General features: G+C 69.4%; 105 protein-coding genes, 1 tRNA gene, 1 rRNA gene and 2 pseudogenes (1 of these 109 cut by a window edge). 53 read left to right on the top strand and 56 right to left on the bottom strand.

What is annotated here, in order from left to right; genetic code table 11:
• Nucleotides 1-370: the 3' portion of an ATP-grasp peptide maturase system methyltransferase gene (tgmC, locus tag ACH492_RS16795; RefSeq protein ID WP_398987134.1), read on the top strand. 866 nt of this gene lie to the left of the window's left edge; 370 of the gene's 1236 nt are visible here — the last part of the coding sequence; the start codon falls outside the window, past its left edge; the stop codon is at nt 368-370.
• 74 nt (nt 371-444) lie between these two features.
• Here the strand turns inward: tgmC and ACH492_RS16800 are convergent, their stop codons facing one another.
• A complete protein-coding gene (locus tag ACH492_RS16800; RefSeq protein WP_398987136.1) occupies nt 445-921 on the bottom strand; it encodes a GNAT family N-acetyltransferase in 477 nt (158 codons plus the stop codon).
• Between the two features lie 250 nt (nt 922-1171).
• On the opposite strand from ACH492_RS16800, the gene ACH492_RS16805 reads away from it, so the two are divergent.
• Nucleotides 1172-2569, top strand: a complete 1398-nt coding sequence (locus tag ACH492_RS16805) for an NAD(P)/FAD-dependent oxidoreductase (protein WP_398987138.1) — start codon at nt 1172-1174, stop codon at nt 2567-2569.
• 166 nt (nt 2570-2735) lie between these two features.
• On the opposite strand, the gene ACH492_RS16810 is transcribed toward ACH492_RS16805, so the two are convergent.
• Nucleotides 2736-3971, bottom strand: coding sequence for an FG-GAP-like repeat-containing protein (locus ACH492_RS16810; protein ID WP_398987140.1), 1236 nt, complete (start codon nt 3969-3971; stop codon nt 2736-2738).
• A 707-nt stretch (nt 3972-4678) separates the two neighbouring features.
• On the opposite strand from ACH492_RS16810, the gene ACH492_RS16815 reads away from it, so the two are divergent.
• A complete protein-coding gene (locus tag ACH492_RS16815; protein ID WP_398987142.1) occupies nt 4679-6082 on the top strand; it encodes an MFS transporter in 1404 nt (467 codons plus the stop codon).
• 278 nt (nt 6083-6360) lie between these two features.
• Here the strand turns inward: ACH492_RS16815 and ACH492_RS16820 are convergent, their stop codons facing one another.
• Complete coding sequence (locus tag ACH492_RS16820) at nt 6361-6651, bottom strand: hypothetical protein (protein WP_398987144.1); 291 nt, start codon at nt 6649-6651, stop codon at nt 6361-6363.
• Between the two features lie 446 nt (nt 6652-7097).
• Here ACH492_RS16820 and ACH492_RS16825 point away from each other — a divergent pair, with 446 nt between their 5' ends.
• Nucleotides 7098-7766, top strand: a complete 669-nt coding sequence (locus ACH492_RS16825) for a hypothetical protein (RefSeq protein ID WP_398987146.1) — start codon at nt 7098-7100, stop codon at nt 7764-7766.
• A 254-nt stretch (nt 7767-8020) separates the two neighbouring features.
• On the opposite strand, the gene ACH492_RS16830 is transcribed toward ACH492_RS16825, so the two are convergent.
• Nucleotides 8021-8494: a cupin domain-containing protein gene (locus tag ACH492_RS16830; protein WP_398987148.1), complete on the bottom strand. Its 474-nt coding sequence runs from the start codon at nt 8492-8494 to the stop codon at nt 8021-8023.
• Between the two features lie 150 nt (nt 8495-8644).
• Here ACH492_RS16830 and ACH492_RS16835 point away from each other — a divergent pair, with 150 nt between their 5' ends.
• Nucleotides 8645-9568 carry a tyrosine-type recombinase/integrase gene (locus ACH492_RS16835; RefSeq protein ID WP_398987150.1) on the top strand — a complete coding sequence of 308 codons (924 nt, stop codon included), beginning with the start codon at nt 8645-8647 and terminating at the stop codon, nt 9566-9568.
• Between the two features lie 68 nt (nt 9569-9636).
• On the opposite strand, the gene ACH492_RS16840 is transcribed toward ACH492_RS16835, so the two are convergent.
• Nucleotides 9637-9713, bottom strand: a tRNA-Thr gene (locus ACH492_RS16840).
• Nucleotides 9714-9889: 176 nt separating this feature from the next.
• Between ACH492_RS16840 and ACH492_RS16845 the strand changes: the two genes are divergently transcribed.
• The 3 genes from ACH492_RS16845 (at nt 9890) to ACH492_RS16855 (ending at nt 12433) form a co-directional block, all read left to right on the top strand.
• Complete coding sequence (locus ACH492_RS16845) at nt 9890-11026, top strand: ABC transporter ATP-binding protein (RefSeq protein WP_398987152.1); 1137 nt, start codon at nt 9890-9892, stop codon at nt 11024-11026.
• 211 nt (nt 11027-11237) lie between these two features.
• A complete protein-coding gene (locus tag ACH492_RS16850) occupies nt 11238-11660 on the top strand; it encodes a hypothetical protein (protein WP_307662627.1) in 423 nt (140 codons plus the stop codon).
• Between the two features lie 50 nt (nt 11661-11710).
• Nucleotides 11711-12433, top strand: coding sequence for an NDP-sugar synthase (locus tag ACH492_RS16855; RefSeq protein ID WP_398987154.1), 723 nt, complete (start codon nt 11711-11713; stop codon nt 12431-12433).
• Nucleotides 12434-12577: 144 nt separating this feature from the next.
• Here the strand turns inward: ACH492_RS16855 and ACH492_RS16860 are convergent, their stop codons facing one another.
• From ACH492_RS16860 to ACH492_RS16885, 6 genes are all read right to left on the bottom strand, one after another.
• Nucleotides 12578-14323, bottom strand: coding sequence for a DoxX family membrane protein (locus tag ACH492_RS16860; RefSeq protein WP_398987156.1), 1746 nt, complete (start codon nt 14321-14323; stop codon nt 12578-12580).
• Nucleotides 14324-14408: 85 nt separating this feature from the next.
• The gene (gene rlmB / locus ACH492_RS16865; RefSeq protein ID WP_398987158.1) at nt 14409-15359 is read right to left on the bottom strand and encodes a 23S rRNA (guanosine(2251)-2'-O)-methyltransferase RlmB; all 951 of its coding nucleotides are present in this window, start codon (nt 15357-15359) and stop codon (nt 14409-14411) included.
• 123 nt (nt 15360-15482) lie between these two features.
• On the bottom strand, nt 15483-16883 hold the full coding sequence (gene cysS, locus ACH492_RS16870; protein ID WP_398987160.1) for a cysteine--tRNA ligase: 1401 nt from the start codon (nt 16881-16883) through the stop codon (nt 15483-15485).
• 149 nt (nt 16884-17032) lie between these two features.
• Complete coding sequence (ispF, locus tag ACH492_RS16875) at nt 17033-17518, bottom strand: 2-C-methyl-D-erythritol 2,4-cyclodiphosphate synthase (protein WP_398987162.1); 486 nt, start codon at nt 17516-17518, stop codon at nt 17033-17035.
• The gene (gene ispD, locus ACH492_RS16880; RefSeq protein WP_398987164.1) at nt 17508-18254 is read right to left on the bottom strand and encodes a 2-C-methyl-D-erythritol 4-phosphate cytidylyltransferase; all 747 of its coding nucleotides are present in this window, start codon (nt 18252-18254) and stop codon (nt 17508-17510) included. The genes ispF and ispD overlap by 11 nt, the downstream gene beginning before the upstream one ends.
• Before the next feature lie 285 nt (nt 18255-18539).
• The gene (locus ACH492_RS16885) at nt 18540-19022 is read right to left on the bottom strand and encodes a CarD family transcriptional regulator (protein ID WP_003953493.1); all 483 of its coding nucleotides are present in this window, start codon (nt 19020-19022) and stop codon (nt 18540-18542) included.
• A 587-nt stretch (nt 19023-19609) separates the two neighbouring features.
• On the opposite strand from ACH492_RS16885, the gene ACH492_RS16890 reads away from it, so the two are divergent.
• A complete protein-coding gene (locus tag ACH492_RS16890) occupies nt 19610-20299 on the top strand; it encodes a DUF461 domain-containing protein (RefSeq protein ID WP_398987167.1) in 690 nt (229 codons plus the stop codon).
• 251 nt (nt 20300-20550) lie between these two features.
• Here ACH492_RS16890 and ACH492_RS16895 read toward each other — a convergent pair whose 3' ends face one another.
• Both ACH492_RS16895 and ACH492_RS16900 read right to left on the bottom strand, forming a co-directional pair.
• Entirely contained in the window at nt 20551-21231 is a 681-nt protein-coding gene (locus tag ACH492_RS16895) for a response regulator transcription factor (RefSeq protein WP_142217884.1), read from the bottom strand.
• Nucleotides 21228-22502 carry a sensor histidine kinase gene (locus ACH492_RS16900; RefSeq protein WP_398987169.1) on the bottom strand — a complete coding sequence of 425 codons (1275 nt, stop codon included), beginning with the start codon at nt 22500-22502 and terminating at the stop codon, nt 21228-21230. The genes ACH492_RS16895 and ACH492_RS16900 overlap by 4 nt, the downstream gene beginning before the upstream one ends.
• A gap of 209 nt (nt 22503-22711) precedes the next feature.
• Here ACH492_RS16900 and phoU point away from each other — a divergent pair, with 209 nt between their 5' ends.
• Together phoU and ACH492_RS16910 are read left to right on the top strand one after the other, a co-directional pair.
• Nucleotides 22712-23389, top strand: a complete 678-nt coding sequence (phoU, locus tag ACH492_RS16905) for a phosphate signaling complex protein PhoU (protein WP_356228839.1) — start codon at nt 22712-22714, stop codon at nt 23387-23389.
• Nucleotides 23390-23503: 114 nt separating this feature from the next.
• Nucleotides 23504-23653: a hypothetical protein gene (locus tag ACH492_RS16910; protein ID WP_307662617.1), complete on the top strand. Its 150-nt coding sequence runs from the start codon at nt 23504-23506 to the stop codon at nt 23651-23653.
• 89 nt (nt 23654-23742) lie between these two features.
• Here the strand turns inward: ACH492_RS16910 and ACH492_RS16915 are convergent, their stop codons facing one another.
• Nucleotides 23743-24504: a phosphoglyceromutase gene (locus tag ACH492_RS16915; RefSeq protein ID WP_398987171.1), complete on the bottom strand. Its 762-nt coding sequence runs from the start codon at nt 24502-24504 to the stop codon at nt 23743-23745.
• A 121-nt stretch (nt 24505-24625) separates the two neighbouring features.
• On the opposite strand from ACH492_RS16915, the gene ACH492_RS16920 reads away from it, so the two are divergent.
• Entirely contained in the window at nt 24626-25954 is a 1329-nt protein-coding gene (locus ACH492_RS16920; protein ID WP_398987173.1) for an MDR family MFS transporter, read from the top strand.
• Nucleotides 25955-25990: 36 nt separating this feature from the next.
• Here ACH492_RS16920 and ACH492_RS16925 read toward each other — a convergent pair whose 3' ends face one another.
• The 3 genes from ACH492_RS16925 to mshA all read right to left on the bottom strand — a co-directional run bounded on the left by ACH492_RS16925 (nt 25991) and on the right by mshA (nt 29671).
• On the bottom strand, nt 25991-27697 hold the full coding sequence (locus ACH492_RS16925) for a glycosyl hydrolase family 28-related protein (RefSeq protein WP_398987175.1): 1707 nt from the start codon (nt 27695-27697) through the stop codon (nt 25991-25993).
• Nucleotides 27698-27822: 125 nt separating this feature from the next.
• Nucleotides 27823-28338: a YbjN domain-containing protein gene (locus ACH492_RS16930; RefSeq protein ID WP_398987177.1), complete on the bottom strand. Its 516-nt coding sequence runs from the start codon at nt 28336-28338 to the stop codon at nt 27823-27825.
• Nucleotides 28331-29671, bottom strand: a complete 1341-nt coding sequence (mshA, locus tag ACH492_RS16935) for a D-inositol-3-phosphate glycosyltransferase (protein ID WP_398987180.1) — start codon at nt 29669-29671, stop codon at nt 28331-28333. The genes ACH492_RS16930 and mshA overlap by 8 nt, the downstream gene beginning before the upstream one ends.
• A 155-nt stretch (nt 29672-29826) precedes the next feature.
• Here mshA and ACH492_RS16940 point away from each other — a divergent pair, with 155 nt between their 5' ends.
• The 3 genes from ACH492_RS16940 (at nt 29827) to ACH492_RS16950 (ending at nt 33348) form a co-directional block, all read left to right on the top strand.
• Nucleotides 29827-30609, top strand: a complete 783-nt coding sequence (locus ACH492_RS16940) for a class I SAM-dependent methyltransferase (protein WP_398987182.1) — start codon at nt 29827-29829, stop codon at nt 30607-30609.
• Nucleotides 30610-30816: 207 nt separating this feature from the next.
• Nucleotides 30817-31875 (top strand): NlpC/P60 family protein, encoded by a 1059-nt coding sequence (locus ACH492_RS16945; protein WP_398987184.1) that lies wholly within the window; start codon nt 30817-30819, stop codon nt 31873-31875.
• Between the two features lie 234 nt (nt 31876-32109).
• A complete protein-coding gene (locus ACH492_RS16950; RefSeq protein ID WP_398987186.1) occupies nt 32110-33348 on the top strand; it encodes a PP2C family protein-serine/threonine phosphatase in 1239 nt (412 codons plus the stop codon).
• Between the two features lie 49 nt (nt 33349-33397).
• On the opposite strand, the gene ACH492_RS16955 is transcribed toward ACH492_RS16950, so the two are convergent.
• The 3 genes from ACH492_RS16955 to ACH492_RS16965 all read right to left on the bottom strand — a co-directional run bounded on the left by ACH492_RS16955 (nt 33398) and on the right by ACH492_RS16965 (nt 34997).
• Nucleotides 33398-33736: a DUF2516 family protein gene (locus ACH492_RS16955; protein WP_398987188.1), complete on the bottom strand. Its 339-nt coding sequence runs from the start codon at nt 33734-33736 to the stop codon at nt 33398-33400.
• Nucleotides 33737-33933: 197 nt separating this feature from the next.
• Nucleotides 33934-34527, bottom strand: a complete 594-nt coding sequence (locus tag ACH492_RS16960; protein ID WP_398987190.1) for a hypothetical protein — start codon at nt 34525-34527, stop codon at nt 33934-33936.
• Between the two features lie 32 nt (nt 34528-34559).
• Nucleotides 34560-34997, bottom strand: a complete 438-nt coding sequence (locus ACH492_RS16965) for a helix-turn-helix domain-containing protein (RefSeq protein ID WP_307662606.1) — start codon at nt 34995-34997, stop codon at nt 34560-34562.
• Between the two features lie 261 nt (nt 34998-35258).
• Here ACH492_RS16965 and ACH492_RS16970 point away from each other — a divergent pair, with 261 nt between their 5' ends.
• The 6 genes from ACH492_RS16970 to ACH492_RS16995 all read left to right on the top strand — a co-directional run bounded on the left by ACH492_RS16970 (nt 35259) and on the right by ACH492_RS16995 (nt 41523).
• Nucleotides 35259-36035, top strand: a complete 777-nt coding sequence (locus ACH492_RS16970; protein WP_398987192.1) for a TnsA-like heteromeric transposase endonuclease subunit — start codon at nt 35259-35261, stop codon at nt 36033-36035.
• A complete protein-coding gene (locus tag ACH492_RS16975) occupies nt 36001-38124 on the top strand; it encodes a Mu transposase C-terminal domain-containing protein (RefSeq protein WP_398987194.1) in 2124 nt (707 codons plus the stop codon). Before ACH492_RS16970 ends, ACH492_RS16975 begins: the two co-directional genes overlap by 35 nt.
• Complete coding sequence (locus tag ACH492_RS16980; RefSeq protein ID WP_398987196.1) at nt 38115-39143, top strand: TniB family NTP-binding protein; 1029 nt, start codon at nt 38115-38117, stop codon at nt 39141-39143. Before ACH492_RS16975 ends, ACH492_RS16980 begins: the two co-directional genes overlap by 10 nt.
• Nucleotides 39140-40141: a hypothetical protein gene (locus tag ACH492_RS16985; protein ID WP_398987198.1), complete on the top strand. Its 1002-nt coding sequence runs from the start codon at nt 39140-39142 to the stop codon at nt 40139-40141. Before ACH492_RS16980 ends, ACH492_RS16985 begins: the two co-directional genes overlap by 4 nt.
• Nucleotides 40142-40399: 258 nt before the next feature.
• Nucleotides 40400-40864: a hypothetical protein gene (locus ACH492_RS16990; RefSeq protein ID WP_398987200.1), complete on the top strand. Its 465-nt coding sequence runs from the start codon at nt 40400-40402 to the stop codon at nt 40862-40864.
• Nucleotides 40861-41523 (top strand): class I SAM-dependent methyltransferase, encoded by a 663-nt coding sequence (locus tag ACH492_RS16995; protein WP_398987202.1) that lies wholly within the window; start codon nt 40861-40863, stop codon nt 41521-41523. The genes ACH492_RS16990 and ACH492_RS16995 overlap by 4 nt, the downstream gene beginning before the upstream one ends.
• Before the next feature lie 293 nt (nt 41524-41816).
• Here ACH492_RS16995 and ACH492_RS17000 read toward each other — a convergent pair whose 3' ends face one another.
• Together ACH492_RS17000 and ACH492_RS17005 are read right to left on the bottom strand one after the other, a co-directional pair.
• Nucleotides 41817-43223, bottom strand: a complete 1407-nt coding sequence (locus tag ACH492_RS17000) for an alpha/beta hydrolase family protein (RefSeq protein ID WP_398987204.1) — start codon at nt 43221-43223, stop codon at nt 41817-41819.
• 159 nt (nt 43224-43382) lie between these two features.
• On the bottom strand, nt 43383-44033 hold the full coding sequence (locus tag ACH492_RS17005; protein ID WP_398987205.1) for a TMEM175 family protein: 651 nt from the start codon (nt 44031-44033) through the stop codon (nt 43383-43385).
• 217 nt (nt 44034-44250) lie between these two features.
• On the opposite strand from ACH492_RS17005, the gene ACH492_RS17010 reads away from it, so the two are divergent.
• Both ACH492_RS17010 and ACH492_RS17015 read left to right on the top strand, forming a co-directional pair.
• A complete protein-coding gene (locus ACH492_RS17010) occupies nt 44251-44847 on the top strand; it encodes a dihydrofolate reductase family protein (protein ID WP_398987208.1) in 597 nt (198 codons plus the stop codon).
• Between the two features lie 194 nt (nt 44848-45041).
• Nucleotides 45042-45398, top strand: coding sequence for a YciI family protein (locus tag ACH492_RS17015; RefSeq protein ID WP_398987211.1), 357 nt, complete (start codon nt 45042-45044; stop codon nt 45396-45398).
• Here ACH492_RS17015 and ACH492_RS17020 read toward each other — a convergent pair whose 3' ends face one another.
• Both ACH492_RS17020 and ACH492_RS17025 read right to left on the bottom strand, forming a co-directional pair.
• On the bottom strand, nt 45399-45713 hold the full coding sequence (locus ACH492_RS17020; RefSeq protein WP_398987373.1) for a response regulator transcription factor: 315 nt from the start codon (nt 45711-45713) through the stop codon (nt 45399-45401).
• Nucleotides 45714-45918: 205 nt separating this feature from the next.
• Nucleotides 45919-46374, bottom strand: a complete 456-nt coding sequence (locus ACH492_RS17025; protein ID WP_398987213.1) for a carboxymuconolactone decarboxylase family protein — start codon at nt 46372-46374, stop codon at nt 45919-45921.
• Between the two features lie 149 nt (nt 46375-46523).
• Here ACH492_RS17025 and ACH492_RS17030 point away from each other — a divergent pair, with 149 nt between their 5' ends.
• On the top strand, nt 46524-47030 hold the full coding sequence (locus ACH492_RS17030; protein WP_398987215.1) for a DinB family protein: 507 nt from the start codon (nt 46524-46526) through the stop codon (nt 47028-47030).
• Nucleotides 47031-47346: 316 nt separating this feature from the next.
• Here ACH492_RS17030 and ACH492_RS17035 read toward each other — a convergent pair.
• Nucleotides 47347-47523, bottom strand: a pseudogene (locus tag ACH492_RS17035) (TetR/AcrR family transcriptional regulator); the annotation flags it as partial.
• A 127-nt stretch (nt 47524-47650) separates the two neighbouring features.
• Here ACH492_RS17035 and ACH492_RS17040 point away from each other — a divergent pair.
• On the top strand, nt 47651-48622 hold the full coding sequence (locus tag ACH492_RS17040) for a zinc-binding dehydrogenase (protein ID WP_398987217.1): 972 nt from the start codon (nt 47651-47653) through the stop codon (nt 48620-48622).
• Nucleotides 48623-48682: 60 nt separating this feature from the next.
• Here the strand turns inward: ACH492_RS17040 and ACH492_RS17045 are convergent, their stop codons facing one another.
• Nucleotides 48683-49456, bottom strand: coding sequence for a TetR/AcrR family transcriptional regulator (locus ACH492_RS17045; RefSeq protein ID WP_398987375.1), 774 nt, complete (start codon nt 49454-49456; stop codon nt 48683-48685).
• Between the two features lie 174 nt (nt 49457-49630).
• On the opposite strand from ACH492_RS17045, the gene ACH492_RS17050 reads away from it, so the two are divergent.
• A complete protein-coding gene (locus ACH492_RS17050; RefSeq protein ID WP_398987219.1) occupies nt 49631-50563 on the top strand; it encodes an ATP-binding cassette domain-containing protein in 933 nt (310 codons plus the stop codon).
• Nucleotides 50556-51311 carry an ABC transporter permease gene (locus ACH492_RS17055; protein WP_398987221.1) on the top strand — a complete coding sequence of 252 codons (756 nt, stop codon included), beginning with the start codon at nt 50556-50558 and terminating at the stop codon, nt 51309-51311. Before ACH492_RS17050 ends, ACH492_RS17055 begins: the two co-directional genes overlap by 8 nt.
• 416 nt (nt 51312-51727) lie before the next feature.
• Here ACH492_RS17055 and ACH492_RS17060 read toward each other — a convergent pair whose 3' ends face one another.
• The 3 genes from ACH492_RS17060 to ACH492_RS17070 form a co-directional block, all read right to left on the bottom strand.
• Nucleotides 51728-51889, bottom strand: coding sequence for a hypothetical protein (locus tag ACH492_RS17060; RefSeq protein WP_398987223.1), 162 nt, complete (start codon nt 51887-51889; stop codon nt 51728-51730).
• A 175-nt stretch (nt 51890-52064) separates the two neighbouring features.
• A complete protein-coding gene (locus ACH492_RS17065; protein WP_398987225.1) occupies nt 52065-52967 on the bottom strand; it encodes a winged helix-turn-helix domain-containing protein in 903 nt (300 codons plus the stop codon).
• Between the two features lie 165 nt (nt 52968-53132).
• Entirely contained in the window at nt 53133-53834 is a 702-nt protein-coding gene (locus ACH492_RS17070; protein ID WP_398987227.1) for an HAD family hydrolase, read from the bottom strand.
• Nucleotides 53835-53908: 74 nt separating this feature from the next.
• Between ACH492_RS17070 and ACH492_RS17075 the strand changes: the two genes are divergently transcribed.
• Together ACH492_RS17075 and ACH492_RS17080 are read left to right on the top strand one after the other, a co-directional pair.
• Nucleotides 53909-54097, top strand: coding sequence for a hypothetical protein (locus ACH492_RS17075; RefSeq protein ID WP_398987229.1), 189 nt, complete (start codon nt 53909-53911; stop codon nt 54095-54097).
• Between the two features lie 27 nt (nt 54098-54124).
• Nucleotides 54125-54301: a hypothetical protein gene (locus tag ACH492_RS17080; RefSeq protein ID WP_398987231.1), complete on the top strand. Its 177-nt coding sequence runs from the start codon at nt 54125-54127 to the stop codon at nt 54299-54301.
• A gap of 11 nt (nt 54302-54312) precedes the next feature.
• Here the strand turns inward: ACH492_RS17080 and ACH492_RS17085 are convergent, their stop codons facing one another.
• The 4 genes from ACH492_RS17085 to ACH492_RS17100 form a co-directional block, all read right to left on the bottom strand.
• Nucleotides 54313-55188 carry a FadR/GntR family transcriptional regulator gene (locus ACH492_RS17085; protein WP_398987233.1) on the bottom strand — a complete coding sequence of 292 codons (876 nt, stop codon included), beginning with the start codon at nt 55186-55188 and terminating at the stop codon, nt 54313-54315.
• A 50-nt stretch (nt 55189-55238) separates the two neighbouring features.
• The gene (locus ACH492_RS17090; RefSeq protein ID WP_398987235.1) at nt 55239-56483 is read right to left on the bottom strand and encodes a GNAT family N-acetyltransferase; all 1245 of its coding nucleotides are present in this window, start codon (nt 56481-56483) and stop codon (nt 55239-55241) included.
• Between the two features lie 75 nt (nt 56484-56558).
• The gene (locus tag ACH492_RS17095) at nt 56559-57524 is read right to left on the bottom strand and encodes an asparaginase (protein WP_398987237.1); all 966 of its coding nucleotides are present in this window, start codon (nt 57522-57524) and stop codon (nt 56559-56561) included.
• A 62-nt stretch (nt 57525-57586) separates the two neighbouring features.
• Nucleotides 57587-58228, bottom strand: a complete 642-nt coding sequence (locus ACH492_RS17100) for an AmfC protein (protein ID WP_398987239.1) — start codon at nt 58226-58228, stop codon at nt 57587-57589.
• Between the two features lie 147 nt (nt 58229-58375).
• On the opposite strand from ACH492_RS17100, the gene dtd reads away from it, so the two are divergent.
• Nucleotides 58376-58801 carry a D-aminoacyl-tRNA deacylase gene (dtd, locus tag ACH492_RS17105; RefSeq protein ID WP_398987241.1) on the top strand — a complete coding sequence of 142 codons (426 nt, stop codon included), beginning with the start codon at nt 58376-58378 and terminating at the stop codon, nt 58799-58801.
• 111 nt (nt 58802-58912) lie between these two features.
• On the opposite strand, the gene ACH492_RS17110 is transcribed toward dtd, so the two are convergent.
• The 3 genes from ACH492_RS17110 to ACH492_RS17120 form a co-directional block, all read right to left on the bottom strand.
• Nucleotides 58913-59878, bottom strand: a complete 966-nt coding sequence (locus ACH492_RS17110; protein WP_398987377.1) for a YgfZ/GcvT domain-containing protein — start codon at nt 59876-59878, stop codon at nt 58913-58915.
• A gap of 13 nt (nt 59879-59891) precedes the next feature.
• Nucleotides 59892-60329: a Fur family transcriptional regulator gene (locus ACH492_RS17115; RefSeq protein WP_398987243.1), complete on the bottom strand. Its 438-nt coding sequence runs from the start codon at nt 60327-60329 to the stop codon at nt 59892-59894.
• A gap of 120 nt (nt 60330-60449) precedes the next feature.
• Nucleotides 60450-61022: an FABP family protein gene (locus ACH492_RS17120; RefSeq protein WP_356228624.1), complete on the bottom strand. Its 573-nt coding sequence runs from the start codon at nt 61020-61022 to the stop codon at nt 60450-60452.
• A 255-nt stretch (nt 61023-61277) separates the two neighbouring features.
• Here ACH492_RS17120 and ACH492_RS17125 point away from each other — a divergent pair, with 255 nt between their 5' ends.
• The gene (locus ACH492_RS17125; protein ID WP_356228625.1) at nt 61278-61640 is read left to right on the top strand and encodes a DsrE family protein; all 363 of its coding nucleotides are present in this window, start codon (nt 61278-61280) and stop codon (nt 61638-61640) included.
• 47 nt (nt 61641-61687) lie between these two features.
• On the opposite strand, the gene ACH492_RS17130 is transcribed toward ACH492_RS17125, so the two are convergent.
• The 8 genes from ACH492_RS17130 to ACH492_RS17165 all read right to left on the bottom strand — a co-directional run bounded on the left by ACH492_RS17130 (nt 61688) and on the right by ACH492_RS17165 (nt 66816).
• Nucleotides 61688-61954 carry a DUF3099 domain-containing protein gene (locus ACH492_RS17130; protein ID WP_356228627.1) on the bottom strand — a complete coding sequence of 89 codons (267 nt, stop codon included), beginning with the start codon at nt 61952-61954 and terminating at the stop codon, nt 61688-61690.
• Between the two features lie 86 nt (nt 61955-62040).
• On the bottom strand, nt 62041-62328 hold the full coding sequence (locus ACH492_RS17135; RefSeq protein ID WP_150488563.1) for a DUF1416 domain-containing protein: 288 nt from the start codon (nt 62326-62328) through the stop codon (nt 62041-62043).
• A gap of 31 nt (nt 62329-62359) precedes the next feature.
• Nucleotides 62360-63205, bottom strand: a complete 846-nt coding sequence (locus tag ACH492_RS17140; RefSeq protein WP_398987246.1) for a sulfurtransferase — start codon at nt 63203-63205, stop codon at nt 62360-62362.
• A gap of 138 nt (nt 63206-63343) precedes the next feature.
• Nucleotides 63344-63424, bottom strand: coding sequence for a putative leader peptide (locus tag ACH492_RS17145; RefSeq protein WP_355172694.1), 81 nt, complete (start codon nt 63422-63424; stop codon nt 63344-63346).
• A gap of 230 nt (nt 63425-63654) precedes the next feature.
• Nucleotides 63655-64404 (bottom strand): DUF2993 domain-containing protein, encoded by a 750-nt coding sequence (locus ACH492_RS17150; protein ID WP_398987379.1) that lies wholly within the window; start codon nt 64402-64404, stop codon nt 63655-63657.
• A 163-nt stretch (nt 64405-64567) separates the two neighbouring features.
• Nucleotides 64568-65764: a hypothetical protein gene (locus ACH492_RS17155; protein WP_398987248.1), complete on the bottom strand. Its 1197-nt coding sequence runs from the start codon at nt 65762-65764 to the stop codon at nt 64568-64570.
• The gene (locus ACH492_RS17160) at nt 65700-65954 is read right to left on the bottom strand and encodes a MoaD/ThiS family protein (protein WP_356228634.1); all 255 of its coding nucleotides are present in this window, start codon (nt 65952-65954) and stop codon (nt 65700-65702) included. Before ACH492_RS17160 ends, ACH492_RS17155 begins: the two co-directional genes overlap by 65 nt.
• A gap of 46 nt (nt 65955-66000) precedes the next feature.
• Nucleotides 66001-66816, bottom strand: a complete 816-nt coding sequence (locus ACH492_RS17165; RefSeq protein WP_398987250.1) for an alpha/beta hydrolase — start codon at nt 66814-66816, stop codon at nt 66001-66003.
• A gap of 219 nt (nt 66817-67035) precedes the next feature.
• On the opposite strand from ACH492_RS17165, the gene ACH492_RS17170 reads away from it, so the two are divergent.
• From ACH492_RS17170 to ACH492_RS17190, 5 genes are all read left to right on the top strand, one after another.
• Nucleotides 67036-67818, top strand: coding sequence for a response regulator transcription factor (locus ACH492_RS17170; protein WP_398987252.1), 783 nt, complete (start codon nt 67036-67038; stop codon nt 67816-67818).
• Between the two features lie 24 nt (nt 67819-67842).
• The gene (locus ACH492_RS17175) at nt 67843-68865 is read left to right on the top strand and encodes a LacI family DNA-binding transcriptional regulator (RefSeq protein ID WP_398987254.1); all 1023 of its coding nucleotides are present in this window, start codon (nt 67843-67845) and stop codon (nt 68863-68865) included.
• 1213 nt (nt 68866-70078) lie between these two features.
• Nucleotides 70079-71032 carry a S1C family serine protease gene (locus ACH492_RS17180; RefSeq protein WP_398987256.1) on the top strand — a complete coding sequence of 318 codons (954 nt, stop codon included), beginning with the start codon at nt 70079-70081 and terminating at the stop codon, nt 71030-71032.
• Between the two features lie 20 nt (nt 71033-71052).
• Nucleotides 71053-71775: a response regulator transcription factor gene (locus tag ACH492_RS17185; protein WP_398987258.1), complete on the top strand. Its 723-nt coding sequence runs from the start codon at nt 71053-71055 to the stop codon at nt 71773-71775.
• The gene (locus ACH492_RS17190) at nt 71775-73214 is read left to right on the top strand and encodes a sensor histidine kinase (protein ID WP_398987260.1); all 1440 of its coding nucleotides are present in this window, start codon (nt 71775-71777) and stop codon (nt 73212-73214) included. The genes ACH492_RS17185 and ACH492_RS17190 overlap by 1 nt, the downstream gene beginning before the upstream one ends.
• Here ACH492_RS17190 and ACH492_RS17195 read toward each other — a convergent pair.
• Complete coding sequence (locus ACH492_RS17195; RefSeq protein WP_398987262.1) at nt 73211-74080, bottom strand: phosphatidylinositol-specific phospholipase C; 870 nt, start codon at nt 74078-74080, stop codon at nt 73211-73213. The genes ACH492_RS17190 and ACH492_RS17195 overlap by 4 nt on opposite strands.
• Nucleotides 74081-74224: 144 nt before the next feature.
• Nucleotides 74225-76045, bottom strand: coding sequence for a bifunctional metallophosphatase/5'-nucleotidase (locus ACH492_RS17200; RefSeq protein WP_398987264.1), 1821 nt, complete (start codon nt 76043-76045; stop codon nt 74225-74227).
• Nucleotides 76046-76239: 194 nt separating this feature from the next.
• On the opposite strand from ACH492_RS17200, the gene mshD reads away from it, so the two are divergent.
• The 8 genes from mshD (at nt 76240) to pstB (ending at nt 85790) form a co-directional block, all read left to right on the top strand.
• Nucleotides 76240-77163, top strand: a complete 924-nt coding sequence (gene mshD, locus ACH492_RS17205) for a mycothiol synthase (protein WP_398987266.1) — start codon at nt 76240-76242, stop codon at nt 77161-77163.
• Nucleotides 77164-77542: 379 nt separating this feature from the next.
• Nucleotides 77543-79771, top strand: coding sequence for an RNA degradosome polyphosphate kinase (locus tag ACH492_RS17210; RefSeq protein ID WP_398987268.1), 2229 nt, complete (start codon nt 77543-77545; stop codon nt 79769-79771).
• Nucleotides 79758-81023, top strand: a complete 1266-nt coding sequence (locus ACH492_RS17215; RefSeq protein WP_398987270.1) for a CHAD domain-containing protein — start codon at nt 79758-79760, stop codon at nt 81021-81023. Before ACH492_RS17210 ends, ACH492_RS17215 begins: the two co-directional genes overlap by 14 nt.
• Nucleotides 81020-81454, top strand: coding sequence for an NUDIX hydrolase (locus ACH492_RS17220; protein ID WP_398987272.1), 435 nt, complete (start codon nt 81020-81022; stop codon nt 81452-81454). Before ACH492_RS17215 ends, ACH492_RS17220 begins: the two co-directional genes overlap by 4 nt.
• A gap of 225 nt (nt 81455-81679) precedes the next feature.
• Complete coding sequence (gene pstS, locus ACH492_RS17225) at nt 81680-82816, top strand: phosphate ABC transporter substrate-binding protein PstS (RefSeq protein ID WP_398987274.1); 1137 nt, start codon at nt 81680-81682, stop codon at nt 82814-82816.
• Nucleotides 82817-82920: 104 nt separating this feature from the next.
• Complete coding sequence (gene pstC / locus ACH492_RS17230; protein WP_398987276.1) at nt 82921-83913, top strand: phosphate ABC transporter permease subunit PstC; 993 nt, start codon at nt 82921-82923, stop codon at nt 83911-83913.
• Nucleotides 83910-84983: a phosphate ABC transporter permease PstA gene (gene pstA / locus ACH492_RS17235; RefSeq protein ID WP_398987278.1), complete on the top strand. Its 1074-nt coding sequence runs from the start codon at nt 83910-83912 to the stop codon at nt 84981-84983. The genes pstC and pstA overlap by 4 nt, the downstream gene beginning before the upstream one ends.
• Before the next feature lie 30 nt (nt 84984-85013).
• Entirely contained in the window at nt 85014-85790 is a 777-nt protein-coding gene (gene pstB / locus ACH492_RS17240; protein ID WP_398987280.1) for a phosphate ABC transporter ATP-binding protein PstB, read from the top strand.
• A gap of 215 nt (nt 85791-86005) precedes the next feature.
• Here pstB and ACH492_RS17245 read toward each other — a convergent pair whose 3' ends face one another.
• Both ACH492_RS17245 and ACH492_RS17250 read right to left on the bottom strand, forming a co-directional pair.
• Nucleotides 86006-87004 carry an anion permease gene (locus tag ACH492_RS17245; RefSeq protein WP_398987282.1) on the bottom strand — a complete coding sequence of 333 codons (999 nt, stop codon included), beginning with the start codon at nt 87002-87004 and terminating at the stop codon, nt 86006-86008.
• A 5-nt stretch (nt 87005-87009) separates the two neighbouring features.
• Entirely contained in the window at nt 87010-87630 is a 621-nt protein-coding gene (locus ACH492_RS17250) for a DUF47 domain-containing protein (RefSeq protein WP_307662564.1), read from the bottom strand.
• Between the two features lie 194 nt (nt 87631-87824).
• Here ACH492_RS17250 and ACH492_RS17255 point away from each other — a divergent pair, with 194 nt between their 5' ends.
• Nucleotides 87825-88157, top strand: coding sequence for a metal-sensitive transcriptional regulator (locus tag ACH492_RS17255; RefSeq protein WP_251017580.1), 333 nt, complete (start codon nt 87825-87827; stop codon nt 88155-88157).
• A 51-nt stretch (nt 88158-88208) separates the two neighbouring features.
• Here the strand turns inward: ACH492_RS17255 and ACH492_RS17260 are convergent, their stop codons facing one another.
• Together ACH492_RS17260 and ACH492_RS17265 are read right to left on the bottom strand one after the other, a co-directional pair.
• On the bottom strand, nt 88209-88391 hold the full coding sequence (locus tag ACH492_RS17260; protein WP_307662563.1) for a hypothetical protein: 183 nt from the start codon (nt 88389-88391) through the stop codon (nt 88209-88211).
• A gap of 75 nt (nt 88392-88466) precedes the next feature.
• Nucleotides 88467-89327 (bottom strand): hypothetical protein, encoded by an 861-nt coding sequence (locus ACH492_RS17265; RefSeq protein WP_398987381.1) that lies wholly within the window; start codon nt 89325-89327, stop codon nt 88467-88469.
• A 460-nt stretch (nt 89328-89787) separates the two neighbouring features.
• Here ACH492_RS17265 and ACH492_RS17270 point away from each other — a divergent pair, with 460 nt between their 5' ends.
• Nucleotides 89788-91356: an FAD-binding oxidoreductase gene (locus tag ACH492_RS17270; RefSeq protein ID WP_398987285.1), complete on the top strand. Its 1569-nt coding sequence runs from the start codon at nt 89788-89790 to the stop codon at nt 91354-91356.
• Nucleotides 91357-91463: 107 nt separating this feature from the next.
• Here ACH492_RS17270 and ACH492_RS17275 read toward each other — a convergent pair whose 3' ends face one another.
• The 3 genes from ACH492_RS17275 to ACH492_RS17285 form a co-directional block, all read right to left on the bottom strand.
• Nucleotides 91464-92189, bottom strand: a complete 726-nt coding sequence (locus ACH492_RS17275; protein WP_398987287.1) for a phosphatase PAP2 family protein — start codon at nt 92187-92189, stop codon at nt 91464-91466.
• Between the two features lie 249 nt (nt 92190-92438).
• Nucleotides 92439-93440, bottom strand: a complete 1002-nt coding sequence (locus ACH492_RS17280) for an NlpC/P60 family protein (RefSeq protein ID WP_398987383.1) — start codon at nt 93438-93440, stop codon at nt 92439-92441.
• A 137-nt stretch (nt 93441-93577) separates the two neighbouring features.
• Nucleotides 93578-94384: an SAM-dependent methyltransferase gene (locus ACH492_RS17285; RefSeq protein ID WP_398987289.1), complete on the bottom strand. Its 807-nt coding sequence runs from the start codon at nt 94382-94384 to the stop codon at nt 93578-93580.
• 377 nt (nt 94385-94761) lie between these two features.
• Here ACH492_RS17285 and ACH492_RS17290 point away from each other — a divergent pair.
• Nucleotides 94762-94872 (top strand): annotated as a pseudogene (locus tag ACH492_RS17290) (DUF397 domain-containing protein); the annotation flags it as partial.
• A gap of 464 nt (nt 94873-95336) precedes the next feature.
• Here the strand turns inward: ACH492_RS17290 and ACH492_RS17295 are convergent.
• Nucleotides 95337-95969, bottom strand: a complete 633-nt coding sequence (locus ACH492_RS17295) for a hypothetical protein (protein ID WP_398987291.1) — start codon at nt 95967-95969, stop codon at nt 95337-95339.
• 641 nt (nt 95970-96610) lie between these two features.
• Here ACH492_RS17295 and ACH492_RS17300 point away from each other — a divergent pair.
• From ACH492_RS17300 to ACH492_RS17325, 6 genes are all read left to right on the top strand, one after another.
• The gene (locus ACH492_RS17300) at nt 96611-96919 is read left to right on the top strand and encodes a hypothetical protein (protein WP_005315450.1); all 309 of its coding nucleotides are present in this window, start codon (nt 96611-96613) and stop codon (nt 96917-96919) included.
• Nucleotides 96920-97082: 163 nt separating this feature from the next.
• Nucleotides 97083-97940 carry a hypothetical protein gene (locus ACH492_RS17305; protein ID WP_398987293.1) on the top strand — a complete coding sequence of 286 codons (858 nt, stop codon included), beginning with the start codon at nt 97083-97085 and terminating at the stop codon, nt 97938-97940.
• On the top strand, nt 97930-99261 hold the full coding sequence (locus ACH492_RS17310) for a hypothetical protein (RefSeq protein WP_398987295.1): 1332 nt from the start codon (nt 97930-97932) through the stop codon (nt 99259-99261). The genes ACH492_RS17305 and ACH492_RS17310 overlap by 11 nt, the downstream gene beginning before the upstream one ends.
• Nucleotides 99258-100817 (top strand): SCO6880 family protein, encoded by a 1560-nt coding sequence (locus ACH492_RS17315; RefSeq protein ID WP_398987297.1) that lies wholly within the window; start codon nt 99258-99260, stop codon nt 100815-100817. Before ACH492_RS17310 ends, ACH492_RS17315 begins: the two co-directional genes overlap by 4 nt.
• Nucleotides 100818-100834: 17 nt before the next feature.
• Nucleotides 100835-102247: an ATP-binding protein gene (locus ACH492_RS17320; protein WP_398987299.1), complete on the top strand. Its 1413-nt coding sequence runs from the start codon at nt 100835-100837 to the stop codon at nt 102245-102247.
• Nucleotide 102248: 1 nt separating this feature from the next.
• On the top strand, nt 102249-103937 hold the full coding sequence (locus ACH492_RS17325; RefSeq protein WP_398987301.1) for a type VI secretion protein: 1689 nt from the start codon (nt 102249-102251) through the stop codon (nt 103935-103937).
• Between the two features lie 21 nt (nt 103938-103958).
• Here ACH492_RS17325 and ACH492_RS17330 read toward each other — a convergent pair whose 3' ends face one another.
• Together ACH492_RS17330 and rrf are read right to left on the bottom strand one after the other, a co-directional pair.
• Nucleotides 103959-104507, bottom strand: a complete 549-nt coding sequence (locus ACH492_RS17330) for a GNAT family N-acetyltransferase (RefSeq protein WP_398987303.1) — start codon at nt 104505-104507, stop codon at nt 103959-103961.
• 100 nt (nt 104508-104607) lie between these two features.
• Nucleotides 104608-104724, bottom strand: a 5S ribosomal RNA gene (rrf, locus tag ACH492_RS17335).
• Between the last annotated feature and the right edge of the window lie 161 nt (nt 104725-104885).

The raw sequence follows: 104885 nt of genomic DNA on the forward strand, positions 1-104885 counted from the left end.
GATGCCCGCGTTCCTGGCCCAGCTCGCCGCACCGGGGGCCCAGCTCGTGCGTGCCGTCAGCGACAGCCGAGAGACGGTGTACCTGTTCGACACCGGCCGCGAAGCGTTCGCCGAGCTCACCGCAGATGGAGACGAGTGGACTGTACGGCAGGGCGGGCCAGTGGCCATCTGGGACGCCATCGAAAGCGCGCTCACCGCCTGGCAGGACGCAGGCGAACCGGACATCAGCACTGTCCGCCTGGAGGTCAGCCCCGAGGCACACGCCTACTGGATCGGCGGCCAGCGGATCACCACTGATGCCCGCTCCTACTGGATCGGTGAGAAACCGGCCCTGCGCTGGAAGCACCAGCACCAGCCACTGAGCGGCTGACCGCGCACCCCCCTGACCGGCCCCGGTCGTCCGCTCCCCCCGTGGCGGATGGCCGGGCCTTCGGCGATGCTCGGCTACTCCGTCGTACCCAGCCTGACCAGCGCGTCATCCGTCAGCCGGTTCACGGTCCACTCCGACATTGACACCGCACCGAGCGACTTGTAGAACTCGATGGCAGACAAATTCCAGTCCAGGACGGACCACTCCAGACGCTCGTAGCCGCGCTCCACACAGATCCGCGCCAGCTCGGCCAGCAGCGCCTTGCCGTATCCGCCGCCGCGCAGCCCCGGCCGTACGTACAGATCCTCCAGATAGATGCCGTGCACCCCGCGCCACGTCGAGAAGTTGAGGAACCAGAGCGAGTAGCCCGCGATCTCCCCGTCCGCCGTCTCCGCGATATGCGCGAAGGCGGCGGGCCGCTCACCGAACAGCGCCTCGTGCAGCTGCTCCTCGCTCGCCCTTGCCTCTTCCAGGGCCTTCTCGTACTCGGCGAGTTCGCGGATCATGCGGTGGATCTCGGGGACATCGGCGGGTGTGGCGTGACGAATCATGTGGCCAGGATGGATGCCGACGCGGCTACCGTGCCAGCAGTTTCCGACCGATGGACACCTGTTGCTCCTGGAGACGGGTCTCTTCTGCGTGGCCGCCGGCTCTTCCGGAATGTCGATCACGTCCGGATGCTACGGACGCGCGGTTCGGCCGGTCCCGGTGTTCTCGAGGCCGACCGCCGAGGCCAACCGCCGAGGCCAACCGCCGGGGCCGTCGGTCGCCGCTCGCGGCACTGCCGGTACCCTCCCGCCCATGAGCACGAGCACCGTCAACGGCGGCATATCGTTCTGGTACGCGCAGGAGGGCACCCCCGTCCCCCGGGAGCCCCTCCCCGGCGACGCGACCGCGGACGTCTGCATCGTCGGCGGCGGATACACCGGTCTGTGGACGGCCTACTACCTCAAGAAGGCCGTGCCCTTCTTGAACATCACGGTCCTTGAGGGCAAGTTCTGCGGCTACGGCGCCTCCGGCCGCAACGGCGGCTGGCTCTACAACGGCATCGCCGGCCGCGACCGCTACGCCCGGCTCCACGGCCACGACGCCGCCGTGCGCCTCCAGCAGGCAATGAACGACACCGTCGACGAGGTGGTGCGCGTCGCCGCCGAAGAGGGCATCGACGCCGACATCCACCAGGGCGGCGTACTCGAAGTCGCCCGCACCCCCGCCCAGTTGACCCGCCTCAAGGCCTTCCACGCCGTCGAGATCGCCTTCGGCGAGAAGGACCGCGTACTGCTCGGCGCCCGCGAGACCGCCGAACGGGTACGCGTCACCGGAGCCGTCGCCTCCACCTGGACCCCGCACGGCGCCCGCCTGCACCCCGTGAAGCTCGTCAAGGGCCTGGCGGCGGCCGTCGAAGCACTGGGCGTCACCATCCACGAGTCGACGCCCGTCAGGGAGATCAAGCCCAAGCACGCCATCACGCCGTACGGCACGGTCCGCGCCCCCTACATCCTGCGCTGCACCGAGGGCTTCACCGCGAACCTCAAGGGCCAGAAGCGCGACTGGCTTCCCATGAACTCCTCCATGATCGCGACGGAACCCCTCCCCCGGTCCGTCTGGGACACCATCGGCTGGGACGGCCGCGAGACCCTCGGCGACACGGCCCACGCCTACATGTACGCGCAGCGCACCGCGGACGACCGCATCGCCCTGGGCGGCCGGGGCGTTCCGTACCGCTTCGGCTCGAAGACCGACAACGACGGCCGCACCCAGCCCGCCACGATCGAAGCCCTCCGCGAGATCCTGGTCCGCTTCTTCCCGACCACCGCGGGCGTCCGCATCGACCACGCCTGGTCGGGCGTTCTGGGCGTCCCCCGCGACTGGTGCGCCACGGTCACCCTGGACCGCTCCACCGGCCTCGGCTGGGCGGGCGGCTACGTCGGCTCCGGCGTGGCCACCACCAACCTCGCGGCCCGGACCCTGCGCGACCTGATCCAGCAGGACTCGGGCCAGGCGGGCGGCACCGAACTCACCTCTCTGCCCTGGGTGAACCACAAGGTCCGCAAGTGGGAGCCGGAGCCGCTGCGCTGGCTGGGCGTGCAGGGCATGTACGCGGCCTACCGCGCGGCGGACCGCCGCGAGGCGGGGGCGCGCACGGCGGAGACCGACGGCATCGCCCGGGTGGCGGACCGGATCGCGGGCCGGCGCTAGGGAGTTGCCCGGCCGCCTGGCGGGACACGGCCGGCCGAACTCGATGCCGTACTCCTGAACCGGCCCGTTCCGGCAGTGCGTCGGACAAGACCCGGTTCCGCGATCACTGAACACAGAGGCCCCGGACGGATCGCCCGGGGCCCCGTACACCACCGACTGCCTGCGGCTACGTCAGCGCGTCGAACCGGTCCCAGTCCCTGGCGGCCTGGGCCCGCGCCTTGAACGGCAGTGCCGCGTCACCTGTGCCCATGTACATCCACATCACCCCGGCCGCGTCCCGGGCCACCAGCTCCGGATGCCCGTCGGCGTTGATGTCGCCGAGCGGCACCAGCGAGTTGTAGATGTTCCAGCCGCTGCCGATCTTCGTACGCGGCTTCAGCGGCAGGGATCCGTCTCCCGTGCCCTGGTACAGCCACAGGTCACCGGCGCTGTCCCGCGCGATCAGGTCCGGCTTTCCGTCACCCGACACATCGATGCCGCCGGTCAGCGAGGTGTAGATGTTCCACCCGGTCCCGATCTGCACCCGCGCGGCGAACGGCGTGGCCCAGCTGCCCGTGCCCTTGTAGAGCCAGAGCGCACCCGCGCCGTCCCTCGCGATCAGATCTGCCTGGCCATCGCCGTTGAGATCGCCGGCGCCGCGCAGCAGGTTGTACGCGTTCCAGCCGCTGCCGACCCGTACCTCCATCCGCATGGGGGTGTTCATGTCCAGTCCGGGCATCTGGTAGTGCCAGAGCACGCCCTCCTTGTCCCGGGCGACGACGCCGCCGCCGAGGAACCACTCCTTGATCGGGGAGAGCTTGGTGAACGCGTTGTACTTGTCCCAGCCGTTGAGGCGCCAGAAGTAGCGCTCGACGTCGAGGCCGTGCACTCCGTACGCGCCATGCATGGTGAGAGCGCCGGTGCCCTTGTCCCGGCCGAGGACGAGGTAGTCGTCGGCGACCGGGACGGAGCTCTGGACCGCGAAGTCGCTGGTCGTCGTGGCCAAGATGTCCGAGCCCACGCTGAAGCCGAGGTGAGCGGTGAGCTTCCAGGCCGGAGTGTTCGCCGCCGCCTTCAAGGTGTACGCCACGGTGGTGGTGCCCTCGGGGAGCCTGCACTGCAAGGACTCCTCCACGACGTCCGACGGGTAGGAGCAGTCAGCGGTCGACCCGTCGACGGCGGCGACGCTGAGCCCGGTGCCCCACCGGTCCTCCTCCCGCCAGGAGCGCTGCCCCTTCTCCGTGGTGAACCGCAGGTCCAGATCGCCCGCCATCGTGGTCCGCACGGTCACCCGGTGGGTGACCGCGCCACCGGCCGCGACGTCCGGTGCCTCCACCGTGAACTCGGCCGATTCGTCCTCCACCGTCGACGCGGCCGCCGTTCCTGCCAGTCCTGCGACCAGCAGCGCCACCGCCCCCGCCATGGCGGCAAGGCGTCGTCCGCCTCCGCCTAAGAATCCACGCGCCGTACGCACAGAAAGTCCCCCCTGTCGCTCCCCGATGGGCGGCATCGCCTGCCGCTCCTGCACCAGGTGTCCCCCGGCGCACATATGAACGTATACGCCAAAGTCCCGGAGCGAGGTTCGCTCCGGGACTTTCCATACGCCGACCCTCCTGTTGGGTTCGAACCGACGACCCCGTTCAGTGGGGCAGTCGGGCGGCAGTTCCATCGGCGGCCACGGGGCCGCGTGGCGGGTTCGGTAGTGGTTCGCCGGGGGCGATCGTGGAGCGCAAGGTGCCGGATGGGTACTCCGAGCTGTCCTGGCTGGCCGGCTGCCTCCGCCTTCACCGACGCTACGAGTACACAGCCGGCTCTTTCCTTGCCTTCGTCAGCATCGCTCGCACCCTGATCTGCTACCCGCAGACTTGCCAAGTGGGATGGCCTCGAAGGCCGGGGCACGTAAGCACCGTCCGACGAGCGTGGGTCGTTGACGGGATTGGTGAGGGCGAGCTGTATAGGGTCTTGGCAACCGTCCTTCTCGGCGAGGCCCGCCCGGCCGCCCGCCCCGAATCAGACGGACTTTCCGGCAGGCCGTAAGCGCAGACTTGACCAATCGTCAGGAGCCCTGCCGTGCGACCCATAGAGACATCACCTGCGCCCGGCGGCCTCGGTTGGAACCGTGAGACAGCGATGCTGGCGCTCCTGTCCTTCGCCATGCTGATCGTTTCGCTCGACCAGTACATCGTGGTCGTGGCACTCCCCGACATCGCACGCGACCTTGGCTATTCCGCGCAGACGCTCCAGTCGGTCATCAGCGCCTATGCAGTAGCCTCGGCCGGCTTCCTGCTGTTCGGCGGGCGTGCCGCCGACCTGCTCGGACGACGCCGAATCCTGGCCACCGGTCTCGCACTCTATGCCGGGGCATCACTCGCGGGAGGATTCGCGACCGGCCCCGGAATGCTCCTCGCCGCCCGCGCATTCCAAGGTCTCGGCGGAGCCCTCGTCTTCCCCACCACCCTGGCACTCATCAACACCACCTTCGTCGAAGGCCGCGCCCGCAACCGCGCATTGGGAATCTGGGGAGGGTCAGGCGCGGCAGGACTCGTCATCGGTGTGCTGCTCGGCGGTCTTCTGACCCAGGTGTTCGGCTGGGAAGCGGTTTTCCTCGTCAACGTCGCCCTGGCCGGCCCTGCGCTGCTGCTTGCCTTCGTATTGATCCCCCGGGACGGTGCACGCGAAAAAGGCCGCAAGTTCGATCTACCCGGTGCGCTCAGCGTCACCCTCGGCGTCACACTCATCGTGTTCGCCCTCGTGCAAGGCCCCGGATTGGGCTGGCTCTCGCCGGGCATCCTGGTCAGCGCAGCGGCGGGCCTACTCCTGCTCGGAGCTTTCTTCATCATCGAGCGGCGCAGCTACGACCCGCTCATGCCACCCCGGCTGCTCTCCAACCCCAACCTGATCACCGGCGTCGTCATCGCGTTCATGTTCATGGCGACCTTCGGCTCCGTGCTCTACTTCCTGTCCATTTACTTCCAGGAGATTCTGGGCTACGACGCTTTGCAGACCGGCGCCGGCTTCCTCATCCCCACGGCAGTGGTGGTGGCCGGTTCGACAACCGCAGGCCAGCTCGTGACGCGGTTCGGTCTCAGGCGCACGTTGGCCGCGGCCCTCGCCGTCGGTGCGCTCGGTGCGGTCGCACTCGGCCTCGCGATCTCGCCGAACGGCACATACATCGAACTCATCCCCGGCCTCGTGGTGCTCAGCATCGGCGACGGGGTGGTCTTCACCACCATGTTCATCGCCGCCGCCACCGGAATCTCCGACAGACAACAAGGCATCGCCTCCGGCATTGCCTCCACCGGCTCGGGCGCGGGCGCAGCTGTCGGCCTCGCCCTCCTCGTCCTGGTGGCGACTGCCGGCCTCGATGGCCTCTCCGGTGAACAGCTTCGAATCGCCACCGCCGAGGGGATCGGCACCACGCTCTTCGTCGCGGCAGGCGGAATCGTGCTGACCTTCCTCGTCGCCCTGAGCCGGTGCCCGACACCGCCCGAACCGGCGCCCGCCCCCGTGCCGTACCAGACCCGTCGCTGCTGACAGCGTCCAGGACCTGACTGGACGAGGAAGGCGGCTCGCAGCGACTCCGACAATCGGGCGCTGCGAACAGCTGGCTGAGTCGCCGAAGAAGTGATGCGGGGCCTCTTCAGCCAGGGGCCATCTGAGCGATCAGCGCGATGAACTGCGGGTCAGCCGCCGCAAGTTGTCAACGTTGGTCGCCCCTGATTGCCTTCGGACGGCCCAGGAACGGCCCAGCTTCAGCCACCGAGCGCCGACCGGGATACAGACGTGCCGGATACGCGGGTGGCCCGCCGACGCTATGCCGCCTTCCTGGGCCAGCGTGTCCCGGCCGGCTTGACGATACGGTCACCGACAGTGAACAAGGCGTACACGTCGTCCTTCACCTGCAAGGTGAACTGCCGACCGTCGTCAGCACGGATCGTCAGCAGGTAGTCGGTACGCATGCCGGTGGTCAGCGTGACGCGCTGGACCGAAAGGGCGATCACCTCACCGGCGAACTGACTTTCCACCTGCTCGTTCGCTTGTCCCGCGAAGATCCACAAGAGCAGAGCCATGGGCAGCAAACTCAGCACGAAGAAGATCCACACAACTGCCCCCGCCTGCCGCCCTCGGCGGGGTGACCGCCGCGTTTGTTGAGCGTAACGCCGATATGCATGGCCGCCCAGGTACGGGAGGCTTCATCCGCGTGCCCACTGAGCCACATGGACCGGCTGCTCAAGTGCCGCCCGCGCCTTGAGTGATCAGAGCCGTTGATGTCAACTGTGGATGTCACAGCAACGGTCGGCTAAGCCGTGAGCCCGCGCAGTCAGCTCGCAAGGCCCCAGTCCCGGGCAGCCGGTGGCGATACAGCATGAGTGACCCACACCACACAAATGAGAGGACGCGAGCAGGGAACCGAAGCATACTGAGCCGCATGGAGATCGCAACCGAGAGCGGGCATCGAGTCCTCGCATACATCAGTGCCGCGACCCGGCGGGGGGCAACTCTGAGTCGGAATGATTTGGAGGCCTACGCGAGGGCGCCCTTTCGGCGCATGCGACGCACATCCTCAATTCAGGAGGTGCTCGCTTCCTTCGCTACCAACATTGGCGGAAAAAGTGAGGCGCTTGAGACCTGGACGGAATATCTAGAGCGGGTAGCTTGGATTAAAGTGGTCGATGATTCCGTCAAGCTGACGCCGCTCGGGCACGCGATTCTCGCCGACCTATCAGCACCGCAGATTGAGAGCACTTCCGAGGACAGCTCTGAGGTCATACTGGACCCCTCTGACCCATTCGCCTATGTTCGCGTCATCGGCGCGCTAGCCGACATCGGCGAAGGCCTGCTGGTCGACCCTTACTTCCGCTTCGATCAGCTCGAAACGGTTGTGTCGCACACCGCAATTAGGAGAATCCTGACCAGTAAGAAGATCGGCGCTCCCGCCATCTCTCAGCTTGAGCTAGCCCTGGCTGTTTTCGACGACTCGCAGCGTCCTGAGGTAAGAATCGCGAATGAACTCCACGACAGATTCGCCATTTCCGGTGGGGATAAGGTAATCGCCATCGGGACGTCTCTAAATTCCGTAGGAAAGAACCTGAGCATCGTGGTCCCGCTCGCCAGTGTGGCGGGAAGCGCAATTCGCCGGAGCCACGAGGATCTATGGGCGAAATCACCTGTTGTGAAGCCCAAAGCAGCACGTGGCGGGAATAGCGGAAGCCCCTGAAGCACGGCTTTCCAGGTCGTGCAGCCACAATGATCCAATCAAACACCGGCACGATCGGCTCCGGAGCACCAGGTTGGAAGATCGCGTAACCGGGTGGGGCCTGACCTGGCAAGACGCTGACCTGCGCGTTCCTGGGGGGCTCGCTGACGTTCCCCGTTGTTCCCCGCCACTCGCTGCCGCATTGGGCACGCAGGGGGCACACGTGCCCTTCTCCCGTGTTCCGCTGGTAGCTGCGCCCCGCCGTCTGGGACAGGCTAGGCGCTAGGCATCGGCTGCATCTGAATTCCGTGCCGCTTACCGATCTCGATGATGCGATCAACGTCAGGCGGCGTGTCCGACTGGGGCGGCAGCTCCCGTCGCTGGGCGGGTTCACCCGCCTCGGCGAAGAATTTGTCGATACCGCCCGGCGTGTAGGTGATCAGCATCCGCACCGTGCTGGTGGGCTCGTACCGCTCCAATGTGCCCTCAGGGATATGGAAGAAGGACCCGGGTCCGCCTTCGACCGTCTTGCCTCCGATGTGATAGCGCAGCGTCCCCTCGATGACGTAGACGCTCTCGGTCCCAGGGTGAGTGTGGGGCGGTGGGCCACCACCCACCGGAACGGTCATCTCCATGACGGTCATCGCGCCATTGGTCTCGTCGCTCGACGCCTTGACCTCGTAGAGACCGTTCAGCATCCAGAATGCCTCCCCGTCACCGCTGTGGCGCACGTGGGCGTTATTCGCCATGGGGTCTCTCCTTTCCTCGGTGGACCTCCCGAGGTGTTCCCAGCGGCTCGCCGACCGAAGGCCGCCATCCGGGTGCTTGCGCGCGTGTGTCGCACGTCCGGCATGACCAGCCCGGACCGTGGATTCCATCGACCGCGTCGCCGGGCGTCCGTGAACCCGCAGCTGGACGACGTGGTCAAGCCGCGTCGCAAGCTCAGCACGTACGACAAGTACGAAGCACACGTGCGCCTCTACCTCACCCCGATGCTCGGTACGAAGCGGTTGGAGTCCCTGAGCGTCCCCGACGTCCGGCGCTTCCTCCTCCAACTGGAAAAGCAGACCACCGCGGCGACCGCCAAGGAATCTCACCGCGTGCTGCGTACGGCCCTCTCCGGGGCCTGCCGCGAGGAGCTGATCACCCGGAGCGTCGCCAAACTCGTAGAGCCCCCACGGGCCACCGCACGGGAGCTGAGCCCCTGGTCTCTCGATGAGACCCTGGAATTCCTCGCAGCGGCTCGCAGAGACCCCGTGTACGCCGCGTTCGTGCTCGCCATCGCCATGGGCCTCCGGCGCGGGGAGATCGTCGGTCTGCGCTGGCAGGACATCGACCTGGAGAACCGCGTGCTCCTCGTGCGGCAGCAAGTGCAGCGCCGCCGCGGTGTCCTCTACAACGACGAGACCAAGGGGCGTCGCGCCCGTGCCGTGCCGCTGCCCGCGATGTGCATCGCTCCCCTGCGCTGGCACCGGATGCGGCAGCGGGCGGTGTACGAGCGTGCCGGGATCGACTGGACCGGCACGGGCTACGTCTTCACGACGCGGACCGGCCGACCGATCGAGCCGCGCAACCTGCACCGCTCCTTCGTCCGCGTCAGCGAAGCGGCCGACCTTCGGGTCGTCCGGCTGCACGATGCCCGGCACGGGTGCGCGACTCTGCTCACCGCCGCTGGCGTCGCTCCCCGTGTGGTGATGGAGATCCTTGGACACAGTCAGATCAGTCTCACCATGGACGTCTACACGCATGTGGTGCAGGACACACAGCGCGAAGCCATCAGTCACATGGACCGGCTGCTCAAGCGCCGCCCGCGCCTTGAGTGATCAGAGCCGTTGATTTCACATTTGGATGTCAAAGACCCCCAGCCTTGATCGGCTGGGGGTCTTTTCGCTGGAGCCTCCTGTCGGGTTCGAACCGACGACCCCCGCTTTACAAGAGCGGTGCTCTGGCCAGCTGAGCTAAGGAGGCAGCCGTAGCAGTGTAACCAACCCCCGCACCGCCCCGGTCGAAAATTTCATCGCCCCTCACCTACTGACAGACCGAGCACCGCCAGGTAGCGTCACGGCAGGTCCACACGGGTGGACTACACCACTCCCTTACTCGGATCGTCCGGCACGTTCCTGCCGGTGAAGGAGAACATCACCATGGCCACTGTCACGTTCGACAAGGCAACCCGGATCTACCCGGGCACCGAGAAGCCCGCCGTCGACCAGCTCGAGATCGAGACCCAGGACGGCGAATTCCTCGTCCTCGTCGGCCCCTCCGGCTGCGGCAAGTCGACTTCCCTGCGCATGCTCGCCGGTCTCGAGGACGTCAACGCCGGTTCCATCCGCATCGGTGACCGCGACGTCACGCACCTGCCGCCCAAGGACCGGGACATCGCCATGGTGTTCCAGAACTACGCGCTCTACCCGCACATGTCCGTCGCCGACAACATGGGCTTCGCCCTCAAGATCGCCGGCGTCAACAAGAGTGAGATCCGTAAGAAGGTCGAAGAGGCCGCGAAGATCCTCGACCTCAGCGAGTACCTCGACCGCAAGCCCAAGGCGCTCTCCGGCGGTCAGCGCCAGCGTGTCGCCATGGGCCGGGCCATCGTCCGTGAACCGCAGGTCTTCCTCATGGACGAGCCGCTGTCGAACCTCGACGCCAAGCTCCGCGTCTCCACCCGTACGCAGATCGCGAGCCTGCAGCGCCGTCTCGGCATCACCACGGTGTACGTCACCCACGACCAGGTCGAGGCCATGACCATGGGCGACCGGGTGGCCGTCCTCAAGGACGGTCTGCTCCAGCAGGTCGACTCGCCGCGCAACATGTACGACCGCCCGGCCAACCTCTTCGTCGCCGGCTTCATCGGCTCCCCGGCCATGAACCTCGTCGAGGTCCCGATCACCGACGGCGGCGTGAAGTTCGGCAACAGCGTCGTCCCGGTCTCCCGCGACGCCCTGACCGCCGCCGCCGACAGGGGCGACACCACCGTCACGGTCGGCGTCCGCCCCGAGCACTTCGACGTGGTCGAGCTGGGCGGCTCCGCCGCCAAGTCCCTCACCAAGGACAGCGAGGACGCCCCGGCCGGCCTCGCCGTCTCGGTGAACGTCGTCGAGGAGCTCGGCGCCGACGGCTACGTGTACGGCTCCGCCCAGGTCGGCGGCCAGCACAAGGACCTCGTCGTCCGTGTCGGCGGCCGCTCCGTCCCGGACAAGGGTGCCGAGCTGCACGTCGTCCCGCGGCCGGGCGAGATCCACGTCTTCGCGACCTCGACGGGCGAGCGCCTCAGCGACTGACCCCACTCAACCCACCCCAATTCCGGAAAACGGCCCCGCACTTCACTGCGGGGCCGTTTTCCGTATGTCGACAAATACCCCGGCACATCAGTCATTTCACGGTCATTTCGATCCCGTACGTCAACGCCTGATTCGAAAAACATCATCGAACCATCCCCCGGCCGGGTGACTAAATGTCGCCAAATCATTACTGACCGCTACGCTCGCTCGCGTGACCCACACAGCCCGCCGAATCGGCCGCACTCTCGCTCTCGTTCTGCCCGTCGTCCTGGTGCTCTCCGGAACCCTCGCGGTCACCAGCGTCCCGTGGGCAGGCCGGAGCACCGAGTCGCAGATGCTCACCGCCTCATCGGAGAACGTCTCCGTACGCGCCAAGTCCCGCGCCCCGCAGGACGTTCTGCGCGACCAGCTCCTCACCGAACTCCAGGAGAAGGACGCGGGCACCGCCCTCACCCACCTCCAGCGCGCGGTCGAGGAGCGCCCCTCGCTCGCCAGGCACTGCATGGCGCTGGCCCGCGCGCTCGGCCGCGCCGCCGTCGACCGGTACGGCCCCACCCGCGCCCAGACCTTCTCCCGCCCCGTCTGCGACACCTCCTTCGCCTCCGGCGTCTCCCAGCAGACCCAGGGCAGCTGACCGGGGAGCTGACCGGCGGGTCCCGGCCCGCGCCGCATATCGTTCACTGCATGCAAACGCCTACGTATCCGACGCAGGCCGTAGTCCTGGCGGGCGGCCAGGGCTCGCGGCTGCGCCCGTACACCGACGACCGCCCCAAGCCGATGGTCGAGATCCCGGGGACCGGGACCCCGATCATCGGCCATCAGCTTGCCTGGCTGGCCGCCCAGGGCGTGAGAGACGCCGTCGTCTCCTGCGGCCATCTCGCCGAAGTCCTCCAGCAGTGGCTGGAGACCGCCGACCTGCCACTGCGGGTCACCACCGTCGTCGAGACGGAGCCGCTCGGCCGCGGCGGCGGCCTCAAGTACGCCGCCGCCAGCCTCCCGCACCCGGACCAGCCCTGGTACGCCACCAACGGCGACATCTGGACCCGCTTCTCGCTGCGCGACATGGCCGCCTTCCACGCCGAGCGGGACGCCATAGCCACCCTCGCCCTGGCCCGCCCCAGAATCCCCTGGGGAGCCGTGGAGACGGACGCCTTCGGCCACATCACGGACTTCATCGAATCCCCGCCGTCGCCGTATCTCATCAACGCGGGTGTGTACGTCTTCTCCTCGGCCTTCACCGCGCTGCTGCCCGACCTGGGCGACCATGAGCGCACCACGTTCCCCCGTCTCGCCCGCGAGCGCCGGCTGGCCGGCTTCCCGCTGCCGAACGGCGCGTACTGGCGGGCGATCGACACCGCCAAGGACCTCACCGAGGCCGCCAAGGAGCTTGCCGCGCAAGCACGTTGACGGCTCTCCGGCTTTCCCGGCTCTCCGGCTCTCCCGGCTCCCCGGCTCCCCGGCTCCCCGGCGCTCCCGGCTCACAGGGGTCCACGCCGAAGGGGCGGCCACCGCACACCGCGGTGGCCGCCCCTTCTCGCTGCGTACTCAGCCTCAGCCGAGCAGGCCGCCGATCACCCGGCCGCCGCTCGAGCCGCCGTTGTCGCCCCCGCCGGAGCCGCCCTCGCTGCCACCCGAGCCGCCACCGCCACCCGAGCCGCCACCGCTGCCCGTGCCGCCGCTGGACGAGGGGCCGGAGCTGCTGGACGGCGGCTGGACCGGCTGCGACTGTCCGGGCGGCTGCTGGCCCGTGCCCTGCGTATGGCTGGGCTGTCCGCCGATCTGGCCGGTCTCGCGGACCGTGTCCTCGGAGGGCGTGGGCTCCTCGTCCTTCGGGCTGTCGGAACGGGTCGCGGACGGCGACGGACTGCCGTCGTCACCGCTGGTGCCCGAGGAGCTGCGTTCGCCGCTGGGCTCCTGCGGCAGCGGGGACCCGGGAAGATGGTTGGTCGGGTCCTGGTTCGGCCCCGGGACCGTCACCATGTCCGTCGAGCGCACCGCCCCGCCGAGCATCGAGCCGATCAGCAGCGTGAGGCCGACCACGACGGCGGCGACGACGCTGCCGCGCCGCAGCACGCGCCGCCGCAGGTCCCACAGCTCCGAACGCGGCCCGAGCTTGCGCCAGGCCTCGCCCGCGAGCCGCCCGTCGATCGAGTAGACCGGGGCGCCCGCGATGATCAGCGGGGACCAGGCGGCGAGATAGATGATGTCGGGCGCGTCGTACGCCGGCACGGTCTTCCAGCTCACCGTGAGGATCAGCGCCGCCGACAGCAGCGCGCCGATGACCGCGGCCACCCGCTGCCAGAGCCCGAGGACCGTGAGCACGCCGACCACGACCTGGAGGAAGGCGACGGTGAGACCGGCGCCCACCGGGTGGGACAACGCGAAGTCACGCAGCGGCTCGGCGAGCGCCCACGGGTGCAGGGAGTTCAGCCACTTCACCATCGAGCCGCGCTCGCCGCCGTCGAAGTAGACGGGGTCGCAGAGCTTGCCCATCCCGGCGTAGATGGAGATGAAGCCGAGGAACACCCGCAGCGGCAGCACCACCACTCCGAGGTTCATCCGCCGCCCGGGGTAATACGCGTGGCGGACGCCCCCCGCGTCAGCCGCTGATGTTCCCGTGGCGGCGCGCCGATGCGAGTGCGGCGGCTCGTTACCGGTCCGCTCGAAGCTGCCCGTCCGCTCCGGGCTGCCGGTCCGCTCGAAGCTGCCCGTCCGCTCCGGGCTGCCGGTCCGCTCGAAGCTGCCCGTCCGCTCGAAGCAGTCGGTCCGCTGGAAGCTGCTGGTCCGCCCGAACTCCTCGTCCTCGTACGGTTCCTGGCCGTAGGAGTGGTACGAGTCGTACGCGCCGACCGCCTTCCGCATCGGCGGCAGCAGCGGCCTGTCCCGGTCGCGGGGAGTGCCTGGCGAGTCGTACGCGCCGGCGGTGGGCGTCTGCGCGGTGTCGGCGGCCAGGTCGATCCGCGGGATGACCTGCGTGGCGCCGGTGTCGAAGGGGTCGTGCTCCGCGGTGGAGTTGCGCACAGCCTGCAGCAGGCCGGTCGCCCCGACGTCACCGGGCGCCGACTTGCCACTCCACACAACGGGCGCCCGCCGCCGCATGCCCGTCCCGGCTCCGCCGAGGACAGGGATGCGCGCGGTGTCCGCCAGGGCACGTGCGGGGCGCGGTCTCTGGGCGAGCTGCACCCGGAAGCTGGCGTGGTTCACGATGACCTGCGCGGGATCGCAGTCCACCTTGACCATGCTCAGCGCAGGCTGATCATCAAACCCGGACCGGGGCGTTCTGGTGTCCACACTCATCTAACCGAGTGACTTGTGATTAGGACACTGCCCTGACTGGCCCAATCTGTCCGAGACCCGTCAAGCCCTGCCAAGGCCCCCTATTTCAGACCCGGCGCTTGGCCGCCTCGTACAGCACGACACCAGCGGCGACGCCCGCGTTCAGGGACTCCGCGCCGCCCGGCATGGGGATCCGTACCAGGTAGTCGCACGTCTCGCCGACCAGGCGGGACAGACCCTTGCCCTCGCTGCCGACGACGATCACGACCGGGCCGCCCAGCGCCTCGAGGTCGCCGACCTCGTGCTCACCGTCCGCCGCGAGGCCGACCACCGTGAGGCCCGCCTTCTGGTACGACTCCAGGGCCCGCGTCAGATTGGTCGCGCGGGCGACCGGGGTGCGGGCCGCCGTGCCGGCCGAGGTCTTCCAGGCGCCGGCCGTCATGCCCGCCGCCCGGCGCTCGGGGACGACCACGCCGTGGCCGCCGAACGCCGACACAGACCGGACGACGGCGCCCAGGTTGCGCGGGTCGGTCACACCGTCGAGCGCGACGATCAGCGGGTCCTCGTGGTCGTCGAAGGCCGCGGCCGCGAGGTCCTCCGGGTGCGCGTACTCGTACGGTGGGACCTGGAGCACCAGGCCCTGGTGGTTGAGTCCGTTCGTCATCCGGTCGAGCTCGGGGCGCGGCGCCTCCATGATGTTGATGTTGCCGCGGCCGGTGGCGAGCTGGAGCGCCTCGCGCACCCGCTCGTCGTTGTCGATGAACTGCTGGACGTAGAGCGTGGAGGCGGGCACGCCGTCACGCAGCGCCTCGAAGACGGGGTTGCGGCCGACGACCATCTCGGACGTGCCCTTGCCGCCGCGCCGGGCGACTGGGCGGCGCGTGGCCTGCTTTGCCTGGGCGTTGGCGATGCGGTTCTTCTTGTGCCCCTTGCGGGCGGAAGCCGGCGGCGTCGGGCCCTTGCCCTCGAGGCCACGGCGTCGCTTGCCACCGCTGCCGACCTGCGCGCCCTTCTTGTTGGACGTGCGGCGGTTCCTGCGCTGGCTGTTCCCGGCCATGACTACCTGTTTCCTGAAGCTTCGAATGCGTACGTATGTAGAAAGTGTGCCCCCGGGAGTCCGGGCGGGCTGTTTTTGTCCCGGGAGTCCGGGGGACACCCCCGGACCCCCGGCTGCCGCCGGTCAGCGGGCTCCGAGGGTCCAGCGCGGCCCGTCAGGGCCGTCTTCGATGACCAGGCCCGTCTGCTGCAGCTGGTCGCGGATGGCGTCGGCGGTCGCCCAGTCCTTGCGGGCACGGGCCGCCTCGCGCTGCTGCAGCACCAGCCGGACCAGGGTGTCGACGACGCCGTGGAGATCTTGGCCGCGGCCGGTCTCGCCCGCCCAGTGCTCGTCCAGCGGGTCCAGGCCGAGGACGCCGAGCATGGCCCGCACCTCGGCGAGCCGGGCGACGGCGGCTTCCTTGTCGTCGGCGGCCAGTGCGGAGTTCCCCTGGCGGACCGTGGTGTGGACGATGGCGAGCGCCTGCGGGACGCCCAGGTCGTCGTCCATCGCCTCGGCGAAGGCGGGCGGGACCTCGGGCGCGGCGTCGACCGGGCCCCCGGCCTTCTCGACGACGCGCTGCACGAAACCCTCGATCCGCGCGAACGCGGACTCGGCCTCGCGCAGGGCCTCCTCGCTGTACTCGATCATCGAGCGGTAGTGCGGCGTACCGAGGTAGTAGCGAAGCACGATGGGCCGCCAGCGCTTGACCATCTCGGAGACGAGCACGGAATTGCCGAGCGACTTCGACATCTTCTCGCCGCTCATCGTGACCCAGGCGTTGTGCACCCAGTACTTCGCGAACTCGTCGCCGAAGGCCTTGGCCTGGGCGATCTCGTTCTCGTGGTGCGGGAAGATCAGGTCGATCCCGCCGCCGTGGATGTCGAAGGCCTCGCCCAGGTACTTGTGCGCCATCGCCGAGCACTCGAGGTGCCAGCCGGGGCGGCCGCGGCCCCATGGGGTCTCCCAGGAGGGTTCGCCGGGCTTGGCCGCCTTCCACATGGCGAAGTCGCGGGGGTCCCGCTTGCCGGTCTCGCCCTCGCTCTCCGGCTGCAGCAGGTTGTCCAGTTCCTGGTTGGACAGCTCCAGATAGCCCTCGAAGGAGCGCACGTCGAAGTAGATGTTGCCGTCGGCCTCATAGGCGTGCCCGCGCTCGATGAGGCCGCGCATCATCTCCACCATCTCGGTGATGTGGCCGGTGGCGCGCGGTTCGTACGTGGGCGGCAGGCAGCCGAGGGCGTCGTAGCCGTCGTTGAAGGCGCGCTCGTTCTCGTACCCGATCGACCACCAGGGGCGGTTCTGCTCCGCCGACTTCTTGATGATCTTGTCGTCGATGTCCGTCACATTGCGCACGAACGTCACGTCATAGCCGCGGTACTCGAACCAGCGGCGCATGATGTCGAAATTCAGACCCGACCTGATGTGCCCGATGTGCGGGGCAGCCTGCACCGTAGCGCCGCACAGGTAGATCGAGACACAACCCGGCAGAAGCGGGGTGAAGTCACGGATCTGCCGGGCGCTGGTGTCGTACAGGCGAATAGTCACGCATCAAGGGTAGTGGCCCGATGCCAGTGCCCCGCGCCCCTTCTGGGCCGCGGGGACAACTTTGTGACTATGTCCGACCGGAATACGAGTCGCCCTCGGGGTCCCCTGTCCACAACTCGCCCCCCGTATCGGGTATTTCACGCCGGGTTTCAGCCGACCATCCGGAACACCAATGCCGTGGCAATCGCGGCCAGTCCCTCGGCGCGACCGGTAAGCCCGAGCCCGTCCGTCGTGGTGCCCGACACGGAGACGGGCGCGCCGACCGCCTCGCCCAATGCCTTCTGGGCCTCGTCACGCCGCTTGCCGATCTTCGGGCGTACACCGATGACCTGGACTGCGACATTGCCGATCTCGAAGCCCTCGGCCCGTACGATCCGCGCCGCCTCGGCGAGCAGCGTGATACCGGAGGCACCGGACCACTCGGGGCGGTCCGTGCCGAAGTGGACGCCGAGGTCGCCGACGCCGGCCGCGGAGAAGAGCGCGTCGCACGCGGCGTGGGCGGCCACGTCGCCGTCGGAATGCCCGGCGAGCCCGTCCTCGCCCTCCCACAGCAGTCCGGCGCACCACAGTTCGCGCCCCGCCTCGAAGGCGTGGACGTCGGTCCCGATGCCGATCCGGGGGACCTCAAAAGCCATCGTTGGCCCTCCTCCGGGCGAGGACCGCCTCGGCGAGTACGAGATCGAGGGGGCGGGTCACCTTGAACGCCTCCTCGTGGCCGGGTACGACCACGACGGGCTCGCCGAGCTGCTCGACCATGCCCGCGTCGTCCGTCGCACCCTCGCCGTTCAGCGCAACCGTCTCGTGCGCGCGCACGAGCGTGTCCCGGTCGAAGCCCTGCGGGGTCTGTACGGAGCGCAGCCGGGCCCGCGGGGGCGTGGCGACGACCGGCTCGGGCGCGCCCTTCTCGCCCGGCTCGACCTCCTTGACGGTGTCCGCGAGCGGCAGCGCGGGCACGACGGCCGGGGCCCCGTCCCGTACCGCCTCGATGACGGCGTCCACGGTGTCGACGGGCACCAGCGGGCGGGCGGCGTCATGGACGAGGACGACGCTGATGTTGTCCGGGAGCTCGTCGAGTCCGAGGCGTACGGACTCCTGGCGGGTGTCACCGCCCGGCACGACCAGGTAGTCGGTCCTCTGGGGCAGGGCGTGCTCGTCGAGGAGGTTCTTGACCTCGGGTGCGCCCTCGGGCGGAGCCACCACGACGACGAGCGACACGGCCCGGGACGCGGCCATGGCGCGTACCGCGTGGATGAGCATGGGCGTGCCGTTCAGCGTACGGAGCGCTTTGGGGGCGCCCGGGCCGAGCCGTACCCCCCGGCCGGCCGCCGGGATCACCGCTGCGGTGCGGTACGGGCGCGATTCGTCTGACATCGGTTGCACTCCGGCAGGTTTGTTTCCTCGGCCGACATGGGTATGGCCACAGCGTGCCGGGCGCGACGCCTTGACCGGACCCTTCCGTGACAACTGGTCTGCGCCAGCCGCCCGGGCCCGGCACACCAAAGGGTCGGGGTGTTGTGCGTGCTGTTGAGCGGCGGCGAAAGGCAGAGGCACGTCAAGCAGGGACACATGGAGATGGACATGCCGCAGCGCCCGGCGACAGGACTGTAGTCACAGCATGTCAGCGGGCACCGCGGCATTTTTTGCGCGTTGTGTGCGTCAGGACGCGAGGACCTCGTCGAGCAGAGCCTCGGCCTTGTCTTCGTTGGTGTTCTCCGCGAGAGCGAGCTCGCTCACCAGGATCTGGCGCGCCTTGGCGAGCATCCGCTTCTCACCTGCGGAGAGCCCACGCTCACGCTCACGACGCCACAGGTCACGCACCACTTCGGCGACCTTGATGACATCGCCCGAGGCGAGTTTCTCGAGATTTGCCTTGTAGCGACGGGACCAGTTCGTCGGCTCTTCTGCATACGGTGCGCGCAGCACCTCGAAGACCCGGTCGAGCCCGTCCTGACCGACCACATCGCGTACGCCTACGAACTCCGCATTGTCCGCCGGCACGCGAACCGTCAAGTCGCCTTGGGCGACCTTGAGCACCAAGTAGGTCTTGTCCACGCCTTTGATCTGGCGAGTTTCGATGGCCTCGATCAGCGCGGCCCCGTGATGGGGATAGACCACGGTGTCGCCAACCTTGAACGTCATGTGACAGGTACCCCTTCCGTGGCTATCCAGAGTAACACGAGAACCGCTTCTTCTGAATGGCGTTTTCGCAGGTCAGGGCATATCTCGGGGCTTGACAACTGCAACACGAACGTGCTGCGGACGACTTGTGGAGGGGGGTATTCGCAGGTCGGAGCGGCTCTGCGGGCGGACAGAAACGCACACGTTACACACAGCAGGACCCCCCTCAGGGGGTATGAATGTCCCGATTTGCCTGGTTCCCAGTGGTGAACTTCCCGTACTCCGTTCGGCGGTCGGTCACCCGTACGGACGGATCTGCGCCGAATCCGGAATTGATCACCGGCAGGTATTCGGTAAGAAATGTGTGGCGGCCCGGGGAATTGATCACCGCTGTTATGTGAACGGAGTACGAAACGGCGAGAGCACGGGGCGGCGGACCGGCCGGGGCGGGCGAAGGGGCGGGTCGGGTGCGGGGCGGGCACGGGCGATCGGTAACCTAAGCGCGAACTGACACAGGCTTGGCGATCTGCGGGCCGGTTGACATGCCAGTTCACCAGCCCGTCCCCAGCCAGTCAGTCCGTCCGTACGCCCAAGGAGATGCCGCCGCCGTGAGCCGCAGCCTTCGACGCGGTGCCCTCGCCGCCACTGCCGTCGTGTTCTCGATCGCCTCGCTCGCCGCCTGCGGTGCGGGCAACAACGCGGAGACCCTCCAGGTCAAGCCGGACAATGCCGCAACGGCGGTCGACACCATCGAGATCCAGAACGCGACGGTGATCACTCAGCCGAAGGTGGACGCCGAAGGTCCTGCGGCCGTCTCCGTGACGGTCTTCAACAACGGCACCAAGCAGCAGACGCTCGACGCGATCACGCTGCCGGGTTCGAACACCGCGGTGAAGCTGTCCCCCGCCCAGGGCTCGGGCCCGATCACTGTTCCGGCGCTGGGCTCGGTGATCATCGGCGGCGCGGGCAACGCGTCCGCGGTGATCGAGAACGGCCAGGAGGTGGCGAAGAACACGGGCGGCGTGCAGGAGGTCGCCTTCCGCTTCAGCGAGACGGGCGATGTGAAGTTGCAGGCGTTCGTGGTCCCGGCGACGAGCTTCTTTGCGAGCTACGGCCCCAGCTCGCTGCCGAAGCCGCCGGCGCAGGAGGGCGAGCCCTCCGGGGCCCCGACCACGACGCCGTCCGGCACCCCGTCCCAGACGGCCACGGGCCATGCGGGCACGCCGGGCAACGGCGAATCGGGCGAGCCCGGCACCCCGTCGGACTCGTCGTCGGCGTCTCACGACGCGGGCCACTGACGCAGCGGTACGCATACGAGGGCGCCCCGCCAGAAGCCTGGCGGGGTGCCCTCGTATGTTCCGTGCCGGTTTACGGCTCGAACTTGCAGCCCGGACCACGCACCGTCACCAGATACCGCGGCACCCCCGGGTCCGGCTCGAACCCCATCCCACGTGCGCCCCTCACACCGCTCGGCGCCAAGGGCGCCTCACGAGCTTCGGAGCACTGTGCCGGACTCCGTCCGGCCGACCGGCACCTCGGCCCAGCCGGTTTACGGCTCGAACTTGTAGCCCAGACCACGCACCGTCACCAAGTACCGCGGCGCCCCCGGGTCCGGCTCGATCTTGGCGCGGAGGCGCTTGACGTGCACGTCCAGCGTCTTGGTGTCGCCCACGTAGTCCGCGCCCCAGACGCGGTCGATCAGCTGCATACGGGTCAGCACCCGGCCCGCGTTGCGAAGCAGCATCTCCAGCAGGTCGAACTCCTTCAGCGGGAGGTCGACCTTCCCGCCCGAGACCGTGACGACGTGGCGGTCCACGTCCATCCGGACCGGGCCGGCCTCCAGGGCCGCCGGGGTGACCTCCTCCGGCTCTCCGCGGCGGCGCAGGACCGCGCGGATGCGGGCGACCAGCTCCCGCGAGGAGAAGGGCTTGGTGACGTAGTCATCGGCTCCTATTTCCAGCCCGACGACCTTGTCGATCTCGCTGTCCTTGGCGGTCACCATGATGACCGGGACGTTCGAGCGGCCGCGCAGCTGGCGGCACACCTCGGTGCCCGGCAGCCCGGGCAGCATCAGGTCGAGGAGGACGAGGTCGGCGCCATTGCGCTCGAACTCGTCGAGCCCCTCGGGCCCCGTGGTCGCGATGGCGACCTCGAAGCCCTCCTTGCGGAGCATGTAGGACAGGGCGTCGCTGAATGATTCCTCATCCTCGACGACGAGCACTCGGGTCACGGAAGGACCTCCGGGGCAGGGATTTCGGCGTTCGGATCGGTGTCGTAAGGCCGGTCGTCGTCCTCGTCGACGCGATCCGGTCCGTTGGATGAGCGTTCCCGGCCGGCGCCCGCTTCAGGCAGCCGCAGGGTGAATGTGGAGCCCTGGCCCTCGGAGCTCCACACAGTGACCTCCCCGCCGTGCGAGGCGGCCACATGCTTGACGATGGCCAGGCCCAGGCCGGTGCCCCCGGTGGCCCGGGAGCGGGCAGGGTCGACGCGGTAGAACCGCTCGAAGACCCGCTCGCGGTCCTTCTCTGAGATGCCGATGCCCTGGTCGGTGACGGAGATCTCGATGAGATCCCCACCGGGCGCGGAGACTCGGCGCGCGGATACGCCGACACGGGTACGGGCCGGCGAGTAGTTGACGGCGTTCTCGACCAGATTGCCGAGTGCCGCGGCGAGCTGGCCGCGGTTGCCCCAGATGTGCAGGTCGGCGGTGGCCCCCCCAAGGCCTCCGCCCCCAACGGCCATCGTGATCTGTTTGGTGGATGCGGGGTGCCGGGAGCGGTCGATGGCCTCGGCGACCAGTTCGTCCACACGTACCGGTTCGGCGTCCTCCAGCGGGTCGTCGTTCTGCACCCGGGAGAGGTCGATGAGCTCCTGTACGAGATTGGTGAGCCGGGTCGCCTCGATCTGCATCCGGCCGGCGAAGCGGGTGACCGCCTCGGGGTCGTCCGAGGCGTCCATGACCGCCTCGGAGAGCAGGGAGAGCGCACCGACCGGGGTCTTGAGCTCATGGCTGACGTTCGCGACGAAGTCCCGCCGTACCGCTTCGATCCGGCGGGCCTCTGTGAGGTCCTCGACCAGCAGAAGGACGAGCCGGGAGCCGAGGGGGGCCACCCGGGCGGAGACGGCGAGGGCCTCGCCGCGGCCGGTGCCGCGCCGTGGCAGGTCCAGTTCCACCTGCCGTATCTCGCCGTCTCGACGAGTGTCGCGGGCCATGTGCAGCATCGGCTCGACGGCGAGCTTTCCGCCGCGGACCAGACCGAGGGCGTACGCCGCGGAGCTGGCCTTGACGACGGAGTCGCTCTCGTCGAGTACGACAGCGGAGGAGCGGAGCACGGACAGGACGGTGTCGACGCCGGGCGGCAGCACGGCGTCGGTGTGCAGGGAAGTGCGAGTGGGTCTCGCCTGGTCGCGTTCGCTCCAGCGGAACGCCAGCATGGCGATGACACCGGTGCACAACCCGGCGATCGCTGCCGCTGCGGCGACCGCCGCGTTCACGTCCATGCACCCAGGTTATGCGTGGTCGGCGAGATGCTCCCAGCCATTCGGGTGGCACCTCGAACAGTCGTCGCCCAGAGTTCACCAAGGGGATAGTGCCGGTTCATTTGCGAGGGAGACTCCGGACGCGTAACGGACAGAACGTGGGAGCGTGGGGGTCCGAGGGCACCCCTGACCCCACCCGGACCCCGGTCACATCTAGAGAGGGACACCCCATGCGGGACGCGTACCACGAGGAACTGGACTCGATCGGCGAGGGCCTGGTCGAAATGGCCCGGCTGGTCGGGTCGGCGATCGGGCGCGCCACCACGGCCATGCTCGACGCCGATCTCAAGCTCGCCGAGAGTGTGATCGCCGCCGACCAGAAGGTCGACGATCTGCAGCACGACCTGGAGGCACGGGCGATCGCCCTGCTGGCCCGGCAGCAGCCGGTCGCGACGGACCTGCGGATCGTGGTGACCTCGCTGCGGATGAGCGCGGACCTGGAGCGCTCGGGCGACCTGGCCCAGCATGTGGCCAAGCTGGCCCGGCTGCGCTTCCCCGACAAGGCCGTGCCGAACGACCTGCACGCCACCATCCTGGAGATGGGACAGCTGGCGCAGCGGCTGATGGCCAAGGCGGCGGAGGTCATCATCACCAAGGACGTCGACCTGGCGCTGCAGCTGGAGACGGACGACGACGAGATGGACCTGCTGCACCGCACGCTCTTCCAGCACCTGATCGACGACCGCTGGAAGCACGGCATCGAGACGGCGGTGGACGTGACGCTGCTCGGCCGCTACTACGAGCGCTTCGCCGACCACGCGGTGTCGGTGGCGAAGCGGGTTGTGTACCTGGTCACGGGCGAGCACGCGGACGAGCTCCAGCCGCCGACCCAGGTCGAGGGGGCGTAGCCGCCGCGGGCGCCCGGCGGGCGGGCCATGCCTCCGCGCGCTGTTGATGCGCCCGCCGCAGTGGGCATGGGATGGGCAGAGGCGGCACATCTCGTACGCCCATGAGGAGGGACCATGGCCGAATCCCCCACGACCGAACTTCAGCAGGACACACCTGTTGAAGTGGTGTTCCTGCCCGTCCTCGGCGCCTGCGGCTGCGGCTCGGGCTGCGGCTGCGGCTGCCAGTCGGGCGCGCCCTGCCAGTGCGGCGGCTGCTGCGGCTAGCCGAACATTCGTACGACTTCGTACGGCATCGTACGCATACGAGAGGGCCCCGTCCTCAACGGACGGGGCCCTCTCGCGTACGTACCGCGCTACTTCTTCTTGCCCTGGTTCTTGACCGCCTCGATCGCCGCCGCCGCGGCGTCCGGGTCGAGGTAGGTGCCACCCGGCTTGAGCGGGTTGAAGTCCCCGTCGAGCTCGTAGACCAGCGGGATGCCGGTGGGAATGTTCAGGCCCGTGATGTCGGCGTCCGAGATGCCGTCGAGGTGCTTGACCAGTCCGCGCAGGCTGTTGCCGTGGGCGGCGACCAGGACCGTGCGGCCGGTCAGCAGGTCCGGGACGATGCCGTCGTACCAGTACGGCAGCATCCGCTCGACTACGTCCTTGAGGCACTCGGTGCGCGGGCGCAGCTCGCTCGGGATCGTCGCGTAGCGCGGGTCGTCGCTCTGCGAGAACTCCGTGCCGTCCTCGAGGACCGGCGGCGGGGTGTCGTACGAACGGCGCCACAGCATGAACTGCTCCTCGCCGAACTCGGCCAGGGTCTGCGCCTTGTCCTTGCCCTGCAGCGCGCCGTAGTGACGCTCGTTCAGTCGCCAGGAGCGGTGGACCGGGATCCAGTGGCGGTCCGCGGCCTCCAGCGCCAGCTGCGCCGTGCGGATGGCGCGCTTCTGCAGTGAGGTGTGCAGTACGTCGGGGAGCAGACCGGCGTCCTTCAGCAGCTCACCGCCGCGGACTGCCTCCTTCTCGCCCTTCTCCGTCAGGTTGACGTCCACCCAGCCGGTGAACAGATTCTTCGCGTTCCATTCGCTCTCGCCGTGGCGGAGGAGGATCAGCTTGTACGGTGCGTCGGCCATGTGTCCGAGCCTAATAGACGCCGCCGACGGTTGACGGCCCGCGTCAATTGGCTGGCGGCCGGGGCCCGGCGTATGTAACTTGCGGATGTGCACTAAGCCACTTACACCCGGGGGAATCCGTATGTCAGTCGCCGGTCTGAGGCGTGCCGCGCGAGAGAGCGTCTCGGGGCTCCCTCGTGAGTTCTGGTGGCTGTGGACGAGCACTCTGGTCAACCGACTTGGGGCATTTGTCGCCACTTTTATGGTGCTATATCTGACTTTGGACCGGGGCTGTTCGGCCTCGTACGCGGGGCTGGTGGTCGCCCTCCACGGGCTCGGCGGCGTCGTCTCCTCACTCGGCGCGGGCGTCATGGCCGACCGGCTCGGGCGGCGGCCGACCCTCCTGATCTCGCAGAGTTCGACAGCCGTCTCGGTGGCCGTACTCGGCTTCATGCAGGACCCCGCCGCCATCGCGGCCGTCGCCTTTGTGGTGGGCATGGCGAGCAACGCATCCCGGCCCGCCGTGCAGGCGATGATGGCCGACATCGTCAGGCCCGAGGACCGGGTGCGGGCCTTCTCGCTCAACTACTGGGCGATCAACCTGGGGTTCGCCGTCTCGTCGGCGGCCGCGGGCTTCATCGCCGAGTACAGCTATCTCGCAGGCTTCCTGGGCGAGGCCGCCATGACGCTGATCTGCGCGGTCGTCGTCTTCGTCAAGCTTCCGGAGTCGCGGCCCGAGCGGGCGAAGGCGACGGCGGCGGGGCCCGCGGTGCCGGAGATCAGCCTGGGGACCGTGCTGCGCGACGGCCGGTTCATGAGCGTCGTCGGGCTTTCGTTCCTCATCGCGCTGATCTTTATGCAGGGGCCTGTCGGACTGCCGCTCGCAATGGGCGCGGACGGCTTCTCCAGCTCGGACTTCGGTATGGCGATCGCCGTCAACGGCGTGCTGATCGTCGCCCTGCAGATCCCGGTCACCCGCCTCATCGAGCACCGCGATCCGCGCCGGCTGCTGATCATCTCCTCGCTGCTTGCGGGCTACGGCTTCGGGCTCACCGCCTTCGCCGGATCGATCGCCGTGTACGCGCTCACCGTCTGCGTCTGGACGCTGGCCGAGATCGTGAACGCGCCCACCCAGACGGGACTTGTGGTCCGGCTGTCGCCGGTGCACGCCCGCGGCCGCTACCAGGGCATGCACACCATGTCCTGGTCGGTGGCGGCGCTGGTCGCCCCGCTGCTGGCCGGCTTTGTCATCGACCGGTTCGGCGCGGAGTGGCTGTGGGGCGTGTGCGCGGTGCTGGGGACGGTGGCCGGGCTCGGGTACTGGCTGCTGATGCGCGGACTGGCTGCGCAGGACGAGGACGCGAAGGACGAGGACGAGGACGCGGAAGACGAGGATGTGGCGGCCAAGGCCGCGGCGGCCGAGGGCGAGCCGGTGCGGGACACGGTCACTCCGCCTGCTGCCGTTCAGTAGGCGCCGCCTCCTGCTGCACCCGCGCTCGGCGATCGCTCAGGTGTGCAGCGCCCGCTGAGCCTCGTACAGGTTGTGGGGGCGTACGGCGCCGGGTGCGCCGTACGCCTCCAGGCGGGAGTTGAGGCTCCCCTTGAAGTCGGGGACGTCGATCTGGTCGAACTCGCGGACCGTGGAAATGGCCACGGTCGCGCTGTACGGGGCGATCTCGTCGATCTTGATCAGTCCGGCGCGCTCATTGGCGACCGTCACATTCCAGTGGGTGAAGCGAGCGCCATAGAGGGGGCCGGCGGAGGCGTCGCCGCCGTGGCGGCCGTTGTTGTCCACGGTGATCTCGGTGCGGACGTTGGCGAACGGCATCCCTCGGTGGGTGTCGAAGGTGCCCATCTCCATCCGGCCCCGCGACCAGACGTTGTAGCTGGACAGGCCTTCCACATTGATGCCGTGGAGCTGTGTGTTCGCGGGCGCCGCGACGGTGCGCTGCGCGATGGTGAAGTCCTCGATGAGGTTGTCGTGCGAGCCCTCGCGGCAGAAGTACGGGTGGTGCGAGCCACGGCCCTCGACGCGGGTGCGGCGCAGCGTGCAGGCGGAGGCCGCGACCAGGCCGAAGCCGTTGTCGACGTGGCGGACGGTGATGTCGTCGGCCCAGCAGTCGTACGCGCACTGGAAGGTGACGCCGTTGTACCCCTTGTCGAGGAGGTGCTGGGACTGCGGGGTCTCGACGGCTTCCAGAGTGAGCCCTTCGACGCCGGAGCCGGTGAGCGGGGTGACGAGGGTGGTGATTCTCGGATCCCATTCGGGGCGTACGTCGAGCGGCAGCGGCCGCTCGAAGGTGACCGTGTTCCGCCTGACGGCCGTGATGCGGACGGGCCATTCGTAGGGGACGTACGAGGTCAGCTTGGTCTTGTCGTCCCAGACGTACGCCTCGGGGCCCGCGCCGCCGCCCGCCATGTGCTCGAGCAGGGTGTGGCCGGCGTCGTCGGCGAGGCGGAGCAGGACGAGCTGTCCGCGGCGGAGCCGGGAGGCGTCGGGGACGGTGACGGACCAGTCGCCGCGGCTCGCGGGCCGGACGGTGGCGAGGGTGCGCCACTCGTCGCGCTTGTTGCCGGTCCAGCCCTCGAAGGGCCAGGCCTTGGCCTTGATGGCGTCGGTGAGGCGGTTCCAACGCGCTTGCTGGCAGAGCCAGATGAGGCCGCCGGCCCAGGACCAGGAGGACTTGTCGCCGCCGTAGCGGCTGCCGTACGGGCCGATGAGCTCGGTGAGATTCCTTGTGGCGTACAGCGTGGTGCGGGTGCTGCCCGCGCCGCGTAGGACGACATTGCTGTGGCCGATGCGGATGACGTCGTCGATGCGGTAGGTGCCGGCGGGTATGTGGACCGTGCCGCCGCCGCGTTCGCCAACAGCGGCGACGGCACGGTTGATCGCGGGGGCGGCGTCGGCGGAGCCGTCCGGTTTCGCCCCGTACGCAAAAACGTTGGCGACGACGGGCCGACGGGGGAAGTTCGTGGCACCGCGTCGCTGTCCGGCCCGTCCCACGTACGGGATCTGGGGGTGGTTGTAGGGCGCGCGACGGAACTCTGCCCACAGGGGGGAGGTGGCTTTCCTCTCACCGGCCACCGCGGTTCCGACGCCCGTGATGCCGCCCGTGATCCCGCCCGCGACGCAGGCCGCCGCGACGGCTGTGGCACTGCCGAGCAGACTCCGTCTGCTGATGGCGCGCTGACCGGTCTCCATGAGCTGCTCCATGAGTCCACCTTCCATGGATGTGAACTACGTTCAGGTGTGCGTCGGCGGCGAGCATGCCACGAGCCCGCGGCGCACGGAAGGGGTCGTGCGGCGGGGAACGGTAGGCAACCGGATCTGGATCCGGCTCAGTTGGCCGGGCGCTGAGTCAGATGTGTGAACGCGTCCAGGTTCCGCGTCGACTCGCCCCGCGACACCCGCCACGCGTACTCCTTGCGGATCGCGCTCGCGAAGCCCAGCTCCAGCAGTGTGTTGAAGGAGCCGTCCGCCGCCTCAAGGACCGTGCCCAGCAGGCGGTCCAGCTCCTCCGGGGTGACGACGGACAGCGGGAGTCTGCCGACCAGATAGATGTCACCGAGCCGGTCGATCGCGTAACTCACCCCGTACAGGCGGAGGTTGCGCTCGAGCAGCCAGCGGTGGACCGCCGCGTCGTTCTCGTCCGGGTGGCGGATCACAAAGGCGTTGATGGACAGCGAGTGCTTGCCGACAAGCAGCGAGCAGGTCGTCGACAGCTTGCGGGTGCCGGGGAGTTTGACCACGTACGAGCCGGGTTCGGGGCTCTCCCAGTCGAGCTCTGCGTCCTTGAGGGTGCGCTCGATGACCTGCGCGGTCTGCTGTACCGCGGCCTGCTGTACGTCAGCCATGGTGCGAGCGTACCCGTCGGCGGTGTTCGGACATCGCCGCCGTGTAGACGTCCGCCGTCGCCGACGCCGCCGTGTCCCAGCCGAAGGACTCGGCGTGCCGGGCGGCCGCCGCGCCCATGCGGGCGGCGAGGGCCGGGTCGGCGAGGAAGCGGTGCAGGGCGGCCGCGTAGTCCGCCGGGTTGTGGCCCTGGACCAGGATGCCGGTCAGCTCGTCGCGTACCGCCACCGGAAGGCCTCCGACGGCGGCCGCCACCACGGGTGTGCCGGTCGCCTGCGCCTCGATCGCCACCAGGCCGAAGGATTCGCTGTACGAGGGCATGACCAGCGTGGACGCGGCCCGGAACCAGTCGGCGAGCTGGTCCTGGCCGACCGGCGGCTTGAAGTGGACGAGGTCCGCGATACCGAGGCGGGCGGCCAGTTTCTGCAGGCCCTCCGGCTTGGCGAGACCGCTGCCGCTCGGGCCGCCGACGATCGGCACGTAGAGCCGCGGGCGCAGCGAGGGGTCCTGCTCCAGCAGCAGCGCGACAGCGCGGAGCAGGATGTCGGGGGCCTTCAGGGGCTGGATGCGGCCCGCGAAGAGGGGCACGAAGGCGTCCTGGGGCACGCCGAGCCGGGCCCTCGCGGCGGCGCGCCCGTCAGCCGGACGGAAGCGGTCCAGGTTCACGCCGGGGTGTACGACGGCGACCTTCGCCGGGTCGGCGTCATAGAAGCGGACGAGCTCGTCGGCCTCCTCCGCGGTATTCGCGATCAGCCGGTCCGCGGCGCTGACGATCTGCGTCTCGCCAATGACGCGGGACGTCGGCTCGGGTGTGTCGCCCTCGGCGAGCGCGGCGTTCTTGACCTTGGCCATGGTGTGCATGGCGTGCACGAGCGGGACGCCCCACCGCTCGGCCGCGAGCCAGCCGACATGGCCGGAGAGCCAGTAGTGGGAGTGGACCAGGTCGTAGTGGCCGGGGCGGTGGCCGGCCCACGCCTGCATCACGCCGTGTGTGAAGGCGCACAGCTGGGCGGGGAGGTCCTCCTTGGCGAGGCCTTCGTAGGGCCCGGCGTCGACATGGCGTACGAGTACGCCGGGAGCCAGCTCCACGATCGGCGGCAGCCCGCCCGCGGTCGCCCGCGTGAAGATCTCGACCTCGATGTTGATGGCGGCCAGGCGCTTGGCGAGTTCGACGATGTAGACGTTCATGCCGCCCGCGTCGCCCGTCCCCGGCTGGTGCAACGGGGAGGTGTGGACGCTGAGCATGGCGATCCGGCGCGGCTTGCGATGGCCACCGGGGAACCTGATGCGCGGAGCCACGAGACCGCTGCCGAGGCGGGAGACGTACTGGCTCACGTCGAAGGTCCTCCTCGATCCGGGCACGGCAAACTACGGAAGCAGCCCTCCACCAGCTGACAACAGCGGACTCCACCCTTCCATTTCCCGCCCTCTCCCGCTTTGCCAAATTATTGCCTTCGGGCCGCCGCGTCGCGACCGCATACCCTCGCTCCATGACCCGCCCCGTAGGCACCGCGACCCGCGGGACGACCAACCCCAACCGGCTGCGCCGCATGGACCGCTGGATCGCGGCCACCCACGGCCCCGCACTGCGCCGCAGCGAGGCGCCCGTCGCCGTCGATCTCGGCTACGGCGCCGCCCCCTGGACCGCCCTGGAACTGCTCCAGCGGCTGCGCACCGCCGACCCCCGCTGCGAGGTCGTCGGCATCGAGATCGACCCGGCGCGAGTTGCGGCAGCGAAGCCGTACGAGCGCGAGGGGCTCAGCTTCCGGCACGGCGGCTTCGAGGTCCCCCTCCCCGCGCGGCCGACGCTGATCCGGGCCGCCAATGTGCTGCGGCAGTACGACGAGGGCGAGGTCGCCGCCGTCTGGGCGCGGCTCTGCGCGCGCCTCGCACCCGGCGGGCTGCTGGTCGAGGGCACCTGCGACGAGATCGGGCGGCGGCACGTCTGGGTGGCGCTCGGCCCACAGGGGCCGCGGACGGTCACCTTCGCGACCCGGCTCGGTTCGCTGGAGCGACCGTCCGACCTGGCGGAACGCCTCCCCAAAGCGCTGATCCACCGCAATGTGCCGGGCGAGCCGGTGCACGCCTTCCTGCGGGACTTCGACCGGGCGTGGGCGGCGGCGGCTCCGTACGCCTCGCTGGGCGCCCGGCAGCGCTGGATCAAGGCCGTGGGGGACCTGGCGGGCGACTGGCCGCTGACGGACGGCCGGCGGCGGTGGCGGCAGGGTGAAGTCACAGTGAACTGGGCCGCGCTCGCGCCCAATTCTGTCTGAACAGGCGCGAACCGGGGAACGCAGAGGGCGCGTTGTTCGTCCCTGACGGGTGGGATTGATCGGCCGATCGGCAGCGATCTGCCGGGAGACCCTGTCACTTTCGCGGACGTCGTGGCAACATCTCGACGTCACCCGAAGGTTACTGACGGTAAATCATATTTAGGTGTTCTGGCGCTCGTACGGAGTCCGGAGACCGGAGGGGAAGTCGTGAACCGACGCCGCTGTGCCACTGCCGCGATCACTTTGGTCTGCGCACTGACTGTGCTGGCGTCACCCGGCCAGGCGTTCGCGGCTCCCGAACCGCCGCCGGCAGCCGGCCCGGGCGCGCCGAAGAAGTCGCTGGAAGAGGTACGCCTGGAGCTCGACGGGCTCTACCGCAAGGCGTCGTCCGCGACCGACGCGTACAACCTCGCCGAGGAGCAGGCCGACAAGCAGTCGGCCGAGATCGTCAAGCTGGCGCAGGAAATCGTGAAGGGCCAGGCCCGTATCGACGAGTTGAAGAACCGCGCCGGCGCCGCCGCCCGCGCCCAGTACCGCGACGGCGGACTGCCGCCCGAGGCGCACCTGGTGCTCACCGACGACCCACAGCTCTTCCTCGACGGGGCAGGCAGGATCCAGGAGGGCCAGAAGGCGACCAAAGACCTCCTGGGTGAACTGACCAGGGCGCAGGCCGACTTGGCGTCGTACACCAAGGACGCGAGCGCCCACTGGCAGAAGTTGGAAGCCAACCGCGTCAAGCAGGCCAAGGCCAAGAAGGAGATCAACGACCGGATCGCCGCGGCCAAGAAGATAGAGGACCGGCTGGAGAAGGAGGAGCGCGAGCGGCTGCTCCAGCTGGAGCGGCAGGCGCAGTACAAGGCGCAGACGGCCTGGTTGAGCTCCGGCGCGCTCAAGGACGTCAACAGCAAGTCGAGCGCGCAGGGCAAGAAGGCGATCCGGTTCGCGACGGCGCAGATCGGCAAGCCGTATGTGTGGGGCGCGGAGGGCCCGGGGTCGTACGACTGCTCGGGGCTCACGTCACAGGCATGGGCGGCCGCGGGGCGCGGCATCCCGCGCACCTCGCAGGAGCAGTGGCGGCTGCTTCCCCGGATCGCCATCAAGGACATGCGGCCGGGCGACTTGATCATCTACTGGGCGGACGCCAGCCATGTGGGGATGTACATCGGCGACGGCGCGATCGTGCACGCCCCGCGGCCGGGGCGGAATGTGACGATTGCGGGCGCGGGCTCGATGACGATTCTCGGAGTCGTACGCCCCGACAAGTGACGCATATGACCCGCGTGATGTTCGTCATGGCCGCCTTCAGGTGATGTTCGTCATGGCGGTCTTCAGGGACGAAGGGGCAAGTACCGCCCCATGCGCGGCATATGACAGTGACTCTTTGCGGTACGCGTGTCGTACGCCATTCCGCTCCGCTGCCGGTACCGCTAGTGTCCTCGTCCGGTGGGGCGTCGAACGTCGCTCGACCGCCCTCGGGGGGAGGGAAGGAAGACCAGTCAGATGCCCGTACCTGTACCGCGGCAGAGGAACGCCTCCGTCGCGGCCCCCGCCCATGGGAGCACCAATGGCGGCGACCTCACCCTCCTGGTGATCGAGGACGACCCGGCGGGCACCTTCACCGTTCCCGAGCTGCTCGACGCGGCCGGGACCCGGGTCCGTATCCGCACCGCCCGCAACCTCACCGAGGCGGAGCGGCTGCTCACGGACGACGTCCACTGCATCCTTGTCGACCTGGCGCTGCCCGGCGCCGGCGAGGAGGAGCTCGCCCCGCTCAAACACGTGCTGCGGCTCGCGCCGCGCCACGCGGTCCTCGCCCTGACCACATCGGGGGACGCCGAGCGCGCCGCGGAAGCGGTACGTCTGGGTGCCCAGGACCATCTGTTCCGCGACGAGCTCGACGGACGGCTGCTGAGCCGCGCCATCCGCTACGCCGTCGAGCGCAAGCGCGCCGATGTGACCCAGGTCAAACTCGCCGAGTCCCGGATGCGCGCCCAGGAGAACGCCCGCCTGGAGCGCGGACTGCTGCCCACCCCGCTGCTCGAGGGCTCGAACCTGCGGTTCGCGGCGCGCTACCGGCCGGGCCGCTCGCGGGCGCTGCTCGGCGGCGACTTCTACGACACGGTCCGCACCGCGGACGGCACTGTCCACGCGATGATCGGCGACGTGTGCGGGCACGGCCCGGACGAGGCGGCGCTCGGCGTCGAGCTGCGCATCGCCTGGCGGGCCCTGACGTTCGCGGGCCTGTGCGGGGACGAGCTGCTCTCCACGCTCCAGCAGGTCCTGGAGCACGAGCGGGAGAGCGAGGAGATTTTCGCGACGCTCTGCACGGTCGACATCGCGCCGGACGGCCGACGGGCGGGCCTGTGCCTGGCGGGCCACCCCGCGCCGCTGATCGCCCGGCAGGGGCGCGCGGCGCAGCTGCTTCCGTACGACGACGGCGGCCCGGCGCTCGGCCTGCTGCCGCGGGCCCGCTGGCCGCGCCGCCAGGTGGAGCTGGGCGGCGCCTGGAGCCTGATGATGTACACGGACGGGCTGATCGAGGGCCGTTCTGGGCCGGGCGCGAAGCAGCGGCTCGGCCAGGACGGGATGGTCGAGATGATCAACCGGCAGTTGGCGGCGGGGCTGGACGGCGAGGCGCTGCTGGAGTCGGCGGTCGCGGAGGTGCGCGAGCTGAACGGCGGGGAGCTGACGGACGACGTGGCCGTGCTGCTGCTCAGCAGAAACGGTTCGCGGAGCTAGCGCCCCCGGGCCCGGGGGCCTGGGCCTGGGCCTGGGCGCCTCGGCCTGGCTACCTGCCGCCGTTGTACGGACCGTACGGACCGTCGCTGCTGGAACCGCCGCCCTTGCGGCCGCCGCCGGAGACCTGCTTGAGGGCGGGCCGTACGTCCACGAAGAAGACGATCGTGGCGATCAGCCCGGCGATCGACAGGAACAGCACGGAGACGAACAGGTTCAACGCGACCGTGACGCCCAGGATGATCAGCCAGAAGGACTTCTTCTGCTTGTCGGCGGCGCGGTAGGCGTCTTCGCGGGCCAGGGCAGCCATGACGAGAGCGGTCACGGAGGAGACGAGGAAGACCAGGTCGAGGATCAGCCAGAGACCGAAGTCGAATCCCGCACGCAACATGCTGAGCACCGCCTAAGAAGTGGTTTCGTAGCGCCTCGCGGCCAAGGTACCGGGAGAACGCGCCGGGCACCCCAAAGGTGCCCGGCCCGTCCGCTCGGTACTGCTGGCCTACCCAGACCTGGCCTACCCAGACCTGGCCTGCTCGGCGTTGGCCTGCTAGCCCTGAGCCTGCCGGCGCTTGGCCTGCCGGCACTGGCCTACTTGGCCGGCGGGGTGGTCTTCTTCGGCGCGGGCTTGCGCGACGGCGGGGCCTTGCGGGCGGCCGGAGGAGCGGGCTTCTTCGCCTCGGCCTTGGCCTCGGTCTTCGCCTCGGTCTTCGGCTCCGCCTTCACCTCGGCCGCGGGCTCGACGGCGACAGCGATCTCGGCGATCTCGTCGGCCGCCTCGCCGCGCCACGCCCGCACGGTCTGCTCGCCGTGCTCGGCGACCTTCTCGTACGCCTCCCGGGCCTTGACGGCGTACTCGGCGGCCACGCCGACGCTGCGCAGCGCCAGGTCCTGAGCGCTCTCGCCCAGCTTCTTCAGGTCGGTGTCGAAGGTCTCGAGCACCTCGGTGACCTTGGCCTGAACGGTGGCCTGGGCCTCCTTGGCCTGGATGGTCACCTTCTCCTGGACGGCCTTGGGGTCGGTGTTGCGTACGGCGTCGATACGGCTCGGGGCCTCGGCCTTGAGCTGCTCGATCAGCGCGGGGACCTTCTTCGCCTGCTGAACGGCGAGGTCGGCCGTGCCGGCCGCGAAGTAGAGGGGGGTCGGGTCGGTGAGGGTCTTACGCAGGTCATCGGTGATGGCCATGACTGTGGTCCTCCCGGATCGCAAGTCGGTGTTCAGGCTGAGGGTTTGTCGGCATCACTGCCGTCGGCCGTGCGGGGGCCGTCATCGTCGGCATCCATTCCATGTGCATCCGTGCCGCTCACATCTATGCCGTTTTCCCTGCGGAAGGACTCGTAGATCTGCAGCAGCACTTGCTTCTGCCGCTCGTTGATCGAGGGGTCGGCGAGGATGACGGCGCGCGTCTCCAGCTCGTCCCGCTCCCGCTCGTCGAGAATCCCGGCCCGCACGTACAGCGTCTCGGCGGAGATCCGCAGGGCCTTGGCGACCTGCTGCAGCACTTCCGCGCTCGGCTTGCGCAGCCCGCGCTCGATCTGGCTCAGATACGGATTGGACACCCCGGCGGCGTCGGCGAGCTGCCGGAGCGAGAGCTGCGCGGTGCGCCGCTGCTCGCGCAGGTACTCGCCGAGATTGCCGACGTTGAGTGATGCCATGCCTTGATGGTGCACCAGGCGTGCTAACTATTGCAAGCACATGCTTGCAATAGTGTTCCAAGGCACAGGTGACTGAGCACTTCCAGCGGCTACGTGACCCGTCTCTGCGAAGTTGAGGCAGTCTCGGTCTTCGTGAGGCATGTGGTCGCACGTCTCGCTCAATCTCGGGCATCTGGTGAGACGTCTCGATCAATCTGAGGTGCCGGCCTCTTCCGCCCCCTACGGTCGTTCCACCTGGTCAGCGCCGAGTGGGGGTGGCTGGTGGAAGCGGAGGACTTCCGGCTGGAGTACGCCGACGCCCGAGGAGAGGTGCACGGTGGGCCACTTGAGGTGATGTGGCCGACCCGGTTCGAGGCGGCCGGGCAGGTGCGTGAGTTCCCGTCGTACCGCGGGCAGCGGAGCTTCTCGGGCTGGTATTGGGCTGCGACCTGCGCCGAGCTGGTGGGTTACGAGTCCTGGGTGGAACTAGGGCACCTGATGCGGCTGGATACCGAGCCGGACGTGGTGGCGGTGGCCTCGCAGCCGTTCCGGCTGTCGTGGCGGTACGGCGCCCGAGGCCGGCGGATCAAGCACACGCCGGACTACTTCGTACGCAGGCGGGACGGCACGGCCCTGGTGCTGGACGTGCGCCCGGACGAGCGCATCGAGCCCGAGGACGTGGTGAAGTTCGCAGCGACGGCTGCTGCCTGCACCCGGGTCGGCTGGGGCTACGAACGGGTCGGAGTGCTCGATCCGGTGTCGGTGGCGAACCTGCGATGGCTGTCGGGCTACCGGCATCCCAGAGTGCGGCGGGAACCGGTGGCCGACGCTCTGCTGGCGGTGTTCAGCGAGCCACTGGGGCTGCTGGCGGGGGCTCGGGCGGTCGGTGATCCTCTCGCGGTGCTGCCGGTGCTCTACCACCTGCTCTGGCACCACGAGCTGACGACGGAGCTGCGGACGGAGCGCTTGTCAGCCGCGTCGCTGGTGCGGCTGACGCCTGCGGCCGTGAAGGAGGTGGGCTGGGATGCCGACGCGTCCGCGGCTGCTGTCGCTGGGTGACCGGGTCCACTACGACGGGCGTGAGCACACCGTCGCCGCCCTGCACGGCACATCGGTTCGCCTGGTCGATGACGCCCAGGCCGCGAGCGTCGTGCTGCTCGGGCATCTGCTGGCTTCGGAGGGCTTCGCAGTGCTCAGCACCGGCCCGGCCCGCCTGCGGCTGCCCGAGGAGGGAGTGCTGGACGGACTGCCCGAGGAGGCGGCGGAGCGGGCCCGGTGGTGGCAGCGGCACCTGACCGAGCTGATGACGGGCCGCCGGGACGCGACTCGGGGCACAACTGTGAGGCGCGAGTACGACCCGGACGTGCACTCGGTGCGCCAGCGGGAGCTGGCCAAGCTCGCCGAGCTGCGCGAGGCCGGTGAGGAGGTGTCTTTGAGCACCCTGCAGCGGCTGCGCACCCGTTTCGAGCGCGAGGGGGTGGCGGGGCTGGTGGACCGGCGGCTGGTCAAGCCCTCCACCGGCACGAGCCGGGCCGATCCGCGGGTGGTGGCCGCGATCGAGCAGGTCGTGAACAGCCGGACCGACGAGGCGACGGTGTCCGCGCAGGTGCTCCGGCGCAAGGTCGAACGGCTCCTGGCGGCCGAGCACGGCGCCGGAGTGGTTGCGATGCCGTCGCGGGCGGCGTTCTACCGGCTGCTGGAGTCGGTTTCGACGGGACGGCATCTGCTGGGGTCGGCCCGCACCCGCCGCTCGCTGGGCAAGCAGCCGAAGCGCATGTTCGGACAGCTGACGGCGGCCCGGCCGGGCGAGGTGATGGAGATCGACTCCACGCCACTGGACGTCATGGTGATCCACGACGACGGCGAGGTGGACCGCTGCGAGCTGACCGGGCTAGTGGACGTGGCAACCAGGACGCTGGCGGCGGTGGTGCTGCGGCCGTCGACGAAGGCGGTGGACGCCGCGCTGCTGCTGGCGCGCGCGATGACACCGGAGCCGATGCGGCCGGGCTGGTCGGACGCCCTTCGCATGTCGCGCTCGGTGCTGCCCTACGCCTCGCTGCTGTCGCTGGACGAGCGGCTGGCCCAGGCCGCCGCGAAACCGGTGGTCGCCCCGGAGACGGTGGTCAGCGACCACGGCAAGGCATACATCTCGGACAACTTCCGCAACGCCTGCCGCCACCTGGGGATTTCGTTCCAGCCCGCGCACCCGGACACCCCGACCGACAAACCACACGTCGAGCGGACGCTGGGCTCCGTGGCGACGATGTTCGCCCAGTACGTGGCCGGCTACACCGGCCGCAGCGCGGAAATGCGCGGCAAAGACCCGGCCGCGCAGGCAGCCTGGTCCATCCACGAACTCCAGGAGCTTCTCCAGGAATGGGCCGTCGCTATCTGGCAGACCAGGCCCCATGACGGACTGCGCGATCCGCTGATGCCGGACCGTCCGCTGAGTCCGAACGAGAAGTACGCCGCGCTGGTGTCGGCGGCCGGATACGTCCCAGTCGCGCTCAGCCCGGAGGAGTACATCCAGCTCATGCCGCGGGAGTGGCGGGTCATCGGCCCCAGCGGGGTGCGGATCAACAACCGCACCTACGACGCCCGCGAACTCGGCCCCTACCGGAGACAGCCCTCCGGGGCGGGGCCGGACGGCAAGAGATGGGAAGTCCACTACGACCCCTACGACATCTCCTGTGTCTGGGTACGCAACCACCGCGGCCAAGTGTGGATCACCGCGACCTGGCGCCACCTGCGCACTTCTCCGGTCCCGATGGGCGAGCTGGTCTTCGACCGAGCCCACCAGGTGCTGACCGAGCGCGAACGACGCCGACCGCACGAGGAGGAAGTCGCGCAGGCCGCCGTCAATCTGCTGGACCGCGCGGCCGACGGTCCCGAAGGCGGAGCCGAGCGGCCCGCAGTCCAGAGCAAGGGCAGGCGCCGGGGGGTCGATCGGCGCGACCGCAAGGTCGCCGCCCGCACCCGTGCCACCAGCGCCCCCACCTGGCCGCGTCCCGAACCGCCGACGGCCAACCAGGCACCCTCGTGCGAACCAGTCCCGGATCCCGAAGCCGCCGAGGAGACCGAGGAGGTGGCCAAGGTGGTGCCGCTGGGCATCTTCGACGCCCGTGAGGAGGCAAAACGATGGTGGTGAACACCCCCGACGAACCCGAACCGCCGGCGGGGGACGACGAACGGATCGAACCGCCCACCTCCCTGAGCGGCTGGCGCCGCTTCGTCGAGAAGGATCCCGCGAGCTTCGACCTCGCCCCGCCCAAACACTGGGAGTCCATGGACGACGAAGCGCGCGCCGACTACGACGAGGCCCGCATCGATTACCACTCCGAACTCCAGGTCGTGCGCACCTCCACCGTCAAAGAAGTCGCCCACCAAGGGCGTCTTTTGACCTTGCTGAACCGGCGCGAGCACGGCGCCCGCCGCGGCCTGATCATCTCCGGGGAGCGCACCACCGGGAAGACCACCGCACTGCGGCAACTCGGCCGGCTGCACGAGCTTCGCATCCGGCAGCGTTACGGAGACAGCCGGCGCATCCCGGTGGTCTATGTGACGGCACCGCCCAAGGGTTCGGCCCGCAAGCTCGCGCTGGAGTTCGCCCGATTCCTCAAGCTCCCGACCATTTCCCCTAGGCACAACACCGCCGACATCACCAGCTCCGTCTGCCAAGTACTTACGGAGGCCCGCACTGATCTCGTCTTGGTCGATGAGATCCACCTGATGAATCTCGCCACCATCGCGGGTGAGGAGTTGTCCGACCACCTGAAGTACTTCACGGAGCACCTGCCCGCCACATTTGTCTATGCGGGCATCGACGTCGAGCATTCCGGGCTGTTCACCGGAATCCGGGGCGGGCAGATCGCTGGCCGCTGCACACTCCTGCACACCGGCCCCTTCCCGCCCGGAGCGGAGTGGGAAGGACTGGTGGTGACCATGGAGGACACCCTCCGACTGCATCACCACACTTCTGGAACCCTGGCCAAGCTGCACGGCTACCTCCACCAACGCACCGGCGGCATGATCGGCAGCCTCTCTCACCTGATCCGGGCCACCGCCATCTCGGCAATCCTCGACGGCAGTGAGCGGATCACCCGCCGCCAGTTGCACACCATTCGCGTCGACCACGCCAGCGAGAGCGCCTACCGGACATCGGCATGACTCCCTCCGCGGACCTCTACGGACCGGCCTGGCCACTTCCCCTGACCACCAGCCCCTTCCCGAACGAGACTCTGCGGTCCTACGTTGCACGGCTCGCCCTGCTCAACAGGCTTCCGCCCGAACGCATGCTCCGCCGCTTCTACACAGCAGAATCGCCCCTGGACAACGTGAAACTCCTGGCCACGCGCAGCGGGCAGGCCCCTCTTCTGCTGATGCGGAAGTTGCCCGAGCTGGCCACTCCAGGCCCCTGGCCCCACGAGGAGTACGAAGGTCTCGCCCGCACCTGGGCCCGTCATCCCTGCGTTGCGGCTCGCACCGGACGGGACGACTGGAAAGTCGAAATCTGGGTCATCAGTGGGCACAACCACCTCTGTGTCAAACACCGCAGATGGACGCACACCTTCCATGGGCACTACATGGCCAACTTCGCCGGCCCCATCGACGGACAGTTCAGCCTCCACCGAGCCCCTGAGGTCGTCCATGCGCAGCGGAGGCTCCATCGGCTCTTTCGACGGCGGGCGCCCCGAAGGGTTCTCGCTGCCTACCAGGAATGCGTCGACTTCTGGCGCGAGCTGGCCAAGCACGGATATGCCGCCAACAGGACCGAACGCCTTCTCGACCTCATCGCTCCCGACGAGCCCATCGCTCGCCGTAGTTACGCAAAGCGCGAGGCCGCTCTCCTGCCAGACCTCGTCGAAGTCCTGGGGCTCTACACATCACCGTTCTGGCGCCACCGAGCTCTCGGCAGCACCCGCGATGTTCAGCTCTTTCACCGAGAGTTCGAGCGGCGGTTGCCTCCCGAACGACAACTGAGGACGACCGCCATCCCATGGTTCAGAGGCGAAGCCACGCGGGTCGCGGAGAGAATCACTGAGCAGATGGACGAACAGGAACGTCAACTGATGCGGGTCGCGTCGGCCGCACCAAGCACCCCAGAGTGGTGGCCTCCGCTCATCATGCGCAGGCTTCTGCGAGGCACCCCGTCTCACGCACGGTGAAACACCACCCGGAAGGGGCCTCATGGCTCAGTCTGGCTGGGCATCGAGGCTTCCGCCTCCCAGTCAAACAGAGGCATCAGAGGCCAAGGGGTGCCTCTGCCTCCTCGCCCTTCGTGAGGCAACTGGTCGCGTGTTTCCACAATCTCGGGCCCTGGCGCTGAGGCACGCGGCTTTGTTCACGAGTCGTGGCTCTGGCTCGACCACTGTGGTGGCGGAACTTCAGGCGAACGGCTAGACCACTGGCTTCGCGTCGGAGTCGTGGACCAGTTCAGCAAGCTGGATGAGGAAGCCGTACGTCGCCAGACGCCCCTGGATGCGGATGAAGTAGGACCGACTGGAGCACTTGAAGATCTCTCGGCGGCGAACCTTCCGGAGGCTGTGCTCAAACGTGTTCGCAGCCCGCATAAGAGCCGTCTCCGCCTCTTCCGTGCTGCCCTCGAATTCCGTGACGGTCCGCGCGTCACGATCTGTCTCCGCAACACCGTCGACAGGCATGGCCAGCACTATCCATCGAGGCATCCCGCGGTCAGTTCCTTCCCCCTCGGCGTCGCCTGCCGCGACGCGCACGAGGCCAGTGTGGCAGTCGAGCAGCCGCGCCGGACCGCCACCACAGAAGTTGAGTCAGCGTCCTTGTCGATCACCAACTTCCGCCGCAGCCTGTGGACAAACGCTGCTGCCGAACGTGAACGAAGCCAGGCACGCGGCTACGGTCATGAATCATGACCGAAGCGACCTACCTGCACGCCACTCGGACGGCCTACGACACCGTCGCCGTGGACTACGAGAGACTCATCCGCGACGAGCTGAACGCCAAACCGCTGGACCGCGCCATGCTCGCCGCGTTCTCCGAACTCGTGCAGGCATCAGGCACCGGACCAGTCGCCGACCTCGGCTGCGGCCCCGGCCGCATCACGGCCCACCTCCACTCACTTGGGGTGGACGCGTTCGGCATCGATCTCTCCCCCGAGATGATCGCGGTCGCCCGCCAGACCCACCCGGGTCTTCGGTTCGAAGAGGGATCGATGACCGCTTTGGATCTGGAAGACAACGCTCTCAGCGGCGTCGTCGCCTGGTACTCAACCGTCCACGCCCCACCGGAGCTGCTGCCGACCGTGTTCGCGGAGTGTCACCGGGTACTGGCCCCGGGAGGCCACATGCTCCTGGCATTCAAGGTCGGGGACCGGCGTCGGCACCTGGACCATGCCTACGGCCACGAGCTGTCGCTCGATGTCTACTGGATGTCCCCTGATCACATCGCCAACCTGATGAGCAAGGCAGACCTCGTCATGGACGCCCAGATGATCCGCGAACCCGACGAGAACGAGAAGCCCCGGCAGGGCCAACAAGGCTTCTTCCTCGCCCACAAGCCCAAGGCATCGTGACGGGTTGCCTCAGGTTGAGCGAGACAGACGAACACCCGGCGTCTCGCTCAACCTGAGGCAACCCAGGTCAGAGCACTGCCCTGCCTCATCTGCAGCGAGACGGGACACTACGAGCCCTGCGCCAGGTGGCCCGCTACCGCTTCGATGAGCTCAGCCGCTGCTACGCCAAGCCGCTGGCAGCCGCAGCCACCGAGCCCGCGCCCGCCACCGCCCCTGCGGGCAGGGCGGGGTGACGCCGGACGAGGCCAACCGCAGGGTGGGCCGCCAGGTGGTCCAGGAGGTCGCCGCAGAAGTCAGCTGCCTGACAGCTTCTCCTGCAGCCAGTCGAAGACGACCTCGCAGTGCTGCTGCGGTGCCATCGGCGAGCAGTGCAGCTGCGCGCCGGTGGCCGTGGTGAGCTTCACGTAGTCCTTGGGAGCCGTCAGCTTGTCGAACATCTGGCGCGGCTGGCCGGGATAGAACTGCTCGTAGTCGTAGTCGAGGACCAGCGTGGGCATCTTGATGCGGCCCACGACGTTCGTGATGTCCAGCGACGCGATGAGTTTGGCGGGGGTGTAGAAGTCGGTGAACATTTTGCCCTCGCGGGCGGCGAGCATCGCCGGCACGGAGAAGGGCTCGATGCGCTTCTTCATCGTCGCGGCCGCGGACGGAGGCAGCTCGGGGACGACCTCCTTGTTCCAGATGTTGTTGGTCTCCTCCTTGTCCGGGGTGAGGATCTCCCGGAGCTCCGGAGGAAAGCCCAGCCACGGCGACAGCGTGCCGGGCATCGCCACCAGAGCGGCGATCCTGTTCTCGAAGGCCGCGGCCCGGGGGGCCAGGTTCCCGCCCATGCTCAGCCCGGTGAGGGCGATCTTGTCCGTGTCCACGTCCGAGCGGGCGGCCAGCCAGTCGACGAGCGGCGTGACCACGGTCTCCCAACGCGGCGTGAAGACCACCCGGTCCACGAAGAGCAGCTGCCCCTGGCCGGGCCCGTCGTACACGAGTGCGTTCCAGCCGCGCTCCAGAGCGGCCGAGACGCCGTAGGTCCACATGTCGAGGTTCTGTCCGTCGCTGCCATTGGTGAGGACCACGGTGGGGCGCCGACCGCCGGAGTCGGCCGGCCGGAAGAACCACACAGGCAGCGGGGTCTTCCCGTACGGGACGTTCGCCGTCACCGGTGCCGGGTCGCACAGGTCACAGAACTTGTCCCAGGCGCCGCGCCCGGCCTTGTACAGCTTTTCCTCGCTGCCGGGATCGTCGGAGCCGAGGACGAAGAACAGCGCCTGGGCGTAGTACTGCGCGGCCCGCAGCGCACGGAAGCGTGCGGTCTCCGTCCCGGGCTTGCTGCCCTGGGGCGCCTCCATCAGCTGATCGCCGAGTTTCTTGAAGGTTTCGGTGTACGCCTGCGGGGAGAGACCGGCCTTGTTGATCGCGTTCACGGCGGTGAGCACCTCGCCCACCTCACCGGCGCCGTAACCGGACCCGCCGAGCGCGAGGAGCCCGTTGAAGTTGAAGGCCGGGTCCTTGAAGAGCGTCATCACCCCCGGCGTGGGACCGCCCGCCGAGGCGGGGGCCGACGTCTTCGGAGTGGGCGCATTCGCGGGCGCCGCGCCCGACGGGGTGCACCCTGCGGCCAGCATGGCCCCGGCCCCACCGACGAGACCCGCAAGCGCGGTGCGGCGGGTGGTGCTGGATGCGCGATCACTCGATACGTACGTCATGCCAACCGAACGTACGAGCCGCGCCTCCCCGCCCCTCTCCGCGACACCCACCGGCTCCCCCGAACGGCGCTTCACACAGTCCCTGGGTGCCCCAACCGCGCGGAGGCAGGTGTGTTCCCTCGACCCGCCCGGCGCGTCCCACGCCGACCTGACGGAGTCCTACCGGGCGCCGGACCGCTGGGCGTCCGCGCGCAGTCGCTTGCCCCGCCTGCCCGTCACCGACTTGACCGGGATCAGCACCGCCCACCACAGCTTCGCGCCCGTCGGGGAGACGAAGGCCAGCGGCACGGCGACGGCGAAGACCAGCACCGTCGCCGCCAGATCGGCCACATCGTTGCGCGCGACGGGATCGGGCAGCGCCACGCTCCCCAGCCAGGGGCGCTTCCAGAGTGCGACCGCCAGCGCGAGCTGTGTGGCGCCCATGGCCGCGACGGCGCCGGAGTAGACGGCCACCGACTGCGACAAGTCCCCGTACTCGGCCAGCAGGGTGGTAGGGAAGGGCATCAGGGCGACCAGCCCCAGGCTCAGCAGCCCGAGCCTGATGACCGTCCCGTCCACCTCCCGCACGTACCGGAAGATCTGGTGGTGGCCCCGCCAGAACGCCGCGATGACCAGAAAGCTGAGGGCGTACGCCCACACGTTGGGCATCACATCCCCGAGCGCGTGCTCGAAACCGGCGGGGTCCAGCCCGGCGGGCAGCGTGAGGTCCAGCGCCAGCAGCGTCATCGCGATGGCGAACACGCCGTCCGACAGCGCGAGGAGTCGGGCCGCGCTCCCCTCGTCGTCCCGCACCCGCTGGTGGCCGTTCACAACCCCCCACCCTAGGGTTGAATGCCCCTGAATCCTCCGATTGATCCCACGCTTACGGCACACTGCCGCCATTGGGGCGGCTGCACGGAGGCGGTCGCTGACGTCCGGAGACGGCCCCGGACTTCTGTCTCGGACCCCGGCCGGGCGCGATGATTTTGGCGCGGCGCGACAGTCTCCATCGCCGTAACCCCCGGAGCGAGAAAGAGGAGCGAGTCCCATGCGCATCGTGATCAGTGAGTTCATGAGCTTGGACGGCGTCGTGCAGGCGCCGGGCGGACCCGACGAGGACACCGACGGCGGCTTTGCCCACGGCGGCTGGTCGCACCCGTTCTTCGATCCGGAGGTTGTGGGCGGTGCCTTCGACGACGCCTTGACCAAGGCCGAGGCGCTGCTGTTCGGGCGCCGCACGTGGCAGTCGATGGCCTCGGCGTGGCCCGAGCGGGCCGGTGACCCGTTCGCCGACCGGATGAACGCCATCCCGAAGTACGTCGTGTCCCAGACGCTGGGCGACAACGAGCTGACGTGGGACAACACCACGCGCATCCCCGGCGACAAGGCCGTCGCCCGCATCCGGGAGCTGCACGAGACCGACGGCGGCGACCTGTTGGTCATGGGGAGCCCCACCCTCGCGCGCACCCTCCTGAGCGAGGGCCTGGTCGACGAGCTCCGGCTCATGATCGAGCCGGTGATCCTCGGCGGCGGCAAGACGATCTTCCCCAAGGACGGTGCGCTAACCACGCTCGAGCTGGTCTCCACCGTCACCAGCGGCACGGGCGTGCACGTGTGCACCTACCGCCCGGTCGCCGAGGGGTAGGGACGGGGCACCGGGGCTACACGCGGCCGCGATCCCGCTCGGCCGGATGGGAGGCCCCGGGACCGGACCGCTGCGGTGGTCGCCCCGGAAAATTCTCAGAAGAATTCCGGGGGAGCTGTCGATCGGGCCGTCTGCCGTTCGACGCATGGGTGAGAGGCGGGGAAGGCCCCCGTCCTCCCGGCCGAGGAGTCACCATGCCGCGTTACCTGACGATGATCCACATCGAGGAGCAGAACGCCCCCGCCGAGGCCAACGGCCCCGAGTTCGATGAGCGCATGGGCGCGCTGTTCGAGGAGATCACCAAGGCCGGGGTCATGCTGGACACGGCCGGGCTCGCCCCGACGTCCGAGGGCACCCGGGTCACCTGGTCGGGCGGCAAGCTCCGCTACACCGACGGGCCCTTCACCGAGAGCAAGGAAGTCATCGGCGGTTACTCCATCATCCAGGCCAAGGACAAGGCCGAGGCTGTGGAGTGGGCCAAGCGGTTCCTGCAGGTCCATCCGGAGCACTGGACCGTCACCGCCGAGGTCCGCGAGATCGCCGAGGACTGATCAGGCCGGGCTTGCCCCGCCCCCGTGCGGCTGAACTGAGCAGTGGCCGGAGTCGGGTGTCCTGGACATGCCGGGCGCCCGGCTCATGGCCACCGATGCCCGTACCGCAGCCGTGCGATTGTCCACTCCGAGCTTTTCGTAGATGTGCGCCAGATGCGTCTTCGCCGTGGCCTCGCCGATGAACAGCGCCCGGCTGATCTCCCGGTTGGCGCGGCCCTCCGCGACCCGTTCGAGAATCTCGATCTCCCGGGTGCTCAGCTCGAGGTCCGGGGCCCGGAAGCGGCGCAGCAGCCGGGACGCGACCGGCGGCGACAGCGCCGTCTCGCCCGCAGTCCGAAGCCACGATCCGCCCCGTGGTCCACCCCCCGATCCGCTCCCCGATCCGCTCCCTGGTCCGGGCCAGAGTCACCGTGTGCAGCAGATAGGCGAGGGTGACGACGACCGTGTCCCCCGGCGCTGCTCGAGCGTCGACACTCGCTTGTCGACGCTCGACCACCGGCGCTCAGCCACCGACGCCCGACTACCAGGTCGCGCCCGCGGGCTGCCTCGTCGTGACGTTGAGGCGGTTGAAGAAGTTGGTCACGCCGATCATCAGGATGATGGCCGCGAGCTGCTGCTCGTCGTAGTGATCGGCGGCGTCGTCCCAGATCTGGTCCGGTACCGCGTCGGGTCGGTCAGCCAGCCGGGTGGCGGCCTCCGTGAGCGCGAGCGCGGCGCGCTCGGCGTCGTTGAAGAACGGCGCCTCGCGCCAGGCCGCGACCGCGTGCAGCCGCTCATCGGTCTCGCCCCCCTTCTTCGCACTGGCCACGCCCCCGACCACGCAGTAGCCGCATCCGTTGATCTGGCTGGCGCGCAGGTGGACCAGCTCGAGCGTCGACTCCGGGACGCCGCCCTTCCGCGTCGTCTTCAACAGGTCGAGGATGGCCGGCAGGGCCTCGGGAATGATCGTTGCGGGGTTGTTCATCCGTGCCTGCATGATTGCTCTCCCTCAGGAAGTTCGTCGTCACTACACCGACGGAACGCGACGGCAGAATGTGACAGGCGCACCACAACAACTTTCCGGCGGGGGTCAGTTCGCCCGCGCTGTACCGCCACCGTTGCCGTTGCCGTCGAAAGGAATCCGCCGTGACCGTCGAACGCGTAGGCCCGCCCCTGACCTCAGGCGAGCGCGAGACGCTGCGCGCCTTCCTCGACTACCACCGCGCGACGCTCGCCATGAAGACCGAAGGCCTCTCCGACGAGCAACTGCGCCGGCAGTCGATGCCGCCCTCCACGCTCTCCCTGCTCGGTCTGGTGCGGCACATGGCCGAGGTGGAGCGCGCCTGGTTCCGCCGGGTGATCAACGGGGAGGACATCCCGTACGTCTGGTCGGACGAGGGCGACTACCAAGTGGCGTACGACGCGAGCGAGTCCACGCGCGCGGAGGCGTTCGAGGCCTGGCAGACGGAAGTCGAGCACGCCCGCCGGATCGACGAGCGGGCCGAGTCGCTCGACGTGACCGGCTACCAGGCCAAGTGGGGCGAGGACGTGTCGCTCCGGCTGGTGATGCTGCACCTGATCCACGAGTACGCCCGCCACAACGGCCACGCCGACTTCCTCCGCGAGGGAATCGACGGGACGGTCGGCGTCTGACGGACTGAGGCCAACTCGCCCTGCTCCAAGCCGAATTCGGGCGGCAGCGGGCGGCTGTGCGGCACGTCCGGCCGGGAGACGGCCCGGGTGAGGACGACGTACAACCGGTGCAGGCCACGCGCCTCGGCCGCGGTCGCGATGCCTGCCGTCGCGAACGCGGTGCGCAGCCGGTGCCTCTCCGGTTCGTTCGCGATCACCCCGACCGAGCCCTCGTGGACCGGCGCCGCCCGTACCGGGTCGACTGTGGCCGCGGCCAGATCGTCGGCCTTACGAATCGTCAACTCGCCGTCCCCGCACAGGGACCGGCCGAGGGCACGTCCTGGGCGGGGAAGTACCGGAAGAGGGTGGGCTTGGAGACGTCGGCGGCGGCCGCGGCCTCGGCGACGGAGACCCGGTCGAAGCCCTTCCTGAGGAAGAGGGCGATCGCCGCGTCCGAGATCGCTTGGTACGTCTGCCGCTTCTTGCGTTCCCGGAGGCCCATCTCACCGCTCATGACTCCGAACGTACGCACCCACAGCCGACCGGCGGCCAGTTGGCCGGCTGGTCAGCCGGCCTGTTGACCTCAACCGCACTTGAGGTTTCAGACTTCCAGCAAGCTATCGAATTGAGGAGTGGACGGCATGCGCGTGGCACAGGTCAAGGAGTTCGGCGGCCCGGAGGTACTGGTCACGACCGAGGTCCCGGATCCGGTGGCGGGTCCGGGCGAGGCGGTCGTCGCCGTCTCCGCTGTGGACACGATTTTCGTGGAGACGCAGATCCGGTCCGGCAGCTTCGGCGAGCACTTCCCGGTCCAGCCGCCGTACGTGCCGGGCGGCGGCATCGCCGGCACGGTGCGGGCGGTCGGCGAGGGGGTGGACGAGGCGTGGATCGGCCGCCGCGTGATCACTTCACTCGGTTTCAGCGGCGGCTACGCGGAGCAGGCGGTGGCCTCCGCGGCCAAGCTGATCCCCGTCCCGGCCAGCCTGGAACTGCGCGAGGCGGCGGCCCTGGTGCACGACGGCGTAACCGCGACGGCGCTCCTGGAGTCCACCGGCCTGGGGGCGGGCGACCGGGTGCTGATCCTGGGCGCCTCGGGCGGCATGGGCACGTTGCTGGTCCAACTGGCAAAGGCCGTGGGTGCGCAGGTCGTCGGGGTGGCGCGGGGCGAGCTGAAGACGTCCCTGGTACGGGAGTTGGGCGCCGACGCGGTGGTGGACGCCACGTCCCCCGACTGGGTCGCCCACGCCCGCACGGCTCTCGGCCCGTCGGGCGCCGACGTGGTCCTGGACGGTGTCGGCGGCGACCTGGGCCTGGCGGCCTTCCCCCTGACGGCGGACGGCGGCCGCTTCTCGGCCCACGGCGCGCCGACGGGCGACTTCGCCCCGGTGGACGCGGCGGAGGCGGAGCGCCGGGGCATCAAACTGCTCGGCATCGGCGACGTCCAGCTGTCGGACGAGGAGTACGTCCGCCTGGCGGCCAAGGCCCTGACGGAGGCAGCGTCGGGCCGCCTGTACCCAGTGATCGGCGGCGAGTTCCCCCTGGAACGCGCATCGGAGGCACACGCGGCGATCGAGGGGCGGGGGCTGCGGGGGAAGGTGCTGCTGACGACGTGAGCGGGCGGGGGTGAAGGGGCGGGGGTGAAGGGGCGGGGAGGGAGTGGGCAACCCCGCCCCTCACCCCCGCCGCTTGCGGATCAGGACCTCGATCCCGTCCAGCACCCGGTCCAGGCCGAAGCCGAACTCGAAGTCCGGCTCGTCCGGTTCGTACATCACCTCGGACTCCAGCATCCGCGCCACCGCCGGATAGCGGGCCGGGTCCGCCAGGCGCTTCAGGGTGGTCGCGTACCGGCGCATGACCTCCTCCGGCGAGCCGCCGCTCGCCTCGATCGCCGCGCCCAGGTCCGCCATCAGCAGCGCCTCGTTCCGTACAAAGCCGCTGACCAGCAGGATCATCGAGATCTTCTCGCCCTCACTCAGCCCCGTCTCCTCCAGCGCGGCGAGGCCCCGCTCCCACCAAGCCACCGAGTTGGGAGTGGCGGGCGGGCCGGAGACCGGGATACGCAGCACCCACAGGTTCCGGTGGAACACCTCGCGCTGCGCCCATGCCCAGGCCGCGAGCGCCTCCCGCCAGCCCGTGCCGGGGTCCGGCGGAGCCGGCGGCAGGCCCATCACCGCCTCCTGCATCAGGATGTAGAGCTCGTCCTTCGCGGCGACGTACCGGTACAGCGACATCGTCGAGACGCCCAACTCCTTGGCGACCCGCCCCATGGAGACCGCCGCGAGCCCTTCCGTCGCGGCGACGCCCACCGCCGCCTCGACGATCCGGTCCAGGCTGAGCCCCGGCTTCGGCCCTTTCGCGGGGCGCTCGCGCAGGCCCCACGCGGCTTCGATGCTGGCGGGCAGGCCGGTCTCGCCGCGAGTACCGCGCGTACTGCCCGCACCGCGCATACCGCGCGTACCGCCCGCACCGCTCTTGCCGCCGCTGCTCCCGCTGCCGTGCGCCGCCATCACTCTCCGCCTTCTCCCGCCCTCCAGCGTCTCCCGCTTGACGCACATCCTAGTAATGCGTAACCCTTACACAGTAACGCGTATCCCATACGCAGAAGGAGAGTGCGGCAACCCATGACCCAGTCGCCGGCCATCGAGGCCATCGGTCTCGCCAAGGCCTACGGGAAAGTCACCGTCCTCGACGGCATCGACCTGCGCGTCGAGCGCGGCGCCGTCTTCGCCCTGCTCGGCCCGAACGGCGCAGGCAAGACCACGACCGTGCGGATCCTCGCCACCCTCACCACCGCCGACGCGGGCAACGCGCGCGTCGCCGCGTACGACGTCGTCCACGACCGCGCCCGCGTACGCCGCGCCATCAGCCTGACCGGCCAGTTCGCCGCGGTCGACGAGAAGCAGACGGGCGAGGAGAACCTCCGCATGATGGCTCGCCTCAGCGGCCTGTCCCGCGCGGCCGCCCGCCGCCGCGCCGCCGAACTCCTCGAACGGTTCGACCTCACCGACGCGGGCCGCCGCCAGACCGGGACGTACTCCGGCGGGATGCGCCGCCGCCTCGACCTCGCGGCCGGCCTGGTCGGCGACCCGGAAGTCGTCTTCCTCGACGAGCCGACGACCGGCCTCGACCCGCGCAGCCGTCAGGAGCTCTGGCAGGTGATACGCGACCTCTCCGCGAGCGGCGCCACCGTCTTCCTCACCACCCAGTATCTGGAGGAGGCCGACCGCCTGGCGGACCGCATCGCGGTCGTGGACGGCGGCCGGCTGGTGGCGGAGGGCACGGCCGACGAACTCAAGGCCCGGGTCGCGGGCCACCGCCTCGACCTCGTACTCAACGACACGGCGGCGTACTGGCGGCTCGAGTCACACGCGGTCCACCGCTCCCCCGAGACGCTCACCCTCGGCCTCCCGACGGACGGCACGGCGGCCCAGGTCCGGGCGCTGCTGGACGAGGTCGACCCCGAGCGCCGCGACGTGGCGCGCTTCTCGGTCCAAAGAGCCACGCTCGACGACGTCTTCCTCGCCCTGACCGACAAGGAGCCCGCCCATGTCTGATGTCCTCACGCCCGCGCTCACGATGGCCGGGCGCAGCATCCGGCTCTCCCGCCGCAACATCGACGCCGTCATCACCTCGATGATGCTGCCGCTCATGCTGATGCTGGTCTTCATCTACTTCTTCGGCGGAGCCATCAACACCGGTACGAAGTACGTGACCTATGTGATCCCCGGCATCCTCATCCTCTGCGCCGCCTTCGGGGCGTCCTCCACCGCGGTGAGCGTGAGCGAGGACATGAAGGGAGGGATCATCGACCGCTTCCGCTCCCTCGACGTGGGCGGCACGGCGATCCTGGCCGGCCATGTCGCCGCCAGCACCGTACGCAACCTGTTCTCGACGATGCTCGTCCTCGGCGTCGGCCTCCTCATCGGCTTCCGCCCGTCGGCGACGCCACTCGGCTGGCTCGCGGCCGCGAGCATCCTGATCGCCTTCCTCCTGGCGATCTCATGGCTCTCCGCAGCGGTCGGACTGCTCGCCAAGACCCCTGACGCGGCGGCCGGGTTCACCTTCTTCATGATGTTCCTGCCCTACCCGAGCAGCGCTTTCGTCCCGATCGAGACGATGCCGAGCTGGCTCCACGGCTTCGCCGACCACCAGCCGGTGACGCCGCTTATCGAGTCCCTGCGCGGGCTTCTGCTGGCCCAGCCGGTGGGGACGGCACCGTGGACGGCGCTGGCGTGGTGCGGGGGGATTCTGGGGGTGGCGGTCGCACTGTCGGGGGTCTTCTTCAGGATCCGTACGGCGTAAACGCTCGAACGTCCAACTGGCCTACGGCGTCAGGGCTCGGACCGTGCCGTCGACGACCGAACCCGGCTCGTGTACGCGGACATCAACTGGCGGAGCGTAGGCACACTCCGCAGGGCCAGCGGTTCCTGGGCCGCCGCCAGGACCCGCTGGACGTTCCCTGCCGCGCGCGGCAGGATCCGCCAGTTCGTCTCAGGGGCAGGGCTCAGCACCAGCACCAGCACGGGCAAAGCGCGAGCTCAGCTGATTCTCGGCAGCGAGCGGCAATACGTACGCCTCATGGTGGTAGCGCCTGAGCGGCCCGGTGATCCCCCCCGTCGTCGCCGCTCAGTTCTGCGGCTCGCCGCAGAACCTCGGACACCGACTCGACAGTCATGGAACGTGTCCTCGATGCTCGGCCCGCCCACTGACCGAAGAAGCTACCGCTGCGGCCGGTGCGAAGGCACTCTCGCCCTGATCGATTCGGGCGCCATGGTCGCGCCGCTCACCATGTCCTCCACCTGCTGAGCGACGATCTCGCTCAGCTTCTCGGTGGTCAGGGACCAGACATCGAGCGACACATGCTGGGCGGTGAACGCCACTGCGACACGCTGGGCCGGCTTCTGCGGAGCCGCATCCGTGACGACCACACGCGAGCCGCGACCACGGCCGTCGGTATCAATCGGATTCGTCCAGCCGGGTCATCGGGGTACGGCATCCGCAAGCAGGTGCGGCCACATCGTCGCGGACGGCCTGAAGCAGCCGTTCCGGTTGGCCTCAGCTCCCTTCGGGCACACCAAGATTCTCCCAGTACGAGTCGAACCATTTCTGTGCCGATGCGACGAAGAGCGACCCCTGCGCGTCGGCGTCACCGGTCTTCTCGTAGTGGAAAAGCGTCGACTGGAGCCCGAGGACGTCCAGCGCCTGGACCTCGGTGCCGTCCGACAAGGGCATCGTGCGGCGCTCCACCACGTAGAGGCCGTGCAGTGCCGAAGTCCGGTTGAGCAGATAGAGCTTGTGCGTCGGGGTGAGTGGCGCCCGGCGGACATCAACGTCGACAGTGGAGACCAGCCCGCCGCGACGCAGCGCAACAAGCTTCTCGCGCAGCCGCCCGGTGTGGAACTCGACCATGGTGGCCCAGCGTTCGTGCGGGCGCGCGTCCCCTGGGTCATCGGCCGCGGCCGGGAACGCCGGCCTCGGTTCGCGACTGGGCAGGAGCAGTCTCAGGCTGATGCTCCGAGGGCCCACTTCACGACGGGCCACCCGGTCGGCCTGCACGCCGACATGGTCGGTCAGGGACTCGGTGGTCAGGCAGAAGGCGTCGAGTGAGACTTCCTCCGCCTCGAAGGCTTCCGAGATGAGTGGACCGAGACCGACGGGCACCGGCTGGCCGGCCCTCGCCTTGGGGGTGTGGATCCGCCGGGCCCGGATCACACGTGATCCGCTGCCCTGCCGTGACTCGATCCAGCCCTCGGTCTGAAGTTCGCGCATCGCCCGTTGGATGGTGTCCCTGGACACCCCGAACTCCGCCATGAGTTCGCGCTGCGTGGGCAGCAGCTGCCCGAGCCGGTGCTCCCCTCGGTCGATCCGTGAGCGCAGTTCGCCAGCGATCTGCTGTGCCGTCCGTGCGCCCTCTTGCGGTGTTGCGCCCTCACTGGCGCCTGGGCGTTCAGTGGCCATAGCTCGACCGTACAACTTGACCGGGCCACACACATCAGTTTCAGCCAAGTTAGCTAATTGGACTGCCGATCACGCTAGTTGTTCTGGCTTACTGTCAAATAAGCAGCACCCCAGTCCAATTGGACTGCATCCCGACGAAGGTTCCGGGAGGTGAACATGGTCGGGTCAGCCTCGGTCCGCATCACGCACGGCCGTCAGCACAGCCTCCAGCGAATCGACGATGACCTCGGCCCTCGCCTGCTCCAAGGCAGCCAGTTTGCGCGCGTTGCGCGCATAGCCCAGGAAAGCGACATCTGCCGCTCGCGCCGCCTGCAAATCGGCAGGGGAATCCCCGAGCAGAACCACCTCCGAGGCATTCATCCCGGTACCTGCCAGAGCTCGCCGCACGCAGTCCGGGTCCGGCTTGAGGCGTGCCACGTCGCGTGTACGCCCGTAAATATGACTGCCGAAGCACTCCGCGAGATCACGGCGTTCGAGGTAACGCCGCACCGCCGCGGGCGCGTTGTTCGTCGTCACGGCGAGCTGGAGCCCGAGCGTGCGGAACGTCCGGATCAAGAGGTCCGCGTAGGCAGTGGGCCGGGAGCTCTCCGCCGCGATCATCTCCTCACGGGTGATCAGCTCTTCGAGCTCCGCCACCAGGGGACTGCCGGGGACGGCGTTGGCGTACGCGCGGAGGACGGCCTGCGGATCGTCCGTCTCCAGCGCCTCGGACGGGATCACGCTCCCGTCGCCGGTGCCGGCGATCAGCTCCCGCAGCCGATTGGCCACCTCACTCGCCGGGTGTCCGGCGAAGAGCCGGCAGATCGGCCCGTCGAAGTCGAAGAAGACGCACTTGGCTGCAGAGAGCAGATCACGGAGGTCGGCCACACACGCACGCTACAGCGCCCCCCTGAGGCGCTGTTGAGCTCCCCGGCACCCGCACTGAGGAAGGAAGCAGCCCCATGGAACTGATCACCTTCACCGGCACTCTGCTCGATCTCGGCCTGGGCGGGCTCATGGCCTGGCGGTACGGGGCCGGGGGTCTCGTCGGTCTTGCCCTGCTCGGCCTGGGCATCAAGGCACGCCGCCACGGGTGCGCGTGCGCAGGAGCCTTCATCTTGTCCCTGCTGCTGGTGCCTCCAGGAGCGTGACCGCCAACCGCAAAGGACGGACCCGTCATGCCACTCATCGCCCTTGTCGCCGCCACCCTGGCCGTCGGCTTCGAGACGCTCGTGGAGAGCCGCTTCGGTCCGATGGGAATCATCGCGCTGCTGCTGCTCAGCATCGGCGTGAAGGCCAGGAACGCCGCGTGCACCGGAATCGGCACGATCATCCTGGTGATGCTCGTCGCGTGACGTCGGCCGAGTCAGCCGAGTTTCAGATCCAGGGAGATCGTGCCCCACAGCCCGTCGAACCACGCCTGCGACTGCGCCACAAAGGCATCGTCCCGTTCGCCTCGGCCCGATTCGAAGCGGAAGAGCGTCGAATCCGTGCCGAGCATGTCGTAGATCTCGACCGGCCCGTCGTCGATCCGCACCTCGCGCCGCTTCACGGTGTAGTAGGCGAAAAGCGCCTCCGAGCCGTTCAGCAGACAGAGCTTCACGGGCGGGGTGAAAGGCAGTGCGCGGAAGGTGACATTGACGTCGCAGCCTATCGTCGCGCGAAGAGACAGGAGGTTGTGGCGCAGCACCTGCCCCAGGGCGTTGCGCTGCGCCTGCCAGCGCTGGTGAAGCTGTTGATCGTCCTCCGGGGCGCCGAGGGGGGACGGGAAGGCGAGGCCGTTGTCCCGGTCGGGCAGCAGGATGCGGACTTCCACCGTGGACGGTCTGACGCGGCCTGTGTGGATCATGAGCAGCGGCTCCCCGAGCGCGAGCAACAAGGATTCCGCCGTCAGGCAGACGGCGTCGATACGGACCTCGCGGGCCGAGAATGCCTCCGCGAGGCGGGTTCCCAGGGCCACCTTGACCGGCTCGGGTGCGTCACCGCCTCGTGCGACCTCGGGCGGCGCGACACGGGGCGGGCTGCCTCTGGTCACACCGGCGAGCAGCCCCTCGTCATGCAGGCTCCGCAGGGCCTGCCGGACGGTGCCACGCTGCACACCGAACTCTTCGGCCAGCTGGGCCTGTGTCGGCATCCTCTCGCCGACCGTCAGTTGACCCGTGCGGATGCGTTCGCGCAGCACGTCCGCCACGCTCTGGATGGAGTGTCGCCCGGTGTTGTGTGTCGTACCATCGCCGTCCACACATCAACGCTACAACTCAACTTCCGTCCAAGGCAGTTGTACGGCAGACGTCAGAAGACGTCCGGGCACCACGGCCGCCTCGGCGTACGGAACACCCCGTCCGCCACCCCCGCCGCCCCCGGCGTCCCCTCCTCCACCAGGCCCAGTGCCGCGAGCCGGACCGCCGACTCGTCGCCCAGGTAGAGCGCACCCAACTCCCGTATGCCCAAGGTCAGATCCGGCGACTCGGTCGACGGCGCGCAGACCGCGCCCTCCGGCGAGGCGTCCAGCCGGAAGGTACCGCCCGCCAGGCCTGCAGAGTCCTGGACGTCCAGGATCAGGGTCGCGGATGTCGCGTACGTACGCGCCTCCAGCGCCCGCGCCACATCCAGGATCCGCACCCACAAGAAGTCCGCCTGCGTCAGGATCCTCGCCGCCCGCGGGTCCGGGAGCAGCAGCGGGAGCAGGTCGTCCGGAGCGCGGTAGCCCGACTTGACCGTGGTGATCCAGTCCACCGAGCAGACGTAGTGCCAAAGCGCACGCTCCGCCGCCGGCGTCAGCGCGAGCATCTCGCGTACCGTCGCCGTGTTCAGCGGTTGCTTGGCGTCGCCCCACTTGTCGTCCGACTGATAGGCGAGCAGGCCCTCCACCTCTCCGGACGCCGAGCGGTAGACCGCGTAGAACGGCTCCGTCCATGGCTGGCTCGCCAGCTGCGCCTGGCCCGTGTTGAGCTGCCACCAGCGCTCGTCGCGGCTCACCACGCCCGGCTGCCTGGCCGCCAGCCGTGCATGCAGTTCCGGGCCGAGTTTGCGTACGTCCGTGGCGTCCACCAAGTCGATACGGCCGCCGTCGTCCGGGCCCGACCAGCGCCGGTCGAGGCCCGTGCGCGGGACGTCGACCGCCCACTCGGTGATCCAGGCGGCGGGACCGTAGCCGTACCGCCCGTAGATCGGGTACTCCGCGGCGATCAGCGTGGACACGATGTCGCCGCGCTCCTTCGCCTCGGCGAGGTCGGCGGTGATCATGCGGCTGAGCAGGCCGCGGCGGCGGTGTGTGGGCGAGACCGCCACATTGGAGACGGCGTTCGCGGGGAGCGCTGCGCCCCCAACCGCCGTGAGCTGCTGCGCGAACGAGCGGTACGTCGCCACACAACGGCCGTCGTCGAACGCGCCGCGCACCCGCGCGAGGTCGGTGTGCGCCCTGCGCGAGGTGACCTCTTCCGCCGAGACCACCGGCGGCCGCAGAAATCCAGTGTTCAGGGCCCGCAGCCAGTCGGGGTACTCGGACTCGGTGATGACGCGGGTCTCGACGCTCATGCGGCCCACGCTAGGCCGAACGCCGACCGGCCCGCATCCGAGTTTCGACCTGGGGATTCGACCCGGGGAAATGCCTCAGAAGGCCGCGCGGATCGCTCCCACCTCCACGCCGCCCCCCAGCAGCGGCACGTGCCCGATCCGGCCCACCACCGGCGAGTCCACTCCCATCACCTCGAGCGCACGGCCCAGCACCGGGCCCAGCGCCCGCGTCGCGCCGTCGTCCACCTTGAAGGCCAGCGCGCGGCCGTCCGCCAGCGCCACCGCCTGGACCGCCTCCGCGCCCATCTTGGAGAGCGCGCCCGGCACCTCGCGCATCAGCCAGGTGTCGGGGCGGCGGGTGCCCGCCACGTACTCGGGGTGGGCGCGCATCGCGTCCGCGACCCGGCGCTCGGCCGAGCCCGGCTCGGCGAGCACGAAGTGGCGGAAGGCGCGCGCCAGGCCGGTCAGGCTGATCGCCATCAGGGGTGCGCCGCAGCCGTCCGTGCCGACGGCCGCGACCCGCTCGCCGGACGTGTCCTCGACCACCGCGTGGACCAGCCGCTGGAGTGGGTGCGCGGGGTCCAGGTAGTTCGTCCGGTCCCATCCGTTCAGCGCGCAGGCCGCGAGCATCGCCGCGTGCTTGCCTGAGCAGTTCATGGCCACCCGGTCCCGGACCTGGCCCCCGGCGAGATACGCCTCCGCCGCGACCGGGTCGAGCGGCAGGTCCGGCGGGGTCTGCAGTTCGTCCGCCGACAGCCCGTGCTCGGCGAGCATCTTGCGTACGAGATCGAGGTGAAAGCTTTCGCCCGAGTGGCTCGCCGCAGCCAGCGCCAGGCGCTCGCCGGAGAGGGCGAGCCCGGCCCGCAGTACGGCCGCGGCTTGCAGGGGCTTGTTGCTGGAGCGAGGGAAGACCGGCGCGTACGGGTCACCGAGCGCGAGTTCCACAGTGCCGTCCGCCGCCAGGACGACGAGCGATCCGCGGTGATGGCCCTCGGCAAAGCCGGAACGTACGACTTCGGCGAGGACCGGGGGTATGGCGGTGCTGTCGGCGGTGGAGCTCATCGTCGGCCTTCCGGGGCAGGGGCCCGCTCCCGGAAGGATCGGTTCGAGGAGTCGGAATCGCTTCAGGTGAGCAGGTCGTCTACTTGTGCTTCGCCTTCACGGTACCTGCGGGCGATCTCGGCGCTGCAGTCGTCGGCCGTCCGCTGCAGCAGCTGACGGCGGCGCGAGACCTGCTGCTCATAGCGGATCAGCCGCCCCATGGCCGCGTGCAGTTCCTCGTCCGTACGGGCGTCCAGGTCGGAGAGCTCGACCTCGGAGAGCATGTCGGCGGCCAGCCGCCGGTACTCCTCACTGTGCGGCGTGGAGAGCGTCACATGGCGGGCGGACGAGCGGTGCCGCGACGGAGCGTCGGCCAGGATCTCCGACAGACGGTCGACGACCGTGGCCTCCGGGAGGACCGGGGTCTGTGGGTCCGTACGCCGGGCCAGCTCGGCCCGCAGGATGTCGATCCGGCCCTGCAGCAGCCGCCGTACATAGCTGAGGTCCGCCTCGTCGCGGTGCGAGTCCCGGCGCAGCGTGCGCAGCTCCGGCAGCCGCAGGGTCAGGAGGTCGTGCTGCGGCGGCTCCGGCAGGGCGCCCGTACTGCGCTGCTGGGGCGGTCGCTCGGCACAGGCCATGGGTGCCGGGAAAGTGGGAATCGACGTGGAAGCCGATGCGGGAATCGATACGGGACCGGGCGGCTGCCCGGCGCCAGATGTACTCATGTGCGTTGTCCGTCCCCTCGACCGGTGCATGAGGTCTCCCCAGGCCCCAAGGGCCGAGGGGAAGCACCGCCTTGTTGCATCGTGCCACCCCGGAACCTCCCGACGCAGGTGCTCTGCACCCGTTCAGCCCCAGATAGGTTGGTCTGTATGCGTGCAGTGGTGCAGAGGGTCGACGGCGCGAGCGTCGTCGTGGCGGGCGAGACGGTCGGCGAGATCGTCGGCGAAGGGCTGTGTGTGCTGGTGGGAGTCACCCACGAGGACACCAGGGAGAAGGCGGCGCAGCTGGCCCGCAAGCTCTGGTCGGTCCGGATTCTGGAGGGTGAGAAGTCCTGCTCGGATGTGAATGCGCCCTTGCTGGTGATTTCGCAGTTCGCTCTCTACGGGGACGCCCGCAAGGGCCGCCGCCCCACCTGGAACGCGGCGGCGCCCGGCGATGTGGCCGAGCCGCTGGTCGACGAGGTCGTGGCGCAGCTGCGGGCGCTGGGGGCGCGGGTGGAGACGGGCCGCTTCGGGGCGGAGATGCGGGTCTCGCTCACCAACCACGGCCCGTTCACGGTGATCGTAGAGATCTAGCGCTCGGCTGCCTGCTCACGGCTCGACGACCGGCTCAAGCGCCCCGCTCACGGCTCGACGACCGGCTCAAGCGCCCGGCTCACGGCTCGACGACCGGCTCAAGCGCCCGGCTCACGGCTCGACGACCGGCTCCTGCGCCGCCGCCGTGTCGCCCGCCAGCAGCTCCGCGTCCACCGGCACATTGCGCTTGATCAGCGCCAGCGCGATCGGGCCGAGCTCGTGGTGGCGGGCGGACGTGGTCACAAAGCCCAGCTGGCGCCCCTCCGCACCCTCCGATGCGAGCCGGACCGGGGTGCCGGGGCCCGGCAGATGCACCTCGCTGCCGTCCAGGTGCAGAAAGACCAGTCGGCGGGGCGGCTTCCCCAGGTTGTGGACGCGCGCGACGGTCTCCTGGCCGCGATAGCACCCCTTCTCGAGGTGAACGGCGCTGCCGATCCAGCCCAGTTCGTGCGGGATGGTGCGGTGGTCGGTCTCGAAACCGACACGGGGGCGGTGGGTCTCGATGCGCAGTGCTTCGTACGCGAGGATTCCGGCGACCGGGCCGTTCTCGGCGGCGTACGACTCGAGGTCGGCGCGCGGCAGAAACAGATCGCGGCCGTGCGGGGTCTCCCGTACGACAACGCCGTCCGGCACCTGAGCGATGGAGCCCGCCGGCAGGTGCACGACCGCGAACTCCTCGGTACGGTCGGCCACTTCGACCTGGTAGAAGAACTTCATCGACTCCAGGTAGCCGATCAGCGCCTCCTGCGTGCCCGGCTCGACGTGCGCCCAGACCGTCTCGCCGTCGTCGACGAGATACAGGGCGTGCTCGATGTGGCCGTGCGCGGAGAGGATCAGCGCCTCGGTGGCCTGGCCCGCCGGGAGCTCGCTCACATGCTGGGTGAGCAGCAGATGCAGCCAGCTCAGCCGGTCGTCGCCGGTGACAGTGACAACGCCGCGGTGCGAGAGGTCGACAAGGCCGGAGCCGTCCGCGAGGGCGCGCTGTTCCCGGAACAGATCGCCGTAGTGCGCGGCGACTCCTTCGTCGCGTCCTTCGGCGGCGACCGCACCGGGCAGGGACAGCAGAGGGCTCTTCATCATGGGCACAAGCCTACGACTCGGTAGTTGAAGCCTCAGCGGCGCATTTCTTGCAGCAGCCGAAGATCGCGAAGTGCTTCATGTCCGTCTCGAAGCCGAAGGTCTTACGCAGCTTCGCGGTGAAGTCGGCGGCGACCGCGACATCCGCCTCGATCACATTCGTACAGTCCCGGCAGACCAGGTGGATGTGGTGGTGGCGGTCCGCGAGGTGGTAGGTGGGGGCGCCGTGGCCGAGGTGGGCGTGGGAGACCAGACCGAGCTCTTCGAGGAGCTCCAGGGTGCGGTAAACGGTGGAGATGTTCACACCGGACGCGGTCTTGCGCACCTCGGAGAGGATGTCGTCGGGCGTCGCGTGCTCAAGGGTGTCGACGGCTTCGAGGACAAGCTGGCGCTGCGGGGTCAGCCGGTAGCCGCGCTGCCGCAGATCGCTCTTCCAGTCGGTGCTCACCACGCGTCCAGTGTAGGCGGGGCCTGGGCCATGGGGGCCCGAACTGGCGCTCGGCCCCCATGGCTGCCCACCTCACCCATGGCTACTCGCCGTACCTCGAAGAAGCCCGAGAACGGCTTCGGGTCACTTGAAGAAGGCGATGCCGTCGTCGGGGAGGTCGCCGAGGTCCTTGGCCCACGCCTCGACCTGCTCCGGGGAGACGACCTTCTTCAGATGCGCCGACATGTACGGCCGCAGCGGGACCTCCGGAGTGGACTTCTCGCCCACCCACATCAGGTCGCCCTTCACATAGCCGTAGAGCCGCTTGCCACCGCTGTACGGGCCCGAGGCCGCGGTACGCGCCACCGCGTCCGTCACCAGGTCGATCTGCGGCTTCTGGTCGGCGAGCTCGCCGTACCAGATCTCGACGATGCCCTGGTCACGGGACATGACGACTTCGATCTTGCGGTCGGAGTCGATACGCCAGTAGCCGGACTCGGACTCCAGCGGGCGGACCTTGTTGCCCTCGGCGTCGAGCACCCACGTGTGCGAGACGTATTCGACGAAGTCCCGGCCGTCGTGGCTGAAGGTGACCTCCTGGCCGAAGTTGCACTTCTCGGCGCCGGGGAAGTCGGATACGCCCACGCCCTCCCAGTTGCCGAGGAGGAAGGCGAGGGGGACGAGGTCCGGGTTCAGGTCGGACGGAATCTCGATCATGAGGAGCTCTGGCGATCTGTAGAGATACGAGTGTGACTAGCGCTGACCCTGGTACAGCTTCTTCACCGTCAGACCGGCGAAGGCGGCGACGCCGACACAGACCAGAACCAGCAGGGCTTCGAAGAATGCCACAAGCACGGGGTGCTCCTCGGGATGAGCGGTGGGCGGTAAAAGGGCCGTGGCCCAGCCTAATGGGTTGGTGCCGCGCCCTCGCTGCGAGGTGTCCGTGACGGGCCGCCCATTAGAGTTCGGTACATGGCGAAGAAGCTCGTGATCAAGGTGACCGCCGGCGCGGACGCGCCCGAGCGCTGCTCGCAGGCCTTCACGGTGGCGGCGGTCGCCGTGGCCAGCGGGGTGGAGGTGTCGCTCTGGCTGACCGGCGAGTCCGCATGGTTCGCGCTGCCGGGCCGGGCGGCGGAGTTCGAACTGCCGCATGCGGCGCCGCTGCCGGATCTGATCGAGTCGATCAAGGCGGCAGGTCAGATCACGCTGTGCACGCAGTGCGCGGCGCGGCGCGACATCACGGAGAAGGATGTGCTCGACGGCGTACGGATCGCGGGCGCTCAGGTCTTCGTCAGCGAGATCATGCCGGACGGCGTCCAGGCCCTCGTCTACTGACGGCCCTCATTTACCGAGGCTACTGACGGCTCATCTACTGACGGCGCTCATTGGTTGTTCCGGCGCTTCTTGCCGTCCAGCTCGTCCCACCACTCGTCGGACTTGGGGTCCCCGGACGGGTCGTCCCACCAGCGGTCCTCGGGCCCGCGCCGGTTCGCGACCATCGCGGCGAACGGCGGGATGACCATGGCGACGACGCACATGCCGACGGCGACGGGAACGGACCACAGGCGCACCACGGCCCAGGCGGAGACGAAGAGCGCCAGGCACGTCCCCATCAGCAGAAAGTAGGCGTGGCGACGTCGCGCGTACATGCTTCCAGCGTACGACCGAAGGGCCGCACCCCGTTCCAGTGGCGTCCAACCCCTGAGGTGCGGCCCTTCGGCCGGTACATGGTGAATCAAACGGCGATGGCCACCTCAGCCAGGCCGCCGGTCTGCGCGACGACCGTGCGGTCCGCCGTGCCACCCGGAACGAGAGCGCGCACCGTCCACGTGCCCTCTGCCGCGTAGAAGCGGAACTGTCCCGTCGCCGAGGTCGGGACCTCGGCGGTGAACTCGCCGGTCGAGTCCAGCAGGCGGACGTAGCCGGTGACGGGCTCGCCGTCACGGGTCACGCTGCCCTGGATGGTCGTCTCACCGGGCTTGATCGTCGAAGCGTCGGGGCCGCCGGCCTGTGCTCCACACATAGGGGTTGTCCTTCAGGGTCGGAGGAGAGGGTTACTTGTTGGCGCCGAGCTCGATCGGCACGCCGACGAGGGAGCCGTACTCGGTCCACGAGCCGTCGTAGTTCTTGACGTTTTCGATACCGAGCAGCTCGTGCAGCACGAACCAGGTGAGCGCGGAGCGCTCACCGATGCGGCAGTACGCGATGGTGTCCTTCGCCAGGTCCACCTGCTCCTCGGCGTAGAGCTCCTTGAGCTCGTCGTCCGACTTGAAGGTGCCGTCGTCGTTGGCGTTCTTGGACCACGGGATGTTGCGGGCGGACGGGATGTGGCCCGGGCGCTGCGACTGCTCCTGCGGGAGGTGCGCCGGGGCGAGCAGCTTGCCGCTGAACTCGTCGGGCGAGCGCACGTCCACCAGGTTCTGGTTGCCGATGGCGGCGACGGCTTCGTCGCGGAAGGCGCGGATCGAGGTGTCCTGGACCTTGGCCTTGTACTCGGTCGCGGGGCGCTCCGGCACCTCGGCGCCGTCGACCAGGTCGCGGGAGTCGAGCTCCCACTTCTTGCGGCCGCCGTCGAGGAGCTTGACGCTGTCGTGGCCGTAGAGCTTGAAGTACCAGTACGCGTACGAAGCGAACCAGTTGTTGTTGCCGCCGTAGAGGACGACGGTGTCGTCGTTGGCGATGCCCTTCGCGGACAGGAGGTTCTCGAAGCCCTCCTGGTCGACGAAGTCACGGCGGACCGGGTCCTGGAGGTCGGACTTCCAGTCGATCCGGACGGCGTTCTTGATGTGGTTCTTGTCGTACGCGGAGGTGTCCTCGTCGACCTCGACGATGACGACCTTCGGGTCGTCGATGTGGGCCTCGACCCAGTCGGCGTCTACCAGGACGTCGCTGCGGCTCATGCTCTTTCTCCTCCGGGGCAGTGTGCGGCGGGTGATGCGAAGAGAGGGGTGTGCGGGTACGCGGATGCGCGGCGTACGGCACGGTTTGGCCCTGACAACTGTCAATGGGCCCGGGGGATACGGGAATCGAGCTCCCGCTCAGAAAGCGCGACAGAGCATGGCGGCGACGCGGCACAGGTCTACTGCCCGCCGCTTCGTGAGATCCGCCTGTCGCTTCATGGGTCCGATCGTAGGGACGAGTCGGCCACCGTGTCACCGGTGTGTCGGATATTGAGACGCGATCATCCACTATGCGGGACAGGAAGGAGCCCCGGACGCTCCGTGCCCGTCTCCGGGGCGGATTGGGCCCGTCCGCCTTCTATCCAGCGGACAGGGTCGTCTCACCATGCGGCCAGGTGGGTGAGCGTACGCCGGAAATCGCCCTCTCCGCCCTTCAGCGAGGGTGTGGTCTAGCCGGCCAGTGAGACGTTCGTACCCGTACCCGAGAACCGCAGTCCGGCGTCCGTCGCCGCGACCTTGTCGAGCTTGATGCCCGACGGCATCCCGGCGATCTTCAGGTCGTAGTCGATGGCCTTGCGCAGCTTCTCGTCGAAGCCCGGGACCGGCAGCTTGGGCAGCTCCTCGGCCCTCAACTGGACCGTGCTGCCGCCCTTGAGTACGACCGTGCTGTACGCGCTGACCGTACGGCCCTTGAGCAGTCGCTCCACCGCGCCGGGGACCGGAACGCCCGCGCCCTCGAGCAGGTCGGCGAGCGGTCCGGTGACCTTGACCTGGCCCTTGGCCGCCCGGTCGGGTCCCGCGTAGCTGATCGTGGCGCCCTTCGGCGCGGCCTTCGTCAGGTCGGCGTAGGAGATCCGGGCGGAGCCGTCGGCCCGGTCCGCGACGGCGGAGGAGAAGCTGCTGTCGATCCGTACGCTGCGCAGCTCGGCCCTGACCTCGGTGACGTTGACCGAGTGGCCGCCCGCGGTGGCGGTGATGCCGGACAGGCTGACGTCCACCTCGTCGAGCTCCTTGCCCACCACCTGGGTGAGGAAGGGGAAGCCCTTGATGGAGATCTCCGGGGTCGAGCTCAGCCCCTGGCTACTCTTGATCTTGCCGGCGGCCTCGGACTCCGCCATGTTGACCGCGATCCGGTCGGCGGCGACGAAAATGCCCCCGATGATCACGGCGACGATCAGCAGTATTCGCAGTGCGCGCATTGCTCGGTGTCCCCCACCCTCGTCCGTCTGGTCCCCCGTGACGCCCGCGAGCCTAACCAGTCCGGACGACGCCATGCCTTGAATGATCGACGTTTGGGTGGGGTCCTTTGGTTCCGGCCGACGGGACCGGGCCCGTCACACCGGGGCCCTCACACCAGGGTCCTCACACCAGGGCGCGGCCGATCAAGTAGACGGCGGGGGCCGCGGCGGTCAGCGGAAGAGCCACGCCGGCCGTCATATGGACGAAGCGGGACGGGTAGTCGTAGCTCGCGACCCGCAGCCCGATCAGCGCGCAGCCTCCAGCTGCGAGGCCGAGCAGCGCGCCCTTGGCGCCCATGTCGGTGAGACCGCCGGCCGCGATGCCCGCACCGGCCGCGGCCAGCAGCGCCACGGCGACGGACGCGACGCCCGGCAACGGCAGCGCACGGGCCAGGACGGCCACGGCGACCGCGATCCCCCCGATCACCACGGCGTCGTCAGGACCCGCGAGATGCCCGGTCGCGAGGATCGCGAGGGCGGCGGATGCCACCGTCGCCATCAGGCCGTACATCCTCTCGTCGGCGCCGGCGTGGCTGCGCAGCTGCAGTACGACGGTGAGCAGCACCCAGACGCCGAGGGTGCCGATGATCGCGGCGGGGGCGTTCTCCCGGCCGACGTAGAGCAGCACGGCGTCGGCGGCGAGGCCGCCGGCGAAGGCGAGCGCGATGCCCTGGCGGGCGGGCCACATGCCGTTCAGCCGGAACCAGCCGGCCGCGGTGACGGCCTGCAGCAGGACGAGAGGCACGAGCAGGGCGTACGGGCCGATGGCCGCGCCGCCGGCGAGCAGCAGTCCGAGGGCGGCGGTCAGCCCGGCGGGCTGCATACCGGGCGCGATGACCGGCGAGCGTCCCTCCGCGCGGGCGCGCTGGGCATCGGTGATCCGGGCATTCCCGATGGTGGTGGGGGCGCTGTATCCGGCGTCGGCGGCCGGGTCGGCCGGGGGCTCGTACATGGCCGGTCCGGGCGCCGGGAGCGGGGCCTCGGGCGGCAGCGGGTACGCCGCCTGCGGCGGCAGATACGCGGTGTCCGGGGCGGCGGCGGCCTGCGTGGGCTGCACGACCGGCTGGTACTGCGTGTCCCAGGTCTCGGCCTGCCAGGTCTGGGCCGTGCCGGGGTCGCGCTGCTCCGGGTAGCCGGACTCCTGGTAGGGCGCCTGATACGGCTGCTGGTGCTGCTGACCGGCGTACTGGCCCTGGTGCGGCTGCGGCGGCTGCTGACCGTACGGATACTGCTGATCGCTGCTCATGATGTGCGGTTCACCCTCCTGCGAACGGCGGGAGCACCTCGACCGTGCCGCCCTCGGCAAGCCGTACGGTCTCATGGCCGCGGGTCCCGACGGGGTCACCGTCGACGAGGAACGAACACCGTTGCAGTACGCGCGTCAGCTCGCCCGGGTGCCGCTCGCGCACCGCGTCGAGCGCCTCGGCGAGCGTTCCCGCCGCGTACGGCTCCTCCGCGATCCCGGCCGCTGCCTTGGCCGCGGCCCAGTAGCGGATCGTTCCCGCTGCCATAGCGGCACTCCTTTCGTCGGCTTCCATGATGGGCTACGCGGATGAGCTACTCGGCGACGAGCCAGTCTGCGAGGCGGCCCAGCAGCTCATCGTCCGCGGCGTTCTCGGCATGGCCCATGCCCGGCTCCAGCCACAACTCGGCCGTTCCTTCCCTGGCCGCCGCCGCGAGCATGCGCGGGTGGTCCAGGGGGAAGTACGGGTCGCGGTCGCCGTGCACGATCAGCAGCGGGGTCGGGGCGATGAGCGGCACGGACTCGACCGGGGAGAGAGGGACGGGGCTCCAGTCCTCGGGGTGGATCCGGGTGCCGAGGCCGTAGCGGCCGACGAGCCGGCCGAGGGGCCGGGTGACGACCCAGTGCAGCCGCCGCATCGGGGCGGTACCGCGGTAGTACCAGCGTGCGGGGGCGCTGACGGCGGCGACCGCGTCCGTACGCGCCTCAGTGCGCCCCCCGTGCATCGCAGCGTGCCGCAGTACCACCGAGCCGCCCATGGAGAACCCGACCGTCACGACGCGACTGTGACCGAAGACACGCGCCCACGCCACCGCGGCCGCCAGATCGAGCACCTCGCGGTCGCCGACCGTGGAGCGGCCGCCGGATGCTCCGTGCCCCCGGAACGAGAAAGTGACCACGGCCGCACGCTGCGCGAACGCCCGCGCCGCCCGGCGCACCGCGGGCCGGTCCACCGACCCCGTGAACCCGTGCGCGACAACGATCGCGGTGTCCGTGACACCTGCCGTACACGGCTCGTACACGGCCTCAATTCGGACCCCGTCTTCGGTGAGAAGGATCTTGCGACGCGGCCCCCGCGTGAGCGAAGGAATAATTGATCTGCGGAAAGACCCCTCTGCCTCGGAACTCATGTGGGCTATTCTGCTAGGCAGAGGACTCGGGCAACGTAGCCCCCGGGTCCTTTTGTGTTTTCCCGCCGTTGTTACAGGCAGGTGAACAATGGCTCCCAGGGCGCGGGAGCCATCGTACGAAGCAGTGCCGCAACGTCCTCGCAGGGACCGAGGAGGAACCGACGTTATGGGCGAGCGAACCTTGCACGACCGCAAGACGACCCGGGCAGGTGGGGCGCGATGAGCTCTCTGCTGCTCCTGACCAATGCCCTCCAGCCGTCGACGGAGGTGCTTCCCGCCCTCGGACTGCTTCTGCACAACGTGCGGGTGGCCCCCGCCGAGGGCCCGGCCCTCGTCGACACCCCCGGTGCCGACGTGATCCTTGTCGACGGCCGCCGCGATCTGCCGCAGGTGCGGTCGCTGTGCCAGCTGCTGCGCTCCACCGGGCCCGGCTGTCCGCTGATCCTCGTCGTCACGGAGGGCGGTCTCGCGGCCGTCACCGCGGACTGGGGCATCGACGACGTGCTGCTCGACACGGCGGGTCCCGCCGAGGTCGAGGCGAGGCTGCGCCTCGCGATGGGCCGCCAGCACATCACCTCGGACGACTCTCCGATGGAAATCCGCAACGGCGATCTTTCGGTCGACGAGGCGACGTACAGCGCGAAGCTCAAGGGGCGGGTCCTGGACCTGACCTTCAAGGAGTTCGAGCTGCTGAAGTACCTCGCGCAGCACCCGGGGCGGGTCTTCACCCGCGCGCAGCTGCTCCAGGAGGTCTGGGGCTACGACTACTTCGGTGGTACGCGCACGGTCGACGTGCATGTACGGCGGCTGCGGGCGAAACTCGGCCCCGAGCACGAGTCGCTGATCGGGACCGTACGGAACGTCGGCTACCGCTTCGTCGCGCCGGAGAAGGTCGAGCGCGCGGCCGAGGAGGCCAAGGCGAAGGCGGCGGCGGCTCCGGTCGCCCGTACGGATGATCCGGCGGAGGTGCAGGAAGCCGCCGTACGCCCTGCCCAGAGGTAGGTCACCCCGCGTAGACTGCCGCGCGTGGCCAAGGTGACGCGGGACGATGTAGCGAGACTGGCGGGTACGTCGACCGCGGTCGTCAGCTACGTCATCAACAACGGACCCCGGCCGGTTGCTCCGGCCACGCGCGAGCGGGTGCTCGCCGCGATCAAGGAGCTGGGTTACCGGCCGGACCGGGTTGCCCAGGCGATGGCTTCGCGGCGCACCGACCTCATAGGCATGATCGTGCCGGACGCGCGGCAGCCGTTCTTCGCGGAGATGGCGCACGCGGTGGAACAGGCCGCGGCGGACCGCGGGAAAATGGTGCTCGTCGGGAACTCCGACTACCGCGACGAGCGCGAGGTCCACTATCTGCGGGCCTTCCTCGGGATGCGGGTCTCCGGGCTGATCCTGGTCAGCCAGGGCCCGAGCGAACGGGCCGCGGCGGAGATCGAGGCGTGGGACGCGCGGGTCGTCCTCCTCCATGAACGCCCCGAGGCGATCGACGACGTCGCGGTCGTCACGGACGACATCGGCGGCGCGCAGCTGGCGACGCGGCATCTGCTGGAGCACGGGCATCCTTATGTGGCCTGCCTCGGCGGCATGGAGTCGACCCCGGCGGTCGGCGACCCGGTGGCGGACCACGTCGAGGGCTGGCGCCGGGCGATGCTGGAATCCGGCCGCTCGGTGGAGGGCCGGCTGTTCCAGGCCCCGTACAACCGCTACGACGCGTATCTCGTCGCCCTGAAGCTGCTCTCGGGCCCGGAGCGTCCGCCGGCGATCTTCTGCTCGACGGACGACCAGGCGATCGGCGTCCTGCGGGCGGCGCGTGAACTGCGCATAGACGTCCCGGGCGAGCTGGCGGTGGCAGGCTTCGACGACGTCAAGGAGGCGGCGCTGACGGACCCCCCGTTGACGACGATCTCCTCGGACCGCCCGGCGATGGCACGGGCGGCGGTGGACCTGGTCCTGGACGACGCCCTGAGGGTGGCGGGTTCGCGCCGGGAGAGGGTGAAGCAGTTCCCATCGGGCTTGGTAATCCGCCGCTCGTGCGGCTGCGGTTAGCCTCCGGCGGGTGTGCGTTACGGGGTGCGGCCGTCCGCGGCGCGGGTCGCGGGGGTCTCCGGTGCCGCGGGGCGCGGGCGTGCGTTGCGCGGGTCCCTGGATGCCGCGGGGTGCGGGGGTCCGCGGTGCGGGTCGCGGGGGTGCCCGGTGCGCGGGTCCGCGGTGCGGGCTGCGGGTGTGGCGCGGGTCGCCGCGGGGTGCGTTGTGCGGGTCGTGGGGTTGTCCGGTGTCGTGGGGTGCGGGTTCCGGTGCCCCTCCGGGCTCGACTCCTCGGGGTCGGCGGCGTGAAGGGGTTGGTGTTGATCACTGGGTCCGGCCGCCGATCCCCTGCGGGGACGACCCTGCACGGCCCCTCCCCACCGGGAGGTACCCCGGTACGGGCCCGCCCGAGGGGTGGACGCCTCAGCTCCCCGCCTTGTGGGCCACCGCGGCGAAGCCGCCCGAGCGGCCGGGGATGCGGGTCCGTCAGCCCGCTTTCGCGGGCTCCGCGGCGAAGCCGCCAGAGAGCGGCTCGGGGCTAGCCCCGCCTTCCTGGGCTCGGCGGCGAAACCGCCGGACCGGCCCGGGGTGCGGGGCCCTCAGCCCCACTTTCCTGTGCACCGCGGCGAAGCCCCCGGGGGTGTGGGGGCGTCAGCCCCCCACGTACCTCTTCCCTCCCCCGCAGGGGGCCCGGGGCATGCCCCGCTTTCGTGGGGAGCGGCGCGAGTGCGGGCCGCCAGCCCAACCCCGTTTCCCTAGCTCCGGGGCGAAGCCGCCGGAGTGGCCGGGGGTGTGGGGGCGTCAGCCCCCCCCCACGTACCTCTTCCCTCCCCGCAGGGGCCTGGCGCATGCCCCGCTTTCGTCGGCTCGGCGGCGAAGCCGCCGGAGCGGCACGGGTGCGGTGCCGCCAGCCTCCACCCCGTCTCCCTCGGGCTCCGCGGCGAAGCCGCCGGACCAGCCCGGGGGTGTGGGGGCGTCAGCCCTCACGTACCCCTCCCCCGCCAGGGGGCCTGGGGGCAGCGCCCCCAGTTTCGGGAAGGGGCGGGGTGGGGGAACAGACCGCGCCTGCACCCCCGCGTCCCCCTCCGCCAAGGGGACGCCACACGCCCCCGAGTGCGGCAAAGCCCCCCAGCCGCCACGCCCCGTGCCCCCTGACCTCGGGCACGCACCGTTCTGCCCGGCTTCTCAGCGCCGCCTCAGACTGCTCTCATGTACGGCACCCAGAGTCATCCCCATGACGGACTACTACCGCTACCCGCAGCCGGAGCCGCAGCCGTACAACACCGGCGCCTACCCCCCGCCCCCACCCCCACCGCACCGCGCCAAGGCCAAGCGGCCCGTCGCGCTCATCGTCGCCGTCGCCGCCGCGGTCATCGGCGGCGGGGCCTCCGCGCTCGTCGGGCAGTTCGTCGGCGGCGACAAGAGCAGCGGCACCGGCGTGACCGGCACCAATGTGTCGCGGAGCAGCACCGGCACCGTCTCCGGCGTCGCCCAGGCCGTCTCGCCGAGCATCGTGGAGATCAGCGCGACCTCCTCCGCCGGGCAGTCCACCGGCTCCGGCGTGATCATCACCGCCGACGGTGAGGTCATCACCAACAACCACGTCGTCTCCGGCGCCGACACCGTCAAGGTGAGGCTCAGCGACGGCAAGACGTACACCGCCAAGGTCGTCGGCACCGACCCCGACAAGGATCTCGCCCTCATCAAGCTGGAGGGCGCGAGCGGCCTCAAGGCGGCTTCCCTCGGCGACTCCAGCAAGGTCAAGGTCGGCGACGAGGTCGTCGCGATCGGCTCGCCCGAGGGCCTGACCGGTACCGTCACCAGCGGGATCGTCTCCGCGCTCAACCGCGATGTGACCGTCGCGAAGGACCAGGACCAGGACCAGGGCCGGCAGCAACAGCAGGGCGGCGGCTGGCCCTTCGAATTCGGCGGGCAGCAGTTCAACGGCGACACCGGCGACTCCAAGACCACCTACAAGGCCATCCAGACCGACGCCTCGCTCAACCCCGGCAACTCCGGCGGCGCGCTCATCAACATGAACGGCGAGATCATCGGCATCAACTCCGCGATGTACTCGCCCAGTTCGGCCACCGGCTCCACCGCCGGCAGCGTCGGCCTCGGCTTCGCCATCCCCATCGACACCGTCAAGGCCGACCTCGACGACCTGCGCTCCGGCGGCAACAGCTGACCCCGTGCGAGGCTGATGCCATGACTACCCCCCGTGAAGGCGACCGCATCCTCATCGTCGACGACGAGCCTGCCGTCCGTGAGGCGCTCCAGCGCTCTCTCGCCTTCGAGGGGTACGGGACCGAGGTCGCCGTCGACGGCGTGGACGCCCTCGCCCGGGCGGAGGCGTACGCCCCCGATCTGATCGTGCTCGACATCCAGATGCCCCGGATGGACGGCCTGACCGCCGCCCGCCGGCTGCGCGCCGCCGGGTCGACCACTCCGATCCTGATGCTGACCGCGCGGGACACGGTCGGTGACCGGGTGACCGGGCTGGACGCGGGCGCGGACGACTATCTGGTCAAGCCGTTCGAGCTGGACGAGCTGTTAGCCCGGATCCGCGCGCTGCTGCGGCGCAGCTCGTACGCGACGACCGCGGGCGCGGCTCCCGACGACGACGTGCTGGCCTTCGCCGATCTGCGGATGGACCTGGCGACGCGCGAGGTCCACCGCGGCACGCGCCGGGTGGAGCTGACCCGTACGGAGTTCACGCTGCTGGAGATGTTCCTCGCGCATCCGCGCCAGGTGCTGACCCGGGAGCAGATCCTCAAGGCGGTCTGGGGCTTCGACTTCGAGCCCAGTTCGAATTCGCTGGATGTGTATGTGATGTATCTGCGACGCAAGACGGAGGCGGCCGGTGAGCCGCGCCTGGTCCACACGGTGCGCGGCGTGGGGTACGCGCTGCGGTCGGGCGGCCCGGAGTGATGAGACGGTTCCGTGCGCTGCCCCTGCGGTCGCGGCTGGCGCTGCTGGTGGCGGTCGCGGTGGCGGTCGCGGTCGCGGCCGTCTCCACCACCTGCTGGTTCGTCGTGCGCGGCAAGCTGTACGACGAGATCGACTCCAAGCTGAAAGCCGCGAGCGCGCCCTTGCAGGGCGAGGAAATCGCCGCCGCACTGCGCAACTGTTCCCAGACCCCGGCTGCCCGGACCGGCTACGGCCCCAAGCCCGTCTTCTACCTCCAGCTCGTCCAGGCCGACAGCGACAAACCGTGCGTCGCCGCCGGCTCAGCCGGCACCATCCAGGTCGGCAGCAGTGACCAGAAGGTGGCGCGGAACGCGGACCCGACCGTCTGGACATTCCGCAACGGCCAGGACACCGACGGGAAGGACGTCCGCGTACTCACCGCCGCGGTCGTCGTCCAGGGCCCGGCGAGCGGAGTCGTGACGGACACCGCGGTGGTGATCGCGTACCCGCTCAAGGAGACCGAGGGCACCCTCAACGATCTGGCGCTCCTGCTGCTCATCGTGTCCGGCGTCGGCGTCCTGGGCGCGGGCGCGGCCGGGCTGTGGGTCGCGCGGGCCGGGCTCAAACCGGTCGACCGGCTCACTGGGGCCGTCGAGCATGTCGCCCGCACCGAGGACCTGACCGTACGCATCCCGGTCGAGGGCGAGGACGAGATCGCCCGGCTGTCCCGCTCCTTCAACTCGATGACCGCCGCGCTCGCCTCCTCCCGGGACCGGCAGGCCCAGCTGATCGTGGACGCCGGGCACGAGCTGCGCACGCCGCTGACCTCGCTGCGTACGAATATCGAGCTGCTGGCCCGCAGCGAGGAGACGGGCCGGGCGATCCCGCCCGCGGACCGTACGGCGCTGATGGCCTCGGTCAAGGCGCAGATGACCGAACTGGCCGCCCTCATCGGCGACTTGCAGGAGCTGTCGCGGCCCGACGCGGTGGACCGGGGGCCACTGAAGGTGGTCGCCCTGCACGAGATCGCCGAGGCCGCGCTGGAGCGGGCCCGGCTGCGCGGGCCCGAGCTGACCTTCGCGGCGGACCTGGCGCCCTGGTACGTACGGGCGGAGCCGGCCGCGCTGGAGCGGGCGCTGGTCAACGTCCTGGACAACGCGGTGAAGTTCTCGCCGCTGGGCGGGACGGTCGAGGTGGCTCTCAAGGGCGGCGAGCTGACGGTACGGGACCACGGTCCCGGCATCCCCGCCGATGAACTCCCTTACGTCTTCGAGAGGTTCTGGCGCTCGCCGACGGCGCGGAGTCTGCCCGGCTCGGGTCTTGGGCTGTCGATCGTGGCCCGTACGGTCCAGCAGTCGGGCGGCGAGGTTTCGATCGAGCCCGCTGCCGGCGGCGGTACGCGCGCGGTGATCCGGCTGCCGGGCGCGGCGACGCCACCGCCTGGCCCTGACGCCGCCTAGTTGTGCCGCAGGAGCGAATCGACGAGTCCCGAGCGGGTGTTGGGGTAGTCCATCGGCACAATGCCGAGGCCCTTCCAGCCGCTCGCCTCTGAGCCGTTGATGAAGGAGTGGACCCTCGGGTTGAGGTTGTCGGAGTTCCAGCGCGGCGGCAGGTACGCGGAGGTGCTGACGAAGTTGATGAACAGCTTTCCGGGCTGCTGGGCCGCCTTGCGGAACTGTGCCTCGATCTTGGGGTACTTGGCGTCAGGCGCGGCGTTCCAGTCGTCCTGGATGTCGAACACCGCGCTGTCCCACCATTTGACGCCGGGCAGTCCGCCGTTGTCGGCGATGAGGACGACCTTGCCGCGGGCCTCGCCCAGCGACGGCAGCCCGTCGCCGATGCGGAACAGCGGACGCCAGCCCTTGCCGTCGAGGTAGGTGTCGAATACGCGGCGGAAGGTCGCGTCGCTCTCCTCCGAGTACTCCTGCTTGACGCGCATGAGGACCGTCTCGGACGGGTGGGCGCTGAGGAAGTCCCGACAGGCGATGAGCACATCGCCGAACATCAGGTTCTGGTAGGAGGCCCCGTGGTGGATGGCGAAGGAGTCCCCGGTGACCCGGCAGCGGACATCCAGGAAGCGGATGCCGCTGTTCAACTGGTCGCCGATGGTGGTGTTCTGGCACTCGGTCCAGAGCCCGCCGAAGCGCGCGCCCGAGTCGTGAGTGCCGGGGATCGTCAGCCGCGCGAGGGCGGTGCTGTCCGCGGAGCCCGCCATCCAGTCCTGCGCGGACAGGGTGCGGCGGGATGCGGCGAAGGCGGGGGGTGCGCCGATGAGGGCGGTTGCGGAGACGGCTGCCGCGCCCGCGAGAAAGCTCCGTCGGTCCATGGTCCGGGATTATGGCGGGGTCACGTCAAGAAGCACCAGGGCCAGGACTGGCCAGTAACCAACGGCCGAATCAAGCCTCTTGTCGTGAACGCCGGTGGGGCGGCAGCCCCGTGGCCCGCCGCCCCACCGTCCCGCCGAGTAGCGCTACTTCACGACCGTGATCCGGCCGGTGACCGGCGGCGCGAGCGGCGCGCTCGCGCTGGAGTGCGCGGCCAGATAGGCGTTGAGGATGTCCAGGTCGGACGCGCCGACCAGCTTGTTCTTGTGCTCCTTCAGGACGGCGAAGCCATCGCCGCCGCCCGCCAGGAACTCATTCATCGCGACCCGGTAGGTCTTCGCCGGGTCGATCGCCTCGCCCTTCAGCTTGACCGAGCCGGCCACGATCCGGTCGGCTCCGGTCTTCGTCAGATCCAGGGTGTAGGTGAAGCCGTCCGACACCTGGAGGATCTTCGGGGAAGCCTGGTTCGCGCCACTGACCTGCTGCTGGAGTGCAGTGATCAACTGAGCGCCGGTCAGGTCGACGACGGTCATCATGTTGGTGAACGGCTGCACGGTGAACGCCTCGCCGTAGGTCACGACACCGTCGCCCTCACTGCCGGACGCCTTGTGGACGAGGCCCGCGCGGATTCCGCCCGGGTTCATCAGCGCGAGCTGCGCCCCGCCCTTGTCCGCCGGGGCGAGACCCTCCAGTTGCGCGTCCGCGATCAGATTGCCGAGCGGCTTCTCGGGCGCGTCGAAGGGGTTCTCGATGTCGGCGGAGATATAGCCGACGGGCCGGCTCGCGACCGGCGCGGCCAGCGTGTTCCAGCGCGCGATCAGCGAGGTCATGTCCGCAGCCTTCGGCACGTCGCGGGTGACCACGTGGTTCGCGGAGGCGACGGACGTACGGACGATGTCCTTGGTGCGACGGTCGTAGGTGAGCGTCGTGTCCGTGTACAGCTTGCCGAACGAGGCCGCCGATGTGACCGTACGCGGCCGGCCGGACGGGTCCGGGACGGTGCACGCGTACGCCTGGTGGGTGTGGCCGGTGACCAGGGCGTCGACCTGCGGGCTGATCTTCTTGGCGATGTCGACGATCGGGCCGGAGACACCGTCGCCGGGGCCCGGGCTGTCGCAGTTGTAGTTGTACGAGGAGGAAGCCGGCGCCCCGCCCTCGTGGATCAGGGCGACGATCGATTTGACGCCCTTGCGCTCCAGCACCTTGGTGTACTTGTTGATCGTCTCGACCTCGTCGGCGAACGTGAGGCCCTTGACGCCCTCGGCGCTGACGATGTTCGGCGTGCCCTCCAGGGTCACCCCGATGAAGCCGATCTTGACCCCGTCCTTCTTCCAGATGAAGTACGGATCGAGCAGCGGCCTGCCGGTCCTGTCGTCCGCCACATTCGCGGCGAGGTACGGGAAGTCCGCGCCCGTGAACTTCCTGCCCTGCTCGAAGCAGCCGGCGGTGGGGTGACAGCCGCCGTTCTGCATCCGGGCCAGTTCCTTGGCGCCCTCGTCGAACTCGTGGTTACCGACGGAGGAGACATCGAGCTTCAGCCCGTTCAGCGCCTCGATGGTCGGCTCGTCGTGGAAGAGCCCGGAGAGCAGCGGCGATGCGCCGATCATGTCGCCGGCCGCGGCGGTCACCGAGTACTTGTTGCCCTCACGGGCCTGGCGCAGGTGCGTGGCGAGGTACTCGACGCCGCCCGCATTGATCTTCTCGGTGGTGCCGTCCGCGCGGGTGTGGGTGACCTGACCGGCCGAGCCGGCGGGCGGCTCCAGGTTTCCGTGCAGGTCGTTGAAGGACAGCAGCTGCACGTCGACGGTGCGCGGCTTGTGGTGACGGTCACCGCTGCTCCCCTCGTCGACGGCGGCACCGGCCGGCATCGCGGCGAAGAGCGCGCCGACGGTGGCCAGTCCGGCGGCCGCGGCGAGAACCCGACGGCTCCGGCGGGCCGCACGGTGTTTGTTCGGTGTCGCTGACATCTGTCCCCTTGTCAGTTCAGCGTGGCGTGAGGGTTGCGAGCGGCAGCCTAGAGTCAACGCGCGTAGCGCGACAGGGGGTAGGGGTTACGACCTGGTTGCCTTTGTTCGTCATCGGGTGGTTCCTCGCGTATCACCCGTACGCAGGGCCCGTCCCGTATCGCCGACAATGTACTGTCCAGCCGTACCCTCGTCCCATGAGCATTGATGCTGTGATTCCGGAGCCCGGCCGGCAGATCGAGACCGTTGACGAGCTCAGCCCCGAGCAGGCTCAGGCCGTGCTCGGCATGCTCGGCGAGGCCGCCCGCGCGGACGGGATGCAGGCCGTCTCCGAGCAGGGGCGGCTGCAGCTGCGCGGCGGGAAGCGGGAGGGCGTACGGCATCTCCTGCTCACCGTCGGCGGCGAGCTGATCGGGTACGCGCAGCTGGAGGACACCGACCCCATCGAGGCTCCGGCCGCCGAGCTCGTCGTGCACCCCGCGCATCGCGGGCGCGGCCACGGCCGGGCGCTCGGCAGTGCGTTGCTGGGGGCGTCCGGGAAGCGGCTGCGGGTATGGGCGCACGGCGGGAAGTCCGCCGCGCGGCATCTGGCTCAGGTGCTCGGGCTCACCCTCTTCCGTGAACTGCGCCAGCTGCGGCGGCCGTTGAGCCCGCTGGACATTCCCGAGCCGGTGTTCCCGGCGGGCGTCACCGTACGCAGCTTCGTGCCCGGGCAGGACGACGCGGCCTGGCTCGCCGTGAACGCCGCCGCCTTCGCGCACCACCCCGAGCAGGGCTCCGTCACGCAACGGGACCTCGACGACCGCAAGGCCGAGCCGTGGTTCGACCCCAAGGGCTTCTTCCTGGCCGAGCGGGGCGGGGAGCTCATCGGCTTCCACTGGACGAAGGTGCACGCCGCGGAGCACCTCGGCGAGGTGTACGTCATCGGCATCCGGCCCGACGCGCAGGGCGGCGGCCTCGGCAAGGCGCTGACCGCGATCGGGCTGCGGTATCTCGCCGCGCTAGGGGTGCCGACTGCGATGCTCTACGTCGACGCGGACAATACGGCGGCACTGCGGGTGTACGAAGGCCTCGGCTTCGTCACGCACGAGGTGGACCTGATGTACCGCACCGAGTCCTGACGGACCGCCCCCGGGCGGCCACTGCTCGGTAACGCATCGGGACCGGCATCGCACCGGCTCTTGCCGACGCCGCCACCGCCGCCCCATTCTGGCTGCTGCACACGCGCACACTGTCCGGGCACGGCCCGCTGCAGGGCCGCACAGGGCCCGCGCAGGGCCGCACAGAGCCCCATACACCGTACAGGACCCCCCGCGACCGACCCCGGGGGGTCCCACCACGCTTTCCCTCATGTCATGTCGTCGTTACCGGGCATTCAGACGCTCTTGCGACCCTCACTCAATGCAGCCCGCTGGACCCGCCTCCCCGAACGGGAAGATCCCCCTCATCCCGGCCCTCTCCGACGCGCCCGTCATGCCCTCGACGCGGAACAATGGGTTCATGAGCCAGCAGCCCGCCGAGGTACCGGTCCAGCACCCCCAGCCTTCCGTCGGTTCCATAGCAGCGCACCGGCCGCACACCGTCGCCGCCACGGTCTCCGACCTGGAACCCGATCTCGACGCCGACCTCGACTCGTACGAGGAAGATCACGAGGGCGACGGCGCCGAATTGCCCCAGGGGCGGTTCCTCGACCGCGAGCGCAGCTGGCTCGCGTTCAACGAGCGCGTCCTGGAGCTCGCCGAGGACCCGGCCACCCCGCTCCTCGAACGGGCCAACTTCCTGGCAATCTTCGCGTCCAACCTGGACGAGTTCTTCATGGTCCGCGTCGCCGGCCTGAAGCGCCGCATCGCGACCGGTGTCGCCACCCGGTCCGCGTCCGGCCTCCAGCCCCGCGAAGTGCTGGACCTGATCTGGAACCGCTCCCGCGAGCTCATGGCCCGGCACGCCGCCTGCTACCAGCAGGACGTCGCCCCGGCGCTCGCCGAAGAGGGCATCCACCTCATCCGCTGGCCGGACCTCACCGAGAAGGAGCAGGCGCGCCTGTTCACTCTCTTCCGGCAGCAGATCTTCCCCGTCCTGACCCCGCTGGCCGTGGACCCCGCACACCCCTTCCCGTACATCTCGGGCCTCTCGCTGAACCTCGCCGTGGTGGTACGGAACCCGGTCAGCGGCCACCGCCACTTCGCCCGCGTCAAGGTCCCGCCGCTGCTGTCCCGCTTCCTGGAGGCCTCGCCGCAGCGGTACGTCCCCCTCGAGGACGTCATCGCCGCGCACCTCGAAGAGCTCTTCCCCGGCATGGAGGTGCTCGCTCACCACATGTTCCGGGTGACCAGGAACGAGGACCTGGAGGTCGAGGAGGACGACGCCGAGAACCTTCTGCAGGCCCTGGAGAAGGAGCTCATGCGGCGCCGCTTCGGCCCGCCCGTGCGGCTCGAGGTCGAGGAGTCCATCGACCCGTACGTCCTGGACCTGCTGGTCCGCGAGCTGAAGATGTCCGACGCCGAGCTCTTCCCGCTGCCCGGGCCGCTGGACCTGACCGGCCTCTTCGGGATCGCGGCGCTGGACCGCCCCGAACTGAAGTACCCGAAGTTCGTCGCCGGCACCCACCGGGACCTCTCCGAGGTCGAGTCGGCATCCGCGCCCGACATCTTCATGGCGCTGCGCGAACGGGACGTACTGCTGCACCATCCGTACGACTCGTTCTCGACGTCCGTCCAGGCCTTCCTGGAGCAGGCCGCGGCCGACCCGGACGTGCTGACCATCAAGCAGACGCTGTACCGCACCAGCGGCGAATCCCCGATAGTGGACGCGCTGATCGACGCCGCCGAGTCGGGCAAGCAGGTCCTCGTACTCGTAGAGATCAAGGCCCGCTTCGACGAACAGGCCAACATCAAGTGGGCGCGGAAGCTGGAGGAGTCCGGCTGCCATGTCGTCTACGGGCTCGTCGGACTGAAGACGCACTGCAAGTTGTCGCTGGTGGTCCGCCAGGAGGGCGAGACGCTGCGCCGCTATTCCCACGTCGGGACCGGCAACTACCACCCGAAGACGGCCAGGCTGTACGAGGACCTGGGGCTGCTGACTGCCGACCCGCAAGTCGGCGCCGACCTCTCGGACCTGTTCAACCGGCTGTCGGGATACTCCCGCCGCGAGACCTACCGCCGGCTCCTGGTCGCCCCCAAGTCCCTGCGCGACGGCCTGATTTCACGAATCAACAAGGAAGCCGCGCACCACCGCGCCGGCCGGCCCGCCTACGTCCGCATCAAGGTCAACTCGATGGTGGACGAGGCGGTCATCGACGCCTGCTACCGGGCGGCCATGGCGGGTGTGCCGGTGGACATCTGGGTGCGCGGCATCTGCGCGATACGCCCCGGAGTCGCCGGCCTCTCCGAGAACATCCGGGTGCGCTCGATCCTCGGCCGCTTCCTGGAGCACTCCCGGATCTTCGCCTTCGGCAACGGCGGCGAGCCCGAAGTGTGGTTCGGCAGCGCCGACATGATGCACCGCAACCTCGACCGCCGTATCGAGGCTCTGGTCCGGGTCACCGATCCGGCCCACCGCGCGGCTCTGACCCGTCTCCTGGAGACCGGCACGTCCGACACCACGTCCTCCTGGCACCTCGGCCCGGACGGCGCCTGGAACCGGCATGCGACGGACGCGGAAGGCCAGCCGCTGCGGAATCTACAGGAGATGCTCATAGACGCCCGGAGGCGCCGGCGTGCACAGTCCTGATCTCTCCCGGCCTGACGCCCCCGCCGTCCCGGCCGGTCCCCCCACCGCGGTCACGGCCGGCGAGGCGCTGGCCCGGTACCTCCATGCGCAGGCAGGTGGCTTCCTGCGCAGTCTGCGACTGCACAGCGAGAGCGGCGCGGACACGGCGGGCGTGGCGGAGGCCGCCGCCGCGCTGCGTCAGGTGTCCCGCCGTATCAGCGGGACACTGCACACCTTCCGGCCGCTGCTCGACCCCGCCTGGGCGGACGATCTGCGCACCGAACTGGCCTGGCTCTCCGCGACACTGGCCCAGGAACATGCCTGCACCTCACGGCTCGGGCGGCTGCTCGACGCGCTGGCACGGCTGTCGGGGGCGAGTCCGCTGCCGCCGGCGAGGGGGGAATCGCGCATGCCAAGCCCGAGCGACCGGGCTGCCGCTCCCGGCGAACGCGGCGCGTCGGGAGCTCCCGGCGAACGCGGCCCGTCGGCCGGTCCCGGCGAACGCGGCCCGTCAGCTGTTCCCGGCGCACCGGCAGGCTCCGTCTCCGTCTCCGTCACGCTGGCCGGTCCCGGCTCCGGCGATCTTGGAAGCCCCGCCGACGGCCCCGTCAGCCCGGCCGGCAGCGCCAACGCTCCGCGCGCCACCGGTTCCCTCACCGTCGGGGCCGCGCGGGCAGGCGCACTGCTGGAGCGGCAGCTCACCCTCGCCCGGACCCGGGCCCACTCCGCCGCGCTCCAGGCCCTCGGCTCCTCCCGCTTCCACGCGGTCGCCGACTCCGTCGCCGTACTCGCATCCGAACTGCCGCTCGGCCCGATGGCCGGCGCCCCGGCAGCCGAGGCCCTGGCGCTGCCCGTGGAGCTCGCCGAGCGGCGGCTGCTGGAAGCGGTGGCCGCGCTGCCGCTGGGCCGGGCCGCACACCCGTACAACGCGGAGGCCCTGGTGCACGGCCTCGCCACCACATCGGCCGGGGAGGCGCAGGACGCCCCCTGGCACCAGGTGCGGCTGCTGCTGCGGCTGCACCGGTACGCACAGGAGGTGCTGCACCCGGAGGCGGACCCGGTGCTGCACCACGCGGGCCTGGTCCTCGACCGTCACCGCGACGCGGCCGAGGCCGCCGCTGCCGCCGCAAACGCTGCCCGCACTCCGCGCATCGCCCCGGCCACCGCGTACGCACTGGGGGTGCTCCACGCCGACCAGCGGCACGAGGTGGAGGCCGCCCGGTTCGCCTTCCAGCAGGTGTGGCAGAGGGCCACGGCGGTGACGGCCCCATGAGCGGGGGCCCGACGATGGGGGACGAGACGGTACTGGCCGCGGGCTGTGTGCTCTGGCGGCGTTCCCCGCACAGCGACGAGGGCATCGAGATCTGCCTCGTACACAGGCCCAAGTACGACGACTGGTCGTTCCCGAAGGGCAAGCTGAAGCGCGGCGAGGACGCCCTCGCCGGCGCGGTGCGCGAGGTGCTGGAGGAGACGGGGTACCAGTGCGTTCCGGGGGCCCGGCTGCCCTCCGCGTACTACCTTGCAAATGGACGTCCGAAGCAGGTCAGCTACTGGGCGGCTGAAGCGACGGCGGGTTCGTTCGCCCCCAGCGAGGAGGTGGACCGCATCCTGTGGCTTCCACCGGCGGAGGCCCGTAACCGCCTCACCCAGCCCCGGGACCGCATTCTGGTAGACGCTCTGCTCGAGGCTCTTCACTCGGCGTGAGGTGTCGGCGGGGGCCGGCAAGCGACCCGCGCGGCCGGCACTTAGCTGCCCGACACGGTTCACCTTCCGTTCATCCTCCCCCGTCGGCGGCTTCACCTCATCTGCCTAATTTCGGCCCTACACGGTGACCGGTGCAGTGCCGGTCCCCCCACCCCGACACACGCCGCCATAGAACGTGTCAGACATCAGTCAGCGTCCGGCGGCTCTTGGAAGGAACACCCGAAAGTGAAGCTTCAGCGCAAGAACGGGCTTCGCGCCACCGCGCTCGGCGCGCTCGCCATCTCCGGCGCCCTGGTCCTCACGGCGTGTGGTTCGGACGACAACGCGGGCGGCACCGGCGGCAGTGGCGAGAAGACCGACGCCGCGTCGAACGTCAAGTGCGAAGGCGCCAAGGGCCAGCTGCTCTCCGCCGGCTCGACCGCCCAGAAGAACGCCATGGACCTCTGGGTGAAGAACTTCCAGGCCGCCTGCTCCGGCGTGGAGATCAACTACCAGGCCATCGGCTCCGGTGGTGGCATCACCAAGTTCAACCAGGGCCAGGTCGCCTTCGCCGGTTCCGACTCGGCGCTCAAGCCCGAAGAGGTCACCGAGTCGAAGAAGATCTGCAAGACCGGCCAGGGCATCAACCTGCCCATGGTCGGCGGCCCGATCGCCATCGGCTACAAGCTGACCGGCGTGGACAACCTGGTCCTGGACGCCCCGACCCTCGCCAAGATCTTCGACTCGAAGATCACCAAGTGGGACGATGCGGCGATCAAGAAGCTGAACCCGGACGCCAAGCTGCCCAGCACCACGATCCAGGCCTTCCACCGCTCTGACGAGTCCGGCACCACCCAGAACCTCGGTAAGTACCTCAGCGAGGCCGCCCCGGCCGACTGGAAGTACGACCCGAAGACGAAGTCCTGGCCGGCCAAGGGTGGCCAGGCCGCCAACGGCTCCTCCAGCGTCGCCAGCTCCGTCAAGGACACCGAGGGCGCGATCGGCTACTTCGAGCTGTCGTACGCGACCGCCAGCAAGATGAGCACCGTCAAGCTGAACACCGGTGCCGCGGCCCCGGTCGAGGCGACCACCGAGAACGCCTCCAAGGCCATCGGCGCCGCCAAGATCAAGGGCACCGGCAACGACCTCGCCCTCTCGCTCGACTACAAGACCAAGGTCGACGGCGCGTACCCGATCGTCCTGGTCACGTACGAGATCGCCTGCGACAAGGGCAACAAGGCAGAGACCCTGCCGACCCTCAAGGCGTTCCTGAACTACGCGGTCAGCGAGGAGGGCCAGAAGGTCCTCGCCGACGCCGACTACGCCCCGCTCCCGGCCGAGATCGCGACCAAGGTCCGCGAGATCGTCCCGACCCTGTCCTGATTCCGACCGAGGCCGGTCCGTGCCGCAGCACGGGCTCGGACCGGCCTCGGTATCCGGTGCACCGCCGCCAGGAGCCCACAGGCTCCGCAGACCGGAGAGTCCCGATGGTTACCACAACACCCACCGAAACTCCGCCGCCCGCCCGCGGCGACATACGCACGTCCAGGGGCAGCACCCGCCCCGGCGACCGGATCTTCCTGGGCCTGTCCCGCGGATCCGGGATCACCCTGCTGGTGATCATGGCTGCCATCGCGGGGTTCCTCACCTACCGAGCCGTCCTCGCCATCTCGAAGGACGACGCGAACTTCCTCACCACCTCCGAGTGGAACCCGGCCGGCAGCCCGCCAGTCTTCGGCATCGCCGTACTGGCCTTCGGCACGGTCGTCAGCTCGGTCATCGCGATGCTCATCGCCGTGCCGATCGCGATCGGCATCGCGCTGTTCATCTCGCACTACGCGCCGCGCAAGCTGGCCGCTCCGATCTCTTACGTCGTCGACCTGCTCGCCGCCGTACCGAGCATCATCTACGGCCTCTGGGGCGCCATCTTCCTGGTTCCCTACCTCGACGGTCTCAACAAGTGGCTGAACGAGTACTTCGCCTGGACGTACATCTTCGACAAGGCCAGTGACGGCGTCGCCCGCAACCTCTTCACCGTCGGCATCCTGCTGGCCATCATGATCCTGCCGATCATCACCAACGTCACCCGTGAGGTCTTCCTCCAGGTGCCGAAGATGCACGAAGAGGCCGCTCTGGCCCTCGGCGCCACGCGCTGGGAGGTCATCCGGATGTCGGTGCTCCCCTTCGGCCGCTCCGGCATCATCAGCGCCTCGATGCTCGGCCTCGGCCGTGCGCTCGGCGAGACGATGGCCGTGGCCGTGGTGCTCTCCCCGAGCTTCATCATCTCCGGCCATCTGCTCGACCCGGGTGGTGGCACCTTCGCCCAGAACATCGCGGCGAAGTTCAACGAGGCCAATGAGTTCGGCCGGGACGCGCTGATCGCCTCCGGTCTGGTGCTCTTCTTCATCACGCTGCTGGTCAACGGCGCGGCACGGTGGATCATCGCGCGCCGCAAGGAGTACTCGGGGGCCAACGCATGAGCAACGTCGTCCAGGACAAGCGGCCGGTTGCGCCCCTGCGCCCCGCCGCCCTGTCCCACGCCCGCCTCCCCCGCTGGGCTCCGGCCGCCATCGCGGCCGCGTCCATCGCCGCAGGCTGCGCTCTCGGCCTCGTCGCCGGCTGGCACAGCAGGATCCAGTGGGGCCTGCTGGCCGCGCTCATCTTCGTGCTCTCCAGCTACCTGATCACCACCAAGGTCGAGGGCAGCCGCCAGGCCAAGGACCGGTTCGCCACCAGCGTCGTCTGGGTCTGCTTCGTCCTCGCCGTGATCCCGCTGCTTTCGCTGGCCTGGGTCACGATCAGCAAGGGCGTCAAGGTCCTCGACGGGTACTTCCTGAGTCACTCGATGGGCGGCGTACTCGACGCCGATGTCGGCGGCGGTATCTACCACGCGCTGCTCGGCACCATCGAGCAGGTCCTCATCGCGACCGTCATCGCCGCCCCCATCGGCATGCTGACCGCGATCTACCTGGTCGAGTACGGCCGCGGCAAGCTCGCGAGGGCCGTCACCTTCTTCGTCGACGTCATGACGGGCATTCCGTCGATCGTCGCGGGCCTGTTCATCCTGGCCACCTGGAACCTGATGCTGGGCTTCGGGCCCTCCGGGTTCGCCGGCTCGATGGCGCTCGCCATCCTGATGATGCCGGTGGTCGTCCGCTCCACCGAGGAGATGCTCAAGCTCGTCCCGAACGAGCTGCGCGAGGCCTCCCTCGCCCTGGGCATCCCCAAGTGGCGCACGATCCTCAAGGTGGTCCTGCCCACCGCGATCGGCGGCATCACGACGGGCGTCATGCTCGCGGTTGCCCGTATCACCGGCGAAACGGCCCCCGTGCTGCTGCTCGTCTTCGGTACGAAGCTGATCAACAACAACCCCTTCGAAGGCGCCCAGTCCTCGCTGCCGCTGTATGTGTACGAGCAGTACGCCGTCGGCACCGACGCAGCGGTCGACCGCGCCTGGGCCGCCGCCCTGGTGCTGATCGCCTTCGTCATGATCCTCAACCTGGTGGCCCGCGGCATCGCCCGCTGGAAGGCCCCGAAGACCGGTCGCTGACCGCGGCCTTCTGAAAGCGAAGTGATTCACATGGCCAAGCGCATCGACGTCAGCGGCCTCAGCGCCTTCTACGGCTCCCACAAGGCGATCGAGGACATCTCCATGACCGTGGAGCCCCGCTCCGTGACGGCCTTCATCGGCCCGTCCGGCTGCGGCAAGTCCACGTTCCTGCGCACCCTGAACCGGATGCACGAGGTCACCCCCGGTGGCCGCGTCGAGGGCAAGGTGCTGCTGGACGACGAGAACCTGTACGCCTCCGCCGTGGACCCCGTCGCCGTACGCCGTACGGTCGGCATGGTCTTCCAGCGGCCGAACCCCTTTCCGACGATGTCGATCTTCGACAATGTCGCGGCGGGCCTGCGGCTGAACGGCTCGTACAGGAAGAACCAGTTGGCAGAGGTCGTCGAGAAGTCCCTCAAGGGCGCGAACCTCTGGAATGAGGTCAAGGACCGGCTGAACAAGCCCGGCTCCGGCCTCTCCGGCGGCCAGCAGCAGCGTCTGTGCATCGCCCGCGCGATCGCGGTCGAGCCGGATGTGCTGCTGATGGACGAGCCGTGCTCGGCGCTGGACCCGATCTCGACCCTTGCGATCGAGGACCTGATCGGTGAGCTGAAGGAGCGCTTCACGATCGTCATCGTGACGCACAACATGCAGCAGGCGGCGCGCGTCTCGGACCGTACGGCGTTCTTCAACCTGTCCGCGGTCGGCCAGCCCGGCAAGCTGATCGAGGTCGACGAGACGGAGCGGATCTTCGCGAACCCGTCGGTGCAGGCGACCGAGGACTACATCTCCGGCCGCTTCGGCTAGGCCGGAACCCATAGACGTCCTGCGGTGCTGCATGGCGGTGCCACCGCAAGGCGAAGGGCCCGCCCCCTCTCCCAGGGGGCGGGCCCGCTCATTTCACTTACCCGAGTCCGTGGTGACCGTGTGGCCAGGGGGCGTTGACGCTTGCTGCCGGTGGTGGGTTTCGCCGGGGGACTGGCCCTACCGCAGGTCGGGCTGACCTGGGGCTGTCGCAGGCGTCAGCCGAAGACCAGGTAGACCACGCCATAGCTCAGCGCGGCGACAGTCGCGGCCGCCGGCATTGTGATGAACCACCCCATGACGATGTTCTTGGCGACCCCCCAGCGGACCGCGTTCACCCGCTTCGTCGCCCCCACACCCATGATCGCCGAGGTGATCACATGCGTCGTCGAGATCGGCGCATGGAACAGGAACGCCGAGCCGAACATGATCGAGGCCCCCGTCGTCTCCGCCGCGAACCCCTGTGGCGGATCCAGTTCGATGATCTTGCGCCCGAGCGTCCGCATGATGCGCCAGCCACCCGCGTACGTACCGAGCGAGAGCATCATCGCGCAAGCGATCTTGACCCAGACCGGAATCGCGTCGCCCTGGTTCTCCACATCGGCGATGACCAGCGCCATCACCACGATGCCCATCGTCTTCTGCGCGTCCTGCAGCCCGTGGCCGAGCGCCATGGCAGCCGCCGAGACGGTCTGCGCTATGCGGAAGCCGCGCTTGGCCTTGGCCGGATTGGACCTCCGGAACATCCACATGATCGCGACCATCACCAGATAGCCGCAGATCAGACCGACGACCGGCGAGACGAACATCGGGATGACGATCTTCTCGAGCACACCGGTCCAGATGACCTCGGTCCCGCCCGCCAGCGCGGCGCCCACCATGCCGCCGAACAGCGCGTGGGACGAGGACGACGGCAGTCCGAAGTACCACGTGACCAGGTTCCATACGATCGCGCCGACCAGTGCCGCGAAGAGGATGCCCATGCCCCGCGAGCCCTGGGGCGTCTCGATGAGCCCCTCGCTGACGGTCTTGGCGACGCCCTGCCCCAGAAAGGCACCGGCGAGGTTCATCACCGCGGCCATCGCCAGCGCCGCGCGCGGCGTCAGCGCACGTGTGGAGACCGAGGTCGCGATCGCGTTCGCGGAGTCGTGAAAGCCGTTGGTGTACGTGAATCCGAGCGCGACACCAATGGTCACGATCAGCGCAAAGGTGTCCACGAAGCTCAGGACTCCTTGACCGCGATGGTCTCCACGGTGTTCGCAACATGCTCGAAGGCGTCCGCGGCCTCTTCCAGCACATCCACGATCTGCTTGAGCTTGAGCACCTCGATGGCGTCGTACTTACCGTTGAAGAGCGTCGCAAGGAGCTTGCGGTGAATCTGGTCGGCCTGGTTCTCGAGGCGGTTGACCTCGATCCAGTACTCGGTGAGGTTGTCCATGGTCCGCAGATGCGGCATGGCCTCCGCCGTCAGCTCGGCCGCCCGCGCCAGAACCTCGATCTGCTGCTCCACACCCTTGGGCAGCTCCTCGACCTGGTACAGCACGACCAGGTCGACGGCCTCCTCCATGAAGTCCATGATGTCGTCGAGCGACGAAGCGAGTTTGTAGATGTCCTCGCGGTCGAACGGTGTGATGAAAGAGGAGTTCAGCTGGTGGAAGATCGCATGCGTGGCGTCGTCTCCCGCATGCTCCGCTGCCCGCATCCGCTCCGCGATCTCAGCCCGGCCGGAGGCGTCCGCTCCGAGCAGTTCCATCAGGAGCTTGGAGCCCGTGACGATGTTGTCCGCGGATGCGGCAAACATGTCATAGAAGCTCGTCTCCCTGGGGGTCAGACGAAAGCGCACGTGGGGTCCTCGGGGTGCTCTGGATTTGGTCAGGCTGATGCTAGGCGCATCATCCGGCCACGGCTAACCGGCGTTCCTCAGTGTCGCCCATCGAGCAGCGTGATCAGCACGGGCCCCCGGTCCCGATCCGGCACGATTCGTTACGATATACCCACGAGGGGTATCCACACCCCTGTGGACAGCGGGAGGACGCGATGACGACCACCGAGGCGGCCGGCCCCCCGGTCACGGACCACGACCACGGCGTGCACGGCTACCACAAGCAGAAGGACGAGCACCTCAAGCGGCTGCGCCGGATCGAGGGCCAGATCCGCGGGCTGCAGCGGATGGTCGACGAGGACGTGTACTGCATCGACATACTCACGCAGGTCTCCGCGTCCACCAAAGCGCTGCAGTCCTTCGCGCTCCAGCTGCTCGAGGAGCATCTGCGGCACTGCGTGGCAGATGCGGCAGTCAAGGGCGGCGAGGAGATCGACGCGAAGGTCGAGGAGGCGACGAAGGCGATCGCACGCCTTCTTCGTACTTGAGGCGCCCAGTCATTCCTGCGCAGTCATTCCTGCGCAGTCATTCCGGCCGGGTCATTCCGGCCGGGAGAGCGCAGACCGTTCCGCTGCCACCTTCAGCACCTCGTCGATACGGTCCGGGCTGAGCCGCTCCTCGTCCGCGGCCGACGCCGCGATGATCAACTCGCCACACAGCTCGATCTCGGCGAGGGCCACGTGGTCCTGGACGGTCGTCGTACTGGGAGGAGCCACGTGCATTCACCTCTTCCTGCCGGTATCGACTTCCTAGCGTAGGGAGTGATGCACGCACTGCGCATGGCACGTCCGGACCATTTAGGCCCTGATCTTCCCTGCGTAAATGTCCCGTTGGTCGGGCAGACGCACGGCGACCGGCGCCCCGAAGTCGTACAGCAGAGTGGTCGAAGTGACGGCGACCGTGCCGGTCTCATTGGTGAAGCTGAAGCGGTGGCGCACCTTGCGCAGCCGGCCCTCGTCGTCGAGATACGCGTCGAACGGCACGGTGTCCATGGCGAACCCTTTCGCCGCGGCGGCCAGCGAGGCGCGTGCATGCGGTTCGGCGATCCGTGCGGCCTGGGCGATGTCCGTGATGCCGCGGTAGTGCCGCACCTTCGCCCCCGCGAGCTTCTCCTCGCCGACGTACGTCACTTCCCGCGCGCTGCGCAGCAGTTCGGCGGCGGCGAGCGGATCGGTGGCGCCGCCGGTGACCAGGTTCCCGTCCTCGAGGGTGGTTGTGTCGACTCGTACCCATTTGTCCGCGGGCACGCCCGCACCGCGGTTCTTCATGTACAGCGCGCCGGGCGCCAGCAGCTCGGTGACCGGACGGTGTTCGTCCGCACCAGCAGGTCCCTTGGGCAGCACGACGGTGAGCTGCCCCATCCGCCGCACGAAGTCGTACCCGCCCTCGCCCCGGATGGTCACCCGGGTCCCGCCGGTGGCCGTCTCCATGGACGTACGGGCCTTGGCACTCCTTGCCCCGGCGAGCACATCCGCGGCCTTGCGCACCTCGTCGACCCACGTCTCGTCGGCCCGCGCCCGACCGGCCTGCCCGCCGCCCTGCCGGTCGTCGGCGACGGCGCCCCCGCCGCCGGAGCAGCCGCTGGTCGCCACCGCCCCCAGTACGGCGGCCGCGACGGCGAAAGCCCTGCCCTTGCGCCTGTGCTGCTGCACCACCATCGCCTGCCAACCCCCAACACGGGACCGCTGCTTGTACGAGACGCCCACCCGCCCCGCATAACGACGGCCCGGTCCCCTCGTCACGCCGCTGCCCATGGCCTCTCCTTGCCGCGCCTCGTAATTCCGCCCGGCCCCAGTACTGTGGAGAAGTGCCTCAGCAAGCCCCACCCGGCGATGCCCCGGCCCCGCACCACACCTCCACCACCGAGCGCGGCTCGTTCGCCGTCGCCCGGTGCTCCTGCGGCTGGGCCGGCCCGGCTCGCCGCTCCCGTGAACGGGCGCGGACGGACGCCGGGTTGCACACATCGGCCCTCACGGAGGGGCGCTGACGCATCCCCCGGCGCATCACGCCCTCGGCCGCACCGGGCCCCGCATCCTCGGCCGCATCACGGACACCGAAAAACCACCCGCGCCCGGAACCCCCAACCCCGCACAGCCGTCTCGTCCTCCAGGAGGCCCCATGGACCGGCGCGCGCTGCTCACCACCGCTGTTGCTCTGACCGCCGCTGCCTGCACAGGCAACCGCGGCGACGGAGCGACCGCGGCCACCACGACCGCCCCCGCCCGCAGCGCCTCGCAAGGGAGACCGGCGACCACCTCCGCTGCCGCCGCGCCCGACTGGAACGCGCTCGCGCGCGGGCTCGACGGGAAGCTCGTACGCCCCGGGGACGCCGCTTACCCGACCGCGCGGCAGCTCTACAACACCCGGTTCGACTCGCTGAAGCCCGCGGCCGTCGCGTACGTCGCGGGCGAGGACGACGTCAAGGAGTGCCTCGCCTACGCCAGGGCCCACCGCACGCCCGTATCCATCCGCAACGGCGGACATTCCTATGCCGGTTGGTCGTCCGGCAACGGCCGCCTTGTCATTGACGTGTCCGCCCTGAACCGCGTCGCTCCCGACGGCTCCATGGGCGCGGGCGCCAAGCTGATCGACGTGTACACCGCCCTCGCCCGCAGCAGCCGCACCATCCCCGGGGGCTCCTGCCCCTCGGTCGGCGTGTCCGGGCTCACCCTCGGCGGCGGGCACGGCGTCACCTCCCGTGCGTACGGTCTGACCTGCGACAGCCTCACCTCCGCGACCATCGTCACGGCCGACGGCAAGGTGCTGACCACGAGCGCGAAGGAGAACAAGGAGCTGTTCTGGGCGCTGCGCGGCGCGGGCAACGGCAACTTCGGCGTGGTGACCCGGCTCCGTTTCCGTACGCATCCCACGCCGCCGTCCGTCACCGCCTATCTCACCTGGCCCTGGTCGAAGGCCGCGGCCGTCCTCGCCGCCTGGCAGAAGTGGGGACCTGCCCAGCCGGACGAGATCTGGTCGTCGGCGCATCTCGCGGCCGGTCCCGGCGGCCGCACGCCCACGCTCTCGGTCGCCGCGTTCTCACTCGGCAGCGAGAGCGACCTGCGCAACGCACTCGACCGCCTCGCCGACCGGGTCGGCTCGCCCGCCCGCTCGGTCTCGGTGCGCCGCCGCAGTTACCAGGACGCGATGCTCGGCTACGCGGGCTGCTCCACTCTCAGCCAGGCCCAGTGCCATCTGCCCGGCACCACTCCGGGCCGTACGAAACAGGGCGCGCTCCAGCGTGAGACGTACGCGGCGGCCTCCGACTTCTTCGACCGCGAGCTCTCACCGGCCGGGCTGCGCACGCTGATCGCCGCGACCGAGGCGTTCACCCGGATCACGCCCGGCCAGGGCGGGGGCGGCGGCTCCATCGCGCTGACCGCGCTCGGCGGGGCGATCAACCGGGTTGACCCGCTGGCGACGTCGTTCGTGCACCGGCGGTCCAGGGTGCTCGCCCAGTACATCGGAGCGTGGCGTCCCGGCACCCCGGGCTCCGCCCAGCAGGCGTGGCTGAAAAACACCCATGCGTCGATGCGCCGCTACGCGTCCGGGGCCGCCTACCAGAACTACGTCGATCCCACGCTGACCAACTGGCGCCAGGCCTACTACGGGCCGGCCGCGGACCGCCTCGCCCGGCTGAAGAAGCAGTACGACCCGAACAGGCTCTTCAACTTCCCGCAGGCGCTGTAGGACGTTCGGTTCGCGCGGCCGACGCGGCTGTGCGGGGCGCGGCAGCTCGTGCAGCCATGCAGCCGGGCGGCCCTACGGCCCGTGCGGCCCCGGGCGTGCCGGTGGCGTCAGGCCGCGAGATCGTTCTCCCCGGCCCCTGACCCCTCGGTACTCGGCTCCGGAATGTCGAGCGTCTCGTGCCGGTCCGCCGAACCGGCAGCGGGCACCCGCCTCGACCGTACGAGCCTGCCGGTCCGGTCCGATCCGGCGGCCGCCGACACCAGCGGCGTAAGGAGCGCCAGCGCGAGGGGCGCGAGCAGCAGGGCCACCGCCGTGCCGAGCGCGAAGCCGCCGACCACGTCGGAGGGGTAGTGCACGCCCATGTAGACCCGGCAGAAGCCCTCCGCCAGCGCCAGGCCGATCGCGGCGAAGCCGAATTTCCGGTGTGCGACGAAGAGTCCGGCCGCGAGTGCCATCGCCATCGTGGCGTGGTCGCTGACGAAGGAGTAGTCGGTCTTGCCGGCCACCAGGACCTCGATGCCCCGGTGGTCCACGAACGGCCGCGGTCGCTCCACGAAGCCGCGGATCGGAATGTTGACCAGCAGCGCGATCCCGGCGGCCAGCGGCGCCCAGATCAGTCCGGCGACCGCCACGACCGAGTCCTCGGCGGTGCCGCGCCGGCGCACACTCCACCAGCACCAGAGCACCACCAGGACCATCGCGAGCATGATTCCGTACTCGCCGGTGAACTGCATGGTGCGGTCGAGCCACGACGGGGCGTCCTTGGCCAGGCCGTTGATGTCGCGGAGCAGGCTGAGATCGGGGTTCAAACCGTCCGACGCGAGTCCAGCCATCTGCTGCGGCCCCTTGCCTTGTCGCCTGGCGCGGCGCACGTGCCGAGTGCGCCGCCTCTACCAACCCCCGCGGTCATTACGGTGTCTGCTGCATGGTCAGTGCCGCTGTCCCTGTCCAGGGAACGGCCTGTTCCCTGTGTACGTTCCACTCTCCACCGAACGATCACCATGACGTTATCGAAGAGTGACACATCGTCGCAGCTCAGGGCCTTGGCTTAGCGGAGAGTTCCGGCCACGTACAGCAATTCGTCATGCTTCGGGGAGGTGCGTGGGCAGCGCTTTCGCGCCATCCTCGGTGACTCTCGTCGCGCCGAAGTAGTCCGGGGTGTCGATCTTGTCGAAGCGGATCACAGCTCCGGTGTACGGCGCGTTGATCATGTACCCACCGCCGACATAGAGCCCGACGTGCCGGATCGCCCGCGAGTTGGTGAGGTCGTCCGAGAAGAAGACCAGGTCGCCGGGGAGCAGTTCGTCGCGCGAGGGATGTGGACCGGCGTTGTACTGATCGTTCGCGACCCGAGGCAGCTCGATACCCACCGTCCGGTACGCGGCCTGGGTCAGCCCGGAACAGTCGAAACGTCCACCCTGCTCAGGGGTGCCGTTGCCGCCCCACAGGTACTTCGTGCCCAGCCTCTGCTGCGCGAAGTAGATCGCGCCGGCCGCCTGCCGCGACGGCTCGACCCTTCCGACGGGCCGGGCGAAGCTCTTCTCCAGGGTGCGGATGACCTTCACGTAGTTCTGCGTCTCGCGGTACGGAGGGACGCCGCCGTACTTGATGACGGCGTACGCGCCCGCGTTGTACGCGGCGAGCATGTTGTCGGTCGGGTCGCCGGGCGCCTTTTTGACGTACCCGGCCAATTCACAGTCGTACGAGGCGGCAGACGGAATCGCGTCCGCCGGATCCCAGACGTCACGGTCCCCGTCCTTGTCCCCGTCGACGCCGTGCGTCGCCCAGGTACCGGGGATGAACTGCGCGATGCCCTGGGCCGCGGCCGGGCTCTGCGCTCTGGGGTTCCAGCCGCTCTCCTGGTACAGCTGAGCGGCGAGCAGCGCGGGGTTGATGGCCGGGCAGAGGTTGCCCCACTTCTGTACGAGCGGCTGATAGAGCGCGGGCACGGCTCCCTTGGCAAGCCCGACCGCCCGCCCGCCGCTGCCGTTCGCGCCCATGAGCCCGGCGGCCGCGGAGTAGGTCCCGACGACGAGCAGCGCGACGAAGCCCAGACAGAGCCCGATCCCGACCCCACTGGCCATCCAGACTTTTCGCACGCCCTCAACCCTCTCCCATCCGGGCCGCGTTCCAACGGGCTTCGGCCCGCGCCTACGGTTCGCGTCCTACGGTTTGCGTTCTACGGTTCGCGTTCTACGGTTCGCGTCCTGCCGTCTACGTTCTACGACTTGCGCCCGACGCCGCCGAACATGGCGACCTCGTCGGGCTCTTCGCCACCGGCCGCCTCAGGCCGCCAGCGCGAACACGACACCAGACCGGGCTCCAGCATGTCGAGCCCGTCGAAGTACCGCGTCAGCTCCTGCGGGGTGCGCTGTGTGAGCCGGGGCGTGCCGTGCTCGTTCCAGAACGCGACGGCGGCGTCCACATCGGGCATCGCCGGGCTGGTGATGGTGTGGGAGAGAACGAGATGACTCCCGGCGGGCAGCGCGTCCATGAGGCGGCGGACGATTCCGTACGACTCCTCGTCGTCCTCGATGAAGATCACCACCCCGAGCAGCATCAGCGCGACGGGCCGCGAGAAGTCGAGCGTGGCGGCGGCGCGTTCCAGGACGGTCTCGACGTCGCGCAGATCGGCATCGAGGTAGTCGGTCCGCCCCTCGGGCGTACCGACGAGCAGAGCGCGGGCCTGCGCGAGGACGAGAGGGTCGTTGTCCACGTACACGATCCGCGCCTCGGGCGCCGCCCGCTGAGCCACCTCATGGGTGTTGTTGGCGCTGGGCAGCCCGGTCCCGATGTCGAGGAACTGCCGGATGCCGACATCCGCGGCCAGATGATGCACGGCCCGCCCCAGGAACAGCCGGTCGGCGAGGGCGTAGTCGACGATGCCGGGGTGGAGCTGGCGAATCTGGTCCCCGGCTTCGCGGTCGACGAGGTAGTTGTCCTTGCCGCCGGTCCAGTAGTTCCAGATACGGGCGGTGTGGGGGCGCGAGGTGTCGATCCTGGCCCGTAAGTGCGCGTTGTCGGTCACACCGTCCAAGATATCCAACTCTGCGTAGGCCGACTGGCGTTGAGGCGGACGGTTTTGCCACCCTGGCCGGGCAGTCCGCCCGGAGGCGTACCGGTCCGGAGCAACCGCCTCGCTCCCAGCCAGAGCATTTCCACCATTACCTTGTCGGCACCGCCCTGGGTGGACATTGAGCACCTCCTGCCATAGAACCGCGACTGTATTCCGTAATACGCGTACCACGTAATACTGCTCCCGGATCGAGCCCCTCACCTGGGCCGACCGCGCCCCTCGCCTCGGCACTCGACCAGAGCCGTTTCCCGCCGCACTTGAGCGGGTGCGCGCCCCAGCTGTCGGCGCAGGGCTGAACGAGGTGCAGCCCGCGCCCGCCTCCCGCGCTGAACGTCGTCACCACGGCCCGTAAGAAGTGTGACGCCTTCGTCCTCGGCGTACAGGCCGGCGAATTCGACCACTTCGCGGAGCTCGACGAGCAGAGACCCGTCACCCCCTGACGCCCGTTATCGCGGTCGCCAGCCGACGGTGATCGATTCGGACGGGCAATCGGGCCAGGAATGGGCTGGGGAAGTCCGAAAGCGTCATATTGATGGGATCTGCTGGCGGCCTCGGGACAGCTGACCAGGCGTAGACATCGCCGCGACAGCGGACGCCGTCAAACTCACTGAGCGCTCGGACCCCGGCGCGTCAGGCTCACCACCCACAGAACTTCGCGGACGTCGTGCGGAGCCTCAAGGGAACGCGCCGCGCGCGAGTCCGCCCCGGGATCGACATCGCCCACAGGGATGGGAGCCTGGTCCGCCTCCAAGAGATCAGTGCCTGGCACCATAGTGGCCACGCGCAGAGGAACGGGACGCCCTTGTCCTCGGCGTACGCGCGGGCGAGTTCGACCACTTCGCCGAAGGGCCGGACGCCGCCGCCCTCGTCTTACGGCGTCCACTTTCACCGGTTGAGAACGGACCTAGGGTAGGGGGAGTTTCCAGATGGCAAGGTCGCGGTAGCCCTCCGAGACGCTGGTCTCGAAGGTCAGGAACTTCGTGCCCGCGGGGACATTGAAACGAAGGGGTACGGTCACACGCTCGCCCGGCGCCAGGCTCTCGGGGAACCAATCCTCCCCCGAGCGGGGTGCCTTCCCGTCGATGGCCGGCTCGGCCATGACCGCATCCATGCCGTAGCCTGCTTCGACCTCTTCGTAGGCGTCCACGTCGAACACCTTGTCCGAGCCGTTGATGTACGTCACCGCGAACTCGTACGTCAGGTCGCCGGGCTCCCGCCGGTCGTCGTTGGGCACTGGGGCGATCCGGTGGGCGGGGCTCACCTTGGCCCGCACGCCGTCGTTGTACCGGGCCGTGCCGTCCGGGGCGAGCGGCGAGCCGTAACTGCCACCAGAGGTGAGACTGGGAGCGGCCTTCGCCCGCGCGTCCGCCGCCCCCGCCATCCCCGGTACGACGGCGCCAAACACATACGGGAGGACAACCACGGCCACCAGGAGCCCGACCACCACACCGAGCACCTTGGACACCGACCAGGTGGCGCCGCCTCCGGCGACGGAAGTCCGGTCCGGCCACACCCTGTGCTGCTGATCGCGCTTCATAGCCACAAAACTAGTCGCCACCCCTGGGTGACGGCGTGCGTCAGACCGCTCAAGTAGCCGTAGGTACAACTACTCGAGCAGCCGCTGTCACGGGTCCGGGTAGTAGGTTCTGTCCGGCGGCGGAGCTGACGTCTACGCGCACCCTGGTCCGCAGTCCCCCCGTTGATGAGCATCCTGGTCATCAGTTTTCCCGCGGCAGGGTTCTCGAATCGTGGTGCACCCGTCCAGCTCTCTCCGGCAACTGCCCTCCGGGAACGCATGGCGCTCCTCGCCGCCACGGAGGAGCGAGTGCAGCGTTCGGCGGAACTCCGGGTGGGCGTTGTTGTCGCCGCCTTCCTGACCGTGCCCTCGGACGGGGCACGACCAGGACGAGACAGCGTGCAGCGCCCCCAAAGGTGGCACAACGACAGTTATTGCCCGGAGTCACCCCCCGTGATACACAGAGTGACGATAGGTACTCATAGCGCCGAACCGGTCCACGCCGCCGCAGGTCAGGATGGTGAGATCGGTCATACGTGCGGAGATCGGGTAAAGAGACCCGCCAAGTCGGCTTACGCGGGCGATTTCATCAGCGAAGATAGAACGACGGCCCGTGCCGAGGGGCAGGGGCACTGAACAACCCAACAGGGGCGGTGAGTTACATGATCCTGGCAGCCGAAAAGGGCGACATCACCACCATCATCGGCGGAATCGCCCCGAACTGGGGGCCTTTCGGGAGCCTGGGGAACGAGGCACGAGTAATGATCGAGGTGGTGATGGCCATTGCCATCCTCCTCTGCCTCGGCATCGCGATCTGGGGCGCGGCCAAACAGCGCATCGGCGCGACGGCACTTCGCGACACCTTCAGCGCCGAGCAGGGCAAGGGCCTGATCGTCGCCGGGCTGACCGGCGTCTTCATCATCGGGTCACTGGGGACCTTGTTCACCATCGTGTACGGGATGGCTGTCTGACCCGCCCGTCCGTCCTCTCCGAGCGTGCCCGGCCCACCCTTTGAGGTTGCGTCTCCCTGATGTCGAGTCACCACACCGCGCCCGCGCGGGAAGCAGCACGACTACCGTCGTACTACGTGTCGTACGACGTGGAACTGCGAACGGTTGAGGGGGCATACGCGAGATGAGCCTCGGTGACGAGCACGGCTACGGCGGCGAGCCGGGCGGCCGCACGGACGAGGGCTTCGGCGGCACGGGCCAGACGCGTACGCGTCTGCCGGGCGGCGGCGACACGGACATCTACGGCGGCGCGCGCAGACCGGTGCGGAGCTCACGCTCCCTGATCACGGTGGTGGGCGTCGTGGTGCTGCTGATCGCGGCTATCGCGTTCGCGAACCAGGGCGGGGGCGACGACAACTCGTCAACGACCGACGCGAAGGGCACGGGGACGGCACCGACGGCGGCGACGGGGGTGCGGCCGGTGACGGGGAAGAACGGGGCGATTCCGTCGGGGTTCGCCAAGGACGAGCAGGGGGCGCAGAGCGCGGCCGCCAACTACCTGGTGGCGCTCGGTTCTGACGGTATGTACAACAAGGCTCGCCGTGACCAGATCGTGAGTGCCGTGTACGCACCCGACATCGCCGCCGCACGACGGGGTGACCTCGACAAGGTGTATGCCGGCGAGAAGTTCCTCACCGGCATCGGGCTGAAGCCTGACGGCACTGCCCCGGCTGGGATGACCTTTATCTCGCGGTTCAATCCCGTGGGGTCGAAGGTCGAAAGCTTCACCGGCGAAACCGTGAGCGTCTCCGTCTGGTACTCGGCGCTCTTTGGGCTGGCGGGCGAGGGTTCCCAGAACCCCGTCTCCGAGAGCTGGTACACGAACACCTTTGCGCTGAAGTGGGTCGGCGGGGACTGGAAGATCACCGACTTCACCCAGAAGGACGGACCCGTACCCGTCGGCCGTGACCAAGCCGCTTCCGGCGCCAAGGAGATGGCCGACGCCGTGCAACAGTTCGGAGGGTTCACGTATGCCCGATAGCCGCCGCCGTGCCCTCTCGATCGTCGCCGCAGTCACAGGTATCCAGACAGCTGCCGTGCTCCTGTCGGCGCACGCCTTCGCTGCCCCAACACCGACGCCGACTCCCAGCAAGAGCAATGACCCCTGCGACCTGATTCGCGGCCCCGCGCGGGACTACTGCGACAACGGCGACCCCGGCGGCGCCGCCCGCACCGGCCCCCCCGACCCCACCACCGCCCTGGACCCCCTCGCCTCCCTCGCCCGCGGCTGCGCCGACGCCGCCGTGAAAATCGTCGACGTCCTCTCCAACGCCGTGAAGTCCACCGCCGAGGTCGACTTCACCAACTCCGCCTTCCTCGCCCGCTACGCCATCGTCTTCGCCGCCGCCACCATCCTCACCCTCATCCTCTGGCTCCTCGCCGTCGCCAAGCGCGCCATCCGCGGCGTCCCCCTCACCACCGCCATCGGCGAAGCCGTCGGCTTCCTATGGCTCACCGTCCTCGCCTCCGCCTTCACGCCACTGATCCTCTACACCCTCGTCTCCGCCACCGACGCCGTCACCGAGGTCATCGCCTCCGGCACCGGCCAGCAGACCGACGTCTTCTTCGGGAGTTTCAAGGAGGCCCTCCAGAAGGGCGACAGCATCGGCGGCGGACCGATCATGCTGATCGTCGTCTCGCTCGTCACCGTTCTCGCCGCCGGCGTCCTCTACCTCGAGCTCTTCGTCCGCGCCGTCCTCCTCTACGTCGGCGCCCTCCTCGGCGTCGTCGTCTACGCCGGACTCGTCGACAAGAACATGTGGGGGCACGTACGCCGCTGGGCCGGGATCATGATCGCCGTCATCCTGGTCAAGCCGGTCATCGTCATCGTCCTCGGACTCGCCGGCGCCCTCGCCGCGGACAAGGGCCCCGACTCCTTCTCCGCCGTCGTCTCCGGACTCGCGATCATCCTGCTCGCCATCTTCGCCTCCGCGATGATCTACCGCTTCGTCCCCGGCTTCGGCGACGAGATCGCCGCCTCCCGCAACAACCGCCTGCAGAACGGCGCCGAGAACGCCGCAGCCGCCGTCATCAGCTCCCCCGCCGCCCTCGTCTCGCAAGGGATCAAGACCCACAGCAGCCGCGGCAACCAGAGCGGCGGCGGTGAGAGCAACGGCAGCGCCCCACGCCCGGCCAACCCCCTCAGCGGAGGCGTCGCCGCGCACAGCAGCCGCAACCCCGGCTCGGGCGGCGGGAGCGGGGGCGGCGGATCTGCACCCGCCGCGCCCCCGCCCCGTAGCAGCACGCCCGGCACCAGCACCCCGCACAGCAACCGCAAGAGCACAGGAGGTGGAGGGCGTTGACCACCCAGTCCCATCCGATCACGCCCCGCCGCACGTATCTCATCGGCCGGGCCCGGCCGAACGCGATCGTCGGCAAGAACCGCGAGACCGGCGAGATCGCGCTGATCATCGCCGGCGCGTTCCTCGGCATGATGAGCGGGCTGCTGGTCCCCGTCCTGTCCCTGCGGATCGTGCTCCTGATGGGCTTCCCGCTCCTCGCCCTCGCCGCCGTGTACGTCCCGTACAAACACCGCACCTTCTACAAGTGGTTCGAGATCAACCGCAGTTACAAGCGCACCCTGCGCAGCGGCACCCTCTACCGCTCCACCGCCGCCGAGGCCGGGATCCGGCTCGACGGCCGTGAGATCGAGGTCGGCCCGCCCCCGGGCATCGGCCGGATCAACTGGCTCGCGGCCCCCTTCGGCCCGGACGAGATCGCCGTGCTGCTGCACGCCGACCGCCGTACGGTCACCGCCGCCATCGAGATCGAGGGCCCGGGCGTCGGACTGCGCGACAGCGAGGACCAGGAGGCCCTCGTCGACCGCTTCGGCACGCTGCTGAAGCATGTGGCCAACGGCGACGGCTTTGTGACCCGTCTTCAGATTCTGGCCCGTACGCTGCCCGCCGACCCCGACGCGCACGCCAAGGACGTCGCCCAGCGCGGCGACCAGCAGTCGCCCGGCTGGCTGCGCGACTCGTACGACCAGCTCCAGTCGATGGTCTCCACCTCCAGCGAGCAGCACCGCGCGTACCTCGTCGCCTGCATGCACTACACCCGCGAGCTGGCCGCCGAGGCGCACGCCATGGCCCGTGCCGCCCGCCACGCCACAGGTTCCAACTCACGGAAGCTCGACAAGGACGCGGGCCTCGCCGTCGTCATGGCCCGCGAGCTCACGGACATCTGCGCGCGCCTCGCCGAGGCCGACATCCGGGTCCGCCAGCCGCTCGGACAGGGCCGGCTCGCCTCCCTCGTCCACTCGATGTACGACCCCGACCACCCCATCGACCACATCCAGGCGATGACGAAACGCAACGCCTGGCCCGCCGAGCTGGACGCCATGGAGCCCACCTACCTCCAGGCGAAGACCCGCGAGTCGTCCACCCGCGCGCCCTGGTGCCACTCCACCGCCTGGGTGAAGGAGTGGCCGATGACCCCGGTCGGCGTCAACTTCCTTGCGCCGCTGCTCGTCCACACCCCCGATGTGATCCGTACGGTCGCGGTCTGCATGGATCTGGAGCCCACCGAGGTCGCCATCGAGCGGATGCTGACCGAGAAGACCAACGACGAGGCGGACGCCAGCCGCGCCGCCAAGATGAACCGGACCGTCGACCCGCGCGACATCGCCGCGCACGGGCGACTCGACCAGAGGGGTGAAGATCTCGCCAGCGGTGCGGCGGGGGTGAACCTTGTCGGGTACATCACAGTGTCTTCGCGGTCGCCGGAGGCGTTGGCCCGCGACAAGCGGACGATCAGAGCCTCGGCCGGCAAGTCGTATCTGAAGCTGGAGTGGTGCGACCGCGAGCACCACCGTGCCTTTGTGAACACCTTGCCGTTCGCGACCGGCATCCGACGCTGACGAGAGGGCACTCCGCCATGCGAGATCCGCTGTCCGTCTTCACGGATGCCTTCACCTCCTTCCTGTTCGGGAAGGTTGAGACGACCCGGCTTCCGGTGCGTACGTCCACCGGCCAGGCACAGGCCGTCTACCTGCCCACCGCCGCGCCGGGCCTCGGCGACTCGGGCGTGATCATCGGCCGCGAGGTGTACAGCGGAAAGGGCTATATCTACGACCCCTTCCAGCTGTACGGCCAGCAGCTGCCGGCGCCTCACTGGCTCGTACTCGGCGAGTCCGGGAACGGCAAGTCGGCGCTGGAGAAGACGTACGTGCTGCGGCAGTTGCGCTTCCGCGACCGCCAGGTGGTGGTGCTGGACGCGCAGGGCGAGGACGGGGTCGGCGAGTGGAATCTCGTCGCCCAGGAGCTGGGGATAACCCCCATCCGGCTCGACCCGATGACGGCGCTGGACGGCGGGATCCGTTTGAACCCGCTGGACCCGGCGATCACCACGACAGGCCAGCTCGCGCTCTTGAGGACCATCATCGAGGTCGCCATGGGGCACGGCCTGGACGAGCGGTCCGGGTTCGCGCTGAAGGTGGCGCATGCGTACGTCAACGAGACGATCGTCGACCGGCAGCCGGTGCTGACCGACATCGTGGACCAGCTGCGGCACCCCGAGCCGGAGTCCGCCGAGGCGATGAACGTCGACATAGACGACGTACGCGCGTGGGGTCTGGACGTGGCGCTGGTGCTGGACCGGCTGGTCGACGGTGACCTGCGGGGCATGTTCGACGGCCCGACGACGGTCGGGATCGACCTCGACGCGCCTCTGATCGTTTTCGATCTCTCCCACATCGACCGCAACTCCATCGCCATGCCGATCCTGATGGCGATCGTGGGTGTGTGGCTGGAGCACACCTGGATCCGTCCCGACCGGAAGAAACGGATCTTCCTGGTCGAGGAGGCCTGGCACATCATCAACAGCCCGTTCGTCGCCCAGCTCTTCCAGCGCCTGCTGAAGTTCGGCCGCCGCCTTGGCCTTTCCTTCGTGGCCGTGGTTCACCACCTCTCGGACGTGGTCGACGGCGCGGCGGCCCGGGAGGCGGCGGCGATCCTGAAGATGGCGTCGACACGGACGATCTACGCGCAGAAGGCGGACGAGGCGAGAGCGACGGGGCGAGTGCTGGGCCTGCCGCGGTGGGCGGTCGAAATCATTCCTACGCTCACTCCCGGCATCGCGGTCTGGGACGTCAACGGCAATGTCCAGGTGGTCAAACACCTGGTGACGGAGGCGGAGCGACCACTGGTCTTCACGGACCGGGCGATGACGGAATCCTCGGGGCCCGCGCTGCCCGAGGACGTAGCGGCCGCGGAGTGGGAGGCGGAGCAGCGCGCGGCCCTCATCGAGCAGCAGCAACTGGGCGCGTCCTCCGAGTCGACGGTGGCATGACATGCGCAACCGTCACCACCGGCCCGAGGACGAACGCGGCATCCCGGACGGCCTGTTGGTGGGCCTGCTCGGCTTCCTGCTCGGCCTGACGCTGCTGGTCTGGACGGCAACGGGTCTGGCGGGCGTACTGGCGCGCGGTGCGTGGCCGAAGGGCGTCACCTTCACCAACACGCCGTTGGCGATGCGCGCGCTGGCGTCGAACCCCCACGACCTCCCGGCGGCGTGGCCACAGACACCGACCGCGGAGCTTTCGGGCTACGGCCTGTTCTGGGGCCTGGCGATCGGTGAGTTGATGGTCCTGGTCGTGCTGACGGTATTCACCCTGGGCACACTGGCCCGCTGGCGAGCAGTCCGCGCGGGGCGAGTGCGGGGTGCGGCGGGGAAGGGGAGCGGTGCTGCGTCGGGCAGGCGCTTGGAGACGGGACCCGACCGGGGCGGGGAACAGGCCACGGGCGGCTGGGAAACCACCCCGGCGGGCCATGGCGAGGCCGCCGGCCCGAACCCGGCGCAGCCGGTCGAGGCAACCCCCACGGGCAGCGGCACAGCCGCAGCCCCCAACCCCCTTGCGGGGCAAGGCGCGGGCGTGCGGGACCTCAACCCCACCCACGGCCCCGACCCGGCGCGGCCGGGTAACGGCCACCCCCAACCGCAGGTTGCGGCCCCCCAAGCAGGGGGCAGCTGGGAAACCAGCCCCGCGGGGGCCGCAGGCCGCAACCCCCTTGCGGGGCAAGGGGCCGGCGGGTGGGAAACCTCCATCCCCGCGCCCCGCACCCCCCGCCTCCTCTACGGCGACCCCGCCACCCGTCGCCCCACCACCGTCCAGGCCGTCCTCGACGCCGACGGCCCCGCCCTCGTCGTCACCTCCGACCCCACCGTGTGGGCCGAGACCAAAGACGCCCGGGCCAAGCTCGGCCCCGTCCTCGTCTACGACCCCGGGCACCTCTGCGACACCCCCGCCCGCCTCCACTGGTCCCCCATCGCACACTGCGAAGACCCCGCCACCGCCCAGGCACGCGCCACGGCCCTCCTCGCCCCCGTACGCCCGCGCGCCCTCCTCGACGCGGCCATGGCCGACACCGCCGAAACACTCCTGCGCTGCTGGCTGCACGCCGCCGCCGTGGACGGACGCCCGTTCAAACAGCTCCACCGCTGGGCGCTCGGCGGCGGCGCCCATGACGCCGTACGAATCCTCCGTACGCATCCCAAAGCCACCGCCGGACTCGCCGGCCTCCTCGAGTCCGCGCTCACCGCGCACCCCGAACGCCGGGAGATCGCCCAGCAGTTGGTGGTACGCGCCCTCTCCGCCCTCTCCTCGATCCACATCCGCGAGGCCTGTACCCCGAACCGAACGGATTCGCTCACCCTGGAATCTTTTGTCGACGAAGGGGGCACGCTCTACCTGGTTGGGGAGCCCATTGAGGACCCCCGAACCCACCCCGGCGCAATGCCTCTGCTCACCGCACTGGCCTCAGACGTGGTCGAGCACGGCCGCCGCATGGCCGCACGGTCATCCGACGGTCGGCTCGACCCACCAATGACGCTCGTCCTGGACGACGTCGCCGCCGTGGCTCCGCTTCCTCGGCTTCCGGAGCTGCTGGCCACCGGTCAGGACCAGGGACTGCCGACCCTGGTCCTGCTCCGCTCCGCCGAACAGGCGCGCGCCCGCTGGCCCGAGCCACTCGGCCAGTAGCGCAAACGGACCTGAAGCCCTCTAACGCAGGACCTCGAGTTCCAGCTCCCGCGCCGCGGAATCACCCGGCACGGCCACGGCGTCCCCACTCGCCACGAACCCCATCCGCCGGTAGAACGCCGCGGCCCGCGCATTGCGCTCGTGCACATAGAGCCGCACCCGCTGCACCGGCGGCCCGGCCAACCCCCAAGACCACTCCATGGCCGCCCGGAACAGCGCCTCCGCGACACCCGAACCACGTGCCTCGGGCCGTACGAACACCGCGACCACATGCGTCTGGTCGACCTTCGCCGCCTCCCCGAACCGCACCTCGCCCGCCGGCCGCTCGACCAGCACGGTGACCGTGCCTGCCCACTGCCCGTCCGTCGCCTCGGCGATGAACTGCCGCCCCACGACCCCCTCGGCAGCTCTGGACGTGCGCTCCTGCCAAAATCCGTCGGGCCGCTCGATGGCCTGCTCGTACGTCTCCAGGAAGGCGATGGGTGCGGCGGGATCCCGCAGGGCGGCGAGCCGGATCTCCCGGGCCTTGGCCCACTCCTCCGCGAGTACGGGTCGAATGACATAGTCCATCTCCCGATACTGACCGCGTCACGCAGCTCTGAGCAATGCGGTTCTGAACGCAAAAATGCCTCAGTCCCCGGACAAGGTCCGGGGACTGAGGCTAAAAATTGTTCGGCGGCGTCCTACTCTCCCACAGGGTCCCCCCTGCAGTACCATCGGCGCTGAAAGGCTTAGCTTCCGGGTTCGGAATGTAACCGGGCGTTTCCCTAACGCAATGACCACCGAAACTCTATGAAGATATCGATCCGGAACCCCGGCCATGGGGCCTCGACAGTTCGTTACTTCAGAACTGACACAGTGGACGCGAGCAACTGAGGACAAGCCCTCGGCCTATTAGTACCAGTCAGCTTCACCGGTTGCCCGGCTTCCACATCTGGCCTATCAACC

It is taken from the genome of Streptomyces sp. NPDC019443 (assembly GCF_044389785.1).
Classification (GTDB): domain Bacteria; phylum Actinomycetota; class Actinomycetes; order Streptomycetales; family Streptomycetaceae; genus Streptomyces.

Bases quoted from the DNA above. Each gene is read 5' to 3' on its own strand.
- ACH492_RS16800 (WP_398987136.1), bottom strand. From the start codon at position 921: ATGATTCGTCACGCCACACCCGCCGATGTCCCCGAGATCCACCGCATG.
- ACH492_RS16805 (WP_398987138.1), top strand. From the start codon at position 1,172: ATGAGCACGAGCACCGTCAACGGCGGCATATCGTTCTGGTACGCGCAG.
- ACH492_RS16810 (WP_398987140.1), bottom strand. From the start codon at position 3,971: ATGGCGGGGGCGGTGGCGCTGCTGGTCGCAGGACTGGCAGGAACGGCG.
- ACH492_RS16815 (WP_398987142.1), top strand. From the start codon at position 4,679: ATGCTGGCGCTCCTGTCCTTCGCCATGCTGATCGTTTCGCTCGACCAG.
- ACH492_RS16825 (WP_398987146.1), top strand. From the start codon at position 7,098: ATGCGACGCACATCCTCAATTCAGGAGGTGCTCGCTTCCTTCGCTACC.
- ACH492_RS16830 (WP_398987148.1), bottom strand. From the start codon at position 8,494: ATGGCGAATAACGCCCACGTGCGCCACAGCGGTGACGGGGAGGCATTC.
- ACH492_RS16845 (WP_398987152.1), top strand. From the start codon at position 9,890: ATGGCCACTGTCACGTTCGACAAGGCAACCCGGATCTACCCGGGCACC.
- ACH492_RS16855 (WP_398987154.1), top strand. From the start codon at position 11,711: ATGCAAACGCCTACGTATCCGACGCAGGCCGTAGTCCTGGCGGGCGGC.
- ACH492_RS16860 (WP_398987156.1), bottom strand. From the start codon at position 14,323: ATGAGTGTGGACACCAGAACGCCCCGGTCCGGGTTTGATGATCAGCCT.
- rlmB (WP_398987158.1), bottom strand. From the start codon at position 15,359: ATGGCCGGGAACAGCCAGCGCAGGAACCGCCGCACGTCCAACAAGAAG.
- ispF (WP_398987162.1), bottom strand. From the start codon at position 17,518: ATGGCTTTTGAGGTCCCCCGGATCGGCATCGGGACCGACGTCCACGCC.
- ispD (WP_398987164.1), bottom strand. From the start codon at position 18,254: ATGTCAGACGAATCGCGCCCGTACCGCACCGCAGCGGTGATCCCGGCG.
- ACH492_RS16885 (WP_003953493.1), bottom strand. From the start codon at position 19,022: ATGACGTTCAAGGTTGGCGACACCGTGGTCTATCCCCATCACGGGGCC.
- ACH492_RS16900 (WP_398987169.1), bottom strand. From the start codon at position 22,502: ATGGACGTGAACGCGGCGGTCGCCGCAGCGGCAGCGATCGCCGGGTTG.
- phoU (WP_356228839.1), top strand. From the start codon at position 22,712: ATGCGGGACGCGTACCACGAGGAACTGGACTCGATCGGCGAGGGCCTG.
- ACH492_RS16910 (WP_307662617.1), top strand. From the start codon at position 23,504: ATGGCCGAATCCCCCACGACCGAACTTCAGCAGGACACACCTGTTGAA.
- ACH492_RS16915 (WP_398987171.1), bottom strand. From the start codon at position 24,504: ATGGCCGACGCACCGTACAAGCTGATCCTCCTCCGCCACGGCGAGAGC.
- ACH492_RS16920 (WP_398987173.1), top strand. From the start codon at position 24,626: ATGTCAGTCGCCGGTCTGAGGCGTGCCGCGCGAGAGAGCGTCTCGGGG.
- ACH492_RS16925 (WP_398987175.1), bottom strand. From the start codon at position 27,697: ATGGAGCAGCTCATGGAGACCGGTCAGCGCGCCATCAGCAGACGGAGT.
- ACH492_RS16930 (WP_398987177.1), bottom strand. From the start codon at position 28,338: ATGGCTGACGTACAGCAGGCCGCGGTACAGCAGACCGCGCAGGTCATC.
- ACH492_RS16940 (WP_398987182.1), top strand. From the start codon at position 29,827: ATGACCCGCCCCGTAGGCACCGCGACCCGCGGGACGACCAACCCCAAC.
- ACH492_RS16950 (WP_398987186.1), top strand. From the start codon at position 32,110: ATGCCCGTACCTGTACCGCGGCAGAGGAACGCCTCCGTCGCGGCCCCC.
- ACH492_RS16955 (WP_398987188.1), bottom strand. From the start codon at position 33,736: ATGTTGCGTGCGGGATTCGACTTCGGTCTCTGGCTGATCCTCGACCTG.
- ACH492_RS16960 (WP_398987190.1), bottom strand. From the start codon at position 34,527: ATGGCCATCACCGATGACCTGCGTAAGACCCTCACCGACCCGACCCCC.
- ACH492_RS16965 (WP_307662606.1), bottom strand. From the start codon at position 34,997: ATGGCATCACTCAACGTCGGCAATCTCGGCGAGTACCTGCGCGAGCAG.
- ACH492_RS16975 (WP_398987194.1), top strand. From the start codon at position 36,001: ATGCCGACGCGTCCGCGGCTGCTGTCGCTGGGTGACCGGGTCCACTAC.
- ACH492_RS16980 (WP_398987196.1), top strand. From the start codon at position 38,115: ATGGTGGTGAACACCCCCGACGAACCCGAACCGCCGGCGGGGGACGAC.
- ACH492_RS16985 (WP_398987198.1), top strand. From the start codon at position 39,140: ATGACTCCCTCCGCGGACCTCTACGGACCGGCCTGGCCACTTCCCCTG.
- ACH492_RS16995 (WP_398987202.1), top strand. From the start codon at position 40,861: ATGACCGAAGCGACCTACCTGCACGCCACTCGGACGGCCTACGACACC.
- ACH492_RS17000 (WP_398987204.1), bottom strand. From the start codon at position 43,223: ATGACGTACGTATCGAGTGATCGCGCATCCAGCACCACCCGCCGCACC.
- ACH492_RS17010 (WP_398987208.1), top strand. From the start codon at position 44,251: ATGCGCATCGTGATCAGTGAGTTCATGAGCTTGGACGGCGTCGTGCAG.
- ACH492_RS17015 (WP_398987211.1), top strand. From the start codon at position 45,042: ATGCCGCGTTACCTGACGATGATCCACATCGAGGAGCAGAACGCCCCC.
- ACH492_RS17025 (WP_398987213.1), bottom strand. From the start codon at position 46,374: ATGCAGGCACGGATGAACAACCCCGCAACGATCATTCCCGAGGCCCTG.
- ACH492_RS17040 (WP_398987217.1), top strand. From the start codon at position 47,651: ATGCGCGTGGCACAGGTCAAGGAGTTCGGCGGCCCGGAGGTACTGGTC.
- ACH492_RS17045 (WP_398987375.1), bottom strand. From the start codon at position 49,456: ATGCGCGGTGCGGGCAGTACGCGCGGTACTCGCGGCGAGACCGGCCTG.
- ACH492_RS17050 (WP_398987219.1), top strand. From the start codon at position 49,631: ATGACCCAGTCGCCGGCCATCGAGGCCATCGGTCTCGCCAAGGCCTAC.
- ACH492_RS17055 (WP_398987221.1), top strand. From the start codon at position 50,556: ATGTCTGATGTCCTCACGCCCGCGCTCACGATGGCCGGGCGCAGCATC.
- ACH492_RS17065 (WP_398987225.1), bottom strand. From the start codon at position 52,967: ATGGCCACTGAACGCCCAGGCGCCAGTGAGGGCGCAACACCGCAAGAG.
- ACH492_RS17075 (WP_398987229.1), top strand. From the start codon at position 53,909: ATGGAACTGATCACCTTCACCGGCACTCTGCTCGATCTCGGCCTGGGC.
- ACH492_RS17080 (WP_398987231.1), top strand. From the start codon at position 54,125: ATGCCACTCATCGCCCTTGTCGCCGCCACCCTGGCCGTCGGCTTCGAG.
- ACH492_RS17090 (WP_398987235.1), bottom strand. From the start codon at position 56,483: ATGAGCGTCGAGACCCGCGTCATCACCGAGTCCGAGTACCCCGACTGG.
- ACH492_RS17095 (WP_398987237.1), bottom strand. From the start codon at position 57,524: ATGAGCTCCACCGCCGACAGCACCGCCATACCCCCGGTCCTCGCCGAA.
- ACH492_RS17100 (WP_398987239.1), bottom strand. From the start codon at position 58,228: ATGAGTACATCTGGCGCCGGGCAGCCGCCCGGTCCCGTATCGATTCCC.
- dtd (WP_398987241.1), top strand. From the start codon at position 58,376: ATGCGTGCAGTGGTGCAGAGGGTCGACGGCGCGAGCGTCGTCGTGGCG.
- ACH492_RS17110 (WP_398987377.1), bottom strand. From the start codon at position 59,878: ATGAAGAGCCCTCTGCTGTCCCTGCCCGGTGCGGTCGCCGCCGAAGGA.
- ACH492_RS17120 (WP_356228624.1), bottom strand. From the start codon at position 61,022: ATGATCGAGATTCCGTCCGACCTGAACCCGGACCTCGTCCCCCTCGCC.
- ACH492_RS17125 (WP_356228625.1), top strand. From the start codon at position 61,278: ATGGCGAAGAAGCTCGTGATCAAGGTGACCGCCGGCGCGGACGCGCCC.
- ACH492_RS17130 (WP_356228627.1), bottom strand. From the start codon at position 61,954: ATGTACGCGCGACGTCGCCACGCCTACTTTCTGCTGATGGGGACGTGC.
- ACH492_RS17135 (WP_150488563.1), bottom strand. From the start codon at position 62,328: ATGTGTGGAGCACAGGCCGGCGGCCCCGACGCTTCGACGATCAAGCCC.
- ACH492_RS17140 (WP_398987246.1), bottom strand. From the start codon at position 63,205: ATGAGCCGCAGCGACGTCCTGGTAGACGCCGACTGGGTCGAGGCCCAC.
- ACH492_RS17145 (WP_355172694.1), bottom strand. From the start codon at position 63,424: ATGAAGCGACAGGCGGATCTCACGAAGCGGCGGGCAGTAGACCTGTGC.
- ACH492_RS17150 (WP_398987379.1), bottom strand. From the start codon at position 64,404: ATGCGCGCACTGCGAATACTGCTGATCGTCGCCGTGATCATCGGGGGC.
- ACH492_RS17155 (WP_398987248.1), bottom strand. From the start codon at position 65,764: ATGAGACCGTACGGCTTGCCGAGGGCGGCACGGTCGAGGTGCTCCCGC.
- ACH492_RS17160 (WP_356228634.1), bottom strand. From the start codon at position 65,954: ATGGCAGCGGGAACGATCCGCTACTGGGCCGCGGCCAAGGCAGCGGCC.
- ACH492_RS17165 (WP_398987250.1), bottom strand. From the start codon at position 66,816: ATGAGTTCCGAGGCAGAGGGGTCTTTCCGCAGATCAATTATTCCTTCG.
- ACH492_RS17170 (WP_398987252.1), top strand. From the start codon at position 67,036: ATGAGCTCTCTGCTGCTCCTGACCAATGCCCTCCAGCCGTCGACGGAG.
- ACH492_RS17180 (WP_398987256.1), top strand. From the start codon at position 70,079: ATGACGGACTACTACCGCTACCCGCAGCCGGAGCCGCAGCCGTACAAC.
- ACH492_RS17185 (WP_398987258.1), top strand. From the start codon at position 71,053: ATGACTACCCCCCGTGAAGGCGACCGCATCCTCATCGTCGACGACGAG.
- ACH492_RS17190 (WP_398987260.1), top strand. From the start codon at position 71,775: ATGAGACGGTTCCGTGCGCTGCCCCTGCGGTCGCGGCTGGCGCTGCTG.
- ACH492_RS17195 (WP_398987262.1), bottom strand. From the start codon at position 74,080: ATGGACCGACGGAGCTTTCTCGCGGGCGCGGCAGCCGTCTCCGCAACC.
- ACH492_RS17200 (WP_398987264.1), bottom strand. From the start codon at position 76,045: ATGTCAGCGACACCGAACAAACACCGTGCGGCCCGCCGGAGCCGTCGG.
- mshD (WP_398987266.1), top strand. From the start codon at position 76,240: ATGAGCATTGATGCTGTGATTCCGGAGCCCGGCCGGCAGATCGAGACC.
- ACH492_RS17210 (WP_398987268.1), top strand. From the start codon at position 77,543: ATGAGCCAGCAGCCCGCCGAGGTACCGGTCCAGCACCCCCAGCCTTCC.
- ACH492_RS17220 (WP_398987272.1), top strand. From the start codon at position 81,020: ATGAGCGGGGGCCCGACGATGGGGGACGAGACGGTACTGGCCGCGGGC.
- pstC (WP_398987276.1), top strand. From the start codon at position 82,921: ATGGTTACCACAACACCCACCGAAACTCCGCCGCCCGCCCGCGGCGAC.
- pstA (WP_398987278.1), top strand. From the start codon at position 83,910: ATGAGCAACGTCGTCCAGGACAAGCGGCCGGTTGCGCCCCTGCGCCCC.
- pstB (WP_398987280.1), top strand. From the start codon at position 85,014: ATGGCCAAGCGCATCGACGTCAGCGGCCTCAGCGCCTTCTACGGCTCC.
- ACH492_RS17255 (WP_251017580.1), top strand. From the start codon at position 87,825: ATGACGACCACCGAGGCGGCCGGCCCCCCGGTCACGGACCACGACCAC.
- ACH492_RS17260 (WP_307662563.1), bottom strand. From the start codon at position 88,391: ATGCACGTGGCTCCTCCCAGTACGACGACCGTCCAGGACCACGTGGCC.
- ACH492_RS17265 (WP_398987381.1), bottom strand. From the start codon at position 89,327: ATGGTGGTGCAGCAGCACAGGCGCAAGGGCAGGGCTTTCGCCGTCGCG.
- ACH492_RS17270 (WP_398987285.1), top strand. From the start codon at position 89,788: ATGGACCGGCGCGCGCTGCTCACCACCGCTGTTGCTCTGACCGCCGCT.
- ACH492_RS17275 (WP_398987287.1), bottom strand. From the start codon at position 92,189: ATGGCTGGACTCGCGTCGGACGGTTTGAACCCCGATCTCAGCCTGCTC.
- ACH492_RS17280 (WP_398987383.1), bottom strand. From the start codon at position 93,440: ATGGCCAGTGGGGTCGGGATCGGGCTCTGTCTGGGCTTCGTCGCGCTG.
- ACH492_RS17295 (WP_398987291.1), bottom strand. From the start codon at position 95,969: ATGAAGCGCGATCAGCAGCACAGGGTGTGGCCGGACCGGACTTCCGTC.
- ACH492_RS17300 (WP_005315450.1), top strand. From the start codon at position 96,611: ATGATCCTGGCAGCCGAAAAGGGCGACATCACCACCATCATCGGCGGA.
- ACH492_RS17305 (WP_398987293.1), top strand. From the start codon at position 97,083: ATGAGCCTCGGTGACGAGCACGGCTACGGCGGCGAGCCGGGCGGCCGC.
- ACH492_RS17310 (WP_398987295.1), top strand. From the start codon at position 97,930: ATGCCCGATAGCCGCCGCCGTGCCCTCTCGATCGTCGCCGCAGTCACA.
- ACH492_RS17320 (WP_398987299.1), top strand. From the start codon at position 100,835: ATGCGAGATCCGCTGTCCGTCTTCACGGATGCCTTCACCTCCTTCCTG.
- ACH492_RS17325 (WP_398987301.1), top strand. From the start codon at position 102,249: ATGCGCAACCGTCACCACCGGCCCGAGGACGAACGCGGCATCCCGGAC.
- ACH492_RS17330 (WP_398987303.1), bottom strand. From the start codon at position 104,507: ATGGACTATGTCATTCGACCCGTACTCGCGGAGGAGTGGGCCAAGGCC.